The organism is Glaciecola sp. MF2-115 (genome assembly GCF_047250385.1).
Taxonomy (GTDB): domain Bacteria; phylum Pseudomonadota; class Gammaproteobacteria; order Enterobacterales; family Alteromonadaceae; genus Glaciecola.
Genome location: NZ_JBLBVM010000051.1, coordinates 57672 through 158627, shown reverse-complemented (window position 1 = coordinate 158627; position 100956 = coordinate 57672). Strand labels below are relative to the sequence as shown.

Sequence of the window (100956 nt, the reverse complement as noted above, 5' to 3'; positions counted from 1 at the left end):
GTACCCCAAACTTCCGCTCTAAGACTACTGAACTCTCTTCTTGGGCTAATTTCGCTAGCTTTAACTTAAATACTTTGTGATGTTTGGACATAAAAAGACCCCCAGTAATTGGATTGTCCAACTATTGGGGGTCACTTCATTCCATTAGCGCTTTTTTGTTTTTAAGAATCAGCATTTTGTGTGCTTTGCTTATTAAGCCATAGCCGCTTGAAGCTTTTTCATTGCATTCTTTTCAATTTGACGAACTCGTTCAGCCGAAACTTGATATTCATCTGCCAAATCTTGCAAAGTCATTTTGTTGTCAGACAACCAACGAGTCTCAATGATGTGTTGGCTTCTTGCGTCTAACGTTTTGATTGCTGAATACAAACGATTTGATGCGTTTTTGTCATGATCATCATTAATCACGTCCATTTCAACATCAGTTGTCTTGTCTTCAAGATACTGCGCTGGAGCAAATGCATTTGATTCATCATCGTCATTCGTTAAATCGAATGCGGCATCTTGGCTGCTCATGCGAGCTTCCATCTGCAAAACTTCCTTTGTGCTTACACCCAGCTCATCAGCTACCTTTTGAACTTCTTCATGTGTAAACCAACCTAAGCGCTTCTTAGCTTTGCGTAGGTTAAAAAATAATTTTCGTTGTGCTTTGGTTGTTGCGACTTTCACGATGCGCCAGTTTTTAAGCACAAACTCATGAATTTCAGCTTTTATCCAATGCACTGCAAACGAAACCAAGCGCACACCTACGTTTGGATCAAAACGTTTAACCGCTTTCATCAAACCAATGTTGCCTTCTTGAATTAAGTCAGCTTGTGGTAAACCATAGCCTGCATAAGATTTTGCGACATGCACAACAAAGCGTAGGTGCGACATTACCAATTTACGTGCAGCTTCAAGATCGCCGTCATCAAACAAACGAACAGCCAAAGACTTTTCTTCGTCTGCCGTTAGCATGTTTATGCTACTCACCGCTGAAACGTAGCTTTCGATACTGCCACTGCGCGGGACGCTTAATGCTAATGATTGCATTTTTGTACTCATTTTCACCTCGTTACTTCACTATACAAGTTTAGTTTCAGCAGTTCTGAATAAACTGTATATCTATAGACAGTATACTAGACCGAAAGTTCGATTAGATCATTTCATTGAATATAAGGATTCTTCCTCAGAACTCAAGCCCCAAGTAAGAAAAAATATCAATTTACCTATCTTTTTGTATAAATAGGCGACAACACTGTATTATTATATGCTAAATTCAAGAAACGATCACAAAACTAAAAGATTTATTTTATTTTCGCTTTCACATTTCGAGCTATTAATTAATGTTTTCATATGTTGCAAGACAAGCTATTTATAATGTAGATAAACGCGTATTTGCGTACGAGTTATTATTCAGGGACGGTGACAGCAACTGCTTCCCTGATATGTCTCCTGACGAGGCAACTAGTAGCATGATTGCCAATAGTCATCTTACTGTCGGTATTGAAGATATTACCTTCAACAAACCAGCATTCATCAATTTTCACAAAGACACTCTTCTTTATCGCTTTCCTTCGACCCTCGATCCACTCAGTGTTGTGATTGAAATTGTTGAAACCGTTGAAGTAAACGACGAATTGGTGCAAGCCTGTAAACACATTCGTGATCTTGGCTATCAGCTTGCGCTTGACGATTACGATTTTGCGAGTCGATGGGATATCTTCCTTCCTTTCGTCGACTTTATAAAAGTTGAAGTAGAAGAAATTGAAAAACAAGGCGCGGCTGCCGTCACAAAAATTCAGCAACTAAATGCACAAGGCATTAAAATCATTGCTGAAAAAGTAGAAACTCATGAACAATTTGAGCGCTTTAAGAATATGGGCGTAAAACTGTTCCAAGGTTATTTTCTAGCGCGACCAGAAATGATTCGCCACCGTGACTTAAATGCTTCCCTGCATTCAGTTACCGAGCTTGTGAGTTTAAGTAACTCTTCAAACTTTGATACTAAGGAAGTGGTTAAAGTCATCGAGAAAGATGTTGGTTTAGCCTATAAATTGATGCGCTTTATTAACAATCCAATGATCAATAAACGCCAAAAAATTGAGTCCTTGCAACACGCAATTAATTACATGGGCCACATTGAAATTAAGAAGTTCATCGCCCTGCTTGCGCTTGCGAACATGCGAGGCGAAAAGCCAACAGAGCTGCTGATTCAATCATTAGTTCGCGCTCGTTTTTGCTCACTTATGTCCATTGAACTTGAGTTGCCAGAAAATCCACCAACGAGTTTTATCCTTGGTTTATTTTCTATGCTGGATGCCTTGCTCGACCAACCAATGGAAAGCTTGGCAGAAAAGCTTCCAGTAGGAGAAGAGTTAAGAGATGCTTTGTGTAAAAAGAATATTGACTCAACAATGGGCTTGCAAATGCGAGCGTGTTTTGCGTTTGAAGAAGCTAATTGGGATGAAATAGACTATATTGCTTTGCAGTTCGATCTCACCGGTGCACGTTTGTATACGCTTTATTACGAAGCGATGCATTGGGCAGAAAACATGAATAGTTCTATCAGCTAAACGCCATACTAGGAAGTAAAGATGTTTGCATTTATTGCTCGCCAGCCTATTTTAGACAAAGACCAAGATCTCTTTGCCTATGAACTTTTATTTAGAGATGGCGCGTATGGTGCTTACCCGGAACACGAACCCAATAAATCAGAGCTCATCTCTACACGATTTAACACCTTAGGCATCGATGAGATCTCAGGTGACCAACGTGCATTTATTAACTTTCTACCTGAAACAGTCATCAACCGCTTCCCTCAAGAACTTTCCTCCGACAATATTATTGTAGAACTTACGCAGAACCCTGCAGTGAATACGAGTTTACTGAATGCATGCGAATCGCTCAAGAATAGTGGCTATCAAATAGCATTGAATGACAACCGACTACAGTCAGCCGTACTAAGCCCATACCCTTATATTGATATCGTTAAAGTCGATATTACGAAAGTGAGCGATCAATTACTTGAAAAGCATGTTCCTATTTTAGCGGCCTCGGGTATTCAGTTAGTAGCTGAGCAAGTATCATCGCTTGATCAATTTGCGATGTGTCGTGACCTAGGCTTCGATTATTTCCAAGGTTATTTTTTCACTCAACCCGACACACGCTCTGCAAAAGCCTTACCTTCATCAAAAGTAACTCTTTTAGAGTTAATGTCAGAAAGCTCTGCTGAGCAATTTAATTTAGAAAAAGTAGCCAGTATTATTGAGCGCGATGCTGCTTTGTCTTATTTGTTATTGCGATTTATCAATAATCCAATGATCAACAAACGTGAAAAGATTACATCCTTGCGCCATGCTTTGCATTATCTGGGTGAAGTTGAAGTTAAGAAATTTATTGCCTTGCTATCACTTGCTAGTTTGAATGACACGAAGCCTGTTGAATTGCTTCAAGTATCACTGGTTCGCGCTAAATTTTGTGAACTGTTTGAACTGCACAAACATGGAAAGAAAAAAGCGATGTCGGCATTTATAGTCGGTCTATTCTCGCTGTTAGATGCTATTTTAGATGGCGATATGCCAACGATTCTTGAGAAGCTACCGATCAATAATGAAATAAAACAAGCGTTGATGGGTGTTGAAGGAGAGTATGTGCAGTACTTAGATACTGTTAGGGCCTTTGAAAGTGGGCTTTGGGGTAAAATCATAACTCAATCTGAAAAGATGAATGTTTCTCAAAAAGATTTACATGCACTATTTAACGATGCTATCCGTTGGAGCAACGAAATGCGTCAAGCTTTGTCTGATTTCTTCCCGAGAGCAAAACCTAGAGCATAATAAAGCAACTCGAGAACGTACGTAGGTTATTCTAAAGTGCCTTTCATGTTGTCAGCCCATTCTAAGGCTTCGTAATGCATTGCAAAGATATCATCTACTGTCATGCCCGTATCGATTGCCAAAGTATCAACAGCGTCCCAGTCAGCCCGTTCCAGTGCCAAACATAAATTATATTGTACAGCTAACATTCCTTCGTCTTCTACTAAACATAATACGTCTACTATCTGTTGTGAAAATGGCAAACTTTTTAATACATCAGCCATACTCATGTCTAGCAAGGCATCTATCTTCGAGAATAAACCTAAAATAAAACTTTTAGGCGGATCTTCTTTTTGACCCATCGCTGTAGATAGTAATTTACAAAAATGCGCTCTAGCCAAGCTTGATACGAGTATGTCGATAGGTTTATTACCTTTCAAATTTGCAAGAGCTAAAAGTGCAATAAACTTCTTTAATTCAACATGGCCTAAGTACTTGATAGCATGATTTAAATTTTCAATTTTTAGGCGTTTGTTAAACATCGGGTTGTTAATAAAGCGCATAAGCTTAAAGGCTAAGCCAACATCTTTCTCAAAAACCTTTTGGACTTTTTGCACATCAAAATCAGGTGAGATACTGATGCCAACGAGTTCAGCTACAGAGTTAGTCGATACATCAATATTTTTGTGTTTTATGACTTCAGGGCGCGATAAAAAGTAACCTTGAAAATATTGAAAGCCTGCAGCTTTTAGGCGTTCAAATTCCTCATGAGTTTCTACTTTCTCGGCCAGTAAAGTAACTTTTCTCTGCTTAAATTCTTCAAGTTTTTTGAGCACGATTGGATCATCTAAGTTGATCAGTTCGACTTCTAGTTTGATAAAACTGACCAAGGGCATTATGGCGTCCCACTGCTCCGAAAAATCATAATCATCGAGAGCAATTCTATAGCCTAAATTAGAGATGTGTGCACAAGCTTTGATCAATTCATCTGTCACCTTGACGGTTTCTACAATCTCAATTACAACGTTCATAGGATCGAGAGTAGAGGGAAAACGATAAAGGATTGTATCTTGGTGAAAATTAATGAATGCGAGTTTATTAAGTGTAATTGCCTCGACGCCAACTGAAAGATGGCTCGCAGCTAGCATGTTACTGGTTGCTTCATCGGGGCAGATGTCTGGAAAACAATTATCGATGCCATCGCGAAACAATAGTTCATATGCAAAAACGCGTTTTTCACTATCGTATATGGCTTGCCTAGCTACATATGCAAACATTTAGTACCTTAATAAAATCAAAAGTAATAACATTATCTTTCGTCATCAGGATTCCTGATGCGACTTTGGTTAGAAAATATAGCACTAAAACATGCCGAGTGCAGGTTTAGCGCGGCTCAATATCTTTAACGTGTCTCTGGACCGAGAGTATTGACCCAGCAATTCCAAGACTAACCGATACCATTAGCATGACTAACAGGGTACTAAGATCCATCGCGGTTAAATTAAAGTCAACTTGATACTTCTCCATGAAGTCTTGCATGCTGTAATCGACCCATAGCAAAACAATGAGTACAGTTACCCAAGCCATGACTCCGCCCAAGAAGCCATACCAGAAACCAGTGTATAAAAACGGTCTTTGAATGAAAGCATCGGTGGCGCCAACGAGTTTCATAACAACAATTTCATCTTTCTTACTGAGAATATTAAGCCTTATTGTATTGCCTATAATAAGCACCACAGCAAAAAAGAGTAGCACCGCTAACAAGGTAACCAAATCTTTTGCAATGTTGATAAGTGCATATAAACGTTCTAACCACTCAATGTCGAGCTTGCCTATATCTACTTCTCTTTCTTTTCGTAATTTGTCTAACAAGATCCCAGCTGACGTTGGACTGGCATGTTTACTTGTTGGCACAACTAACACGACCGCTGGCAGAGGATTCGTTTCAAGGTAATTAAGTGCATCACCAAGTCCAGATAGTGATTGAAATTCTTTTAAGGATTCTTCGGCGCTAATGTAGGTCACTTCAGCAATTTCGGGCCACAGTCTTAAGCGAGTAAGCAGTTGCTGAGCACTCGCATCTGTTAGTCCTTCACGCAGGAACAATGATATTTCAGAAGCTTGTTCCCACTGTTCACTAATTTGCTCTGTATTCTTAACTAGGACATATAGAGTACTGGGTAAGGTGATACTAAAGCCTAACACGCCAATAGTCATCAATGAGGCAAACGGTGAGCGCCACAATTCGCCTAAGCTATTGACGGCTTGGCGCATGTGATCGGTAAAAAACATAATGATTAGCTGGAAAATACCAATCTTTACAGACTCAGCGCCATGTGCTCGACCTTTGAATAGAAGGCTCATACGTACAATCCATCGCTTGGTGGCTCGTCTAAGCCATCAGTGATCATTTGGCCATTTTTGAGCGTTAACGTGCGATATTTCATGCGAGCGATTAAACCGAGGTCGTGAGTGGCAATAAATACGGAGACGCCAGCCTGGTTAAAGTCTTCGAATAGACGAATAATTTCCATTGAAAGCTTAGGGTCTAGGTTCCCAGTTGGCTCATCGGCTAAAAGTAGTGGAGGTCGATTGACGACTGCTCGAGCAATGCCGACTCGTTGCTGTTCGCCGCCCGATAACATAATGGGTAAATTCTTTGCTTTATCTCGCAGGCCAACCATTTCAAGAGCGGCATCAACGCGTTTTGCGATATTTTTTCTGGTGTGGCCTTCAATCACAAGTGGTAGAGACACATTATCATAAACGGTCTTATCCATTAACAATTGGTGGCTTTGGAATATCATGCCTATATCACGGCGGATATAAGCAATTTGTCTGCGTTTTATTGAGCTTAGGTCGTGACCATTAATGAGCACACGACCCACAGTGGGTCGTTCCATTATGCTAATAAGTTTGAGTAAAGTACTTTTTCCTGCACCTGAATGACCTGTTAGAAAAGCCATCTCACCTTGTTCGACATGAAAGTCAACTTTTCGCAAGGCCTGTTGGCCCCCGGGATAGGTTTTACTAACTTGTTCAAACTTTATCAAGCTGACTTCCTTTACTGTCGTTTAGCAATTATTGCTCAGTTGCATCATGACTAAATAGCGCATCAACAAACTGTTCTGCTTCAAATGGGCGAAGATCATCAATTCCCTCACCTATTCCAATATAACGAATAGGGATCCCAAATTGATCGGCGAGTGAGAAAATAATACCACCTTTTGCCGTTCCGTCTAATTTTGTTAAATTGATCCCGCTAATGCCGACTGCTTCATTAAATATTTTTGTCTGACTAATGGCATTTTGTCCAGTGCTGGCATCAAGAGTTAACATAACTTCATGAGGTGCGTTTGGATTTTTTTTCTTCATCACTCGAACGACTTTTTTGAGTTCTTCAATTAAGTGATCTTTGTTTTGTAATCGACCCGCAGTATCTGCAATTAGAATATCGACACCTTTTGCTTTGGCAGAAACCAAGGCATCAAAAATAACAGAAGCACTGTCTGAACCTGATTGTTGCGCGACGACAGGAATGTCATTTCGTTCGCCCCAAACTTGCAATTGCTCCACAGCCGCAGCACGAAAAGTATCACCCGCCGCTAACATAACTTTTTTACCTTCCCTTTGGAACTGCTTCGCTAATTTACCAATGGTTGTGGTTTTCCCCACACCGTTGACACCCACCATTAAAATGACAAAGGGCTCTTTGTTACCTTGCTCATCATCAGGAGCGCTTAAATCTAGTGGTTTTGATACTGGCAATAACAAACTTTTCATTTGTTCTTTGAGAAGGTCGTATAAAGCTTCACCATCTTTTAACTGGGATAATTTTGCGCTCTCAGTTAACTTATCGATGATTTTAGTAGTAGTTGTAATACCAACATCAGCTATTAGTAATTGCGTTTCTAAATCTTCATATAAATCGCTGTCTATTTTCTTACCAGCGAATAAAGATACAAAGCCGGTGCCGATTGTCTCTTTAGTGCGCGATAGACTTTGCCTTAAACGAGTAAAGAAGCCGCCTGAACTGGGTTTCTCTTTGGTTTCTGATGCCAGCGGCGCAGCTGATTCCACGTCACTTAAGTCAGAATCAAGTTCATCAACAGGCGTTTGAGATATTTGATCGATATCACTTGAGTCTGCATTCACATCTTCCAATGTTTCTTGCGCTTTTTCTTCAGTCGTTTCAGGCTGGTTTTTAGCTTGGTCGTTTTTAAACCAATTAAACAGATTTGCCATGTTGTTCAAAAAATCCTTAACAGCAGATGAGTAGATTCAGATATAATTTTAAATACATGCCAATACTAACACTTTCCTAGCACATGACGCGAGCAAGAAAACAAGCAAATTCCAGCACAGGTTCAATTCGAATAATCGGCGGGAGCCATCGTGGCCGAAAGCTTCCTGTGCTTAATGCAGAAGGCCTGCGTCCAACGACTGATCGTATGAAGGAAACCTTATTCAATTGGCTGATGCTGGATATGCGCGGAGCAATTTGTCTAGATTGCTTTGCGGGTGCTGGCTCACTCGGTTTTGAAGCGCTTTCACGCGGCGCGAGAAGCGTGACTTTCATGGAGTTAGATAGGCAGGCAGCTAATCAATTGCAAGCTAACGCAAATTTGCTTAAGTACGACACCAAAGTAGCAGAAATTCGGCATGGCAATACACTTGAGCTACTGAAAAAGTACAAATCCGCAAGCGATATTGTTTTTATCGATCCACCATTTAATCAACAGCTTGTGCAGCCTTGCATCAAACTCATTGATGAAAATGAGCTTGTAATACAAGGAAGTAAAATCTACATAGAAATGGAAGTTAGCGACATGACAGTGCAAATTCCTGACAGTTGGAAGCTAATTAAAGAAAAATCAACTCAACAGGTCAGTGCTCGCTTATATCTGGTAGGTTAGAATATAGCTTTCTACGTAACGAATCTATTCTCCTAAACTTAAACCGATATTCGACATTTCTTGCGCCTTCATCTCTGTGCGCAGTGATTTGAAATCAATTGATTTATTCTTGCACATGGCTAGCACTTCAAGTTGAGTATCAATTTCAAACTGCATCAATGGGTCTTGCTTCACTTCTTCATTCGTCAAATCTGTTTCTGATAATGCTAACAAATAAGCTTCAACACCGCCTTGACTCAATTTGGCCACCATAACAGCCCCGTTTGGTTCTTCATCAGACATAAGTTGTAAAGTTGCAGTTAAGGCCATACAGAAATCCAAGGCTGGATACACGCCAAAATTATTGAAATTTTCGATATCCGGCGTAACTTCCTCTAGTTTTTCTAATTGAACTGCATAGTTAATTTTTGCTTTAGAGGCGTTTAACCATTCCCAGATGAGGTCAACGAGCTTAGAAGCTAATTCCTTATCGCCAAACTCGTTCACTTCACAAAACAGCTCGTAATTGGGAAGCATGCGTTGCAATAGTGCTGCGGAAAATGCGACGGCAGGCTTTTTAGAAAGATCCCTTACTTGCTGAAAGGTGCTCAACTTACTACCAGCGAAATCGTTTTTACCGTTTTTTTTAGCATTAGACATTATCGAAAACTCATTATTTTAATTAATTGTTTGGTTTTTTTATTATTGAGCAAGTCAGCTTAGCTGATGTTGAAAGTATGCACCAATGCCATTTAGCAACATTTGTATCGCTATCATAACTAAGATCATACCCATCAAACGCTCTATGGCATTCAAGCCTTTCTCACCTAGCAAACGATGGAAAGTATTCGACATCGTTAAAATTATCGCACTCACTAACCAGGCAGCAAATAAAGCGATGCTCCACTGAGTCATTTTATTTGGCTCTTGATTAGATAATAAAATCAAAGCAGCCATGGTCGAAGGGCCTGCTATCATTGGCACTGCGAGTGGCACGATGAAAGGTTCTTCACCCGAAGGTAAGCCCATTATTCCGCCTGGCTTTGGGAATATCATCTTGATTGCAATAATAAACAAAATGATGCCACCGGCAATACTCACCGTTTCTTGTTCAATTTTAAGGAAATCTAGCAGTGCTTGCCCACTGTGTAGAAACACCATCAAAATGATAAGTGCAAACAACAATTCACGGATAATGACGATGCGTCGACGCTTTGGATCTATCGTTTTGAGTACCGACATGTAAATCGGTAAATTGCCAAGCGGGTCCATGATAAGGAAAAGCATGGTAGCTGCTGATAAAATTTCGACCAAAACGAGCTCCTCTAAAAAAGTGCTGATTATGCGCTATTCTGTTCAGAAATGGCAGTTAATCCCCAAAACTTCGAGCAATATATGAAATTTGATCAGTTTTTTTTTGCTTTTTTTACTTATGTGAATAAATATACTGATATGATAATTATCCTTATCATATTGTCGAATCTGTCGTTAACCTTCAACAGAGCGATTTTTATTATCAAATTACCGGAGCATATGATGGCGTTAATGACGATTAGTGAAGTGGCAGAATTTCTTGCCGTGCAAGACGTAAGAGTTGAGCGACTGGAGCGAGAAAGTCTATTGTTAGCAAAAGATAAAGATGAAAATGGCAAGGCATTATTCGACCGCGCGGACGTTGAAAGATATAAAGAGTTGGCAGAGAGACTAGGCGGCATTTAAACCGCCCGTCCATTTAATTAGCCGACAAGTTGGTCGGCAATAGTTCTTATTCCTATAGCAGTCGCACCGTTTGGCATAATGTCGCTGCCGTTGCGGTTGTAAGCTGCGGCCAAGTCAAAATGCACCCAGCCCTGCCCTTCATTTCCAACAAAACGTGACAAGAATCCAGCAGCATTCGATGCGCCTCCTGCACCTCCACCTTTTACTGGACGACTATTTGCGGTATCTGCAAATGGAGATGGGCATTGCTCTTGATGCCAAGGCATAAGTGGTAAGCGCCAGTGTGGTTCATTGACTTTATTTGCACTGGCAAGAACCGACGCTTGGAAGTCTTCATCTAAGCTGAAGATAGCATTGAACTCTTTACCTACAGCCATAACAGCCGCTCCAGTAAGCGTAGCAGCATCAATTATTTTTTGAGCTCCTGATTCAGTAGCGGCCATCAAACCATCCGCAAGCACTAAACGCCCTTCTGCGTCTGTATTTACTATTTCCACAGTCACACCGTTTTTGTAAGTAATGACATCACCTAATTTATAAGCATGATCACTGATCAAATTTTCTGCACAACATAGAAATAACTTCGTTCTTTTCTTCAAGCCTTGCATAATCGCTAAGCCCAAAGCACCAGTGACGGTTGCTGCGCCGCCCATATCACACTTCATGTCCAACATGCCTTCGCTAGACTTGATGCTATAGCCGCCACTATCAAACGTAATTCCTTTCCCTACTAAAGCAAAATCAACTGGCGCATCAGCATTCCCAGTTGGATTGTAATCTAGTTCAAGCAAAACTGGTGGACGTGAACTACCGCGACCTACCTCGTATATGCCGTGCCAACCAGCGCTTACCAGATCTTCTCCAACTATCATCTTGCTTGAAATAAATTCCGGTGCTAGCGACGTGATCCATTCAGCTGCCGATGAGGCTAGAGATTCGGGGCTAAGTTCTTCTGGTGTTTCGTTCACTAGTTGACGAGTAAACTGCATGGCTGCAAAACGTGTGCTTAAATCATTTTCGTCTGCATTTTTGCACCAAGTAATTGTTCCTTGGAAACCAGCACCACAATAACTCACAGCAAAAGCCCATTGTTGCTCAGCATCCCAATCACCTACAAATTCAATATTCTCGACACCCAAGGATGATATTTTGCGTGAAGATTTCTGAATTTGGCGCAAATTCAAGCCATCATCAGGCAGGTGCAACACCGCTCCGCCGTTAACAAACGAAAGTTTGCTATTAGCTCCCCATGATACTGCCGCGGGTTTATGGCTCAATGAAACGTGGAAATTTGACATTAGGACTCCAACAAGGTTTTATGGTTTGTTAAACAAATACTGATTTATACTAGTTTAATTATTCTAGTTTATATCCATAGTTATGCGGGCTAATTTCTAAAACCCAATGAAATGTACAAATAAATCAATGAGCGAATATAAAAAAGAAAGCGGCAGTGTGCTCAAGTTTGAATCGCCACTGAGTAAAGGCACTCTCATTAAGCGTTATAAGCGATTTCTAGCTGACGTGCAATTGAGCAATGGCGAACAAATAACCGTACATTGTCCAAATACTGGGGCAATGACAAATTGTGCAGAACCTGGTTGGGAAGTATTTTTAAGTGAGTCAGCAAATAAAAAACGAAAATATGCTCACACTTGGGAATTGGCAAAAAATGAACAAGGGCACTATATTGGTATTAATACCAATAACGCAAATAAGATAGTAAAAGCGGCTTTGGCGCATGGCAAAATAAGCGAACTTGCTCAGTACCGTAAGATTACACCTGAACTGAAAGTAGGTGATAGCCGTATCGACTTTTACTTACAAGGCGATGAACTACCTGATTGCTATGTTGAGGTTAAATCAATGACCTTGTGCGAAAATGGATTAGGCCTTTTTCCAGACACAGTTACTTCGCGCGGAACAAAACACGCGAATGAATTAGCTGATTTGGCAAAAGCTGGACATAGAGCCGTATTATTGTTTTGCGCTCAACATTCAGGCATTAGAGAATTTAAAATTGCGAGGCATATTGACGAGAAATATGCCCTTGCAGTTGAAGAAGCGCAAAAAGTGGGGGTAGAGGTAATTTGTTATTCTTGCAATTTTTCTAGCGATTTTATTGAGTTAGCTCATTCTGTGTCAATTGCTGATTAAAAAAAGATTGATTTTTGTGTAAAAATGACCATATTACCGTCCTCAATGTAAAAAGTGAGTTACAAAATTATTGTATTTAGTGCTTTAAATTGCATTAAATAAACAAGAAACGACATTCACATGCGATGTTATTTGCCACTAAATTAACAGGCAAAGGGATGCAAAATGTCGACGTTTAGGAGAAATGGCAGATGCCAACAGGAAAAACACTAGGATTACTTGCGTTAGCTGATGTAACGCCGTATCAGGAAAAGTCTGACGAAGAATATATGAACGATGCTCAAATGGATCATTTCAGATTGATCCTTAAAGCATGGCGCAATCAACTTCGTCAAGAAGTAGACCGCACTGTTCATCACATGCAAGACGAAGCTGCAAACTTCCCTGACCCAGTTGATAGAGCCGCTCAGGAAGAAGAGTTTAGCTTAGAGTTGAGAGCTCGCGATCGTGAAAGAAAGCTAATAAAGAAAATCGAAAAAACATTGAAGCGTATTGAAGAAGATGATTTTGGTTTTTGCGATTCATGTGGCATCGAAATTGGTATTCGCCGTCTTGAAGCTCGTCCAACCGCAGACATGTGTATTGACTGTAAGACAATGGCTGAAATTAAAGAGAAACAAATGCAAGGATAACTTGTTTTTTGCTTCTGTTGAATTGCACGAAACCGTGTTAGCGTGAGCTATCGCGGTTTTTTATTGTCTGTGAATAGCTAAGATATTAATAATAAACAGGTTTTATAATGCAGTCTTATATTGGCAGATTTGCTCCCTCCCCCAGTGGACCACTTCATTTCGGCTCGCTGATTTGTGCCTTAGTGAGTTTCTTACACGCTCGTCAAGCCAATGGAGCGTGGTTAGTAAGAATTGAAGATGTGGATACTACTCGTGTAAAAGCTGGTGCCGACCAAACCATTTTGTCACAGCTGCAAGCTCACGGTATGCAGTGGGATGGCGAAACTCTTTATCAGACTGCCAGAAACAAAGCCTATCAGCATGCCTTGGACACACTTCGTGAAAAGCAACTCGTTTACGCCTGTTCATGCACAAGGCAAGAAATTAAGTCTAAAGGTAAATATTACACCGGAACCTGCCGAGATAGAGAGCTGCCGTTTGAAGGTAACGCGATCAGGTTGATTAATAATTGCACTGATTCAAGTTTTATTGATCTTCATTTAGGTAATGTTGAGGTTGATCCTAGTTTTTGTAGTGAAGACATATGCATAAAACGAAAAGATGGTCTCTTTGCCTATAATCTTGCAGTAGTGCTCGACGATATAGCACAAAAAGTCAGCCATGTAGTGCGAGGAGCAGATCTGATTGACACAACTATTCAGCAACAACAGATCTATCGTCTATTGGGCGAAAAGGCCCCAAAATACTTCCATTTACCGGCTATTTGTATTGAGCATGGCAGAAAACTCAGCAAGCAAAACCATGCTGCTCCCATTCAGAATAATCAAGCTTCGGTAAATTTAATTTGCGCGTTAAAAATCATTGGGCTTTCAACTGATACTCTAGATGAAAATATGCCTGTAGATGGGCTGATTCAATGGGCTATAGAGAATTGGTCGCCTAATTTGCTAGCAAAGAGAAGAGAAATTCTGTTTTCTGGTATAAATACAGTATAATTCACAGACTTAACTTAAATATGAGTTAAATCGAAGGATCAAAGCTTTCTGAACGTTATGAAAATGTCATGGCGTTACAACAATAACAAAGACGTTACTCAATGAAGTCGTTACTAATAGGTTAAGGTGGCATGCCAAGCACCCCAACAAAACAACAATCAGTCATTAATCCTGTCATCATTCCAAAGGGGCAGCATCCGGTTACTTTTGCCGACATCAGTGATAATACACTGTCAGTTTTGCGCAGGCTGAATGCAAAAGGCTATGAAGCTTATCTTGTCGGCGGATGTATACGCGATAAGTTAATGGGCAAAACGCCTAAAGATTTTGATGTCGCCACGAATGCTACACCCGAACAGATTAAAGCGTGTTTTCGTAATTGTCGATTAATCGGCAGGCGCTTTCGTCTTGCTCACATTGTATTTGGACGAGACGTTATCGAAGTGGCAACATTCCGAGGTCACCACGAAGAAGTTAACGCAAATGAAGAAGAAAACAAAACAACTGTAAAAGGCCGCAAAGGCAATGAAGTTGAAGATGTCTTAGCAAAGCAAGATCAACAAGGCCAACTGTTACGAGACAATGTTTTTGGCACAATAGAAGAAGATGCTGAGCGTCGTGACTTCACCTTTAACGCCATGTATTTTAGTGCGAAAGATCAAAGTATCATCGATTTCGCCAATGGCATGAAATCTATCAAAGAGAAGAAAATTGAACTGATAGGCGACCCTGCAACACGTTTCCGCGAGGATCCGGTGCGCATGATTCGTGCTATTCGTTTTAGCGCTAAGTTGGGCATGTCCATTCCTGCCGAGGTAGGCAAGGAGATAAAAGAGCTTGCACACCTCCTAGCCAATATTCCACCCGCGCGATTGTTTGAAGAAGTGTTAAAACTATTAATTGGCGGATGCGGTCTTCGAACCTTTCATTTACTGCATGAATACGGCTTGTTTGCGCAATTATTTCCGCAGTTGTCACCCTTACTCGTTGACAATACATGCCGTGAAATGAAACTTGTCGAGAAAGTACTGAAGAACACCGATGATCGTATTAATAACGAGCAGCGGGTGACACCTGCGTTCTTGTATGCAGCATTCTTATGGTATCCCGTTGAAGAACGCACACAACTCATCATGAGTGAATCGGGTGTTGCGCATCATGACGCATTCAATATTGCAGTCGGCGAAGTATTACACCGTCAAACTCAACGTATCATGATACCCAAACGCTTCAGCATGCCCGTCCGAGATATTTGGCAATTGCAATTACGTTTACCAAGACGCTTTGGACGCAGAGCCTATCAAACGTTAAGCCATCCAAAGTTTAGGGCTGCTTACGATTTCCTACTTATTCGTGGTGAAATTGAAGGCGGTGACCTGCTTGAACTAGGTGAGTGGTGGACTGAATTTCAAGAAGTGACGCCCGAGAAACGTAAAGATATGGTTGCTGATCTACGCAAACAAGCTGGACCACCTAAAAAACGAAAGTTTAACAAGAAACGGAAAGCCAATTAATTATGTTAACTGATATTGCATACATCGGTCTTGGCAGCAACATGGGAAACCCAGTGCAGCAATTACAAAGTGCGTTTCAAGCAATTGACGAGCATAGCCAAATGACACTTTTGGCTAAGTCGCATTTATACGCAAGTTCGCCGATGGGCCCTCAAGATCAACCGGATTATGTAAATGCCGTATGTAAAATAAAAACCTCTCTGCAACCGCAGGAGTTGTTAGCAACATTGCAGAGTATCGAGAATCAACAAGACCGAAAACGTAATGGTGAGCGCTGGGGTCCACGTACACTCGACTTAGATATTCTTTTGTACAACGACTTAGCATTGAACACGAAAAACCTCACAGTCCCCCATTACGGCATGAAAAACCGGGAGTTTGTGCTCGTTCCTTTGTTTGAGATTTCACCCGATATAATAATGCAAGACGGCCGTTCTCTAGCTACATGGGTTGCAAAATGTAATTTAGAGGGCTTGTATCGCATCGACACAAAAAAAACGAATGAAGAAGAGAGTGCTTCAGTTGTAAAGCAATGAAAAAGGGGTAAACACATGAAAAAAGTGACAATTTCAACGCTGCTGCAATTAAAGCAAAAAGGCGAAAAAATAGCAGCACTTACTGCATACGATGCTAGCTTCGCAAAATTGTTCGATGAGCAATTTATCGACGTCATGCTCATTGGTGATTCACTCGGAATGGTGCTGAAAGGTGATGACGATACTTTATCTGTGAGTGTCAACGATCTTGCCTATCATACTGCTTGTGTACGTAAGGGAACAGATCGCGCTTTTGTTATTTCAGACATGCCATTTATGAGCTACGCAACGCCCGAACTTGCGTACGCGAACGCGGCAAAATTGATGGCGAACGGTGCGAACATGGTTAAGCTTGAAGGTGGTGAGTGGTTAACTTCGACTATCTCTGGCTTAGTTGAGCGCGGCATTCCTGTTTGTGGACACTTGGGTTTAACACCACAATCGGTTCACGTATTTGGTGGTTTTAAAGTACAGGGCAGAGAGAACGAGCAAGCTCAGAAAATTCTAGATGCGGCGATTAAACTCGAGAAAGCGGGTATTCAACTTCTAGTGTTAGAGTGCATTCCTAGTTCCGTCGCGAAGCTTATTTCTGAAGCATTAACTATTCCTGTGATTGGCATAGGTGCCGGTGTGGGTACCGATGGACAAATTTTGGTTATGCACGATATGTTCGGTATCAGTGCTAACTACATGCCTAAATTCAGTAAAAACTATCTGCTTGAAACCAATGATATGCGCGCCGCAGTGGCAGCATACATTGAAGATGTCAAAGCAAGTCGTTTCCCTGGTCCTGAACATTCTTTTGAGTAAGCTCTATGCAAATAGTTAGTGACATAAAAACATTAAGAGAAATTCGTCGTGAATGGCAAACCGAAAAACAAGCCATTGCGTTTGTTCCAACCATGGGTAATTTGCACGACGGGCATCTTAAGCTGGTAAAAGAAGCTAAGAAACACGCCAGCAAAGTCGTTGTTTCGATTTTCGTTAATCCTTTGCAGTTTGGCCCAGACGAAGATCTGGATTCCTATCCTAGAACAATGGAGCAGGACAAAGCTTCTCTCGATGAATTAGGTGTAGACCTCTTGTTCATGCCAAAGGTTAGCGATATTTATAGCCGTGGTTTGGAGCAACAAACCTTCGTAGAAGTGCCTGGTTTGTCCTACATGATTTGCGGTGCAAGTCGCCCTGGCCACTTCAGAGGGGTCGCAACCATCGTTTGTAAACTTTTCAACATGGTTCAACCTAACATGGCATTTTTTGGTGAAAAAGACTTCCAGCAATTGCAGGTTATTAAAGCGATGGTCACCGATTTGTCTATGAATTTGACAATACATGGTGTTCCCACTGAGCGTGAGTCGGATGGCTTAGCGATGAGCTCAAGAAATAATTATTTGAATGATGAGCAGCGTAAGCTAGCCCCTGGTTTGTATAAGTTAATATCTGAAATGGCGAGAGAAATTAAAGGCGGTCGAAGAGATTTTTCGATTATGCTTCAAGAGAATAGAGAGCGGCTCGCTAGTATTGGTTTCAAACCAGATTATATTGATATTCGCTCTGCGAACAGTTTACTTCAGCCAAGCCATGAAGATAAAAAATTAGTTATTTTAGGCGCGGGTTTCTTAGGGAAAACGCGGATTATTGATAACATCCAAGTAGAGATCTAAAGCTAAATTAAACCTGTCGATTAAGGTAACGACTTAAGACCTTTGTTAATTCATCTTGATCGATAGGTTTAGCTAGGTGCGAATTCATTCCTACGTCCAGTGCTTTTTGAACTTCATCCTTCAAAACTGCTGCGGTTAAGGCCACGACAGGTAAATCTGGCTTAGTTTTTCTTATGATAGAACAAGCCTCAAAGCCATCGACATTTGGCATATGTAAGTCCATAAGAATTAGGTCATATTCTGTATTTTTGAGCGCATCAATACATTTTTGACCGTCTTCCGCGAGCTCGACTTCAAGACCAAACGACAATAAAATTTCCTGTGCGACAACTTGATTAATGAAGTTATCTTCGACGACAAGCACTCTGCCACTATACTGGGGCTTCGATGCATCAACCGCCTTACTGTTTTCTGATGGTAGCTTAGATGACATAGCTAGAGAGAGTGTAAAAAAGAATTTGCTCCCTTCTCCCTCTGTACTTTCTACCCAAATTTCCCCGCCCATTTGTTCAATCAAATTTTTAGCAATTTGCAAACCTAATCCTGTGCCACCAAAACGGCGAGAAGTGGAATCATCCGCTTGCGTGAAAGCTGAAAAGATATTGTCCAAGCTTTCTTTCGGTATGCCAACACCAGAATCGCTAATGCAGAATTCAAGGCTTTGCTCAGACTCAGACTGCTTCGTCACATCGGCAGAAATATTCACTTTACCTTTTTCTGTAAATTTAACTGCGTTATCCAATAAATTAGTGATGACTTGGGTGATGCGAGTTGGGTCGCCAATGAGACTATTTTCCAGCTTTTCATCGATAGAGTAAGTCAACACTATACCTTTTTTTTGCACTTGTGCTTGGAAAAAAGAAGAGCTCGTAGTGACTATTTCGGGGATATTGATTGCGACTTCTTCAATGAGCAACTTTCCAGCTGTCAGCTTCGAATAATCGAGGATATCATTTAGTATGCGGTGTAAGACTTCGCCAGAATATTTAATTTTCTTTAGGTGTGAACGCTGCTGCTCAGTTAAATCTGCAGCTAAAACGACATCCAGCAAGCCTAATATTCCGTTCATGGGTGTTCGGATTTCATGTGACATATTGGCCAAGAATTTTGATTGAGCTTCGCTAGCTTTACGTTCGCCTAACAGCGCTTTTTTCAAGTCATCAGATTTATCTAAACTTTCTAGCAGGGCTTGTTCTAAATAGGTCACCAAGCTTAGTACGATTGCGGCAACAATTGCATTTGAAACAGATAAGCGCAGCCAAATGCCGGTGTCATAAGGCACGTTTGAAAAGGGCACCAATAGTGTAGAGCTCGCGATAGTAACTATCGCGATTAATCGCCACAGTCCCTTAACTAGCATTACGGGGAATAGAGTCGCTAAGGAAATTAGAGTCGCAGGGATAATGCCATTCGTTAAGATCAGGAATGGAATAATAGGGATTGAAACGAACACCCAAGTTTTTGCACAAAATTCACTAAAGCTGGGCTTCCATAAGGCAGTTGCAGATAAAACAAACCAACTAGAGGCAATTAGCCACGCAATATAAACATTGTTTGGTTTGGCAATAATAATAATCGCTGATATTAATATTGAAAAAGCTAAAAGAACCTTAAAACCACTGCGGCGCAGCTTATACTCAACTTTCGAAGAATTATTCGACATATATTTGATATTGCCTGTAGTCACACATAGCGCTTAATAAGGAGATTGAGTGTAAACGACATATTAACGGGGTTCAACATTTGCGAATACTTCCTAGCTCGGCTTTGTCAAGGCAACGGCGGATAGGTTCGTTATATTGTGATCAAGCGTATCAAGCGCCCGCTGAAACATAAAATAGATTGAGTGATAAGTTTTTATTATAAAGTATTTGGAAGGCCTACATTCCAACTTTACGTTTCAATGCCTCCCAAGCATAGAATGCTTGCAAGGCGGGTCGTCTTGCTGAAGCAAGTGGAAAGATTTTCAATGGCGATTTCCAATAAGGAAGATCCGGTAATTGCTCAGGTGCGCAGTACAACTGTGCCAGTCGTTTTCCTGCTTGAATAGAGAATGCGAGTCCTGCTCCACAGTAACCACCGCTGTATAGGGTTTGTGCAGAAGTATCATGATATATCCTCGGGTAATCATCTAAAGATACGCTAACCCATCCACTCCAAAACGAACTAATTTTGACATTAGCCAGATTAGGGAACGTAGACAGCAGGCCTTCTTTCAAAGCATTTTGGTATTTTATTTGGTTTGCATGTTTGCCTTTAATTGCGCCGCGGCCACCAAATAGAAGACGCTTATCTGGTAATATTCGGTAGTAGTATTTTAACGGTCTGGTATCCATTACCATTAAGCCTTCTGCCATTCCTACGGTAAGTAACTCTGCTTCTGATAGAGGCTCAGTTACAATGATGCTCGATAGTACAGGGAACATTCGATCCTTCAATCCACTGTGCAGATTCCGTTGCGCATATGCATTCGTAGCAACTATAAGGGTATTTGCCGTAATCGAGCCTTCGCTTGTGCTTAAGAGGTGTTTTTGATTGCTACGATTACATTCAGAAATGGCACTATTACCATAGATTTTCACTCCTGCTTCCTGCGCTTTTTTAGCAAGACCTTGGCAAAGCATCCACGGATTAACACCTACAGCATTAGGATAATATATCCCACCAAAAGAGGGTGTGCCTGATAGGTACTTATTGGATATGTCGCTTGCTGAAAGCGGGACAATTGAATCACCATATTCGTCGCCTAATTCAGCGGCCTGTCGATGCAAACCGTCTACTAAGGAGGCTTTATGAGCAAGCTTTAAGTAGCCACCTGCGCTTCGTTCGCAGTCAATACCATCACTAATCAGGCTCTCCACTGAGTCGATAGAATCAAGGTATTCTCTATAAATCGCTTGGCTAACTGACTTTCCCCAGCGCTCTCGCATTTGTTTGACACTTAACCTACCTGTGCCCGGTAAAACAAACCCACCATTTCGCCCGCTGCAGCCCCAGCCAGGTTGATTGGCTTCTATGACGGCGCATTCAACACCAAACTCTTGGGCTAAATTCAATGCGCATGACAAACCGGTATAGCCACCACCAATAATAACAACATCCGTTTTTTGTTGGCCAGTAAGGGGAGGATATTGATAAGCCTGCTTATCTGCCGCCCAAAAACTATCTGGTTTTGTTTCGTTGCTAGGCGGTACTTGATCAACGAGTGGATCGTACATTAGGCTTCATTCTCATTGAATTGTAATAACATTTCTGCGGCGGTGCACTCGCATAAACTGCCACACACAGGGCAATCGTAGTTATCTTCGATACTATGCTTTTGCCACTTGTTGGGGTGTTCTTTCACTAGTTTCCCACCACAGGCTTTGAAGTAAGAGAAAGCCGAATTGCCAGGGCTTGCTAACCAAATGTGAGCGAGCCCTGCTTCTGCACCTTGTGAGCTTGCGCTTGCAATAGATTTCTTTAAGAGCGCAGAACCTACGCCCTGACCTCGTACGTTTTCATCAACGGTGTTGCACTTAAAATAGCAAACTTGATTGGGAGGAAGCATCCATAACTCTGGTGAACACCATTCATCGGGCTGCCATTTATCAGCCGCTATGGTTAAGCGGAAACCCACTAAGTAGCCATCAGGTGTATTTCTGACTGATGTACCCAATATATCTTCTTGCTGAGCGCTAACAACAGCCACCCAACTTGCATTAATATTGTTCGAAAAGCTTCGCTCATATATGTCACGTATACTATTTTCATCTAAATAGTTATCACCATGAACGTGATTACCTAAATCAATGATGGCAGCAAAATGCTCTGGCGCTAATTGGACATAGTTTATCGTCATATATGAGCTTCTCGATTAATCAAACAATAAAATGCCGACGCGAAGCAATTTATCTCTGGAGCCATAGAAGAAAACTTCTTCCGTTCCTTTGTAGATAGTCCAAGCATTTTGTGAAAACGGTAGTTCATAATGGAACGTAGTCTGTTGCAAATTAAGATCGGCAAGACCATACATATTCTGTTTAGAACCGACTTCACCCTCAAAAATGATACCTGAAGTCGCGCTCAAAACAGGAATTTCCAAATCAAGCTTAGTTTCCAATTCAAAAATGGCACTGGAGAAAACGTAGCCATATTGAGTAAATATGCGATTATCATGGGCAAACAAAACAGGTGTATTATATTGGCCTGACGCCGCAATCGATCCAAGCTCTGCGTTATTTACACTGCCTGAGTTTAGCATTTCCCACTCATTGTCCCCGTTGAGAGCAAGACGGCCAGCAAATATCTCTCTATCGCTACCCTGTTTAATTCGCATCATTATAATAACACCAGGGCTTTCGCTTAGAATTGCATGTGCAGAAACATCACCTTCTACACTACCTCTAGTACTTAATTGATCTGTATCGAACTCTAAGAAATGAGTGGCTGGAACACTTCCATCTAGCTCATATGAAAATATCCATGAATTCACATCACCATTGACGGTTTCAAGATATGTTGATATCCCATCAATCGTTTCTCCATTCAAATATTGGCTTAAATCAACTGTATGTAAAATTGATAGATCTTCTGTTGATATTATGAAAACTTGATCGTTGCCAATGCCTGTATTCACATATACATATATGTATTCACCCGTTTTTGATAGCGCCGCGCGCACAGCATCTGCAAACACGTTTTCGATTAATGGCTGGCTGTTCACAACCGACATGTCGATTACATTCAGTTTTTGTAAAACCAAGCCCGGGCCGTTGCTAGCACCAGAGAAGAGTGAACTTAAGGTATAGGCATTTTGATTTGATTTATCATATAGAACCTTAACTACACTCTCCGGTCTTGGTCCCTCTTGGTTTTCTGGAGAGTTCGATGCATTCAGACGAATCTCTAGTACTTCATTCGCAAGAGCACTCTCTGGGGCTGCGCCTAACGCGAATCCAATCGTTCCCTCATAGTAATCAGCATCACTATAGCTAAAAGAACTCGATCCACCATCTGAGTTATTTAATATGGCGTTTACCTCTTCATTGCCCGCTGATTTAGTCACGCTCATATAATTATTTGTGTTTGCATCGCATCGAAAACCGTAGTCATTTGGAATTTGATATAGAGTACCTATCATTTGAGATGTGTTTTCACACCTAAAATCAATACCCAATAGCTCTGAATCAACATCGAAATCAAAATCTATCGTGTATTGCAGATTACTTTGGTCATAAACGTATCGAATATCTAAGGAAGTAATTGTGTCCACTTCATTGTTAATACTAATCAAAAATGGATACTGGACAGTTCTGAAAGACACAGAACTGATCACATCGGGCACATCACTCTCGATATTAATGCCTTCGGTGCCAAAACTAACGGTACCATCTTCATCCGATGCCATGAGATCAAGGTTTACCGAGTAGCCGCTCACAAATGTGTCGTTGGTATTCAATATTTGTAAGACCGCTGTGCCATCAATCTCTTGGCCATTGCTGCCTACACAGCCTTCAAAACTAAGTTGGATACTATCGCTTGGCGTCAAGTTCTCGCTGTTATCGCTATCAACATGAGTAAGCGTGTATGTGCCTTGTTGACTACAGTTATGTGTCAAACTTGCACCGATGGCTACGAATTCAGGTTCTAGCTTGGGGTTAATCAACTGTGCGATTTGATATACTGACTCAACCACGCTAACTGTATAAGACGTCAAATTTGACGCCATATCCAGATCGATTTTATCGACTGTCGGTGCTGGCGCTGGTGTAGGTTGCGGTAGTTCCGGCTCAGAGCCGCCTCCCCCGCCACCACATGATAATAATAGCGTGCTTGCAAGAATGGCATATAAAGGAGTAGTGGCTATTTCCATTTCAAAAATCCTTTGTTTAAAATATAGTTTCTTATAATTTTTGTAATAGCTTAGCAGCGTCTTTTGCGAAGTAAGTTAAAATACCGTCGGCTCCAGCTCTTTTGAAGGCTAATAAAGACTCCAGAATAACTTCGTCTTTGTTCAACCATCCATTAGCGAAAGCGGCTTGATGCATGGCATATTCACCACTCACTTGGTAAGCGAATGTGGGAACCCCAAACTCTTCCTTACAACGAAATACAATATCCAAATACGGCATGCCTGGCTTTACCATAACCATATCGGCACCTTCGTTGATATCGAGTTCGATTTCTCTTAATGCTTCATCAGAATTGGCAGGATCCATTTGATAGTTTTTCTTGTTACCACCTTTAATGTTACCTGCAGAACCGACTGCATCGCGAAAAGGACCGTAGTAACTTGAGGCATATTTGGCAGAGTAAGCCATAATACTGGTGTTTTTAAACCCTTGTAACTCAAGCGCTTCACGTATCGCCCAAATACGCCCATCCATCATATCAGAAGGGGCTACGATGTCGGCTCCCGCTTCAGCGTGCGAAAGAGCCTGCTTAACAAGTACATCGGTGGTTTCGTCATTCATCACATAGCCGTGCTCATCGATCAAGCCATCTTGACCATGCACGGTGAATGGGTCCAAGGCCACATCAGTAATAACTGAAATATCCCTAAACTTTTCTTTTAGCGCACGCACAGCACGCTGAGCTAAGCCTTCAGGGTTAAATGCTTCACTTGCACACTCTGATTTTTTATCCGCAGGTGTAACTGGGAATAAAGCAAATACATGAACGCCAAGATCAACGAGCTCTTGAACTTCATCAAGTAGCTTATCAATGCTGAAACGAAATACATCAGGCATCGACTCAACCGCTTCAACTTGATCATTTCCTTCAAGAACAAACATAGGGTAAATTAGGTCATTTACCGTAAGTGTGGACTCACTTACTAACCGTCTAATTGAGGAGGTGTAACGTAATCTGCGAGGACGACTTAGGGGAAACTGTGACATATTATTCCTTTCTTCATATTAAAACTCAGCGGACATTACTTGGTTTCGTCCGGCCTCTTTTGCTTTGTATAATAACTTGTCGGCAAATGCATGAAGCATCTCAGCTTCTTCTTCAGAAGCGATTATGCGAGTTGACACGCCAATACTAACCGTAAATTTGATCGTTTCTTCTTCACAAGTAAGTTGACTGCTTTCCGTTGCTGAACGAAGGGTTTCCATTAAGGCTTCAGCTCCAGCCAAATCCGTATTAGGGAGGATAGCAACGAACTCTTCACCGCCATAACGACAAATGATATCGGATGGGCGTTTTATACATTGCTTCAAAATTTCTGCAAAATGTTTTAAAGCCTCATCGCCACACTGATGACCGTAATTATCATTCACCGATTTAAAGTGGTCAATATCAATCATCGCGATGGCTAAAGGAGTTTGCTCTCGGCGGCTTCGTCGAGCTTCTGCAATTACTCGCTTGTCGTACAAACGTCTATTAGCAACGCCAGTTAGCGCATCGATGGAAGACTTGCGCTCTAGCTCGTGATTAGCTTCATTTAATTCTCTCATCGCAATTTCTAGCTCGTAGTTTCTCTCATCAACTGCATATTCGAGCTTTTCTTTCGCTTCCAGTTGCAAGCGCAGTAACTCTTCGTTCGCTTGCATCGCCTTTTGCTTATTTTCTCTAGCATTATAGTGTGCACGTTTAGCATCTAATCGTTGCTGATTAAAATGCATAGCCAAACCTAAAGCCATAAAAAGAGTCTCAATAACTGCCCCAACCATAATTAAGTAGCTTGGGTCGATGTTCAAGCTGAGCAAACCGAGCACATCAGCTAAAATGAACAAGCCACTAAACAATATTGAACACCACGCAGCCGCGAGAAACCTTGCAACGAAACTCCCCCTGTAAGCGATATAAAGTGTTGAGGAAAACACTAAAAATATCGTGATTAAAATTAGCAATGCCAATATTGAAGATATCAAGCTAAATGGGAGAACAAAGATAAACACGATGTAAATAAGAATACTTATTCGAATCGCCTTAAACAGGATATGCAGTCGCTTAAAGTTGAGTCTAATTTCGAGCAAATTTGCTGTAAATGTGCTTGAAAAGAAGACAATTGATGAAGCAAAAAAGATTAATGAATACTGCTGAATAAAGATACTACCAGGCCATATAAAACGGTAGCCTAAACCTTGACTACTAGCTAAAGCCAGAGACAAACAAGCAATAAAGCCAGCAAATTGCAGTGTAATAATATTCCTAGATGTAACAAAGAGGAACAAGGATATGAGCGCCATCGCAGCCATAAAACCATAAAAGATCCCCATAAAGACTCTATGTGAGGCGATATACTGAATGTACTCCTCTTCCTCCCATAACTTTATCGGTACTTTAATCTCACCCTCGCTTTTAATACGCAAATACAGTGATGTGATATTACGACTTTCTGGCACAGGGAATATAAACTGATCGTGACGTATTTCGCGCTGAGAATATTTAAAGTTATCGCCGCTTTGAATGTGCTTTAGGATTTCACGCTCGTTGTTCTCTTCACTGACAAACCATACATCAACGAAATCAAGACTAGCAAAGGACACCTCGAGCAACCTGGCATCACTGCCTGAATTGACTGGAATCGGAGCCTTAAACCAATGAGCTCTGGGAGACAAAGCAAAATTACTATGTACTACAGGCGTCCACTCAGCACTAGGTAAGCGCATGACTTTTTCAATATCGTCATTTTCTGCTGATGCTTTATATAAACTAGCGGTGTCATTTATGAGAGGTGCTTCACCTTGACCTGCTGAACTTACTACTAAAATAAACAGGACAATACCGAGCAGAATAATGAGCAGCGTATGCCAAAAGCCGCTACTAGCCGAAGCATCCTCATCAATTGATTCAATGTCTTGGATATTGTCGTCAGTCATCAGAAACTTCCCGACTTAACTTGGTTGCGCCCAGATTTTTTGGCTTGATATAAGAGCTTATCAGCATAAGACAGCATCTTCTCAGCCTCTTCATCACTCCCAACCACACGGGATGTCACCCCGGCACTCACGGTAAACTGTATTTTGTGCCCGTGCGTTTCAACAACTAGTTTCTCAATTTCGAGCCTGAATCTCTCTAACAAATTCGTGGCTCCCTCAATAGTTGTATTTGGCAATAAAAGCACGAACTCCTCTCCACCATAACGTGACAATAAGTCGCCTGGACGCTGGATAATTTCTTTTAGTGTTTTGGAGAACTCTATGAGGCAATCGTCTCCGCATTGATGTCCATATTCATCATTCACCTTTTTAAAATGATCGATATCGAGTAATGCAATCGCTAGTGGCTGTTTTTCCCGTCTGCTTCTCGCTGCTTCGGTCACAATATTAGTTTCGAAAAAACGTCTATTTGTTAAACCCGTCAAAGTATCCGTTTCACTCATACTTTGTAGTTCTTCGTTTACTTTAGATAAGCCTGCGAGCGCTTCCTCAAATTCCTGCGTTCTAACTGACACTTGTTCTTCTAAATCAACTTGCGCCTGCTTTTGCACTGCTAACAATTCTTTCTGTGCTTGTATTGCCTTTTGTTCGTTTTGTGCTGACTCTATATGAGATTGCTTTGCTTCATTTCGCTGAACGCTATAGCTAGTAGCGACCGCCAAGGCAAGCAATAAGGTTTCGGTCATTGCACCCACCATCAGCAAATAACTTGAATCTATCGGAAAACTTATCCAATGGAAGTTGTCAGCCGAAGCGCTTAGGCCGGAAATCAACAAGACAATCCAAGCCGCACAAAAGAACTTAGCAATGGCGCTTCCTTTGAGCGCTAGGCTTACACTCACCACAAATATTGCTGGAATCGATAACAGCAGCAGCACGAGCAAAAGCTTAATCATGATGACATAGGGCACAATAAATGAGGCAATACAAGCGACAATAAAAACAATCGAAAAAATGTTAAATGTGATTTGATACTTGGGATTGTGCTTTTTTAACTCTAGGATATGAGAAGAAAAGACAAGAATAAAACTCATTGTCATGAACGCAAAAATAGCGGGCGTCCTTTCTTGTAGCCAAGCACTTTCTGGCCATATAAAGCGATAGCCAAGGCCATGAATAGACGCAATTAATAATGCAAACGAAATGACATATCCAGCATAAGTAATAAAAGTAAGGTTTCGAGCCGAAATATACAAAAAGATATTAATGATAGCCATCGCCAACATATAACCAAAAAACAACCCCATAAACATGCGATGTGATGCGGTATGAACAATGTAGTCTTTCTTAAACCAGAGCTTTAAGGGCGCTTTAACTGGCCCATTTGATTGCACTCGAAGTAATAATTGAACACCCATTAACTCATTTGGTAGGGGAATTAAAAATTTGTCATGAATAATCGGCCTTTGGGAGAAAGCCAAACTATCCCCAAGTTCATATTGCTCTAGTATTTGGTAATTGTTGTCCTCGCCTTTCTTTCGCAGCCACAGCTGAATACTATCCAGCATCGCATAATCAATTTCTAGTATTTGATTTTTTTCGACAGTAGAAAAATCGACTTTCAGCCACTGAGGGAATGGTGTTAAACCAAAGTTTTGAGAATCATTCTCAGCCCACGCGTCTTGATCTACTTGATCAATGCTCGCGATGCTAAGCTTTTTAGTTGTATCTTCGTGATGGTAAATCTTTTGCTTTAGCGAGTGCTTTTCAATGTTCTGCCCTAATGACGTTACCATAAACAGCATGACTAAAGTAAAGCCCGCAACTAAGACAGCAAGCCAAAGTGAATTGTTTGCAGGTTTAGATTCAGGATTAGTCATAAGTCACTAATTGCCCGAATACTCTCTGCGCATTTTCAACTGACGCATTTGCAAGTTTCTTAATCTCTAAACCCTTTAATGAAGCGACTTTTTCTGCAACGTGAGGTAAAAAGCAAGGTTCATTATTCTTTGCTCTTGGTTTCACATTTTTAGGGAACAGATAAGGAGCGTCCGTTTCAAGTAGCAATCTTTCAAGGGGGAGGCTCTTCACAGCCTCTTGCAAGTCACTTCCGCGCTTGTCATCACAAACCCAGCCGGTAATGCCAATATAGCAACCAAGCTCGAGGTATGCTTCCATTTGCGCTTTGGAGCCGGTAAAACAATGCACGATAGCATTAGGAATAGAAGGTAAGTATTTCTTTAACAAGCGAATTTGATCTTCAAAGGCATCGCGCTCGTGAAGGTAAACCGGCTTCTTTAAATCAGCCGCGCAATTTAGTTGTGCCTCAAAGGCTTTAAGTTGGTTTTCTTTAGTTGAAAAGTTTCGATTGAAATCTAAACCACACTCTCCGAAGGCAACCATATTGGCATCGGATGAGAGTTGGTGTAACTGTGGAATAAAATCATCTGAAAAGCCATCCGCATTATGAGGGTGAACCCCAGCGGTAAAAACAAGTTGTTGATAACCGGCGCTCTCGTTGTGCTTACTAACAAGGTTTTGCGCCGCAAGCGATTCTTCAAGAGTAGAACTAATCACACACATTTGCTTAACCGATTGCTGCGAAGCTCGGTTAATGACATCGAGCGCCGTAAATCGTCTATCCAACAAATTAACGCCGACGTCAAACCATTGCATTACTTAACTCTCTTCACTCGTACGCTGCCGGTGCCTTCAACTTTTGATAAGTAGAATGCACTAAATGCACCATCTTTGATTTCTACTTCGTCACCTTCGCTTACACGAAGTTGCTTTGACGTTTTGTTTTCCCAGACTTGACCATTAGTAAAATAGAACCGCTGTTGTTTTCTCAGCGTTAAGCTTACTTTTTCAATCGTGAAAGTAACAACTTCTAACTCTATGTCCGTGTCTTTTTCTGTTTTCAGATGTTCTGCACCAAATTTTTGAACCGCTTCTTTCGGAGCGACTTTTGTTTCAACTGGTTCTGACCTTGCTTCAGCACTTGTAGACTCTACAATTTGAGTAGCAACTGGTGGTAAAGGCTGTGGCGATAAAGGCTGTGGCGGTGAAGGCTGTGGCGATAAAGGCTGTGGCGATAAAGGCGGAGCCTGCGGTGGCGTAGGATTCTTTTCGAAAGGCATTGGCCTTTTTTGTGGATCTTTTGCTCCAAGCTTGAAAATAGCATCGAAACAACTCAAACGCGCTTTGTCATTAGCAATATCTGCACATTTCTTTGCTTGGTTTACAATATTCTGATTAGCTAGTTCTGGGTGCAACGAAGTAGCGCCTTGCAATGCAAAGACTAAGGATACTGCATTAAAAACGGCTGTGATCATTATGGCTTCGCCTCGTTTTGTGATTTACTTGTATCTTGTTCATTTTTCTTATGAATCGAGTTCTCTTCATCCCGCTTTTCATCTCGCTCGTCATCTGAGTCTCTGTTATCGCTATCTTCTTCTCGTCTTGCATTTTTGGTATACCAACTACCTACAACAACACCGACCTCAAATAAGAACCACATCGGGATAGCTAGCAAGACTTGTGAAATAACATCAGGGGGCGTTAATAACATACCCACAACAAATGCTGCGACAATGACATGAGAGCGTTTTTTGCGAAGTTTCTCAGGCGTAGTAATGCCTGTCCAACACATCAAAATAATGGCAACCGGAATTTCAAACGCGACACCAAAAGCAAAGAATATTTTTAAGACAAAACTGAGATATTCTGAAATATCCGGCGCTACAAGCACATCGTCGGGAGCAACCGCATTGAAAAAGCTAAATGCAAGCGGGAACACAACGAAATAGGCAAAGGCCATTCCGCTATAAAATAATAAGGTACTTGAGAGCAGTAGTGGTGCTACTAATTTCTTTTCGTTGCGATAAAGCCCTGGCGCTATAAAACCCCAAATTTGATAAAGCACATAGGGAATGGCGATGAAGAAGGACAATACCATTGTGAGCTTGAAAGGGGCGAAAAATGGTGAGGCTACGCCCGTTGCAATCATTGACGCACCTTCAGGCATGGTGGCAATAAGGGGTGCAGCCAATAAGGTGTAAAGGTCTTGAGCCCAATAGGCTAAGGCCATAAAAATAATAAGAACAGAAACCAGTGCTTTGAGTACGCGGCTGCGTAATTCGATTAGGTGACCTATAAAACTACTTTGCGTCGTCATCTTTCTTTTTCTTATATGGTTCTTGAACAGACATTGCTGCTTGTTTTAATTCTTCAACACTCTGCGCAACTTCTGGGCTGACATTATCTAAGCCCATTTTCTCTGCTTTTTTCAGATCTTCGTGTAGCTCATGCACGCGCAGTTGTTCTTCAATCTCAGTTTTGAAACCTGAAGCCATGTTTTTCACACTTCGTACAGTTTTTACTGTTGAACGTATAGCACCCGGCAGGCGCTCAGGCCCTAAAATAATGAGTGCGACGATGCCTACAATGAAGAGTTCCCAAAAACTAATATCGAACATGGTCTACTCTTTGGTAGTTGTCTTTGTTTCGGCTGATTCTACTGTACTTTTTGCCGTGCTTTTTACTTTACTGTCACTTGCACTTGTTTTCTCGCTTGCAGTTTGATCTTCAACTGATTCGAAATCGGCGTCAGTTTTATCAGCTTCTTTTTTATCTGCATTAGTTTCATCTTCACTCAAAGCTTTCTTAAAACCTTTAAGAGCTGAACCTAGGTCGCCACCAACATTGCGTAACTTCTTTGTACCAAATAGTAAAATAACTATTAACAGTACAATCACAACATTCCAAATATTAAAACCCATTTGCAAATCTCCATTGTTAAAATTTCATTTTTTTTGCTACCGTCTATACCCTATAAATGCTTAATTAATAGCACTTAAATTAACGATGCAAATCAGGCGCATTAAATGCATTATACGTTGCTTTTAACAAATATCACTGGCTTTCATTAACTTGTTTTTATACTTATGTTTCCGAGGCAATCGATTGGACTTATTTCCTAGCAGATATTGGCGTGGTGACTTAGTGTGAAACGCCGCTCATCACCAACAAAAACCGGTACTCAGTACGCTACCGCTACCTGTTGGTGTGGGTTTCTTTTATGCCTAATATTCTCTACGGATGTATACGCAATTTCAGCAAATAACGATGAATCAGTTCCTATAAAAACCTTTTCACAACAATTAGAACAATCTGAAACGCCCCTCAGCAATTCCAAACAGGCTGAATCAAAAGAAAAAGCCGAGAAGAAAAAACAAGTAGAATTCGATTACTGCAGCGCGCAACCGTGGTTAGATGATTGGTATTGCCACTTAAATTACGGTGTCGAAGCATCGGTTGTTGAGGTTAATCGTTGGTTTGTTGCCGACTCCGCAATTAAACCCAAGCCAGCACAAGCGTCCGGTAAGTTAAGGTTTGGGTGGGAACCTCGCAGTGGGCATTTAAGTCAATTTGATTTTCGTTTCAAAATACGTGTCAAACTGCCTGCACTCGAAGACAAAGTGGAGTTATTGTTGTCCGATGATGAAGAAGATGTGAACCAACAAGCGGTTAAAGCCGCACGCAGCCAGCAATTAGGTAGCAATGATCAAGCCACAGTTGCCTTGCAGTTCAAAGACAAGCCCGATTCGAAGCTCGCTTATCGCATTGGATTAGGTCGTGGTTCGCAAGTATACACTCGAGCTCGTTATAGCAATGGCTTTAGAATAAATGAAAAAAACAACCTTAAGTACTTTGCTGAAGTCAATTACTACACCGATGATCAACTTGGTGTTGAATCTCGCATTTCATTCAGTCATACAATATCATCAAATCGAGCCATCGAGTTTGAAAACACGTTTCGCTATCGTGATAAAACGGAAGATTTGTTCTGGCGTCATAAGTTTCAGTACTTATATCTGAAAGATAGCAAAAGCAGTTATTTGTTTACTGCGATGGTGGACGGTTTGAACAAGCCTTCTTACAAAGAAGAGCAAGTACTTCTGAGCATGAGATACAAAAGAAATGTGTTACGTTCGTGGCTATTTGTGGAGGTAGAACCTTTTGTACTTTGGTTACGTGAAGAGAATTTCAGGACTTCTGTTGGTATCGCAATTAGAGCTGAGGTGCATTTCCCTAGTTATTAAACCTATAGAAAACCAGCACTTCCGAGCCGGTTTATCTATTTTTTAGCGCGGATCTGTTTGTTTCGCTTCAGCTTTTTCAAGAGTGGATTGATGAAAAGTGACCAGCGACGATAGTGTAGAAAAATCGTAGCGCTCACGAAATGCGACCCAATCAAGCAAACAAAACAAGCTAATGCTTGCATAGTTCCATTCAGTAAATGCACCTTTCTCAGCAGCTTTATTGAGTTCGGTAAAAATCACATCAGCACGCTCTCTTTGCAAGCGGAAGTAAAGCTTATCTGCACTGGTATCTATATCGGAGCGTGATAATAAGAAGATTTGAACTAATGAATCGTTCACTGAATCAATCAGTGTAAGTAAATTGATTTGCTCCCAACTTAGCTCGGGCTTATTAAGTTTTTTATTGAGATAGCGGTAGATAGCACCAGAATCAAAAATGGTTCGCTCACCATCTTCGAGCATTGGTACTTTTAAAGTTGGGTTGGTTTTGACTAATCGTGATCTGTCTGCGCTGTTGAATATATCAACTTGCTCAAAGCCATGTTCGATATCGGTCATCCACATCCGCAGACGACGTACATAAGGTGATGTAGTAGAACCGATTAGTTTCATAGTTTTCTCATTTAGCGTTAAGTGAATTAAATACTAAAACTAGCACCGCAGCCACAAGTAGTAGATGCATTAGGGTTATTTACAAAGAAGCGTGAGCCTTCCAAGCCTTCAGTGTAGTCAACTGTGCCGCCGACAAGATACTGCAAACTCATTGGATCTATTACCAAGGTGACGCTCTCTTTTTCAATCGTCATATCGCCTTCGTTTACTTTTTCGTCGAAAGTAAAGCCATACTGAAATCCAGAACAACCGCCACCAGTTACGTAAACTCGCAGTTTTAATTCAGGATTTTCTTCCTCAACAATTAAGGTTTTCACTTTTTTTGCCGCAGCTTCAGAAAACTCAATTGGCAATGCCATTTCTTCAGACATAATATTCCTCTAATAAAAGCGTTTGTGGCTCAAAAATAATGGGGGCGAATTATCTAATACCTGAGTAGTTTAATCAAGTATTCAATCTGCTTCACTGAAAGCGTCAGCCCATTGGACAGTGCGAGCATACGAGCCTCGTTTTCTTTTAAATTTGTAGACGTCTGTTTTAATTTCAATTTGTTCTGGAATAAAGTCTTCTGGCAAGGTCACTCGCAATTCAAGTACTTGGAAATATTTAAATGAAAAAGCCATTTTATCTTGCTGATTATCCAATAACTCTTTGACATCGTACTCAATTGGCACGGTATTTTGACTGCCTTGCAATTTAACCTTCAAGGTTCCTTTAATAATCGATTTAATATTTTCTCGCTGTAACATCATGATCGAAATTGCATAGTTATTTTTGCTTGCTGTTGAAATAACTTCAACACTTTCAACGACAAAGCCATCTTGTGTTAACTCGGGCGCCATCACCTTCTGATAAAAGCTTATTTGCTCTCTTAACTCAGCTTCTCGGCGCATATATTCTTTGTAGGTTAGCTGTGCTTGCTCATTCGCAATGCTTGCCACTTCTAACTCTACTTTCTTTACGTTCAACTCGGAGTTTAAGACCTGATTCTCTCGCGTTAAGTTGTCAATACTGCTTTGCATTACGTCAATTTTAGCCAACAAAAGATGGTTTTTTTTATCCGCATATTCGTGACCCGCATAAAATAGGCAAGCAAGTACAAAAATCATGGCTAGATAATATCTAAGGAAACCAAGTTGCCCGCGCAGCTCTTTTAAATTCAATGAATTCTCCATTGTTCAGATCATAGTTACTGATAAATAAGCGATATTTGAGCTAGTTACGACCAAACACCAATGGTAAGGGGGGGCTCAAAACGCTATGATAGACCTAATCCTAATTAGTATAAACCTAAACTCGACATGTTTTTGCACTCACTGAGACGGGAAGTCTCTCACCCACGTACTTCAGTTCAATTATGCTTGTTAGGCATCGTTGCAGGCGTGTGTGCCGCCAGTGTTATTATTGTGTTCAGATTAGCATTTGAATCTATTCAAAAATTGTTATTAGGTGGTGTAGCCCAGTACGGCGCAATTGACAGTATTTATATACTTCTGCTGCCTATATCGGCGATCATATGCGTTATTCTAGTTGCCAAGATGACCGGTTTTAAACATTACCGAATGGGCATACCCTTTGTAATTCATCGTATCAAGACGCGTTATGGTCACATCCCACTTCGAACTTCCATTAATCAGTTTTTTGGCGGAGTGTTTTCGTTGGCTGGTGGCTTTGTGGTCGGCAAAGAAGGTCCGACGGTGCATCTAGCAGCAGCGGGCAGTCACTTTCTTGGCCAATGGTTTAGGCTGCCTTTTAATAGTTTAAGAATTCTAACAGGCTGTGGCATCGCTGCTGGGGTCTCAGCAGCATTCAATACGCCATTTGCCGCAGTTATCTTCGTGATGGAAGTCGTTTTACGTCAATATCGAGTGCATGTATTTATTCCAGTGATGCTAGCGGCAGCTTGTGGCTCAGTCCTAACCCGCATTGTCTTTGGTGATGAGAATGAACTTACTTTCTTAAACTTTCATTCACTTGAAAATGAACTGCTACCCTATCTCGTTTTATGCGGCATTGCGCTTGGTTTATTAGCAGCACTGTTCAATAAACAATTGATGCTTGTACTGAAGATGTTTCGTCACGTTAATATGATTTTCCGTTTGTTACTCGCCGGTTTAATTACTGGGGTAGTTGGTTACTTCATGCCACAAGCCTTAGGTGCTGAATTTGTGGCTATGGAAACGCTATTGGGCAGCGATCCACAGTTGAGTTTCTTGCTATTGATATTCACCTTAAAATTTATACTCGCGGTTGTTGCGATTGGCTTGGGAGTGCCGGGTGGTATTATAGGTGCAGTAATGGTCATTGGGATGCTGGCAGGCGTGATTTTGTTGCAGCCTCTTTATAGCATTAGTGGTGAAAGTGAAATGACCTCGACTTTTGCCCTGTTGGGTTTAGCGGGTATGTTAGCCGCTGTTTTGCACGCTCCTATGGCTGCATTGTCGGCAGTGATGGAGCTATCCGCAAGCTCACAAGTAATATTGCCGGCGATTATTGTCATTGTCTGCGCATATGTCACTAGTAAACAATTATGTAAAAACCGTTCGATTTTTATTCAGCAATTAGAATTTCAAAACCTGCCTTACACGACATCTTCTATTCGAGATGTACTGCAAGAAACCGGTGTCATGGCGATAATGCAAAGTCAGTTTAAACATTTTATTGATGCCCCAAAAGAAGCGCTTCATAAATATTTGCAAGCAAATCCTGGAGACGTTGTGGTGCAAGAACAAGTATTTGAACTTGACCGACAATATCAAATTGTATCAATGGACATTAGTTTACAAGATGGCGGTCTGCCTATTACTATCCATCAAATGGAAGGTTTAAGCGACCAGTCTACTATGGCTGAAGTATATGAAACATTGCATAAACAAAGGCAAGGTGCAGTATACATTTATGAAGAACTGTATATGAACGATCATATCTTTGAACATGGTAAGCCCAAGATAGTCGGCATTATTACGTGGAATATGTTGCACAGCTACTTATTTAGACAGCAACATTAAGAACAATAAAATCAATAAAGGTACCTAAATGAATATACTGTGGCTAAAAGCCTTCCATGTATTTTTTATGATCGCGTGGATGGCTGGGATTTTCTACTTACCGCGACTATTTGTATATCACGCTGAAACTAAGCATCAGGAAACCAAAGATCAATTCAAGATCATGGAAAGACGATTGTGGTTTTTTGTTACGCCTTTCGCCGTTCTTACTCTTATTCTGGGTGTTTTGATCATGTACGAATATGGGCTAGGTTGGTTGAAAGCTTCAGCTTGGCTGCATGCGAAACTTACCATTGTCGCGCTTTTTTATGTTTATCATTTCTATCTTTATCACCTGCTGAAGAAATTTGCTGCCGATGAAAACACTAAAAGCCCACGCTTTTATAGAATGATCAATGAGCTTCCAGTGCTGGCTTTACTCGCCATTGTCATACTCGCGATAATAAAACCGTTTTAAGGTTTTTGTACAAAAGTCTCAAACTGATTAGGTAAATAACTCGCGAGTTCGCCTGATATAGACACGTAGGTTTCGAGTGTATCATGCAAAGATTGTGCAATTAGCGGTAGTTTTTCCGTGAAGTCCTCTTGCCCTCTTTCTCTTGCTTGTTCGATTGCTAAGTTTACATCGGCAAAGGTGCTAAACATGCCCAAGCTATGCTTTAGTTTTTTGGCCAAGATTGGGGCTTGCTCAGGGTTAGCCGCTTGCATTAACTTCCAGGCATTTTGCCAAACCTTTTCCATACTGGAATGTGCTGTAAGGAGCCCTTGCATCCATTGTGAAAGTGCTGAATCAGGACCCCAACTTTCACGATCGTCCTCTAAAACACAGTAATCAGGCAACACTTGTTTGTTTTCTTTCATTAGTTGTAAGCAATATTTAAAATAATCAAAAAGGGCATCAGTAATGGCATCTGCTTGTTTCTTGTTTTTCATTTGCCCTTGATGCTGAATGGCCCAAGGTAGCCAAACATCTGGCATCGGTATTTCTGGTGAAACACCGGCACCAAACATGGCACCTTCTACATAGTAGCGTGAATGCAATATAGCTGCATTTTCTGGCTTTTGATAAATTTGCAGTAAATTCATGAGTAATTAAAAGACTTAAATTTGCGAATTCGAACGATGCAGTAGATGATAGTGGGTATTCCAAGCGAATAACAACTATAAAAATAGGTTTTGGGGAAAATAGCTTATGAAATCAGGAGCAACGGGACTCATCATAGCGGCTGCCTTTATCGGGCCAGGCACAGTAACAACCGCATCGATGGCGGGTGCGAGTTTAGGCTATGGCTTAGTGTGGGCTTTATGTTTTTCGATCTTTGCTACCTATATATTGCAAGAGATGGCATCTCGACTTGGTCTAGTCACAGGGCAAGGATTGTCCGAAGCTATTGTTAATATTAGTCCGAATAAACTATTTAGATGGTTGAGCATTATTTTAGTCTGTGCCGCTATAGGTGTAGGTAACGCAGCTTATGAGGGCGGAAATTTAACCGGTGCTGCACTGGGTTTATCCAATGTATTGCCTGGGTCTATTAGCGTATGGGCACTAATCTTAGGCGGTATAGCGTTTGCCTTATTAATTAGCAATAGATACCACTTAGTAGAAAAAGTACTTATCGGACTTGTAGCCTTGATGAGCATCGTTTTCATTTCAATTATGTTCATAGCCGGTATTAACACCTCAGCGCTAATGGATGGGCTGACACAAATTGGCTTATCTAATACTTCCTTACTACTGGCCATCATTGGCACCACTATCGTGCCATACAACTTATTCCTGCACGCTGGCTTAAGTGCCAAACAATCGCTAGATATGAAGCTTTCGGAGTCAGATATTGCTTCACAATTGCCGGCACACAAGAAACAATTGTTTTCATCTATTGGCCTAGGTGGTCTAGTGACTTTCGCGGTGATGTCGTGCGCCGCTAACGCATTTTACCTAAGTGATAATGTTCTTTCTCCGGGCAATATTGCATCGCAACTCGAACCCATCTTAGGTGATTACGCGAATTTATTCTTTGCCCTAGGCCTTTTCTCTGCTGGACTAACAAGCGCGATTACCGCGCCCTTGGCGGCGGGTTATGCGATTTGTGGATTATTTGGTTGGCAAGCAAATTTAGCGGCAAGAGGCTTCAAGTCTGTTTGCATCATCATTTTAGTGTTCGGCGTATTAGTGGCGACATCAGGCTTTAAGCCTTTGGCTATCATCGTTCTAGCACAAGCTTCGAATGCATTATTATTGCCAATCTCAGTCTTGTTTTTACTCTACGTGATGAATCAGAAAGCCATCATGAAATCACAAACTAATACTTACCTAAGTAACAGCTTAGCGGGCCTCATTCTGTTAGTGATTATGGTACTGGGTGGGAATAAACTAATCGGCTTGTTATTTTAACCAGCTTTTAGGGTTAAGCGCTTTACCTTTGTGGCGGATCTCAAAGTATAGTCCAGGGCTAACTTGACCGCCGCTGCTCCCTACTAAGCCAATGGTTTCGCCCTGCAAAACGGGATCACCCGCTTGTTTAAGTAAAGCCTGATTACGACCATATACGCTCATGTATCCTTCCCCGTGGTCAACAATAGTAACCAAACCAAAGCCTTTCAACCAATCTGCATAGAGCACTTTTCCGTCTTGCACTGCGCGCACTGGAGAGCCTTCACTGCTATTGATGACAATGCCTTTCCAACGCACTTGACCTTGCCTTCTTTTGCCAAATAACTGTTGGATCTTGCCAGTTGCCGGGCGAGTCAACTTGCCTTTCGATTGCGCTAAGCCCTGCAAAACAGGGTCTTCATCTTTTCTTCTATTCCTAGCGTCAATTTCAGCCTTTTCAATCGCAGTCATGAGCGAGCGCTCTTCTTGCTGAAGTTGCGCAACTCTTGCGGTATCAGACTCAATTTGCTTATCTAATTGTTTCAACTTCTTGTGCCGTGAAGATTGTTGCTCGCGGAGCTGACTACTTTGTTGTTTCTGGGTGACTAGGAAGCCTTCTAAACGTTGTGATTTCTCGACCAATTTAACATTTAGTTGTTCAAGTTCGACCACAAGCGCTCGAAATTTGCCAATTTCTTGCTGACGGGCTTTGTTCAGATATTGGTAATAGGTAAGCGTTCGCTCGAAACGACCTGCATCGTCTTGATTGAAAAACATTTTGGCAAAGTCGTAGTTACCCGCCATGAAAGCGGACTTAAGCTGTCCAGCCAGATATTTTTGTTGCTCTGCGATAACCTGCGTCACACGCTTCTTTTCTGTTTCAAGTTCCGCTTTTTCGCTGCGAACTATCTTCAATGATTGATCAGTTTGATTTAATTGCGTGGCCGTTTTTGCAATTTCTAGCTCGGCTAACTTCAATTCTTGTTGTAAGCGCTCAGATGATTTTAGCTTCTTTTCCAACTGCGCTTGAGTTTGCTTTATCTTCTCTTGGATGGTCGCAAGATCACTATTTTGCGCCAGTATTTGCTGACTGAGCGAAAAAAGCCCGAATGCTAATGAGCATGCGCAAAGGCGATACTTTAGGGATTTTCCGCTCAATGTCATTATGCTACCTTTTGTACTTATATCAGCTTTATTTCAAAGTCATGATGGTTTTACCCGTCATTTCTGCTGGTTGTTGCATTCCCATTAAATGCAGCATGGTAGGTGCAACATCACTAAGTGTACCACCACTTCTAGGTGTCGCCTCACGCCCAAAGTAAATAAATGGCACAGGCTCGCTAGTATGCGCTGTATGCGAAACACCAGTATTAGGATTGACCATTTGCTCTGCGTTACCGTGATCGGCTGTAATTAAACATTCACCTCCCACTTCTTTTAAGGCTTCAATAACTCGACCAATGCAATGGTCTACGGCTTCACATGCTTTAATCGCAGCATCCAAATTGCCCGTATGACCAACCATATCGCCATTAGGATAATTACAAATAATGGCATCGAATTCTCTCGATTTTATTGCTTTTACCAATTCATCAGTCAGTAGCTCTGAATTCATTTCTGGTTGCAAATCGTAAGTGGCAACATCCGGTGAAGGAATGAGAATGCGCTTTTCACCAACATATTCATCTTCTTTACCACCGCTGTAGAAAAACGTTACGTGTGCAAACTTTTCAGTTTCACTGATACGCAACTGAGTTTTATCGTTATTCGACAACCACTCGCCCATTACATTCACTAGAGGTTCTGGTGGATAGGCACATGGCACATGCAAGGTTGATTCATACTCAGTTAACATCATGAACTCAATGTTAGGTACTTTACTGCGAGTAAAGCCGTCAAAGTCCTCATCAACTAAAGCGTGAGACATTGCTCTTGCGCGATCCGCTCTAAAATTCATGAATAAAATCGCGTCGCCATCCTGTACGCCTTCATAACCTTTCACTAGCGAAGCTGTCACGAATTCATCATTTTCATCTCTAGCATAAGCGGCATCCAAAGCTTCGGTAGCAGAGTCAAATTCGAACTGCGCTTCGGCTGACACAATCAAATCATACGCTTTTTGAACGCGGTCCCATCGGCTGTCTCGATCCATGGCAAAATAACGGCCAACAATACTAGCGACTTGGCCCACACCAAGCTCTGCAAAAACTTTTTCAGCAGCTTCAATTGATGAACTAGCACTTCTAGGTGGTGTATCACGACCATCAGTAAAGCCGTGCAGGAATATTTTCTTAACGCCTTTTTCTGCCGCAAGCTTTGCCGCAGCAAATAGATGATCTTCGTGCGAATGCACTCCACCAGGTGATAACAGGCCCATGATATGAACTGCTTTACCTGCTGCCACAGCTTTATCAATTGCAGCAACAATTACCGAGTTGTGTTTAAAACTACCGTCGCTAATTGCTTTCGTAATTTTGGTGAAATCTTGATAGACAACCCGTCCAGCGCCTAAGTTAACATGCCCTACTTCGGAGTTACCCATTTGTCCATCAGGTAATCCAACATCGAGGCCAGAGCCAGAAATTAACGTACTTGGCTTGTTAGCAAATAAATCATCTAAAACTGGCGTATTCGCTAATGCAATTGCATTGTTGGTGGTTTCTTCACGATATCCCCAACCGTCCAGAATAATGAGCGCTAATGGTGTTTTCTTTTGTGACATAATTTACCTTGAAAAATAATTTACCTTGAAAATAAGTGTTCATGAAAGCAACTGATCTTATAAGTATCTGACCTTAAAATTAATTAGTCGTAAAATTAATTGGTCTTGAAACTAACTGCCTTGAAATTAGGTACATGGAAAAATTGATAGTTCGTGCTGTAAAGTTAGCAATAAAACGCGGTGTTATAAACTGTTTCTGTTGTTTTTTAAGCGCAATAGCTTGAATCTTTTTTCATATCTTAGAATTTTGTTGCTTAAAAACCGTTCTTATTAACACACTTAGCTATTTCAAATGGAAAAGAATTGAACATGAAACCGCATAAATGCTGGTTTCTGTCCTTTTTTTCTATATACTTTGCCAACTTCGAACAGTAATAGGATCTCAGAGTTTTTTATGGACCAAATAATAGAGTTTGCTACCAGTACACAGTTAGTTTCAATCTTATCGATTGCTTGGGTGGCGCTAGTCGTACTTATCATTTATTCCTATGTTGGTTCGGCATTGTCACCAATTAAAGAACTTTCGACTCATGAAGCTACTTTGCTAATGAATAAAGAAGACGCCGTTATCCTAGATATTCGTGCGCCAAATGAATTCAAAGCAGGTCATATTTTAGGCTCTAGGCAGTTAAAAGCCGACGAGTTAAAAGAAGCAAATTTCACAAAGCTTGAAAAATCAAAAGATAAACCCATTATCGTAGTATGCGCTATGGGAATATCAGCGAAGAAAACAGCGTCACAACTGTTAAAAGCAGGCTTTGAAAAAGTCACAGTATTGAAAGGTGGCATGAATGCATGGCAATCAGCTAGCCTTCCTGTCGCAAAATAAGAGAATCATATTACATGCAAAAAGTAGAGTTATACACTAAAGGGTATTGTCCATATTGCGCTCGCGCAAAATCCCTTTTAACGGATAAAGGTGTGACATTCACCGATATTGAAATTGATAAAAACCCAGAGCTGCGCCCGACGATGATCGAACGAGCAAATGGTCGCACAACGGTTCCGCAAATTTTTATTGGCGAAACACACGTTGGCGGATGCGATGATTTATTCGCATTAGAATCGGCAGGTAAACTAGACGCTTTATTGCAAGGCTAGCTAATAGTGAGCATTTGCTCACCTAGCGCCAAGTAAAGTAGTATAAAAGCTTATGTACTCATAGGCTTTTTCATTTTTAAACATAATAACGATAAGAAATATCGATAGGAACTATTCATGGCTGAAGAAAACAACACACCAGCAGCATCACCAGAGCAGGCTCAACAAGGCGCTCAATTTAGCGTTCAAAGAATTTATACAAAAGATATCTCGTTTGAAACACCAAACAGCCCGAATATTTTTCAAAAAGAATGGAAGCCAGAAGTAAAACTCGATATCGATACTCGCACTAACGAAATTGAAGCAAACCTTTACGAAGTTATTTTATCAGTAACCGTCACTGCGACTCTTGGTGAAGAAACCGCATTTTTATGTGAAGTTCAACAAGCTGGTATTTTTGCAATTGGCGAAATGCCAGATCAAAACAAAGCTCACACATTAGGCTCGTTCTGTCCGAATATGCTTTTCCCATATGCACGTGAAGCTGTTTCAAATCTTGTTAACCGTGGCACATTCCCACCGCTTAACTTAGCACCAGTTAATTTTGATGCTATTTTTGCTGCCTACATGCAAAAACGTGCAGAACAAGGTGGCGCGGCTGATGCTCCACAGCAACTTGATTCTTAAGTACTAGTGAACATCTAAATGGATACTACCTTCGAGTCGAGCGTTGCCGTCATCGGTGCAGGCTCATATGGCACAGCACTGGCATTTGTATTGGCAAGAAATGGTAATCCAACGATATTGTGGGGGCGTGATAAAAAGCACGTCGCTGCAATGCGTGAAACTCGCAGTAATAATAAATACCTCCCAAACTCAACATTTCCTGAAGCACTGAATCTTTCAGATAATCTGCAGGAAACCATTGAGAGCGCTAAAGACATTCTTGTTGTTGTGCCGAGCCACGCCTTCAAGGAAAATTTAGAAGCAATCAAACCTTACTTGAACAAACAACATCGATTGATTTGGGCAACTAAAGGTTTAGAGCCTGGCACAGGGAGAGTTTTACAAGAAGTTGCTTTAGAGGTTCTTGGCGAAGAGATCCCTTTCGCTGTTGTTTCCGGCCCTACTTTTGCCAAAGAAATGGTGGCTGGTTTGCCCACGGCAATTACCTTGTCATGCACCGACAATGAACTATGCGACTCATTTTCTCAAAAGTTACATTGCTCCAAAGGTTTTAGAGTTTATAAAAACGACGACTTAATTGGTGTTCAATTAGGTGGTGCAGTAAAAAATGTCATCGCTATTGGCGCTGGATTAGCTGATGGACTTGGATTTGGTGCAAATGCCCGTACTGCGCTTATTACCAGAGGGCTTGCTGAAATGAGTCGTCTTGGTTTAGCCATTGGCGCAAAGCAAGAAACATTCATGGGCATGGCCGGTTTGGGTGATTTAGTGCTTACTTGTACCGATAATCAATCAAGAAATCGACGCTTTGGTTTGGCTTTGGGAGAAGGTTTGAGCGTAGAAGATGCGATCGAAAGTATCGGTCAAGTGGTAGAGGGTTATCGCAATACAGACGAAGTAAGATTATTATCTCAAGCGAATAACATCGAAATGCCTATTTGCGAACAGATATATCAAGTGCTGTACCAAGGTAAATCAGCAAAAGAAGCAGCGATATCTCTGCTAAGCCGCGAACAAACCCAAGAATAATTCATACCTTTTTATATCATCATAGGTAAGCCACTCCATGTTTCATATAGCGCTTTACGAACCCCAGATTGCTCCAAACACAGGGAATGCCATACGATTGTGCTCAAACAATGGATGTCACCTACATCTGATTGAACCACTTGGGTTTAGTATGGAAGAGAAGCAATTGAGAAGGGCTTCGCTAGACTATAGAGATCTTGCCAACGTCACGATTCATAAAAACTATGATGCCTTCATAGAAGCAATGGGACAGCGAAGAATATTTGCTTTGACTACGAAAGGCTCAATTCCGCATGATGAACCGACATATCAAGAAGGCGATGTGCTTTTGTTTGGATCTGAAACTTCAGGTTTACCCGATGAAATTCGCAATGCTTTCGCGCCAGGTCAACGCATCCGCATTCCAATGCTAGCGAATGCTCGTAGCCTCAATCTTTCAAACTCAATCGCCATCGTAAGTTACGAAGCGTGGAGACAATTGGGGTTTAGCATGCCGTCTTCATCAGGGAATTGAAAAGTAGTTTAATATCTTAGTTAGACTTGGTGTTCTGAACTTATCTTTTTCGAAAAAGAGCTCATGCAGTGCTTCCGGAACGAGTGTCGATTCGCAATGAGGTAGATCTTCAATAACTTGTTCGATATCTTCATTTGCAACAACAGTGTCCGCTCCTGAATATAAGATCATACAAGGTAGTTTGATTTGCTTTGCATCGCGTCGAATCTCTTTCATAGCGACAAGTGACGCATGAATCCACTCAAAGGTGACACCACCTAGCTGCAATTGAGGCTGCTCAGAATAGGTCTTCCGAAAGATTTCGTAGCGCACTTTACTGCTCATCAAACGGTTCTTGTAAAACGCGGTTGGACTATAGTCACCTTGCCCAAAGAAATAACTACAAGTCTTGCCCTTAATGCGATTAAACAGCACACCCACCTTCACTACAATGTTAGCAATCCATGGTGGAAGTGGTGGCGTAATACCAAACATCGGAGAGCAAAAAACGGCTTTCGAAAACAATTCTGGTCTCGCCTTTACAAGCAAAATTCCAATTGCGCTGCCCATTGAATGGCATAGTAGGTGTAGAGGCGGCCTTTCTTCCGCATATTTATCAGCAAGCATTGGGCTTAAAAGGTCGTCAATTATGCGTTCAAAATCCTCAACATACTGCTTAAAGTCACTAATATAACCAAAGTGTGGATTATCCAGAGGTCGCTCTGATAAACCTTGTCCACGATGATCGTGAATAAACACAGAATGACCGTTTTGGTACAAATCGTAAATCAGCTCAGCATATTTAGCTGCACATTCAACACGTCCAGAAGAGATAACAATAACCGATTTAGCCTGAACATGATGTGCATATCGATAATGCAAAGAAGTGCCATCAGCAAGGATCCAAAAGCCTGATTCCATTTCATTCACAAACCAAGGTTTGATCACGCTTTCATATTTTTCTGATAATTCAGCTTCTTTTGTTAACTGCATGCAATCGCTATGTTGTTTGAGCCATGATAGGAAGGCGTATTATTACTGATAAGCCAGACAAAGGCGATTGTTCTTCTGAACTTAATTTGCTGCTTTCTTCTGATTGTGGCGTGCTCGCGCGTATACTCCCACCATGCAACTCAATAGCGGCTTTTGCAATAGATAAGCCTAGGCCTGCCCCCTTGCTCACTTCATGTACTTGATGAGTACCACGATAGAAAGGGTCAAATACAGTTTCCAAGTCACTTGCGCTCATTCCAGCACCATCATCACTAATACAGATTTCGACATACATTCCTTCAGGCTCATCCTGCGAAATAGAAAATTGACAACTGACTTGAGTCGATGAAAATCGAATTGCATTGCGAATGATATTTTCAACAGCACTTGATAGCAGACTCACGTCGGCACTTAGGTTAAGGTCGGGGATCTTGTTCACAGTAAGCGTCTTTTTCATTGCTTCAGCCTCAAAAGAGGCATCCTGTAACACACTCTTGAAAATTGAAGCCATTGTGACTGTTTGCATTTCAACTCTCTGTTGTGAAGTATTTATCTTAGCGAGTGTCAACACTTGGCCAATCATGCGATCCATTTTGATAATTTCATTTTCTATGCGGGTTAATTGTTTAGTACGTGAAGAACTTTCAGCTTCGCCATCCTGTGTTTGCAGCTCATCTTCAAGTAATGCAACTGCTAACTGCAGGCGAGTTAAAGGGGTTCGCAATTCATGAGACACATTTGCCATTAATAGCTTTTGATTGTCTATAAGGCTTTGTAAGCGAGTGGCCATCGTATTAAAGTCGTCTGCTAAGTTTCCTACTTCGTCCTTTCGATTCTCAAGACCTACAATTCTCGTTGTTAAGTCTCCTTTTGCGAGTCGGTTGCTAGCTAGACGCAAAGAACCCAATGGTTTTGTGATACTTAGTACTAAACCGAAACAAAACAAAGTACTTAGAAAAATTGCCAAGACTAAGCCCGCAATTGCCACCTTAGATTTTGACATAACCTGGCTTTCAGAACGCAGCAGTAACCGGCCGACGAAAACTTTCTGTTCAGACTTTCGATACTTCAAGTCAAATGGGCCGACAAACTCCATATTGTTGAGCTGTATCAATAAGGGGCTATCACTTTCCATAAAGCCTTTTAGCTTGTTAATATTTCCTGATAAAGGAGGAGGAAAGCTTAAGCGAATTTGCTTCGATTCATTATCGATTGCAACAATTTGCAAGCCTTTAAATCGGCCTAGTCGGCGTAGTGACTGATTTAGGCTATTATTGCTATCTATTACTTGCTGTAACCGCCGCATTGCGTCCTGCGCTTCAAGCGCTGTCTTTTCGCTAACCGCATTCACTTCTAATACGGTACTGAGCTGTTTGGTTAAGAAAAATGCACTCAGTAAAATAACTAAGAGAGCCGTCCAAAACCAAACGAAGACCCGCCCAAAAAGTGAATTAAAGGGATTCAGTTTACCTATGGTCATTAAGCTTCACTCGTGAAAAGATAACCAGATCCACGCATGGTCTTAATTACATTATCAAGACCTTGTTGCGATAGTTTTTTACGTACATTACTTATATGCATATCTAAACTACGGTCAAAAGCACTGAGTCTGCGACCCAGCACATCTTCGCTTAACTTTTCTTTGCTTAGCAAATGCCCAGCGTGCTTCATTAGCATTACCAACAGTTGAAATTCAGTGCTAGTTAACTCCAGCTCATGTTGACCAACCAACGCACTTTGGCTCGCCTCTTCAATCTTAATACCATGAAGCTCCAAGTTTTGAATTTGATTAAAGCTGCTTAGCTCATCTACGCGTCGAGTTAAGGCTTTCATACGAGCAAGCAGTTCACGATGGTTAAAAGGTTTAGCTAAATAGTCATCTGCGCCCAACTCAAGTCCTAATATCCGATCGTAGTCTTCCCCTTTCGCCGTCAACATAATTACTGGAACGACCGAGAAGCTACGAATTTTCTTTAGTGTTTCAAAGCCATCGAGTTCTGGCATCATGACATCAAGCAATAACAAATCAAAATTCTCATCCCGCACTTTGGCGATTGCAGCAACAGGAGAGTTTTCTACATCAACCCCATAGCCATTTTGTTCCAGATATTCTGCGAGCATTTGCGTAAGTGCTTGGTCATCGTCAATTATTAATACTTGATACATTCATTCGCCCTGACATACATTAATAGTAGTTCTGAATTTCATTCTAAAGGAGCTTAATTAAAATCCATAGTAATTCAGTGAAGATATGATAAGTGAATTTTGATAAAGCTCTGAAACCTTTACATAAGCTTTACACTTGCTTGGCGTTTCTTTGCATTGACTGCGCTACTATCTACAACAAGAATTTAAACAAGCCTAGATTTAATATTTATTACCAATCGAGAAACGGAAATGAATAAAGAAACGAAAATGAAAAGAGGAATAAACATGAAAAAATTACTACTTAGTTTAACCATCGCGAGCTTATTGAGCGTGAGTGCTGTTGCAATTAACGCAAAAGAAAAGGGTCAACGTGGTGATCATGAAAGAATGGCGATGCACAGCTTGTCGCTAAGTGCTCAACAAAAAGAAGACATGAAACAAATTCACAAAGAAGCTAAACAAGACTTAAGCGTTTACCGTGCAGAACGACAGCAGAACCGTGAAAGCATGCGCGCACTTATGCAAAGTAACGTATGGGACGAAGTAGCAGTAACGGCAGCAATAGAACAGCAAATGGACCTAAATTTAAAAACGAAGTTGATTCAGGCGAAAAGTAAAAATAAGATATTCAATCAATTAACTAACGAACAGCAAGCACAGTTCATCGCTAATCAGGAAGAGAAAAAAGGTAAGACAAAAAACCTAAAGAGAAATAATCCTGAGAAGAAAATGAAACGCTTAGCAAAAGCACTCGAATTGAGTGACGAGCAAGAAGCTAAAATAGCAGCCATGATGCTGAGTAACAAGCAGCAACGCGAAGCTAATAAAGCTGAATTCATGAGTATGAAAGAGCAAGTTAAAAGGATTATTCAGGCGAAGGAGTTTGATGAGAGTGCATGGCTTGCGGTGCACGCTCAAAACAAACAGCAAAAGCTCGACATGGCAGTAAGTAAAGCGAAGTCTCGCTATGATATGCTGAGCGTCTTAAGTCCTGAGCAAAAAGAAAAGTTCGCTAAAATTATGAAAAAAGCGAAGAAGTCAAAAATGCATAAGAAAATGCACAGCGAGCGCAAAGATAAGAGTGAAATGACTGAAAGTTAAAAAGTAGTAGGCTTGGGCCAGTTATTGCAACAAAACGACTTTGTTTTTAAGTCGGGCAATAACAGCCCTTAGCCTCGCTTTGAATTGCAGCGCGAACTTCACTTAAAGCAGCCACCCCATTCACTTGATCAAAATAGGGCCTAATGCGCTCATCAACTAAGCCTGAGTCTTGAAAGCAGCCCATTCCAGTCGAGTACGGCCCCAAATAGACTAGATCATTATTTTTATTCAACACGATGACTGCCGGCGTTGATGGCACGAACCTAGTCAGTGCCGCCAGACTGGCGATCTGAATAGTTTGAAAATGAATGTTTTTAGTCTCAGCCCATTGATTCAAAGTATTTTGATGAGCCTCGCTCAAGGTTTCACAAAAGCATTCGCCTTGCACTACATGCAAGATCCGCCCTGCAAAGTCAGCGTTTTTAAAATCTACTGGTGACTCAGGATTATTTAGCACCGCAACTAATTCATCCTCCATTGAAAGTGACATCATTTCCGAAGACAGTCTCAAGCTTGGATCAAACTCTTTAAATTTACTTTCACCTACCCAGGTAATCGCAAAGAGCGCTCCTAGGAACCAGATGATTCCAGCAATCGGGAACAGCCAATGACTAAACCCAGATTGCTTAATTTTGAATGAACGCATAAGTGTGTTAACAGCTTAGACTTTAAAGTTTCGCAGCTGTACTTCTAAATCTATTGCTAGCTTATTCAACTGCTCTATTTCCCCTTTTAGACCTTCAACTTGCACTTTTTCGTTGCCAAACAATTGGACCAGTTCCTGTGCAGACTGACTGATTGATTCAGATGTTTGTGCTTGTTCTGTAGAAGACTCAGCAACTGTATTCAAGTTATTATTAACTTCGTTAATGCCGCTTAGGACTGCCGCCATGTTTGAAGATGCTTGGCTGGATGATTCCACCGCGTTTTCGACCATCGATACACAGTTGTCCATGTTTAAGACTGAATGATTAGCGCTGTCTGTCAGTTGGCTTGTGATCAACTCTATTTCTTCGGCACTCTCTTTTGATTTAATTGCTAAGTTACGAACTTCATCAGCAACGACCGCAAAGCCACGCCCATGTTCACCCGCCCTTGCAGACTCAATAGCCGCATTTAATGCTAGCAAATTAGTTTGTTCTGCTACCGATTTAATCGATTGCATAACATCAGAAATGTTGGTGCACTTTGCACTTAGGTCCTGAATTGCATGAGACGTTGTTTGCAATGTAGACTTCAGTTGAGCGATGTTAGTGCTTACTCCCTCAATCGAATCTCGCGTTTCATTAGTATCAGTTCTCGCCTTGTCTGCTATTTGATTTGCGTTTTGAGATAGCGTCGCCACTTCATTGATGCTTGCAGTCATATTCTGCATAGATGACGATATAGTGCTAACTTGATTGTTTTGCTGATCTACCGAATCATCGAGTTCATGCGATGATTCTTTTACCTTATCAACGACACCCACAAGGCTAGTCCCGACCAGATTGACTTTATCAATAAGCTTCCTGAAACCACGAATTAGGGCATTGAATTCAGTTAATTCAGCGTGTTCAACAAGGACGTTAACTTGCAAATCAATTTTGCCATCAGAGCCCATTATTCTGAGCACTGACTCTTGTAATAATTCGGCCGCTATCGCTTCTTGCTCGCTTTTTCTTGCCATAAAGGCCAAAACGCCTCCCTCTGCGACTGCAAACAATGCGTGAATAAGCAAGATATAGAAAAACAATCGGTTACTTTCAAAAATAAAGACTTCGCCACCATTACTTTGGATAACGAAAAATAATACGTGATGAATAGCAACCGTTACGGTAGATGACACAACAACTTTCCAGTCTCGGAAGAAAATCAAAAAGGCGAGGACGACAAAGACCTCAAAGTGCATTTCAGTCATTCCATAAGCTTGCTGAATGTGCAGCGCTGTCATTAACTGGGTTGCTATTGCTATAACGTGCCTACTTAGCACTGAATGCGGTTGCTGAAGGCTCAAAAACATTGGAATAAGAGCCACTGGTAGTCCGACAACAAAAGGCGTTACTAGGTCATCGGTTATGAATCCAATAAAAACCGAGATAGCCAGTTGAACTGCAAGAATCCACCTAAATATTTTATGAGCATTTAGAGTCCAAGAGTATTGTTTTGTGGCTGTCATATAATCATCCAGTTTGCTAGTGAACCAGTTGGGGAAGAAAGTATAGACTAAAAACTCACCCAATTAGAAAAGTAATTAAGGTTGTATCGGCTGAAAATCGATTAATTTTAGAGCGCCTTTAGCTATTTCTATTACAATTCCTTACTTTATCAACGATCGTAAACCGGAAGTTCAGGTTTGTAATCTGGGTCAGAAAACAATGGCGAAGAAATTATCATATCAGCCGTTGATACATTGCATGCCACAGGAATATTCCAAACTGAACAAAGACGCAATAATGCTTTTACGTCGGGATCATGGGGAGCTGGATTCATTGGATCCCAAAAGAAAACCAAAACGTCGAGCTTTTGTTCTGCAATTAAAGCACCTATTTGCTGGTCTCCACCCAAAGGGCCGCTTTTATAACAAGATATTTCAAGACCGACTTTCTCCGCAAGCAATTTACCAGTGGTACCTGTAGCGACTAAATTCGCAGTAAGTAAGGCCGTTTTGTGTTGTGATGCCCAAGCAATCAGGTCTGGCTTTTTATGATCATGGGCTACAAGAGCAATTGTTTTCACTGGCGTTGGTCCTCGCGTTCGTTTCGTTTGAACTAGCTTTTAGCTTTGCTTGATAGTATTTGTATTTTTAATCAAGCACAACACTTCATAAAAAAAATTAATAATTATTTATACATTTATATTGCATAAATATTCAATTTTGACTATCCTTTCTTTATCGTTTTTAAAGCAAGCGAATTACTTGCACACAATATACAACTGAGCTTTATTTAAGTGATTAATTTTATTGTTAAATTTTTAGTTACACTATCATTTTTCTCCCCTCCTCCCTCCCTTTGCTGTGGGAAGCTATTACGACGATTAAATTTCGTCATTACTTTGTAGCAGAGCACAGCGCTTTCGCTCTTAGCACAACGACTGCTCTGTTGTGCTAGGGGTGAAGGGGATTTTTTCCTAAATTAAGACACTATTATGATTTCAACATGTATTATTGGCGCAAGTGGCTACACAGGCGCTGAACTAATTAAAATAATTATTCAACACCCACATTTTTCATTGGACGCTTGCTATGTGTCGAATGGCAGTGAAGATAGCAATAAAGCGATTGGTGCTATTCACCCTCAATTATTAGGGCAAACATCACTAGTCACAATTGCTTTGGCGCCTAATGAACTCTCTCAACTTGCTGATACATATGATGCAATATTTTTAGCAACTCCGCATGAAGCCAGTCATGATTGGGCTAGCGCACTAAGCGGTAAAAAAGCGAAAATTTTCGATCTTTCGGGTGCATTTAGACTGCAAGATGCGAAGGTGTTTGAAGCTTATTATGGATTTAAACATGAACAAACGAGTATTCTGAAAAATGCTGTTTATGGTCTAGCAGAATGGCACTCTGAAGCAATCAAATCAGCAAGTTTTGTTGCCGTTCCCGGTTGCTACCCAACAGCATCACTTTTGGCTTTAAAACCTATGAGTGAAGCTGGCTTCATAGATCCGCAAGTTAGACCTGTGATAAATGCAACTTCAGGTGTTAGCGGTGCAGGGCGTAAACCTTCTATGACCACAAGCTTCTTTGAAGTGAGTTTGCAAGCCTATGGGGTGCTAGGTCACCGTCACACACCTGAAATAGAAGATTACAGTGGTGCTAAAGTCATATTCACTCCTCATCTCGGGCAATTTAAACGTGGGATACTGGCTACGATTACAATGAAGTTGCTTCCAAACATAAGCACAGAGGATATTCGGGAACGATTCGAACATCACTATGCAGAACAAGCCTTAGTGCGTTTGCGCGACACATGGCCCAAGATAGACGATGTCGCTAACACCCCATTCTGCGATATCCATTGGAAATTCGATGAAGATAGTGCTTATCTAGTAGTAAGCTCAGCGATCGACAACCTGTTAAAAGGCGCGGCTTCTCAAGCAGTACAATGCGCCAATTTAGCGTTTAAGCTGCCAAGTGAAACTGGATTGATAAAACAATGAAATTCGGTTTTTTATTAGTTAAGGACTTTTTATTAGTTAAGGACTTTTCATTAGTTAAGGACTTTTTATTAGCTAAAGACTTTCAATTCGTTAACTACTCCTTTAAGAGACTTTGTCTATGAATCTACATTCTAAAAGCAACCAGCCGTTAAATAGCATCGTGTTAAAAGTAGGTGGAAACTTTTTTGATGATACCTTTCGGGATGGCAATAGCGCGCAAACCAACTTTTTCAAAGCTGTTGCTGCACTCAAACAAAAAGGTCACAACGTGGCTATTGTTCATGGCGGTGGTTCACAGTTGCAAACCCAACTAACCGCGCTAGGTTTTAAAAGTGAAAAACATGAAGGTTTGCGAATTTCCCCTGACGAACAAATGCCGGCAGTGACTGGCGTTTTAGCTGGGACGCTTAATAAGCAAATGGTTTGCATGGCGGCACAAGAAGGGCTCGTCGGTGTTGGAATATCCCTGGCTGATGGTAATTTAGCGGTATGCGATGAAGTTGCGCCAATGTTGGGTGCGGTCGGCTATCCCAACCCGCGCAGTGCAAAGTTGCTGCACCAACTCATGCACGCTAACCTAACTCCGATCATTTGTTCTATTGGCAGTGATCTTAATGGTCGTCTATATAATGTGAATGCGGATCAAGCCGCCACCTGCATAGCATCACTATTATATGCTGATTTGTATCTTTTATCCGACGTCAGCGGCGTATTAGACGATAATAAGCAAGTTATTGCGCATTTAGATGAACGTGAAGTGACTCAGTTGGTTGATAAAAGCGTTATCACTGATGGCATGATTGTAAAAGTGCGCGCTGCACAGGAAGCTTCAAAAACTTTAGGGAAAGCAGTGAACATTGGCAGCTGGAACGATATTTCTGCACTACTTTCCGAGCCAGAAACTAAAATTGGCACAACAATTACAGCCATCGACTAGTCACCATTAATTACTATGAATACCCAAACGCACAAGGAAAACAAAATGCAGGACTTGCTCAGTTTTAAAGATTGGAATTCAACTTCAATGCATTCGCTTCTGAAATTGGCTTTCGAACTTAAAAAGTCGCCAGAAAAATTTGGTCGCCCTTTAGAAGGCAAGTCTATTGTCGCAATTTTCGAAAAGCCTTCTCTGCGCACCCGAGTGAGTTTTGATATCGGTATCAATAAATTGGGCGGGCATATGGTTTATGTTGATAGCCAAGGTTCACCTTTAAAAGAACGTGAAGATCCAGTTGATGTCGGCGCGAATTTGGCCTGTTGGGCGGATGCCATTGTTTCACGAGTTTATGAGCATAAAACACTGGTCGATCTAGCCGCTGGGGCAGACATTCCTGTCATCAATGCATTATGCGATTTGTATCACCCTTGTCAGGCATTGGCCGATTATCTGGCTATGTTTGAAAAGTTCGGTGATGTGAAGGGAAAAACAATGGCGTATATCGGTGATGGCAACAACGTAACCCATTCGCTCCTAATTGTCGGTGCTTTGCTAGGTTGCCATCAGACAGTAATTACGCCAAAAGGATTCGAAATATCAGCTAACATCGCAAAACACGCTGCAAAATTAGCATATGAGAACAATGTTAACTTAACAATCGCGAACGATATAAATGAGTTAGGACAAGCTGACATTCTATACACGGATACGTGGCTATCGATGGGTGACGAAACTCCGTTAGAGGAAATTCAAGAAAAATTTTCTGCTTATCAAGTAAATGAAGCGCTCATGAAAAAGTCGGGAGCAAGCTACGTCATGCATTGTCAGCCTGCACATCGCGATTTAGAACTTACGGGTAGTTTGATGGACAGTGAACAATCGCTACTGATGTTGCAAGCTGAAAATAGAATGCATGCACAGAATGCAATATTGGCGATGCTTGTAGGCAATGTCAGTATTGACGAAACTTTATAATTTGCAGTAGTTTTTACAAGTTGAACTAGAATTATTACAAAACTAACGAACTAAACAAACTCACGAACATGCATTGGCTTGTTCGTAATTAAGGACCAAAGAATGGCGTTAACAGATAACAAACAAAATATAAAGAAAGTCGTACTAGCTTATTCAGGCGGCCTCGACACTTCGGCAATTATGCCATGGCTTAAAGAAAACTATGACTGTGAAGTGGTTGCCTTCGCAGCAGATGTTGGTCAAGGAGACGAAGAACTCGAAGGTTTACATGACAAGGCAATTGCTTCAGGTGCAAGCGAGTGTCATATCGTAGACTTGAAAGAAGAATTTGTAAGCGATTTTATCTACCCAACTATAACGACTGGTGCTGTATATGAGGGCGAGTATTTGTTAGGTACATCGATGGCGCGCCCAGTTATCGCTAAAGCTCAAGTTGAAGTAGCACGCAAGGTTGGAGCTGACGCATTGAGTCATGGCTGCACAGGCAAAGGAAACGACCAAGTTCGTTTTGAAGGTGCTTTCGCAGCGCTTGCACCCGACTTACAAGTAATCGCACCTTGGCGCGAGTGGGATATGGTTTCGCGCGAAGATTTACTTGATTACTTAGCTAGCAGAGATATAAAGACAACTGCGTCTGCGACGAAAATTTATAGTCGTGATGCCAATGCTTGGCATATTTCACACGAAGGTGGAGAACTTGAAGATCCTTGGTGTGAACCGAGCAAGCAAGTCTGGACCATGACCACTGATCCAGAAGACGCTCCAGACACAGCGGAACGTATCTCTTTAACCTTCTTTGAAGGCCGTTTGACTCATGTAAACGGTATCGCATTATCTCCTTATCAAGCACTAGTAGAGTTAAATCAACTAGCAGCTCCTCATGGCGTAGGCAGAATAGATATTGTTGAAAACAGATTAGTTGGTATGAAGTCACGAGGCTGTTACGAGACGCCCGGGGGCACCGTGTTAATGAAAGCATACAAAGCTTTAGAGTGTTTGGTATTAGATAAATCAGCGTTAAAGTTCAGAGAACAGTTGGCACTAGAGTTCGCTCATGTCATGTACGACGGTCGCTGGTTTACCGCACTTAATGACGCCTTATTAGCAAGCGCCGCAAGTTTTGCTCAACTGGTAACCGGCGAGATAGTAGTAAAACTCTATAAAGGTCAAGCTACAGTTGTACAGCGTCAATCTCCGAATAGCCTTTATTCAGAAGACTTCGCTACCTTCGGCGCGGATGACGTGTACAACCAAAGCCATGCTGAAGGTTTTATTAGACTATTTAGCTTGTCGAGCAGAATCAAAGCACTCAAACAAAAATAAGGAAGCATCATGGCATTATGGGGTGGGCGCTTTCAGTCCGGTAGCAGTGATATGTTTAAGCAGGTCAACGATTCCTTGCCGTTTGATTATGTGATGGCAGCAGAGGATATTTGGGGCTCTATTATTTGGTCTCGTGCGTTAAAGGACGCAGGAGTACTGAGTGATGATGAACAAAATCAGCTTGAAACGTCATTAACAAAACTAAAAGTGCAAGCCGAAGCAGGTGAACTTGATTTCGCAAGTTCGCCCGAAGAAGATATTCATAGCTTCGTTGAAGCAACCTTAACAGCCGAACTGGGTGATATTGCGAGAAAGCTGCACACCGGGCGAAGCAGAAATGATCAAGTTGCGACAGACTTCCGCTTATGGTGCCGCTCCCATTTAGACTCTCTGCGTGAAGATTGCCTGAATGTCATCAGTGCCCTACTCAAAGTAGCAAACCGTCACCAAGATGCGATTATACCTGGATACACGCATTTGCAACGCGCTCAGCCAGTGTATTTCGCACATTGGTGCTTGGCATATGTCGAAATGCTTAAGCGTGACGTGAGTCGTATTGAAGATTTACAAAAACGTTTGAACCAATGCCCTTTAGGGTCTGGCGCTTTAGCGGGAACTACCTTCCCTGTCGATCGCCAGAAGATTGCTGCCGACCTCGGTTTTGATTCACCATGCTTGAATAGCTTAGATGCCGTTTCTGATCGCGACTTCGTGTTGGAACTGTTGTTTAACGCAAGTACCAGCATGATGCACCTATCACGTATGGCTGAAGACCTTATTTTCTATAACAGTGGAGAAGCTGGATTTCTGCAACTGGGCGATTCGGTTACCTCCGGTTCTTCACTCATGCCACAAAAGAAAAACCCCGATGCACTAGAATTAATGCGCGGTAAATGTGGCCGAGTTTTTGGTAATTTGCAGGCCCTATTAGTCACGATGAAAGGGCTTCCCCTAGCCTATAACAAGGACATGCAGGAAGATAAAGAAGGAGCCATAGATAGCGTTAATCAATGGCATATATGCTTATGCATTGCTGTTGAGGTACTCGACACATTAGCGCTGAACGAAGAACGATGTCGTGCAGCTGCGCAACAGGGTTATGCGAATGCTACCGAGCTAGCAGATTACTTAGTGGCAAAAGGCATTCCATTTAGAACTGCACATGACATTTCTGGGCAAGCCGTTGTCCTAGCCATCTCAAAGGGCAAAGCACTTGAAGATTTGACTATTCCAGAATTGAAAACAATTAATGAGCATATCGAAGATGATGTCTACCCAGTTCTGGAGTTAGAAGCAGTTTTGAACAAACGTAGTGTGCTGGGTGGTACTAACAAGGCTTTGGTCACTCAAGCAATTTATGTCGAATTAGAAAGACTCGACAAACTTAAGGGCTAAGGAACAAGCCCAATCATCCTTGCATTTATAAGAGAACAAAATGGCATTATCTGATCCAGACAGCATTCGTTTATTCCGCAGTTCAGCGCCTTACATTAATGCGCACCGCGGAAAAACCTTCGTCATCATGTTTGGCGGTGAAGCTATTGAGGATCCTAATTTTCCTAGGATCATTCAAGATATTGCCTTGATGAACAGTTTAGGCGTGCGTCTGATTTTAGTGCATGGCGCTCGCCCTCAAATTGATCATCGCCTGAAGCTCCGCAATAAAGAATCAAAGTTTGTAAATGACATCAGGATCACAGACAAAGAAAGTCTGGAATGTGTGAAAGATGCTGCAGGTTCTTTACGAAGCCAAATTGAAGCCCTGTTAACGATGGGTTTACCTAATTCGCCGATGCATGGTTCGCAAATACGAGTTTGCTCGGGAAATCTTGTGGTTGCTCGTCCCATCGGCGTAAAAGAAGGAACGGATTTTGAACATACAGGGCTCGTTCGCCGCGTTGATGTGCAAGGTATCAACGATCACCTTTCCGATGGCTCTATTGTCCTGCTCTCCCCTATGGGTTATTCACCCACCGGCGAAGTATTCAACTTGTCTCACGAAGACGTTGCAACACAAGCAGCTATTGCTATGAAAGCTGACAAGATCATCACACTTTCAGAGCGAGATGGTATTTTTAACAGAGCTGGTAAATTGCTGAGGACCACTGAATTAAACGTCTTAAGGAAAGAGCTTGCTGAAGACAATATAGACGCTGAAGGAACCTGCCTAACAGCTATGATATCTTCCGTAGAAGAGGGTGTCACACGAGCACATTGTATTAATTACCACACGGACGGTGTATTGCTAAGGGAGCTGTTTACTCGCGATGGCGCAGGTTCGCTGGTTTTACAGAATCATTACGAACAGCTAAGAACAGCGACAATCGACGACGTTGGCGGCATTTTAAAGCTAATTAAGCCTCTAGAAGAAAGCGGTGCCTTAGTAAAACGCTCGCGAGAGCGCCTCGAAAATGAGATTGGTTTGTTTACTGTTATTGTAAGAGACGGCATGATTATCGCCTGTGCAGCCTTATATATGTATCGTAATGATGGATGCGGAGAGTTAGCTTGTGTTGCTACTCATCACGAATATCGCGGCGGCAACCGAGGCGAGAGGTTGTTAGATGAAATTCGTAAGAAAGCTATCCTGAGTGGTCTTGACCGTATTTTTGTACTCACAACGGTGACCGGACATTGGTTTCTTGAACAGGGCTTTGTTGAAGAGACTCTCGACGCATTGCCCTCAGCTAAGAAAGAGATGTACAACTTCACTCGTAACAGTAAAGTTTTTATGTTGTCTTTGTTTCCGCGTTAGTGTTAGTTTTGGTTGGATTTGACATTTTTAATTGAAGCGTATTAAAGAATCTGCTGCCTAAGCTTTTTTCTTAACATATTTTGAAAGCACTTTAGTTATATCTCGTTTTAAACTTATTAACATCGCGATCCATTTCTAGTAACATGCGGAAAGTTATATTCGAAATTTTAGCAGTTTTCATTTTTGACATCTTCGTCTCAATATATATTTGAGGTTTATATTCATGGACAGTGGTGACGCAAAAGGAAGCCAAATAGACACGTTAACTCAATTACCAAGTAGAACATATGGACGTGAGTTAGTCGAAAATCTATTAATTAGTGATGATATACAAACAGTACGAGTTATTATCATAGAGTTAGCTCGGTTTGGGCAAATCAGTGACAGTATAGGTAACACCCTTGCTGACAAAATACTAACTAAAGTAGCTAAGCGTCTGTCGACCGTATTTTCCAGCGCGCTATGTATCTTTAGAACTCACGGTGATCACTTCTGTTTGGTTTTTAATGGCACAGCCAACTTGGCTGAAGAAGTAAATCGCTTACAAGACTTCACTCAACGACCTTTTGCGATCAGTGGTAAAGTAATTGTGTTAAGTGTTCGTATGGGTATAGCCGAAGCTGAAGTGAGAGATCAAGGGTTTAACGATACTATGCACGCCGCAGAGGCTGCTCTACATTACGCAAACAGTAATGGTCTAAAGGTATGCAAATTTGAGCCTCATATGCTTGAAACCGCTCAAAAATCCCATCAAATTGCTAATGACTTACGTTGTTCGTTAGTCACAAATACCCATGAGCTGTTTAATGCGATTAGCAGTAAAGAATTCTACCTCGTTTATCAACCAATAATTTCAAGAGAACAAAATAAAGTCACAGGTTTTGAAGCTTTGCTAAGGTGGGATCATCCTATTAGAGGGTCAATAATGCCTAATAAGTTTATCCACATTGCGGAAGAAATTGGCGTAATGGATGTATTAGGTGCTTGGGTGATACGCAAAGCTTGTATAGACACTGTAAAATGGCAAAAGGCCTCTCAACTTACTAATATTTTGATCAGTATCAATGTAAGTCCCATTCAATTAGTAAATCCCGAAATGTTAATTCATTGTTTGAAAGAGGCCATTTTAGAGTCGGGTATTGATCCAGAGTTAATCCGAATTGAAATAACTGAATCAGCCGAATTTGTTAGTAGTATGCCAAGCACTCTTCGTGCGATAAAAAAACTAGGCTGTAAAATAGCAATCGACGATTTTGGTACAGGCTATTCTTCAATTGTAAAACTCACTACGCTTCCGTTAAACATCCTTAAAATAGACCGCTCTTTTGTTTCTCAACTAGATTCAAAAAATCCTAATAAATCTAAGCAAGCTATACTGATAGCTCGCGGTGTTTATGGCTTAGCAAATGCACTAGGCTTAGGTGTCATTACTGAGGGTGTCGAAACTGCCGAACAATTGGCTGTTGTCACCAATTTAGGCGCCGATTTAATTCAAGGTTTTTATTATACAAAACCACTCCTTGAAACAGAAGTCTTAGAGTATTTAAGTCAACCAATCAAGTGAGGTATGTGGAATCATTATGTCGAATTTATTTAAATTATCTTACATAAGTAAAAACTCGATTAGCGGAGATAAGCAAGAAATCCAATTGCAAATTGAGTCAATATTAAAAGCAGCAACCAAAAACAACATTAGACTAGGAATTACCGGTGCATTATTGTATTCCGGTGGTTATTTTTGCCAAGTAATAGAAGGAGAAGAAGATTGCATTGAAGAGCTTTTTGAAACCATTCAACAAGATAGTCGACATACCCAAGTGACGGTACTCAACTTTGAAACGTCTGAAAAAAGAAGCTTTTCCGAATGGGCAATGGCGTTTGCCGGTATCGAGGATTCAATGAGATTTGATCTCGATGGCATAAGAGAATCCAAAGACCTCAATGCAATGAAAAAAACGGGAAAAGACCTCGTTAGTGTTTTAGCAACACTTGTCAAAAATAAACAAGCTAGTAATGCCCCCTAATCAAACTATAAGCTTAGCTAGCTACCTTTTTTTGGTTTCCCGTTAACTTTCTATACATTATATTCAGACCTCACATGCTCGCAGAAGATTCCTTGTTGGCACAATATAGATATAAGACTTAACAAATTTGACGGGACAAATAAAAGAAGTTATTGACGACGCAGAGATCCACTTTTAGTAGTTGAAAAAAGTTACAACGGGTAATACTTTTATTCTGTTTTCACGTACTGTTAGTCAATTATAAGAAAGCTCTCTTACCTTTAGGTTTCAATCTATGAAAAAAATATACGTAATTCACGAAAACGATGAATGGACTAATCACCTCGTTAAACGACTAGAGGAGTTGTCTCTTCCATTCGAATTGTGGCATTTGGATAAAGGCTTGCTCGATTTAACATCAGTGCCGCCCGAGGGCGTTTTTTACAACCGAGTGAGTGCTTCTTCACATACTCGAAATCATCAATACGCGCCCTGTTTTGCCGATTCAGTAATCACATGGCTAGATAGTCATAATCGCACAATAATAAATGGTGCTCGAGCATTATAACTAGAGGTCAGTAAGATAAAGCAGTATCTATCTCTTAATCAATTTAACATTGCCACACCTCATACCATTGCTGCTGTGGGTAAAGAAAATATACTGAAGAGCGCACAATTATTAGGTAAGTTGCCATTTATCACGAAACACAATTGTGCAGGCAAAGGCCAAGGCGTATTTTTGTTTGAAACAATTGAGTCGCTTGAGGAATATTTAAATAGTGATGCGTTTGATCATCCGGTGGACGGTATTACGCTTATTCAAGAATATATCAAGGCTCCCGAGCCCTATATCATTCGCCATGAGTTTATAGACGGAAAATTTTTGTATGGTGTTCGAGTCAATACTTCTGAGGGCTTTGAACTGTGTCCTGCAGATGCGTGTTCACTCGAAGATTTAGCTTGCCCGGCAAGCGCTAACGAAACGCCTGAAACAAACGCGCAAGATGCAAAGTTTCAGGTTTTGCAGGATTATTACCCACACTTTATTGAAAAGTATGAAGCTTTTTTAAAGCATAATAATATCCAAGTTGCTGGAATAGAGAGTATTGTGGATTCGAAAGGCGAAGTTTTTACCTACGATGTCAACACAAATACAAATTACAACTCAGATGCGGAAGCCCTGGCTGAAAAGTATGGCATGTTAGAGCTTGCAAAGTATTTGGGTGAACAGCTTAAACTAGTATCAAACAAACACTAATTAGCTCTTTACTAAGCGCGAAGCTGGTAATTTGAGAACACAAACTAAAAGGCCGATTCGTTTTCACAAATCGGCCTTTCCATATTGATAGTATTTAATTTAGATACTAACGCGCTTGTACGGTCGATATTCTGCTTTCCAGAAATTTCCTTCAATGCGGCTTTTTAAAAGCTCATCAGGAATAGGTAGCGCCAACTCTTGCTCCATCGCTACTTTAGCAACAGCAAATGCAATCTTGCGACTAAGCTCACCAATTTCAGTTAGAGGTGGCAGTAATTCACCATTAACATCATTCACCATCGGCGAAGCATCTGCTAGTGCATTACTTGCAGCCATGAGCATGTCATCGCTTATTCGACTGGCCTTTGCAGCAATTACGCCTAAGCCTATACCTGGGAATATGTAACTATTATTACACTGCGCGATAGGAAATACGCGACCTTTGTATTCCACAGGTTTGAATGGGCTGCCCGTTGCAATAACAACATTACCGTCGGTCCATTCAATCACTTGTTCTGGCCTTGCTTCAACTTGTCTTGAAGGATTACTAAGCGGGAATATAATGGGCTTTTCACTGTGTTGCGCCATGGCTCTAATAGTTTGCTCTGTAAATAAGCCCGGCTGACCAGAAACGCCAATTAGCACATCAGGTTTAGCGCAGTTAATCACATCTAAAAGGGATGCATATTCACCACTGTAAGACCAATCGTTTATGGCATCTTTAGACTGTTGTAGTACTTGTTGGAAGTCGCGGAGGTTTTCCATGCCCTCGGTTAATAGTCCATAACGGTCTATCATAAACACATGCTTACGCGCTTCTTTATTGCTTAAACCTTCAGATATCATTTGTTGGATCAGCATTTCAGCTATTCCACAACCTGCCGAGCCTGACCCCACAAAAACGACATTCATGTCAGACAGCTTAGCGCCACGAACTCTGCAAGCAGCCAATATTGTACCAAGCGTCACTGCTGCAGTGCCTTGTATATCGTCATTAAAGCAACACACTTCGTCACGATATTTTTGTAATAAAGGCATAGCGTTTGGCTGTGCAAAGTCTTCGAATTGGATCATGACTTCTGGCCAACGTCTGCGAGCTGCAGAAATAAACATATCGACAAACTCGTAATACTGCTCGTCTTTAATACGTTCGTGACGCGCCCCCATGTACATCGAATCATTAAGTAACTTAGGGTTGTTCGTGCCTACATCTAACATAACCGGCAAAGTATAAGCTGGACTGATACCGCCGCAGGCTGTGTACAAGGATAGTTTACCGATTGGAATACCCATTCCACCAATGCCCTGATCGCCTAAACCGAGGATGCGCTCACCATCGGTGACAACAATCACTTTCACTTTTCGTTTTGTTGCATTACGCAAGATGTCATCCATTAAATGACGCTCTTCATAGCTGATGAATAAGCCACGTGAACTTCGGTAAATATCGGAAAAGCCCTCACACGCATCTCCTACTGTCGGCGTGTATATAATCGGCATCATCTCTTCGATATGCGCTTGCAACAAACGATAGAACAAGGTCTCGTTGTTATCCTGAATAGAGCGCAAATAAATGTGCTTGTTCAAGGGGTTTTCGAAACCTTTATATTGTTTATACGCTCGGCTAACTTGCTCTTCAATTGTTTCATATCGAGGAGGTAGCAAACCTAGCAAATTGAAGTTTTTTCTTTCTTTTTCTGTAAATGCGCTGCCTTTATTTAATAAAGGCGTTTCAAGTAAAGAAGGGCCCGCATGCGGAATATATAAGTGATTGTGCTGACTGCTGTCGCTCATTCGTGAACTCTCTTTTTTGCCTAGTGCATTAATGATTTATCTGTCTTCTAATGTGTAAGTGCCCGCCACCGAACACTTATTTTGGACAGAACTTGTAGCTATAGTATAGATAATTGTATAGAAAACCCCGTAAAATAATTGAGTCGATTAGAAAATATCGTCAAGATCATTTCGTTTTGGATTTTCGTCGTCTATGGGCAATGATAACTCATCATCCACTACATAAGTGGTTGGTTCAGTTCCCACTTTAAAATATTCGAACATCGCAGTGTGATCTGTACGCCGAGTTAACTTGCCTGTTTTACGATCGATTCGAACCCTGACTATGCCTTCTGGGATAACTTTTGGCACTTCGTCTTGGTCTTTGAGCACATCCTGCATAAAACGAATCCATGCCGGTTGCGCCCCTTTAGCACCGTCTTCTACACCAATCATGGCATTACCCATCCAATTAAATTTCTCTGGGTTTTTGTTTACCAAGTTTTGATTTCGTGACACACGACCCAATTGACGGGACGCATCATCAAAACCAACCCATGAAGTTGCTACTAAATTTCCAGCAAAGCCGCTAAACCAGGTGTCTTTTGAATCGTTGGTAGTACCGGTTTTTCCGCCAATATCATCGCGTTGTAAAAGGTTTTTAGCGCGCCAACCTGTGCCTAACCAATAGGTTTTGTTGTTCCAATTACCATTTGCTTTAACGGCCGTTCTCATCATTTCCGTCACTAAAAATGCAGTTTGAGGGTTAACAACTTGTTCAGCAGAACGTTTGTCCACTTTCTGTTTATTCTGTAATTGTTGATTGAATTGAGCTGCTAACATAGCCTCGACATCAGACTCATCAACAACATCCTCCTCCGTTTCCGTTTTTTCAAGGTCTTCACAAGGGTTGCAAGCATATGCCGGTTCCGCCTGCCAAATTAATTCACCAAGGTCATTCTCAATTCGTTGTATAAAATAAGGACGCACAGCAAAGCCACCATTAGCTAACACAGCAATGCCCGAAACGACCTCTAAGGGTGTATGTGAACCAGAACCCAAAGATAAGGTTTCATCACGAGGAATGTCGTCTTTGTCGAAACCAAAACGGGAAATATAGTCGACTGTTTCATCTAAACCAACGCCTCGTAACAAACGCACCGAGACAACGTTTTTTGACATGCCTAACGCGACACGCAAACGAATAGGTCCTTCATATACTGCGGGTGAGTTTTGTGGGCGCCATGCAACGCCTGATGAGCTATCCCATTGATTTATAGGCGCATCATTGATGATACTAGCCAAAGTGTAACCACTATCTATAGCACCAGCATAGACAAATGGCTTAATGTTAGAGCCTACTTGTCGTTTCGCTTGTGTTGCTCGGTTAAATTGACTTTGATAAAAGCTATACCCACCTACCACGGCCTTTACAGCGCCATCGTGTGGGTCCATTGCAACTAATGCGCCGGTTGCATCTGGGAATTGTCCGAGTTGCCAAACATCGTCTTGAGGGCGCTTTCGGATATATATCAGCATACCTTCTTTGAGGATATCGCTGGCAAATTCAGGGTCATCTCCTTGGGTTTGATCATCAATATAAGGTCTTGCCCAATCCAAGCCGTCCCAAGTTAGCGTGATTTTTTCGCCATCCGCAATGATCACTTCGGCAGATTTTTCAAATACAGCAAGCACTGCCGCGGGAAGTAACGGCTTTATTTCGTCAACGCTATCCAAATACGCTGTTACTTTCTCAAGCGACCAAGCATTTGGATTAAGGGCTTCTGAATCCATAAAGTCAGCGAGAGTCTCATCATTCTCAATATCGTCTTCTGGTTTAGGAAGTTCAAGCGGTTCCCACAACTGTGCTAAAGGCCCTCTAAAACCGTGCCTTTCATCATAGTCATGTAAGTTCTGTATTACCGCTTCTTGCGCTGCTTTTTGCATACGATAGTCGGCAGTAGCATATACGTTGAAGCCACTGGTTTCCGCAATTTCTTTTCCGTAAATTTCAACCATTTCATTGTAGATAAGGTCAGCTAGATAAGGTGCGTCAAGCGCTAGCTCAGCGCCATGCTTTTTAGCGGTAACGGGTGCTTGCGATGCTTCATCGAACTGTTGGCGGTTAATATATCCTTCATCTAGCATACGCAATAAAACGATACGACGACGCTGTTTAGAAAGTTCTGGCCTGCTGATAGGATTGAGTTTAGAAGGTGCTTGAGGTAAACCAGCCAAGGTAGCAAGCTGTGCCAGGTTCAACTCATTTAAATTCTTTCCGTAATAAACCTGTGCGGCGGCACCAAAGCCAAAAGCACGATGGCCTAATTCAACCTTATTTAAATATAATTCAAGAATTTCATCTTTGCTTAACTCTTGCTCCATGTGCAAGGCGATGAATAATTCCCTTATTTTACGACTAAATACTTTTTCCCTTGTTAAGAAAAAACCTCTAGCCATTTGCATGGTTAAGGTACTTGCACCTTGCCCCCGCTCTCCTGTCACAATTAAATTCAAAAAGGCTCGAGCAACGCCAATAGGGTCCACACCAATGTGACTGTAAAAACGACTATCTTCAGTTGCGATCAAGGCCTGTACCAAGGTCTCGGGGACATCTTCAAGTGAAACCGGTATTCTTCTTTTTACCCCATATTGAGATATCAACTTGCCATCTTGAGTAAATATACGCATAGGTGTTTGTAGCTTCACTTCTCGAAGAACCTCCACACTCGGAAGTTCCGGTTTGAGATAAAAATACATACCTATGATGCTAATGACACCTAGAAAAAAACCTATGATGGTCAGTAATATGAGTTTCTTTAATAACTTCACTGTATTGTTTTCACATTTATTAGTTGGGTTTAAATACTCAATTTTTATACCTAGGTGTCGTTAACAGATCCATACAGTATAAAAAAATCAGTATTATTTGTACCTATGATACTAGAACTATGACAGAGCTACTATTCAATGAAATCGCTTTTTAAGAAAAAAGCCCAAAGTATTATCGGGCTAGACATCGGAACTAAGTACGTCAAGGCAGTTTGCCTAGATGTTAGCGGTTCTGTAGCTAAAGTAAATGCTTTCGCTTGCGAACCTATCATGGGTTCCGCATTTAATGAGCGCGAAATTAAAGACTTTGACGCTGTCAGCAAAGCGTTGGCGAAGATTAAACACAACTTAAAGACAAAAAATAAAAATGTCGCTATAGCCGTCGCTGGCGCATCCGTCTTAAGTAAAGTGGTTTTTATGGAGCCTAATCAAACAGATTTCGAATTAGAAAGTCAGATAGAGATTGAAGCTGACAGTTTGATTCCATACCCACTTGAAGAGGTTTATTTAGACTTCGAAGAGTTAGGCGAAAGCAAAACTCACAGCGGAAAAGTAGAAGTGTTACTGAGCGCTGCGCATAAAGACATGATTGATAGTCGCATTACCTTAGTAAGAGAAGCACCTTACGAGCCAGTCGTTATGGATATTGAGGGTTACGCTTTAGGCAATGCACTAATTCACTTCGCTTCACACAGAAAAGACAAGCCAACATGTTGTATCAATGTCGGTGCAAGTCTATTGCAGGTGTGTTTCGTTGAAGATGGCGAAGTTATTTATAGTAAAGAACATAACTTCGGTATGAACAAATTCATACAAGATTTGGCCGTGATTCATTCTTTAGATATTCAAGAAGTTGAAAATCAAATATCGGATGGCTCTGCACCTGAGTCTTGGTTTAAAGATACCTTGCCAATGTTTTTGTCTGCCTTACAGCAACAAATTCAACGTGCATTGCAAATGTACGCATCAACAACCCACAAGCAACAGCCTGAAAAGATTCTTATTTCTGGCGGTGCTGGTTCACTACCAACAGTAGTTGAAGAGTTATCTAAAGATTTAGGCATTGAAGTAGAAGCGTTCAACCCGTTTTCGAACTTAACTATCGCTGACAATGTTGACGCTGAAAGACTAAATAAGTTTGCTGCACAATTAGCGATAGCAATGGGCTTAGCAAGTAGGAGTTATTCGCAATGGCACATGTAAACTTACTTCCTTGGCGTGAAGCTCAACGTCAACGCCATAAGAAACAGTATATTGGTTCATTGGTCGTTATTTCGATTGTAGTACTTGCTGTATTTTGGGTGTTGGGTGAAGTGATTGAAACTCAAATTAGAAATCAAAATTCGAGAAACAATTACTTGCAGCAGCAAATTGGTGTTCTTGATACGAAAATTGAACGCATTAAGGATATACGCAGCACTAAAGGCGAAATTGCACAACGCATGGCGCTTATTGAACAGCTTCAAATCAGCAAAAACGTATCACCAATTGTTTTTGATGAACTCGCTCGAATTGTACCAGCTGGCGTTTCCTTTGAAAAAATGTCACGCAACGGTAACTTAATTGAAATCGTAGGCATCAGTGAGTCAAACAATCGACTGTCTTCATTTATGCGAAACCTTGAACAATCTGAAGTCTTTACGAGTGGCGTGTTATCTTCAATAACTGCTGATGTTAGCACTTCAAATGCAGTAAGTGACTTTAAATTGACCTTCTCTATTACGCAGAAAGTGGCTCCTGTCCAAAAAGCGATAGAAGAGAATGAGGAGAATCGATAATGGCGTTTGATTTTTCCAAACTTAAAGAAATAAATGAACTTGATTTTGAACAGGTTGCAATTTGGCCGAAAGAAATCAAAACCGTTGTTGCCGTTTTCTGCATCGTTGTTGTAAGTGCAATTAGCTACTACGCAATTATCAGCAGCAAGCTGCCAAAACTTGATAGCGCGAAAAGCAAAGAAGTTGAGTTAAGGGGTACGTTTGAATCTAAGTATAGAATCGCGGTTAACCTTGAAGCTTATGAAAAGCAACTTGTAAGAATGCAAAGTGACTTTTCATCAATGCTGAAAACATTGCCTACTAGTAATGAAACACCAGGTTTACTTGATGACATTACATATGTCGGAACCGATGCAGGTTTATCGTTCAAATTACTTAATTGGCAGCAAGAGAATCCAAAAGAATTTTACACCGAGTTACCTATTCAACTCGAAGTTAAAGGAACGTATCACGAGTTTGGTTTATTCACGTCAAACATCGCGAACCTTCCACGAATTGTCACCTTACATGACTTCGACATTACGAATAGCCAAGGTGTACTTAGTTTGAAAATGCAAGCAAAAACATATCGAGCTGCGACAACTCAGGCCGATACAAATACTGAGGAGCAAGAATAATGACAAGAATGAATAAAAATTATCTTGTACTTGCGACTTGTATTGCCTTGTCAGCATGTAGCGCAAAACTTGATGACTTAATTGCTTACACAGATAGCGTAAAATCGAATACAAATGTCAATATTGAAGAATATCCAGAGTTTGAGCAATTAAAACCTGTTAACTATACATCGAGTGGTTTGAGAAGCCCATTTCAAAGGCTGCAACAGGGAAATGAAGAAACAGCTAGCGTTGCAGTACAGACTGCTAACTGTACCCAGCCTAACCGACAACGGGCTAAGCAAAAATTAGAGTCATACGGTATCGATGCATTACAGATGGCTGGTGTATTTAGCACTGGCGGTCAAAAATGGGTACTTATCAAGGCCAATGATGGCACTTTACACAAGGCGAAACGTGGTCAATACATAGGCCTGTTTTTCGGCAAAATAATTAACATAACGGATAAAGAAGTGGTTATTGAAGAAATGTTACCTGACGGCGCTGGTTGTTGGAAAACCAAAGCTGCCACATTAACCATGTCATCAGTAGCTGGGGAAAATGATAATGTCTGATAAATATATTTTTAACAAGCGCTTAAACGCCAACAAACCGCATTGGGCCTTAGTAATTGCGTTCGTTTTGGCCATTGTCAGCTTGGGTGCAGTTGCTCAAGAGTCTGAAGATCTTATCGACTTGGTTAACCCTCAGGGTGAAGCAACGTTGAATAGTATAGCCACTTTGAACAGTATCGATTTCAATCGTTCTGCAAAAACAGGTAACGTACTCATTGGCTTTGCAGGTAAATCACCTGCTGTCACGATCGTAGAAGCTAAAGGCAAGGTTACTTTAACAATGAAAGAGACTTCTTTAGCAGAAGATCAATACGTTGAAGTAGATGTAAGCCAATTTGGTACTGCAGTTCAAAGCATTGAAACATTTCAAGATGAAGATAAATCGATTGTTGAAATACGTTATACAGGCACAGTTCGCATCAAAAAAATGGATGACAATAGTTTAGTCACTATCGCAGTTACCCCATTAACGAAGGAAGAACTTAAGCAGGCTAAGAACACGACATATGAAGGCAAGCCTATCTCGCTTGATTTCCAAGACGTACCAGTGCGTCAAGTTCTACAAATTATTGCCCAGGTAAATGGTTTTAACTTGGTAACTACTGACACAGTAAACGGTAACGTAACAATTAGCTTGTCAGGTGTACCTTGGGATCAAGCGCTTGACATGATTTTGAAAATCCGTGGTTTAGATAAGCGTTTAGAAGGTAACATTCTATTGATTGCTCCTACTGAAGAGCTTACTGCTCGCGAAACTCAGCAGCTTCAGTCTAAGCAGCAAGTACAAAACTTAGCAGAACTAAGATCTGCAAATATCGAAATCAATTATGCTAAAGCAGATGAAATTGCGACAATTCTGAAAACTAGCGATGGCGGTATTTTATCTAACCGTGGCAACGTAACAGTTGATGCGCGTACTAACACAATTTTGATTCGTGATACTCAAGAGAGTATTGATGAAGCTCGCCGTGTTATCGACGCTTTAGATGTGCCAGTTAGACAAGTACTAATTGAATCACGCATGGTAACTGTGCGTGATAATGTTGATGAGCAACTAGGTGTGCGTTGGGGTTTCACTGGCGCTGGTAACGACAACTCGACTTCAGGTTCAATTGTTGGTGCGGACACTGCAGGACAAGGCATTGTTCCAGACATCGGTGACAGATTGAACGTTAACTTGCCTGTATCAAGTGCAGCAGGCGTCATCGGTTTCCAAATTGCAAACTTGGTAGACGGTAATATCCTCGACTTAGAGTTAAGTGCTTTAGAAGCGGAAAACAAAGGCGAAATTATTGCCAGTCCACGCATCACGGTTGCTAATCAACAAGAAGCTTACATTGAGCAAGGTACTGAAATTCCATTTGTTCAAGCAACTTCAAGCGGTGCAACATCGGTAGAGTTCAAGAAAGCAGTTTTAAGTTTAAAAGTAACGCCACATATTACCCCAGACAACAGAATCATATTGAACCTCGTTGTTACACAAGATACACGTGGTGACACAGTTTCTACTTCTACTGGTCCAGCAGTGGCAATTGATACTCAAGAAATTAGTACTCAAGTACTAGTAGAAAATGGTGAAACAATTGTTCTAGGCGGAATTTTCCAACAAGTTAGTACAAATGATGTCACTAAAGTGCCGCTACTTGGAGATATTCCATACGTCGGTAATTTATTTAAAACAAGTTCAACTATCGAGCAAAAACGTGAGTTACTGATATTTGTAACACCAAAAATCATCGAAGAAGGGTTTTAGTTGCTGATTTATTAGTGTAATTACACTAATATCAGCACCCCTTGATAAAGAGTGAAGGTACAGCCTTCGCTCTTTTGCAGTTCTAAAGAGCAGTTTTTTATATTTTCCTTGAATAAGAATGCTTGCATATCATGCTAGTTAATTGAGATAATCCAAGCATAGATTTTCCAATGAGGAAATTATTCGCTCGCAGTGACGTTTAAAAATTCGAAACGCGTCATTGTGGTAGTTAAAGTTGGCTAATAAGAAAACATCAAGCCCACTTCAATCTTTTATAAAGAATGTGAATTAATCAGACATGGCTGAAAAACGTAATATATTTCTTGTTGGCCCAATGGGAGCAGGAAAGAGCACTATCGGTAGACACCTTGCAGACGAACTCCACCTCGATTTTTACGATTCTGATCAAGAAATAGAGAAACGCACTGGCGCAGACATCGCATGGATTTTTGATCTTGAAGGTGAAGACGGTTTTCGCAAACGTGAAGAGGGAATTATTAATGACCTCACCGACAAGCAAGGCATTGTTTTAGCGACTGGCGGCGGCTCTATTGTCTCAAAAAATGTGAGAAATAGATTATCAGCACGCGGTATTGTCGTTTATTTACAAACAACTATCGATAAGCAAGTAGCTAGAACGCAGCGTGATAAGCGTCGCCCATTGCTTCAAAATAACGATCCTGAGCAAGTACTAAGAGACTTGGCTGCAGAACGTAATCCGCTATACACCGAAGTCGCCGATTATGTTGTTGAAACAGACGACCAAAGCGCAAGAGCAGTCGCAAACCAAATAATCAGTAAGATTGGTTTATAAGCGCTTAATTTTTAGGAACTTTTAGAAAGGATATCGCGCTATGCCCACATTAAACGTTGATTTGGGAGAGCGTAGCTACCCCATCTATATTGAAACCGGTTTGTTTAATCAAGCCGGTTTTTTGCTTTCTGCAATTCAAGGAAAACAATGCGCAATCGTTAGCAACGAGACCGTTGCTCCCCTATATTTAAATTCTATAAAGAAGACTTTAGACGAAGCCGAAATCCATTCTTTTGAAATTATTTTACCCGATGGTGAACAGTATAAAACCATTGAATATTTCAACACCGTTTTGACACAATTATTAGAAAACAGAGCCGCCAGAGACACGACGCTCATTGCTCTCGGTGGAGGTGTTATTGGAGATATGGGAGGTTTTGCAGCAGCTTGTTACCAACGTGGCATTCCATTTATTCAAGTTCCAACCACCCTACTGTCACAGGTCGACTCCTCTGTTGGCGGAAAAACTGCGGTTAATCATCCGCTTGGGAAGAATATGATAGGCGCTTTCTATCAGCCCAAAGCCGTGTTTATCGATACTAATTCTCTGTCTACTTTGCCTGAGAGAGAATTTTCTGCCGGTATGGCTGAAGTGATAAAATATGGCATTATGTACGATGGTGAGTTCTTTTCTTGGATCGAAAACCAACACAGCGCGATTAGAAACCGTGATCCCGACGCTCTTCGCTACCTAATTGCGAGGTGTTGCGCCATTAAAGCAGAAGTTGTGAATTTAGATGAAAAAGAGCACGGGGTAAGAGCTTTATTGAATTTAGGTCACACCTTTGGCCATGCAATTGAAGCCGAGAAAGGCTACGGTGTCTGGTTGCATGGCGAAGCAGTTGCAGCTGGCATGGTGCTTGCAGCAAAGTTAGCATTGTTAAGAAATTGGATATCGGCGTCAGATTTAAGTCGCATTGAGCAATTGATTCAACTATTTGCTTTGCCTACTGACGGCCCAGAAGATATGAATTCTGAGGACTATATCCAACATATGCAGCACGACAAAAAAGTGTTGTCAGGTAAAATGCGATTCATTGTGCCAACATCAATCGGCGTTGCAAAAGTCATAGATGATGTTACAAATGAAGAGTTGAGTAGTATTTTAAACTAAATTGCGTTGACCAAAATAGCGTTAACGCTATTTATAATTTCAGTAAAAATTTGATTGGCCAAATTGAAAAGGACGTGACTGATTGTCGGAATTGCAAGATCGTTTAGAACACTTAATTAATTATTCCTCTCAGCTTATTTTTGTAAGCGGGGATAGTATTGCTCAACAACAGAGAACTCTTGAAGACTTTTTATCCGTTCAAAAAGAAAACACCGAAATATCATACTTCACTTCTGAATTAACAATGGAGTCCCCTGACTTCCGCCGCATCATTTGTCGTCAATTACTAGGACAAAAAGTAGGTAGCTTTGTGCGGCCTTTGAAGGAATTACTGAAAGATCTGCATCAAGAACCGGGGCCGTTTCTGATTTGTATTAAACAAGCACAAACACTGCCAAACCCATTCTTGCAGGAACTTTGGGACTGGGTAACTGAAAGCAAGAAACTAGATACTAATCATCATGTTAACGTTATCCTATTTGGGGAAACTGCTTGGGCAGAAAAAGCAAAGAAATGGCTTCCTAAACGCAACAGTAGTCGCCCCGTTTTACTCTCATCACAGTCAGTTGATTCAAGCAAATTTGACCTGAATGCTCTCGAAACGCTAATGGCGGAAGAGCGTCCAAATTTTGCCCTTGGTTTTTTCAAAAGAGATGAATTCGCCCCCCCAATTGTTACGCAAAAATGGTTTATTGCTGCGGTTATGTTCTTACTTTTCTCCGTTTTTGTAGGATTAATGAGTTGGCAGTATCCGGATCACGTCAAGTCATTACTTCAAACCGGGTCATTGCCACCAGACTCCGACCTCAATGCAGATCAGCTTGCCTTACTGAATGAGCAACTGGACAGAGAAGTGGTGCTTGGTCAAACAGCACAAAAGGAAAAAGCACAAGAAACCGAAACACAAAACGATTCTGGTTTAATTGCAACTTGGGATGAAGCTAAGCAAACAAGCAATACAAAAATTAAAACCTTAAAAGTAGATAATGAAGCTCTAGCGCTCGAACCCAGTTTAGCTAACCCCCAAGCAGGCGATGAGCTCAAAGTAAGTTCGGCATTCGAGATAGTGAAAAACGAAGAACTTGTGGATTCAAGAACTGCCGAGTCAGGTCTTATCGATGAAAGTGTCAATTCCAATCGCCTTGGTGACCCAAGCACCTTTGTTGAAGGTTCAAGCTCTGAGAGCTCTGACCTAGAGGGTGACTTTGCAGTGCCTGACATCATCAGCGTTGAACAATTAGATGCAAGATTGGGAAATGAATTACTGCCAGCTCAAGAGCTCTCCTCTACTGAAGCTTCCTCTGTTGAAGCTTCGCCATCTTCCCCTACAGTTATCGAGGACGCAACACCAGCTGAACCAGAAACGATCGCAGATACGACTAACTACGAATTTGACGAGACGGAAATATTAGCCCTATCAGAGCCTGCCGTTTTATTACAAATTTCGGGGATACAAAATCGCAGCGTTCTAAGTGAATTTATTGTAGATAACCAATTGCAGAATTTCGTTTGGGTATATCAAACCACGCGATATGGCGGACCTTGGCATGTCGTATTGTTTAATCAAGCCTTTGATAATCTTGCGGATGCGCGAGAAGCTGCCGCACTTTTACCACAATCTGTTCAGGCAACCTCGCCGTTTGCAAAAGATCTTGCACAAGTAAAACTCGAAATACGAAATCGATAATAAGTTGTTCAGCTGTTTTTTAAACGCGTAAATTTTTTATGGTCTGCGCTTTTTATGGTAGTCTATTGCCACTTTTGAAAATATTTTGCAGTAAAAATCACAGTCGTGCATAAAAATAATAAGAATAGGGCCTTTTTAAAATGGGCTGGCGGCAAATATTCCTTGCTTGAGCATATTCTCCCTCATTTACCTCATTCACCAAAGTTGATAGAACCCTTCTTTGGCGCAGGCTCGGTTGCACTTAATGCTGAATACGAAAACTATCAACTGAACGATATTAATAAAGACCTAGTAAATTTGTACAAATTGATTCAGGGATCGTCTCAGGCTTTTATTGAAGAACTAGCGCCCTTATTTACCAAAGAAACAAACGACTCAGACTTTTATTACGAACGCCGAGAGGAGTTCAATTCAAGCGATGATAAATTTCGCAGAGCCTTGCTTTTCGTATATTTAAACCGCCATGGCTACAATGGTCTGTGTCGATACAACCGCAAAGGTGGATTCAATGTTCCCTTTGGACGTTACGTAAAACCGAAAATGCCTGATGCTGAAATACGCAACTTCGCAGCGCGCTTTCAAAAGGCTGAATTCACTAATTTGGATTATGTCGACGTTATTAAAAAAGCACCTGATAATAGCGTTATATACTGTGACCCGCCCTACATTCCAATTAGTAAAACAGCCTCGTTTACGCAATACGCGACTAATGGATTTAGTTTAGAAGCTCAAGAAAACCTAGCGAATACTGTGAAGGAAGCGGTTGCTTCACGTCCAATAACCGTTGTAATTAGTAATCACGACACGCCACTTTCTCGAAAGTTGTACCAAGGTGCTAAGTTCAAAAGTTTTTCCGCCCGACGTTTTATTAGTCAAAATGCGCAGAATAGGAAACCGGTAAAAGAACTTGTCGCGATTTTTTGCAATAAAAATATGTGAGCTAGTCAATCTGCTATTAAACGACTTATTCCTGTTCGCTCCTCCTGCTAAAGTATATAATATTGAAACATTCTAGCGCTTTTATCATCTGATCGAGCGGTTAAGCAAATCTTTGAAGTTTTATGAATTGCTAGACGGAGAAAGCTATTAACCTTAGTTTTCATACAACAGGTATATAAATTTTAATTCATGATTCGACTCCGCGGTTTATTATCTAAAATTCTATTATTGGTTATTGTTGTAGCCATACTATCTTTGGCTGCATCTTATGGCTTTGTTACGGCGCAACAAAGCGCTCGATTTGAAGAAAACGTTAACGAGCTCAAGCAGTCTCACCTCAAAGCAACTCAATTAATACTCCAACAACAATTAAAAGAGCAGGTTTTAACTGCAAAAGAGCTGCTAACCCTAGGTGATATAGCGAAAAAAACACCTGCAGAGGCATCGGCTTATTTAGAAAATATTTGGTCAAGAATTCAGGCAAGTTTAGCTTTGTCATCTATGTCGCTTTCAAACCCAGAACACACCTTCAAAATCGGTGAGTTTCCTTTGAACGCAATTAAATCGCTGAATGAAACAGTGCTCGCAAGCTCTCAAGCAAGGTCCGCTATTATTTGTCACTCAGTATGTGAACTCGTTTCAACAATTCCTGTGCAGGATTGGCAAGGTAAGTGGGTGTTCACTCTTGCTTCAGATATCGCTCCATCCGTCGAGTTTTTGTATCAAGTTGTGGGAAGTGATATTGGCGTACTTGCTCCAAATGAAGATCCTATCAAAGACCAACTCAATCTAAAACGCTACATAACAGGCATTATGACCGGTGTTGGAAAAATGGATGGCTTGTTAAGTGCAGAGTTAACACATGAAGAAATTAAGCAGGTGGAATCCATTGGCCTTCGTCAATCTTTTGAGGGACGGGATTACTATATTTGGTTTGAAATCCTAAGCAGTGTTGGTTCCGACTTAAAATTTATGTTCGTTAGGGACATTACCTCTTTAATTTCAGAAGAAAGCCAGCAAAAAGAACAAATTATTATTATCTTCATGACAGTAACGTCGGGTATTTTACTCACTCTCATAACGTTTTCTATCATTCCAATTTCTAAAATTAATAAACTTCGCAGAGCAATCAAGCTCATTGCGAACAAAGAATATAATGCAGCTAGGTATCGACTTGGGAAAGCCGAAAAACCAAAATTTAATGATGAGCTTCACGACCTAGAAGATGAATTTAGAAACGCCATTAACATACTCGAGTCTTACGAGCATGAACTAGATGTTTCGCAAAAAAGATTATTACGCCAAGCAACCATTGATGGGATAACCGGCTTGTATACACGCAATGTCTTAATTGAAGATTTACTGCGAATACGAAATCAAAGCTCAGCGTTAAATGTGGCAATTTTCTTTTTAGATTTGGACGGGTTTAAGCCAGTCAATGATAATTTAGGTCATGGTGCTGGCGACATTATGTTGAAAAAAATCGGTTATCGTTTAAAGGGCGTTTCGAATAAATTTATTAAAGTATACCGCATTGGCGGTGATGAATTTGTGATCTGCTACAGCGACTACAACAGTGAAAAAGCATTATTGCAAATGGCCGAATCGATAGTGAATTTATTCGCAGCTCCCTTTCATGTTTATGAAACGAATATCGCTATTAGCGCGAGTATCGGAATTGCACTTCAAGAAGCCAATAAAATCGATGCCGACCAACTACTTAGATATGCGGATATTGCTATGTATCAAGCGAAAGAAGAAGGCAAAAATAGATACCGATTTTTCGATGAATCAATGCGTGCCCGAACTCAGTTAAAGTTCACCATAAAAAATGACTTTGTTTCTTCACTCGCAAATGATCAGCTTTTTCTGGTTTATCAACCTATCGTTGACAGCGAAACACGTAAAGTTAAAAAAATAGAAGCACTGTGTCGTTGGGATCATCCAGAATTAGGCTTTATACCACCACTGACTTTTATTGATGTGCTAGAAGAAAGTGAAAACATGCATTCCCTGTTTGAGTGGATAGTTGCAAATGTCATTAAAGAAGCCATATTCCTAGCAACCGTAGGACTTAAAGATGTCATAATTTCAATTAACCTGAGCGCTTCTCAACTTGTGGATGAGCGTGCTTTTGACCTGCTCAGAGATCAACTAAAGCTAAACAATATTGAACCTAACAGAATAGAATTAGAGATCACCGAAACGACCTTAATTACTAATTTTAAACAAGCTAAAGCATGGATTGAAATGGCGACAGAAATCGGCTTCAGAGTAGCAATTGATGATTTTGGTGCGGGTTACTCGTCGTTATCATATTTAGCAGCCTTCAAATACGATACAGTCAAACTCGATCGTTCATTACTCGATAAAATCGATGTCGACACAAGACAGCAACGGATTGTTGGTTCATTAACCCAGATGATCCACAGTCTATCTGTGCCAATAGTAGCGGAAGGTGCCGAAACAGAAGCGCAATATGAACAGCTTAAAAAGCTAGGATGCGACTTAATTCAAGGCTATTTGATTTCCAAACCGATAAAGCATGAAGAGTTGGCTATTTTTTTAGAAACTAATAAATCGTGAGCTAAACGAGAGTATTAACTAAGAGAACAAGGGCCAGAATAAATACAATTACGAGAATGACTCCCGTAATGATAAACGGAATAGGAGAACTTTCGGTAAAGTCTTCTTCATAATTACGTTGTGACTGCACGCCTAACATACTCGCTGAGACACTTTTAAGTAATCGAAAGCATTTGTTAAGCATTAAAGCCTACTTCTTATTGTCAGATGTAAATTGTGAGAGTAACTCTAGAAGATCAAGAAAATGAAACTGATTTGAGCTTGATTTGTTGGTGATCCAAGCTATCCAACTTACTTCATTGCCTTTTGCTTGGCACGTTGAACTGAGAGACATGTTGTTATGAGATATGTTTTCAACTACGTCATTTTGACTACAAACGTCGATTGAGGGATGGAAAGTAGTGATGCTAATATATATACCGAACGTCAAAATACTAAGCGCTGACATTAATTTCATCAATGGCGACTTATTAACTACTGTGCGGTTTAATACCTTTTTCATCGTCTATTCCACTCTTCGCATCTGAACCGTGCATTTATATAGGATCTGTAAATAGAAACTATAAATTGTAAGGTTATCACTTTCTTGTGAGGTTTTTAGTATAGCGCAAACCATGAGATGTACAATAATTAATCGCAAACAAAAAAAACCTGCAAACCACATAGCTTGCAGGAAGAGTAAATCTTAAGTTTTATTATTTTAATTGTAATTCGTGCGCTTAACTAACTGGATAAATTATAGATCGAAGGATTTGCTGATTGAGAAATATAATGATTCACTATCATCTAAGTCAGATCCGCTAAGTACCAAACCTACACCTACATCAAAACCACCTATTTCTGTGCCGTAAGCGATTTCTCCATACTCACCCTCTGCATCCTTACCATAACTACCAATAGTGGCTGACCAACCATCTTTCTCAATACCAATAGTCACTAAAGAGTAGTCACCTTCCGTAGCTGCCTCATCACCTACAACACCATCCCATTTACCTTGAACATAGCCGACTGAAAATAGACCAAAACCTGCACCCAAGCCAATTTCATTGTAGGCACTATCAAAATCACCAGTATATTGATATGTTGTAAAATTAGCATCTAAGCTAACTCCGTTATCTAACTCAATGCCATAACCAGCATATAAATCAACTTCAAGTCCATCCTCAACCTCAGCTGTCCAGGCGCCAGCGTAAAAACCGGTATCACCTGCATAATCAAGACCCGCACTTGTTGATGCTGATTCAGTTTGTTGAATACCACGGAAGTGATAATCAGATACAAGACCGATATTAGCTGACCATTCTGCCATTGCAGTTTGGCTAAGAAGTGCTGTGCTTAAAATTGTCGCAGCCATTGCTGTGCGTTTAAAAGTTTTCATGTGTGTTCTCCGTGAATTTTAAAGTTGCTAATCCACATACAGCAAAAGTGATGCCTATATATTTGAAATCAAAAATAAATACTTATCGCTCTGATATTAATCAGTTTTTTATTCAAAATTGATTTTTTGTTTGAGAATAAGGAATACTCTTTGCAGCAAGATATGAGCAAAAACGCCCTGTTATGATGCATGCTCACCAATAAAGGGCGGAGGTTGTGCTTTTGTCCTTCTTAAAAGTTCTGTAAACTCAATACTCTTGCGTATTTTAAGGACCCAACAATGCATTCCCCACTTATTGCACCCTCAATTTTGTCAGCTGACTTTGCCCGTCTAGGTCAAGATGTAGAAGATGTTCTCAAAGCGGGTGCTGATATTGTGCACTTTGATGTAATGGACAATCACTATGTTCCGAACCTATCCTTTGGCCCAATGATTTGTGAAGCACTGCGTAAGTATGGAATTACAGCCGATATTGATGTGCATTTGATGGTGCAACCGGTTGATTCGATGATACAGAGCTTTGCAGAGGCTGGTGCAAGTATGATTAGCTTTCATCCTGAAGCGACAATGCATCTTGACCGCAGCATTCAACTTATCAAAGATAATGGCTGTAAAGCTGGACTAGCGCTAAACCCGGGAACACCCTTGCATGTGTTGGATTGTGTGCTTGATAAGTTAGACTATGTGTTACTTATGTCGGTTAACCCAGGTTTCGGTGGTCAATCCTTCATTGAAAGCACACTTTCTAAGATTACGCAGCTAAAACAAATGATAATTACAAGCGGTTTAGATATTCGAATAGAAGTTGATGGCGGGATTAAGATCAACAATATAAAATCAGTGTGGGAAGCTGGCGCAGACATGTTTGTTGCCGGATCTGCTATTTTCAATACAGATAACTATGCCGACAGTATTTCAGCAATGAAGAATCAATTAAAATAACTTAGGAAATCGTAAATAAATGAGCTCGCAAAAACCGATCGTATTAAGTGGTTGCCAACCTTCAGGTCAACTAACCATGGGAAATTACATGGGAGCACTGCGCCAGTGGGTGAATATGCAGGACGACCATGACTGTCTTTATATGATTGTAGATTTGCATGCGATAACGCTTAGACAAGATCCTAGCGAATTGAAAAAAGCATGTCTAGATGGTCTTGCCTTATATCTCGCCTGCGGCATTGACCCAAATAAAAGCAGTATCTTCATGCAATCTCATGTACCCGAGCATGCTCAGCTAAGTTGGGTTTTGAATTGCTATACGCAAATGGGCGAGCTTAACCGCATGACACAGTTTAAAGACAAGTCGCAAAAGAACGCGTCCAATATCAACGTTGGCCTATTTAGTTACCCAGTTTTGCAAGCGGCCGATATTTTAGTTTATCAAGCAAACAAAGTGCCTGTCGGCGAAGACCAAAAACAACATTTAGAACTTACTCGCGACATCGCTACTCGTTTTAACAATATTTATGGTGACATCTTCACTATTCCAGACCCATTTATTCCAGAATCTGGTGCACGAGTGATGAGCTTGCAAGATCCTATGAAGAAGATGTCAAAATCAGACGACAATCCTAATAATGTGATCGGCTTGCTTGAAGACCCTAAAAAACTCACTAAAAAAATAAAACGAGCCGTGACTGATAGTGACGAAAAAGCTCGTATTTACTTTGATGTTGCTGAGAAGCCGGGCGTTTCAAATCTATTGTCTTTACTTTCTTGCACCAGTGGTGAATCAATAGAGAGCTTAGTACCAAAGTATGAAGACAAAATGTACGGTCATTTAAAAGGTGATGTAGCTGAATCAGTTGTGAATATGCTTCAACCTATTCAAACAGAATATGCACGCATTAGGGCTGATCACACATACTTGCATGATGTATTGAATGCCAGTGCTCTGAAAGCAAGAGAGAAAGCTTCCGTAACTTTAGCGAAAACATACGAAGCACTTGGGTTTGTTGCACCTTAATACGTTGGTAGACAGTGCACGAGTAAAGAGTGCATTAGTAAAGAGTGCATTAGCAAAGTTTGCACTAGTAAAGAGCGCATTGGTAGAAAATGCGCTCTTGGAAAGTGCTTTCCTAGAGACTACTTTAGCAGATCGCGCGATAAGAACAGACCATCGCTACAGGAGTCGTTAACGTGGTCTTGATCATTGATAACTACGACTCTTTTACTTTCAATTTAGTGCGTTATTTTGAAGAGCTTAATGCCCGTGTAATGGTCATTAAAAATGATGAACTGAGTATTCCCGAGCTAGAAGCACTTGATTTTACGCACCTAGTGATTTCACCGGGCCCCTGTACTCCTGATGAATCAGGCATCTGCCTAGATGCAATCGTTGCGTTTGCCGGAAAATTACCTATATTAGGAGTATGTCTTGGGCATCAAGCGATTGGTCAAGTTTTTGGCGCTAAAGTAGTACGCGCAAAGAATATAAAACATGGAAAAACCTCAAATGTGCATGTACAGCAAGTGCATGGTATATTTGACGGGATAAATCCGACATTCATTGCAACAAGGTATCACTCTTTGTTGCTTGAGTTAGATACGCTACCGGAATTGCTGGAAATTACTGCAGTTTGCCGTGAAAGTGACGATATAGAGATAATGGGTATTCAGCATAAAACCTTGCCAATATTCGGCGTTCAGTTTCATCCTGAATCTTTATTAACTCAAGAAGGTCATAAACTTTTGAACAATTTTTTGAAAAAATAGAATACGGATGTAGAATAACAACATGAAGTTAAGCGTATCTCAGTTAGCCTCGACCATGAATAGTCGATTCGATCATCTCCTCGTGAGTTTAGATGAAGCTATTCTGTTGTCTGGTCAAAAAACCGAGAAACAACGCATAATGGAAGACTCTGAGCAAGCTGATGCTCGCAGAGAGTTGTTATTTGTTGAAGAAGTCGCCATAAAAAACCGCGAAGAAATCAATCAGAAGCAAAACCTATTCATCCAACAAGTTGAAGCTGAGTTTCATGTCAGCTTTATAAACGACCTCGCAGAAAAAATTAGAGACACTGATTTCGTCTTGAAGAAAATTCTAGGTTACGATCCTGAATTGGGTAAACTCCTAGATGTTTTGTACACTGAGTCTTGCTCGATATCACGGTTAGAAGCATCCATCATTCAAATGGACTGGCTACAAGACGCAATTATTAAATTTGTTAAGCAACCCAAATATCGTCGCTTTGATTCAAAAGGCAAACTAATCGTAATTAACAGTTTGCGCAGTGCTTTAAGCTTCGTAGGGATTGAGAGTTTACGAACGCTTCTTCCTGCCTTGATTGCAAAACGCAGCTTACCACCAAAATCTGAAGTGTTTCCTGAATTGCAAAAGCACATGTGGGAATATACTTTGGGGACAGGTAAAGCGTGTAAGGCAATTGCGGAAAAAGAAAGCATGAAATGGTATCTTGGTTACAATATAGGCCTTTTAAGCACCATCGGCCGTAGCGCCATTGCCAAAATGTACTTACGAGCTTTTGACGCTAAATTGCGTGAAAAAATTATAGAAGCACGCAAGAACAACAATCCAGTGCAAGCCAAAGCTTTAAATACATTAGTTCCTTCACACAAATACCTAGTTTCTCTTTGGGGTACATACAGCAATCAACTTACTTACGACCTTGTAGCATTGTTTAAATGTCGTTGGTTGATGGTTGGCGTTGGCTTAGAGGACTACACAAGAATTAAAGAAGTCAGTATTACTCATGTTCGAGAGAAAAATCTGCATCCTCTCACTAATCTACTGTTTCGCTGCCAAGGTTACATGCAATTTAAAATGATGAAAGCTAATGGCTTAATGTCAAAGCAAACGTCTATGGTGTACTTGCGTAATTTTGGTATTGTCTCTGACGATGTTGTTTTGCTGATGAAAACCAACTTAACAGGAATTGAAATACAAATACCTGAGATTCAACAAGCACCTAAAGCACTCAACGACTAGTCAGATTGACAATTTTTCGGCAAATACCATATATTTCATTGAGTTTTTTTTGCATGAATATGCCCGAAGTTGCATTCCACAAAAGCTCCATTCATTGGGTTCGCAAGCCAAGTCAATATGATTAGTTAGTCTGCAAGCCAATGTGCCTAGCCACACGCCATTGAGCCCGCCTTTTTACACCTTTAATTTTCATACAAATAAATATTCACTAATTCTGCAAATAAGTGCATACGCCTTATTTTTACTGGCTTTGCGACGAATAAGTTCATTGCTTTAGCCTGCTCTTCTGGCATAATACGAGGCCAAATTATCCGCACGTTTGTAAATGTGTGGGTGCTAAATAGCTCAGCAAAGAGGTGTATAACATGCAAGTGACTCGTTCAACGTTCAATGATGTAATGGTCCCAAACTATAATCCAGCGCAAATGGTGCCGGTTCGTGGCGAAGGTTCTCGCGTATGGGATCAAGAAGGGGTTGAGTACATCGATTTTGCTGGTGGTATTGCCGTTAACGTGCTTGGCCATTGCCATCCAGAACTGGTTAATGCATTACAAGAACAAGGCAGTAAGCTTTGGCACCTAAGTAACGTTTTTACAAACGAGCCTGCAATTAGATTAGCTAAGAAATTATGTGATGCGACGTTTGCAGACAAAGTTTATTTCTGCAACTCGGGCGCAGAAGCGAACGAAGCCGCTTTAAAATTAGCTCGCAGATACGCGATCGACCATCATGGTGCCGAGAAGGACCAAATCATTGCTTTTACGCAAGGTTTCCACGGTCGCACATTCTTCACTGTAACTGTAGGCGGACAACCAGCTTATTCCGACGGTTTCGGTCCAAAGCCTGGCGGCATTGATCACTGCGAATATAACAATTTAGAAATGCTCGAAGAAATGATGTCAGAGCGCACATGTGCAATCATGATGGAACCGATGCAAGGTGAAGGCGGTATTATTTCTCCAGATCCGGCTTTCGTCAAAGGCGTTAGAGAGTTGTGTGATAAGCATAATGCTTTATTGATTTTTGATGAAGTGCAAACTGGCTTAGGAAGAATGGGACACTTGTATGCCTACATGGGTGTAAACGTTACGCCAGACATTTTAACAACAGCTAAGTCATTAGGCGGCGGTTTCCCAATCGGTGCAATGCTTACGACAGACGCCATTGCGAGCAGCCTTAAACCAGGTACTCACGGCAGTACTTATGGCGGAAATCCCTTAGCATGCGCAGTAGCGGAAAGAGTGTTGGATATTGTTAATACACCAGAAATACTTGCTGACGTATTAAAAAAAGAAGCACTATACCGTGACATTCTGCAAAAAATAAACGCCAAGTATGACGTGTTTAGTGAAGTGCGTGGTAAAGGGATGTTGTTAGGTTGCGCGTTAAACGAAAAATACGCAGGTCGTGCACGTGACTTTATGACTGCCGCTGCTGAGCAAAAACTTATGTGCTTAGTAGCAGGCATGAACGTTATTCGTTTTGCTCCATCTCTAGTTATTCCAGATGAAGATATCATTGAAGGTTTAGCTCGTTTCGAGAAGGCTATTGCCTCGGTCGTTGCCGCTTAATCTTTGTTGGGCTGCCTTTGGCAGCCATTTGGAGCATTAGATGAAAATTATTCGTCCTATTAGAGCGTCAGACTATCCGTCGCTATATGCGATAGCACAAGAGTCTGGAATCGGGTTCACTTCACTGCCTGTCAACGAAGAGCTATTGCAAAATAAAATATCAAAAGCTGAAAGTGCGATTCAATCGACGCCTACAAAGCCCGGAGTACAAAGCTATCTTTTCGTAATGGAAGATACTGAAACAGGCGAAGTCGTTGGTACCTCAGGTATTGAAGCAACTGTCGGTTTGCAGGATGCTTTCTACCATTACCATATCAGCAAGGTTGTTCATGCATCACGTGAGTTGAATGTTCACAACACTGTGGAATTATTGCATTTCTGCAATGACTACACTGGAGTAAGTGAAATTTGCACCTTGTTCTTAAGAGAGAGCGCTAGGCAAGGTCTAAATGGCCGCTTTTTATCTAAAATGCGTTTCCTGTTTATGGCGGAGCATAAAGAACGCTTCTCTGATGTCGTTATCGCTGAAATGCGTGGCGTAAGCGATGAACAAGGTCGCTCTCCTTTCTGGGCTTGGTTAGAAGAGCATTTCTTCTCCATGGATTTCCCGACTGCTGACTACATGACCGGTATTGGTAATAAAGTATTTATCGCCGAACTTATGCCAAAACATCCGATTTACGTTAACTTGCTAAGCAAAGCGGCTCAGGATTGTATTGGAAAAGTGCATGAAAAAACTAGGCCGGCACTTCGTTTGTTAGAGCAAGAAGGTTTTAAATGTCGTGGTTATGTAGACATTTTTGACGCCGGACCAACAGTAGAGGCCGACGTAAACAACATTGCAACCGTACAAGCGAGTCGCAAGGCATCTATCGTTATTAATGATAGTCTCGCTCAAAACGATGGTGAAACATGTTTCGCTATCAACACATCGGTAAAACATTTTAAAGCCTGCATCGCAGACATTGCCTACGTTGATGGAAATCGCGTAGCAATCGAACGAGCGTGCGCTGATGCCTTAGGTATCAGTGACGGCGACTCAATTCGATTCTCACCGGCAAACACAAAGCATTAGGAGCACATATATGACAAATTCAACTCACTTTATCGATGGTCAATGGGTAGAAGGCTTAGGCCATGATATCAACTCAATCGATCCTACAAAGAATGTGCTTATTTGGTCAGCTAAATCTGCGTCTGAAGCGCAAGTTAATGAGGCGATCCTAGCTGCTCGCAAGGCATTTCCAGCTTGGTCACGATTAAGTGTCGAAGAACGCTTATCTACTATTAAAAAGTTCGCTGAGTTACTGGGTGAAAACAAGGCAGAGTTAAGTAAGATTATTGCAAAAGAAACCGGCAAACCTGAGTGGGAAACTGCGACTGAAGTTGGTGCGATGATCGGAAAAATCGCGATTTCTGAAAAAGCCTACAATGAGCGGACTGGCACCGTTGAAAATGCAATGCCTGTTGGACAAGCGATTATTAGACATAAACCACACGGTGTTGTGGCAGTATTTGGTCCTTATAACTTTCCTGGTCACTTGCCGAATGGTCACATTGTTCCTGCATTAATCGCAGGTAACACCGTTGTATTTAAACCAAGCGACTTAACGCCATTAGTTGCTGAATTTACAGTGCAATTGTGGGAAAAAGCAGGCCTACCGAAGGGTGTACTTAACTTAGTTCAAGGCCAAGTTGAAACAGGTAAAGCTTTAGCAAGCCACTCGAATATCGATGGTCTATTCTTCACTGGTAGTTCGCGCACAGGCAAGATATTACACGAACAATTCGCGGGCCATCCAGGCAAAATTCTGGCCTTAGAAATGGGTGGTAATAACCCTCTTATCGTAAAAGATGTTGCCAACATTGACGCGACTGTGCATGACATTGTGCAATCAGCTTACGTGACAAGCGGCCAACGTTGTACTTGTGCTCGTCGCTTATTTATTCAAGACAACGAGCAAGGCGATGCCATTTTAGCGCGCCTGATTGAAGTGACTAAGAATATTCAAGTGGGTCCTTATGACGCTGCTGAGCAACCATTTATGGGTGCTATGATCAGTGCAGCTGCTGCCGCAGGAATGGCAAGTGCGCAACAACAGCTTCTTGACTTAGGTGCTAACAGCCTACTAGCTCTTGAGCACACTGATAAGGACACCGGTTTTGTAACCCCAGGTCTTATCGATGTAACAGCTATTGTGAATGAAATGCCTGATGAAGAGCATTTTGGCCCTTTATTGAAAGTCATTAGATACTCGGATTTCGATGAAGCAATTGCTCAGGCAAACAATACAAGCTTCGGTTTATCAGCGGGCTTATTGTGTGACTCCAAAGCTGACTACGATTACTTCCTAGCTCACATCAGAGCCGGAATTGTAAACTGGAACCGCCCTATCACAGGCGCAAGCAGTGCTGCTCCGTTTGGTGGTATTGGAGAAAGTGGAAACCATAGAGCAAGTGCTTACTATGCCGCAGACTACTGTGCTTACCCAGTTGCATCTGTAGAGCTAGATGTTGTTACTTTACCCTCTTCCCTTAGTCCCGGTTTGAAATTTTAATTGGTTTAGAAAATTTAATATGCATACAGATATCAACAAATTGTTCCAAGGTCTTTGGCAAGATTACATTCAGATCACGCCATCGGCCCATAAGATCCATCAATTGTTAGGCAATAAAACGGGTGTATCAGACATCATTAATGATCACATCGCTTTACGAACTTTTGATTTAGAAGCTGTTAACTTAGACAAGTTAGCCGCTCACTTCTTAAGCTTAGGTTACGAAAAGAAAGGTGACTATGATTTTGAGCTAAAGAAATTAAGAGCCCAACACTTTGAGCATCCAGACATCACACAACCTAAGGTGTTTATTAGCGAACTTAGAGTAAATGAATTGAGTAAGACAGCTCAAAGCATTATTAAAAAGTTGGTCGATAGTGTTCCGCAAGGCGCTGTAGAAGCTGATAATTTCTTGTATTCTGGCACGCATTGGGCGGTGTCACATAGCGAGTATAAAACCTTGCTAGCAGAATCAGAGTACGCTGCTTGGGTTGCTGCGTGGGGTTTTCGCGCGAATCATTTTACAGTCAGTGTAAATCATTTACAGAGTCTCAACGAACTCACTGAAGTGAATAAGATATTGCATCCTGCTGGGTTTAAACTCAACACATCAGGTGGCGAAATCAAGGGTGGAAAAGACGTTTGTCTAGCTCAATCTTCCACGATGGCCGATTCGTCCGAAGTTGCTTTTGCAGATACAACCGTTTCTATCCCAAGCTGCTTTTATGAATTTGCTCAACGCTACAAAATGAATAATGGCGAATACTACCAAGGTTTTGTAGCAGCCTCTGCTGATAAGATATTTGAAAGTACCAACGTCCAGTAATCAGAAGCTAAATGCATACTAAATGGTGAGTTGCGGCAACGCGCTCACCTTTATTTATTCAGCAATAATAACAACGTATATTAATCTAAACCTTACCTTCCTTAATTTGCGGCACAATACCCCATCATCTTTTTTTCCACCTTAGGCCATAAAAAAACGCATGTTTATTAATTCCAAAGGCATCATACTGAGCGCTTTGATTAGTACTGTTGCTGTACCTTCATATGCCTTAACTGACCTTTCAGACCGAATTGAATTTAGCGGTTTCGGTCGCGTTATTGGCGGGTATCTGGATGACAAAGGTGCAAAATATGAAGACTATACGAATCATTTAAGCTTCTCGCAGCAATCATTGTTTGCCTTACAAAGCGATTTAAAAATTACCGAAACGCTTAGCCTCTCGGCTCAATTATTAGCTCATACTAGCAGTGATCGCGAATCTGGCCTTGAGTGGTTATATCTCAACTATCAGCCTAACCAGAATTGGCAATTTAAGATAGGAAAGCTACGTACTTCATTTTTTCAGTATAGTGACGTCCTTGATGTAGGATTCGCATATCATTGGATATCTCCACCACAACAGGTCTATAGTGGAATTCTGTTTTCTAACTACGAAGGAGTCTCTGCAACCTATCGCCTCAATGTTAATGAAATCAATTTTGATATTGAAGCATATTACGGTGTATACGAAGGCGAGTTTAAGCGTCAAGATGAACAAGTTCCCATTGATGTAGATGAAATTAAGGGAGCAATTCTCAACTTAAGTAAGGGCAACTTGAGCCTCCGTATATCGGTAACTCAATCAGCTGATTTTTTTGCAGATGTGCCGGCTTTTACTCAGTTTTCCGACGCTATTGAGTTTGCTGGCTTCAAAGAAAACGCTGAATCTTTACGATTTAATGGCAAAGCAGTGGGTTATCAAGCAAGTGTAAAATATGATGATCTCGACTACTTTTTTGGTGCCGAATGGGTAAAAATTGCGTCCGATCTACTTGTCGTTCCAGAAGTTGACTCCTATTACTTAACAGCAGGGTATAATTTCTATCCATTTCAAACCCATGTAAGCTATTCAACTTCTAAAACTGCTTACAACACGACAGAGAATTTAATTCCGAAGGGCGTCAACCCTGGCTTAGACCAGCTTTCATTTGCCTATGATCAGATAACTGGGAACTTACCACTTTACGACTTAGATTCAATTTCAATCGGTTTTCGTTGGGACTTTCGACATAACATGGCGGCGAAAGCAGATATCACTTTCTTAAATGGTGAACCTGGCGAAAGCTCGTTCTTTTCAGACATAAGCGATCCCGACTTTGATAGAAAAGCGACACTCTATCAAATTGGCATTGAGTGGGTGTTTTGATGAGCTTAGGTATGAAACTAGCCTTATCTCTTTTATTAACAATAAGTCTTAGCAGCTATGCATCAGACTTGATTATTGTTGCTAATACCGAGCAGGCTGACATCACACTGAATAAGCGTCAAGTACGCGATATATTCATGGGTGATAATTCACAGTTCCTATTAAAGCCTATTGTGCTAGCCCCTAAGAACAAAACTCGCTATACATTTAATACTAGGGTCGTTGGCCTAACTGAATCACGCATTCAATCTTACTGGGCACAAATGCGCTTTAGTGGACGTAAAAAGGCGCCTCGTGAATTTGATTCACTTGAATCTTTACTTGCGCACTTGCAAAACAATAAAGAAACCGTCGCCTATTTACCATCTGATACAAAGTTACCAGATGGCTTGATAATTGTTTACGAAATGAATTGAAACTATGCTTTATTCAATACGTACTCTAGTTCAGGATCAACAATAAACTTACCCGCCATAGCCTCACGCCCAAATAACATTAAATACGTCATTTCAGAACGATCCGTTAAGGTCAATTGAATAGGCCACCGTTGGTTTGCCATAACAATATCTGTTTGAATCACATAACGACGTTGTCGAGTTGCAGTAGAGCTCTTAACTGCTCGCTTTCCCTCAACTTTCGCCTCGCAACGAATAAGCTTTTTTACATCATGAATATCGGGATGAATATCAAACTTAATCCACGTGTCTTCATCAATATCAATTTCTTCTATGTTATCGACATGCAAGGATGAAGTGGTGGCGCCTGTGTCTACGCGCACATGAAGACCTTTTATACCTAATTGCGGAAGATCGCATAGCTCCAAGTTACCCACTATTATCTTTTCGTTCATTTTTGACATCTCTTTTATAGCTTTACATTTTTATATCAACGGAATCATCAGGTACGACTAAGTTGTCTTGCAGCAATTCAACGTGTTCAGCTACCTGATCAGGCTTTTTAAAGTAAGCAACATGGTAAATTGCTTCCCCTTCTTGTGCTAATGGAATGTTTTGTTTTCCAATCACGACACCGGTAGCGGGAGAATCAATCGTTCCCAACTGTTCGCCAAATGGGTTGGAAATAACTGCTAACACATCCCCTTTTGACACATGATCACCTAATTGTGCCTTGTGCATAACGAAACCACTGACATTTGCTCTAACCCAGCCGCTCTGTCTAGCAACGAATGGTTTGATGCTGTGTCCGCGAGCTTTAGTTTTGTTGAGCATACCGACACTGCGCATTACCTTAATAATACCCTTAACGCCGGCTCTAATAGAAAATTCGTCATACCTTAAGGCTTCACCCGCTTCGTAAAGTAACACTTTCGCACCTTCATCAGCAGCTGCTTGCCGTAATGAACCATCTCGAATATCAGCGTTTAATAAAACTGGTACACCAAAGGCTTCAGCCATTTCTAAGGTAGCAGGATCATCCAAATTAGCGCGAATTTGCGGCAAATTAGAGCGGTGGATTGCTCCTGTGTGGAGATCAATACCGAAGTCACACTTACTAACGATTTCATCTAAAAATAGGCGTGCAATACGCCCAGCCAGTGAACCTTTCTTACTGCCTGGGAAGCATCTGTTCAAGTCCCGCCTATCCGGCAGATAACGACTTTGATTCAGTACACCGTATACATTTACCATCGGTATGGCTATTAACGTACCTCGCAAACTTTTAATTGGGCGTGTTTTAATTAGTCGGCTAATAATTTCAATGCCATTTAATTCATCACCGTGGATCGCGGCACTAACAAAAAGCGTTGGGCCAGGTCGTTTTCCATGTTGTACGAAGACCGGAATCCCCATACTTGTATCGGTATAAAGCGGAGGCATCTGCAATTGCAGTCTTTTATGCTCTCCAGGCTTAACCACTTCCCCACCAATCGTAAAGTTTGCGCGTTTCATGTTTTAGCCTTTGCCTTTAGTCTTTGTTTTATTTGGTGTTGCTGTTTTTGCGATAAATTCGATGATCATACTTGCAATATCTTTGCCTGTTGCGGTCTCAATTCCCTCAAGGCCTGGTGAAGAGTTCACTTCCATTACCATTGGACCATTCTTCGAGCGCAGAATATCTACACCGCACATATTCAGTCCCATAGTTTTCGCTGCATCTAAAGCTGTCTTGCGCTCCGCTGGTGATAAACGTACTAAACTAGCCGAACCACCTCGGTGTAAATTTGAGCGAAACTCTCCAGGTGCACCTTGACGCTTCATCGCTGCAATGACTTTGCCGCCTACAACTAGACAGCGGATGTCAGCACCACCAGCTTCTTCAATATATTCCTGAACTAAGATACTCGCTTTAAGACCCATGAATGCTTCAATAATGGATTCAGCAGCTTTGGCAGTATCAGCTAATACTACGCCGATCCCTTGTGTGCCCTCTAGTAATTTAATAACTACAGGCGCACCACCGACGTTTTTAATCAAGTCATCAATTCTGTCTGGGTGATTTGCAAACCCTGTACGAGGCATGCCAATACCTTTACGGGACAATAATTGAAGTGAGCGTAATTTGTCTCTTGAGCGACTAATCGCAACCGATTCATTAATGGAGTAAGTGCCCATCATTTCGAATTGACGAACGACTGATGTTCCATAAAATGTCACTGATGCGCCAATTCTAGGGATCACCGCATCATAGCGTGGTAAAGCTTTACCTTTGTAGCGAACAGAAGGTCGGCTACTCGTCACGTCCATGTAGCAATGCATGGTGTCGATAACATCTATTTGATGGCCTAATTTTTCCCCAGCTTCGACAAAGCGTCTGGTTGAATACAATTTAGGGTTACGTGACAAAATGGCTATTTTCATAAGAATCCTCGGCATATTAATGTAGGGCCACTATATATCCTTAAACTTTAGGTTTGAATACTTTTATTTTCGTTAATTGCGTAATTTGGCAATACTTTTCAGTACCATTAATATTAATATACCCACATTATGTGATGCTAAGCACACTCATTTAACCCTATTTTTGGAAAGCCGAATGCCCGATTTACCTGTTGTTTCTGATTTTGTCTCATGGCTAAACCAATATTACGTCAACTTAATTTGGTCTGCCGCCGTTATCCTGCTGCACTTAATTATCGTTAAGTGGACCTTGCCGAAAGTAAAGAATGGCGTAAAAATTAGTAAGCTAAGTGAAGAAAGCGCGCTCAAGGCTTTTAACATGATGCGAGTCATTATTGGCACCATGACGGTAGCTGGCTTGCTTATCGTTTGGGGCATAGATTTTTCCGGACTATTATTAATTTCCACTTCGTTAATCACCATTACAGGTGTCGCGCTGTTTGCGAACTGGTCACTTTTAAGCAATATCACCGCCTACTTTATTTTATTATTTCAACCATCATATAGCCGCGGCAATTTCATTCGTATATTTGAAGGTGATAACTTCGTCGAAGGCACCATCGCAGAGGTAAACCTGTTCAATATCAAGCTAGTTACTGATGAAGATGAAGTAATTATGTATCCAAATAATCTGCTTTTAACGCGACTTTCAATGCTCAACCCAAAAAGGCGCTTGCAAGGTTTTGGTAAGATTGTCCCTACTATCGTGATTAACAACGACAAGAAAAACAGCGTGAATGATGCAACTGTCATTCACGAAGCGATCAATGATGAAGGTGTTCTTGCTACCGAACCGCCAGAGGCCACTGACAAAGACAAACCTAAGAAGTGAGTAAACACTTTACTACTAAAAAGTGTACTGTTTAAAAAGCACGGCAAACCCTACGTGAAACACTGTTAAGAATGACGAGCACAAGCTCCAAACAAGTTACATTACAATAGGATATACAAATGAAGCCCTCTTTTTTTCGTACCTCAATTACTGTATTTTTATTAATCAGCACCATGCTCATGGCAAGTTTTAAACTCATGAGCTCACAAAAGTCAGAACCTATGCTAGATGATTTAAGAAACTTTCAAGTGAATACGGCAGACATGGTTAGTTCTGGTTTGCCTACCCGTGTGCACTTCGAAACGCTGAAAGCAAATGGAGTGCGTAATGTCATTGATTTGCTTCCAGATGATAGAAGCGAAGAAATCAAATTAATGAATGCCTTAGGCCTGAAATACCATAATGTCGCTGTTGAATGGAAAAATCCAACGCTAGAAAACTTTGAAGAGTACGTCGCGACAATGAAAAGCTTCGAAGCGACTGGCGGCATCACACTCACACATTGCAAATTGAATTGGCGTGGTGCAGTCTTCACTTATCTATATCGTGTTACTCAATTGAATGAGCCTGAAGCAATTGCGAAAAAAGACTTAGATGCAATTTGGCAGCCAGACGAAACTTGGCAAGATTTTATTGACGAAGTGAAAGCGAAGTATATGAGTGAAGCCTCGGAATAAGTAAATAAACCCTACGGTAAAACCTGAGTTCGAGACATACGATTTTTATTGTTCTTACTAAACTTTTTAGGAGATTCCATCCTTCGATGGAGTGACCAGTAAGCTTTTTAGGAGGTTCCATCCTTCGATGGAATGACCAGTAAGCTTTTGAGGAGGTTCCATCCTTCGATGGAATGACGGAAGGTCTAACTAAAAAGTCTTTAAGATGTTCTCACTATAGTCGTCAGCATTAAGCGTTACCTTATACTTAGCAGCCAAAACATCCAGCTCTGCTTGGCTTATTGCAAGCTGATCCATAATGATAGTGTTGTCATCTAAATGCCATAGCAGCCGTGAACCAGCATAACTGTAATGAATAGCCAGCATTGCATTAATATTACCTTCCTCAGCAGCTGCTTTTAACTTGGGCATTTTGCGATTGATTCTGTTGAGTGCTTTCTTTAATTCCCAAACATATACCACTTCACGCATGAATTCATGGTGACGGTATTTATTCAAAATCAGAGCAATCGCAAGACTTGAGATGATCACACCACTTAAGTTCCAATGAAAGTGGGTGCCGCTTTCGTCAGGAAACAAAGCAATTAACAATTGTGAAATACTCAAGCTAGCAATTGCTAAACCCGCAACACAACTAACAATCACAATGTTGAGGTGTTTTCGGTAGCGTGCTTTATCGATCTTTATGAGTTGCATATCAACCTAGCAGTATGTTTGACGCAAATGAAGGGGGATAAACGAGAAACGCACCAACTATTCGTTGGTTGGTGCGTCTGTGTTTGGCTTATCAGCGCTAGTCGTATCATCATTAGGCGCATTACCTTCAACATTAGGTGTTGTGGGCTCAATGGCAACTTTCGGAAGTTCTATCTCAACGGAATCTACACGTTGCAGTCCCCTTGGTAGTTTGTTTCCTCTGCGTCCGCGTTCACCTTGGTAATGAGTTAAGTCATTTGCTGTTAAAGTCATTCCGCGTTTACCTGCAAATACTTTGATATCGGCGCCTTCAGGAACAACCGTCAACACAGTTAAATACTCTTCACGCGTCTTCGCTTTGGCGGAAGGAATATTCATCAACTTGTTCCCTTTACCTTTGCCTAGCACAGGAAGATCCCTAATTGGGAATAACAGCATTCTACCTTCATTGGAAATACACAAACACCAATCGGTTTTCACATTAGTTAAAGGCTGTGGGCGAATGACTTTTGCGGCAGTTGGCAAGGAGACAAAGGCTTTACCCGCTTTTGCCTTGCTCAGCATGTCTGAAAACTTACCGACAAAACCATAACCTGCATCAGAGCCAATAAGGAATTGTTTATCATCTGCGGCCATCACAACATGTTCTATTGTTTCGCCACCAACAATACTAAAGCGGCCTGTTAGAGGCTCTCCTTGGCTTCGTGCTGAAGGTAATCCGTGTGCATCACAGGAGAATGCCCTGCCGGATGAATCGATAAACGCAACTAGCTGAGTACTTCGGCCTTTCGCACTGCACAAAAACTTATCGCCCGATTTATAACTCAAGCCTTCTACGTCTATGTCATGCCCTTTCGCGCATCGTGCCCAGCCTTTGTCAGAAACAACGACGGTAATCGGCTCAGACGGAACGAGTTCTTTTTCAGAAATGGCTTTTGCTTCGGCACGCTCCACAATAGGACTGCGACGATCATCACCATAAGTTTCAGCATCTGCTAGAATTTCTTTCTTAATGAGGGTCTTTAAACGACGATCTGAGCCTAATAGCAACTGCAAGCTGTCACGTTCTTTAGCTAACTCGTCTTGCTCACCCTTGATCTTAGTTTCTTCTAACTTCGCCAAGTGACGTAGTTTCAATTCAAGAATTGCTTCAGCTTGTGTATCGCTGATACCAAAGCGCTCCATCAATACAGGCTTTGGTTTGTCTTCTGTACGAATAATGTGAATCACTTCATCAATATTCAGGAAGGCAATTAACAAGCCCTCTAAGATGTGCAAGCGCGCTAGAATTTTATCTAGTCGATATTGCAGGCGACGAGTAACAGTGTCTTTTCTGAAAACCAACCATTCGTTCAAAATTGAGCGCAGATCTTTAACTTGCGGACGGCCATCAAGACCTATCATATTAATATTGACGCGGTAGCTTTTTTCTAAGTCGGTGGTTGCAAACAAATGTTGCATCAACTGCTGTGTATCAACTCGATTTGAGCGCGGTGTGATTAATAAACGTGTTGGGTTTTCATGGTCTGATTCATCACGTAAATCGCTAACCATCGGCAGTTTCTTAGCCTGCATTTGGCTAGCAATTTGCTCTAACACTCGGCCACCAGAAGCTTGGTGTGGCAAAGCGGTGATAATAATGTCGCCATTTTCTTCTTGATAAACAGCACGCATTTTTATGGAGCCACGACCGGTTTCATAAATCTTTTGGATGTCACTGCGAGGAGTAATGATTTCAGCATCAGTCGGGTAATCCGGACCCTGAACATGCTCTAACAATTCACTCAATTCTGCACGGCTATTATCTAGTAGTAAGGCACAAGCATTTGCAACCTCCCGCACATTGTGGGGCGGAACATCGGTGGCCATACCAACAGCAATACCGGTTATTCCATTAAGTAGAATATGTGGTAAGCGTGCAGGTAGCACTTTGGGTTCGTTCATGGTGCCATCGAAGTTTGGCTGCCAATCAGCTGTGCCCTGACCCAATTCAGTAAGCAATACTTCACTGAATTTGCTTAATCGAGATTCGGTATATCGCATGGCGGCGAAGGATTTAGGGTCGTCTGGTGCACCCCAGTTTCCTTGCCCATCCACTAAAGGATATCTATATGAGAAAGGCTGCGCCATTAACACCATAGCTTCATAACAGGCCGAGTCGCCGTGTGGGTGAAACTTACCTAATACGTCACCAACGGTTCTGGCTGACTTTTTGTACTTGGCACTATTACTTAACCCTAGCTCAGACATTGCGTAAACAATTCGCCTTTGCACTGGTTTCAGGCCATCACCAATATGTGGTAATGCCCGATCCATGATGACGTACATGGAGTAATTAAGGTATGCGTCTTCAGTAAACCGACTTAAAGCTAGCTGCTCAATACCGTCAGTGTTAATGGTTATTTCATTGCTCATGATGGATTTTAATTATTCTTATTTTAATAAAAACAAAATACAGCTGTCTCGATTCGCCATTGTTAAGCTATCGTGCTGTACTTATGTTGCCGCAGAATCTATATTAGCACCATGTTATATTATTTTCGCATTCAGCATAACAATTCTTGTGTCTAAACTGATAAAAATACGTGCGTTATTGGCAATCTTGCTATTTGCTTTAGCATTTTCCACAAAAGCGAACGAACTAATTACTTTGGAAGACGATTCATCTTCGGTGAATATTTCGTCTACGCTGTCTGTTTACCCTCAGCAAGACCGTGCCTTAAGTTTTGACGAATTCAAATTGGCTCGTACTAATCTTTCCTATCAAAACTACAAAAACCCCAATTATGGATATAACCCAAGTGGGATTTGGCTTTATGGTGAAGTTAAAAACTTATCAAAAGCAGAAGATTGGATTTTCAACGTCAATTTCTCTCAACTTGATCAAGTCGACCTATATGTTGTTGGCAGTGGCAAGATAATTGAAAAAGTGAGTGGCGGAAGAGAGCAAAGCGGACACTCTTACCGCACACCAACATTTAAAGTAAGGCTAGACCACGAAAAAACCTATCAAGTTTACATTTTCGTTAAAGCAAAACGAATCCCCATCATCGCGCCAGTTAGGTTAATGAGTGAGTATCAGCATGAACACGAAACACTTCTCGACTATCTAATATGGGGCGGTTTTTATGGTGGCTTATTAGTCATCGCACTTTACTGCATTGCCATCGTGTACGACAAGCGTGAGCTCAGTGCAATAGTATTGTTAATCCTTGTTTGCTTGGTCTTTTTATGGCAAATGATATGGAGTGGTCATGTGCAATTGTTGCCGGATGAATGGCATTCGCGCAATTTTTTCCACAACCTAGATGCCCTTCTCCCCCTTGTTTGCGCCGCTGGTACTCTTTTCACGCTGACTTTTTTACCAAGGCCTAAGAGCTTTAGCTTAGCTCATGTCGCCCTGCAGGCGCTCTTTGTTGTACTACTGTTGATTTTTGCGACGATGCAAATGGGATTACTTAATGATGTCGTACTTTTACTGTTAACGCGCTTCATTGGTTTTACAACAATAGTGCTCAATGTTATTTATATTGTAAAAAGTATTAATCAGAAGTTCTTACCCGCAAAAACGATATTTGTTGGCTGGGTATTTTTAGCCACTGGTTCTATAATCGGCACCCTGTTTATAGGTGGCAAACTACCCATTAATTCCTTTACCACATACGTATTTCAATCTGGCTTATTGGCTCAAACCTTATGTTTTGTTTTAGCGATTATCTTAAAAGTAAGATACAAACTCGAACTCGAAATACATCAAGCATCACAAGACGCAGAAAATAATTTTCTTTTAATAGAAGAGCAAAACGTTCATTTGGATATTGCACGCAGAGAAGCGGTTAAAGCAAGTGAGATAAAAAGCCAATTTTTAGCGAATATGTCGCACGAAATTAGGACTCCTTTAAACGCCATTATCGGCTTCAGCAAAGAGCTCGAAAGTAAAAAAAGCGAAACGGAACGCGATGAGCATGTGCGCATTATCAACAGTGCGGCCTCTGACTTACTCACTATCGTGAATGATATTCTCGACTTCTCAAAAATGGAAGCCGGTAAATTAACCATTAACCAAAAGCCATTTTCACCGCGCGATGCGTTTGAAGAGATTGTGAGTTTAATGGCCAAATCTGCACATTTGAAACAGCTCGAATTCATATTTGATATTGATACATTGCCCGCAGTTTTAATTGGAGATAGCTTCAAATTAAAACAACTAATGAGCAACTTACTCAGCAACGCTTTAAAATTTACCAATGACGGTCAAATAACATTGCGAGCACGTTCCTTACAATTTGGTAATGACGAATATATGTTGTCTGTGGAGGTCGAAGATACTGGCATCGGTATCAGCGATGCTGATAAAAAGAAATTGTTCAAACCATTTAATCAATTAGACGATGACCTAAATCGCTCTTTCCAAGGAACAGGCCTAGGTTTAGTTATATGCCAAGAATTAACCTTCTTAATGAAGGGCAGTATTGAAGTTGAAAGTCACTATTCTTTAGGTAGTAAATTCACCATTAATTTGCCATTTAAGACAGTCAATAACCAGTATGTGCCGGCAGTACAAAGTAGGTTTTATGAAAAAACAGCCGGTATATACGACCCAATACCAGAGAATAGAAAAAATACAGTTAAATTGCTGAAAGCACTTGGGTTTGTGACCTACTCTTATGACTCAATTTCGGCTTTTGAACAAACCGAACAGTCATTTGATTATATTTTTGCGTCATTGCCCATGCGCAGACTATCCAAACGCAGTGCTGAAATTAATCGAATTCTAAAAATGAATTCACAAAAAATCGTCTTTTTATTTTCTGGGCCACCTCCAGAGGAGCATCAAATTCGACGCGTGGTAAATCAACCCTTCATCATTCGCTCACCGCTAACTTTGAAGAATATTAATGACCTAAATACAGTAGCAATTGAGGCGGCAGAAAAAGGCGGAAAATCCGGTGTGAAGTCCTTACCACCGGCTCGAATCTTGGCAGTTGATGATATGCCACTCAACTTGAAGCTGCTTGATACTTGGCTGAAAGATTCCCCTATTACACTCGATACAGCAACCTCGGGCGCCGATTCTGTCGAATTATGTAAGCACAATGAATACGATTTGATATTGATGGATATTCAAATGCCCAACATGGATGGACTGCAAGCAACTAAGCTCATTCGCCAAACGGATTTCAATTTGGGTACACCAATCATTGCGATTACGGCTCATGCATTCCCAGAGGAAAGGGATCGCTTTTTATCCTCAGGCATGGACGACTATTTACCTAAACCTGTCGACTTGGAGACATTAGTAAAAACAATTCAAAACTGGTGCAGTGGTACAGAGTTTATTGAAGCCAAAAGTGTCCCCAT

96 protein-coding genes (1 of these 96 cut by a window edge) are annotated in these 100956 nt (G+C 41.2%); 54 read left to right on the top strand and 42 right to left on the bottom strand.

The annotated features are described in order from the left end of the window. Window positions 1-192: 192 nt before the first annotated feature. Entirely contained in the window at window positions 193-1044 is an 852-nt protein-coding gene (gene rpoH, locus ACKLNX_RS10190) for an RNA polymerase sigma factor RpoH (protein ID WP_412972276.1), read from the bottom strand. Between the two features lie 281 nt (window positions 1045-1325). Between rpoH and ACKLNX_RS10185 the strand changes: the two genes are divergently transcribed. Beyond that, on the top strand, window positions 1326-2555 hold the full coding sequence (locus tag ACKLNX_RS10185; protein WP_411692735.1) for an EAL and HDOD domain-containing protein: 1230 nt from the start codon (window positions 1326-1328) through the stop codon (window positions 2553-2555). 21 nt (window positions 2556-2576) lie between these two features. Beyond that, on the top strand, window positions 2577-3818 hold the full coding sequence (locus tag ACKLNX_RS10180) for an EAL and HDOD domain-containing protein (protein WP_412972275.1): 1242 nt from the start codon (window positions 2577-2579) through the stop codon (window positions 3816-3818). A gap of 26 nt (window positions 3819-3844) precedes the next feature. Here ACKLNX_RS10180 and ACKLNX_RS10175 read toward each other — a convergent pair whose 3' ends face one another. The 4 genes from ACKLNX_RS10175 to ftsY form a co-directional block, all read right to left on the bottom strand. Further along, window positions 3845-5074 (bottom strand): EAL and HDOD domain-containing protein, encoded by a 1230-nt coding sequence (locus ACKLNX_RS10175; protein ID WP_412972274.1) that lies wholly within the window; start codon window positions 5072-5074, stop codon window positions 3845-3847. Between the two features lie 106 nt (window positions 5075-5180). Then, window positions 5181-6161 (bottom strand): permease-like cell division protein FtsX, encoded by a 981-nt coding sequence (gene ftsX / locus ACKLNX_RS10170; RefSeq protein WP_412972273.1) that lies wholly within the window; start codon window positions 6159-6161, stop codon window positions 5181-5183. Next, window positions 6158-6850: a cell division ATP-binding protein FtsE gene (gene ftsE / locus ACKLNX_RS10165; protein ID WP_411692731.1), complete on the bottom strand. Its 693-nt coding sequence runs from the start codon at window positions 6848-6850 to the stop codon at window positions 6158-6160. The genes ftsX and ftsE overlap by 4 nt, the downstream gene beginning before the upstream one ends. Window positions 6851-6878: 28 nt before the next feature. Further along, window positions 6879-8042 carry a signal recognition particle-docking protein FtsY gene (gene ftsY / locus ACKLNX_RS10160; protein WP_411692730.1) on the bottom strand — a complete coding sequence of 388 codons (1164 nt, stop codon included), beginning with the start codon at window positions 8040-8042 and terminating at the stop codon, window positions 6879-6881. An 83-nt stretch (window positions 8043-8125) separates the two neighbouring features. On the opposite strand from ftsY, the gene rsmD reads away from it, so the two are divergent. After that, window positions 8126-8713 (top strand): 16S rRNA (guanine(966)-N(2))-methyltransferase RsmD, encoded by a 588-nt coding sequence (gene rsmD, locus ACKLNX_RS10155; protein WP_412972272.1) that lies wholly within the window; start codon window positions 8126-8128, stop codon window positions 8711-8713. A 24-nt stretch (window positions 8714-8737) separates the two neighbouring features. On the opposite strand, the gene ACKLNX_RS10150 is transcribed toward rsmD, so the two are convergent. Together ACKLNX_RS10150 and ACKLNX_RS10145 are read right to left on the bottom strand one after the other, a co-directional pair. Further along, complete coding sequence (locus ACKLNX_RS10150; protein WP_412972271.1) at window positions 8738-9352, bottom strand: YjaG family protein; 615 nt, start codon at window positions 9350-9352, stop codon at window positions 8738-8740. A 54-nt stretch (window positions 9353-9406) separates the two neighbouring features. Next, window positions 9407-10006 (bottom strand): YhgN family NAAT transporter, encoded by a 600-nt coding sequence (locus ACKLNX_RS10145; protein ID WP_411692727.1) that lies wholly within the window; start codon window positions 10004-10006, stop codon window positions 9407-9409. Between the two features lie 222 nt (window positions 10007-10228). On the opposite strand from ACKLNX_RS10145, the gene ACKLNX_RS10140 reads away from it, so the two are divergent. Beyond that, window positions 10229-10411, top strand: coding sequence for a MerR family transcriptional regulator (locus ACKLNX_RS10140; RefSeq protein ID WP_411692895.1), 183 nt, complete (start codon window positions 10229-10231; stop codon window positions 10409-10411). Window positions 10412-10428: 17 nt separating this feature from the next. Here the strand turns inward: ACKLNX_RS10140 and pepB are convergent, their stop codons facing one another. Further along, a complete protein-coding gene (gene pepB / locus ACKLNX_RS10135) occupies window positions 10429-11709 on the bottom strand; it encodes an aminopeptidase PepB (protein ID WP_412972270.1) in 1281 nt (426 codons plus the stop codon). Window positions 11710-11836: 127 nt separating this feature from the next. On the opposite strand from pepB, the gene sfsA reads away from it, so the two are divergent. The 7 genes from sfsA to panC all read left to right on the top strand — a co-directional run bounded on the left by sfsA (window position 11837) and on the right by panC (window position 17909). Then, window positions 11837-12568, top strand: a complete 732-nt coding sequence (gene sfsA / locus ACKLNX_RS10130) for a DNA/RNA nuclease SfsA (protein WP_412972269.1) — start codon at window positions 11837-11839, stop codon at window positions 12566-12568. 191 nt (window positions 12569-12759) lie between these two features. Further along, a complete protein-coding gene (dksA, locus tag ACKLNX_RS10125; RefSeq protein WP_411692724.1) occupies window positions 12760-13200 on the top strand; it encodes an RNA polymerase-binding protein DksA in 441 nt (146 codons plus the stop codon). Between the two features lie 107 nt (window positions 13201-13307). After that, window positions 13308-14195, top strand: a complete 888-nt coding sequence (gene gluQRS / locus ACKLNX_RS10120; RefSeq protein ID WP_412972268.1) for a tRNA glutamyl-Q(34) synthetase GluQRS — start codon at window positions 13308-13310, stop codon at window positions 14193-14195. Window positions 14196-14326: 131 nt separating this feature from the next. After that, window positions 14327-15709, top strand: coding sequence for a polynucleotide adenylyltransferase PcnB (gene pcnB / locus ACKLNX_RS10115; RefSeq protein WP_412972267.1), 1383 nt, complete (start codon window positions 14327-14329; stop codon window positions 15707-15709). A gap of 2 nt (window positions 15710-15711) precedes the next feature. After that, window positions 15712-16245: a 2-amino-4-hydroxy-6-hydroxymethyldihydropteridine diphosphokinase gene (gene folK / locus ACKLNX_RS10110; protein ID WP_412972266.1), complete on the top strand. Its 534-nt coding sequence runs from the start codon at window positions 15712-15714 to the stop codon at window positions 16243-16245. 15 nt (window positions 16246-16260) lie between these two features. Beyond that, a complete protein-coding gene (gene panB, locus ACKLNX_RS10105; protein ID WP_412972265.1) occupies window positions 16261-17055 on the top strand; it encodes a 3-methyl-2-oxobutanoate hydroxymethyltransferase in 795 nt (264 codons plus the stop codon). A gap of 5 nt (window positions 17056-17060) precedes the next feature. Beyond that, window positions 17061-17909: a pantoate--beta-alanine ligase gene (gene panC, locus ACKLNX_RS10100; RefSeq protein ID WP_411692719.1), complete on the top strand. Its 849-nt coding sequence runs from the start codon at window positions 17061-17063 to the stop codon at window positions 17907-17909. Window positions 17910-17916: 7 nt separating this feature from the next. Here panC and ACKLNX_RS10095 read toward each other — a convergent pair whose 3' ends face one another. From ACKLNX_RS10095 to tatA, 12 genes are all read right to left on the bottom strand, one after another. Beyond that, window positions 17917-19572, bottom strand: coding sequence for an ATP-binding protein (locus ACKLNX_RS10095; RefSeq protein WP_412972264.1), 1656 nt, complete (start codon window positions 19570-19572; stop codon window positions 17917-17919). 217 nt (window positions 19573-19789) lie between these two features. Beyond that, window positions 19790-21127: an NAD(P)/FAD-dependent oxidoreductase gene (locus ACKLNX_RS10090; RefSeq protein ID WP_412972263.1), complete on the bottom strand. Its 1338-nt coding sequence runs from the start codon at window positions 21125-21127 to the stop codon at window positions 19790-19792. Beyond that, window positions 21127-21750 (bottom strand): GNAT family N-acetyltransferase, encoded by a 624-nt coding sequence (locus tag ACKLNX_RS10085; RefSeq protein WP_412972262.1) that lies wholly within the window; start codon window positions 21748-21750, stop codon window positions 21127-21129. The genes ACKLNX_RS10090 and ACKLNX_RS10085 overlap by 1 nt, the downstream gene beginning before the upstream one ends. 15 nt (window positions 21751-21765) lie before the next feature. Then, window positions 21766-23763: a hypothetical protein gene (locus ACKLNX_RS10080; RefSeq protein ID WP_412972261.1), complete on the bottom strand. Its 1998-nt coding sequence runs from the start codon at window positions 23761-23763 to the stop codon at window positions 21766-21768. A 31-nt stretch (window positions 23764-23794) separates the two neighbouring features. Next, complete coding sequence (gene hemB / locus ACKLNX_RS10075; protein ID WP_412972260.1) at window positions 23795-24790, bottom strand: porphobilinogen synthase; 996 nt, start codon at window positions 24788-24790, stop codon at window positions 23795-23797. Between the two features lie 18 nt (window positions 24791-24808). Continuing rightward, window positions 24809-26719 carry a diguanylate cyclase gene (locus ACKLNX_RS10070; protein ID WP_412972259.1) on the bottom strand — a complete coding sequence of 637 codons (1911 nt, stop codon included), beginning with the start codon at window positions 26717-26719 and terminating at the stop codon, window positions 24809-24811. Continuing rightward, entirely contained in the window at window positions 26719-28599 is a 1881-nt protein-coding gene (locus ACKLNX_RS10065) for a diguanylate cyclase (protein ID WP_412972258.1), read from the bottom strand. Before ACKLNX_RS10065 ends, ACKLNX_RS10070 begins: the two co-directional genes overlap by 1 nt. Next, on the bottom strand, window positions 28592-29395 hold the full coding sequence (locus ACKLNX_RS10060; RefSeq protein WP_412972257.1) for a TatD family hydrolase: 804 nt from the start codon (window positions 29393-29395) through the stop codon (window positions 28592-28594). The genes ACKLNX_RS10065 and ACKLNX_RS10060 overlap by 8 nt, the downstream gene beginning before the upstream one ends. After that, window positions 29395-30054: a hypothetical protein gene (locus ACKLNX_RS10055; RefSeq protein ID WP_412972256.1), complete on the bottom strand. Its 660-nt coding sequence runs from the start codon at window positions 30052-30054 to the stop codon at window positions 29395-29397. Before ACKLNX_RS10055 ends, ACKLNX_RS10060 begins: the two co-directional genes overlap by 1 nt. After that, complete coding sequence (gene tatC / locus ACKLNX_RS10050) at window positions 30054-30896, bottom strand: twin-arginine translocase subunit TatC (RefSeq protein WP_411692709.1); 843 nt, start codon at window positions 30894-30896, stop codon at window positions 30054-30056. The genes ACKLNX_RS10055 and tatC overlap by 1 nt, the downstream gene beginning before the upstream one ends. Continuing rightward, a complete protein-coding gene (tatB, locus tag ACKLNX_RS10045) occupies window positions 30880-31197 on the bottom strand; it encodes a Sec-independent protein translocase protein TatB (RefSeq protein ID WP_411692708.1) in 318 nt (105 codons plus the stop codon). Before tatB ends, tatC begins: the two co-directional genes overlap by 17 nt. A gap of 3 nt (window positions 31198-31200) precedes the next feature. Then, window positions 31201-31500: a twin-arginine translocase TatA/TatE family subunit gene (gene tatA, locus ACKLNX_RS10040; protein ID WP_411692707.1), complete on the bottom strand. Its 300-nt coding sequence runs from the start codon at window positions 31498-31500 to the stop codon at window positions 31201-31203. Between the two features lie 225 nt (window positions 31501-31725). On the opposite strand from tatA, the gene ACKLNX_RS10035 reads away from it, so the two are divergent. Then, complete coding sequence (locus ACKLNX_RS10035; RefSeq protein ID WP_412972255.1) at window positions 31726-32823, top strand: hypothetical protein; 1098 nt, start codon at window positions 31726-31728, stop codon at window positions 32821-32823. 42 nt (window positions 32824-32865) lie between these two features. Here the strand turns inward: ACKLNX_RS10035 and ACKLNX_RS10030 are convergent, their stop codons facing one another. From ACKLNX_RS10030 to ACKLNX_RS10020, 3 genes are all read right to left on the bottom strand, one after another. Then, window positions 32866-33435 carry a glutathione S-transferase family protein gene (locus tag ACKLNX_RS10030; RefSeq protein WP_411692705.1) on the bottom strand — a complete coding sequence of 190 codons (570 nt, stop codon included), beginning with the start codon at window positions 33433-33435 and terminating at the stop codon, window positions 32866-32868. 26 nt (window positions 33436-33461) lie between these two features. After that, window positions 33462-33806, bottom strand: a complete 345-nt coding sequence (gene erpA, locus ACKLNX_RS10025) for an iron-sulfur cluster insertion protein ErpA (RefSeq protein WP_412972254.1) — start codon at window positions 33804-33806, stop codon at window positions 33462-33464. An 81-nt stretch (window positions 33807-33887) separates the two neighbouring features. Then, on the bottom strand, window positions 33888-34598 hold the full coding sequence (locus ACKLNX_RS10020) for a DUF6776 family protein (protein WP_412972253.1): 711 nt from the start codon (window positions 34596-34598) through the stop codon (window positions 33888-33890). A gap of 138 nt (window positions 34599-34736) precedes the next feature. Here ACKLNX_RS10020 and ACKLNX_RS10015 point away from each other — a divergent pair, with 138 nt between their 5' ends. Beyond that, window positions 34737-36443: a chloride channel protein gene (locus ACKLNX_RS10015; protein WP_411692702.1), complete on the top strand. Its 1707-nt coding sequence runs from the start codon at window positions 34737-34739 to the stop codon at window positions 36441-36443. A 28-nt stretch (window positions 36444-36471) separates the two neighbouring features. Continuing rightward, window positions 36472-36900: a protoporphyrinogen oxidase HemJ gene (gene hemJ, locus ACKLNX_RS10010; protein ID WP_412972252.1), complete on the top strand. Its 429-nt coding sequence runs from the start codon at window positions 36472-36474 to the stop codon at window positions 36898-36900. Here the strand turns inward: hemJ and ACKLNX_RS10005 are convergent. Beyond that, window positions 36897-37529 carry a UPF0149 family protein gene (locus ACKLNX_RS10005; RefSeq protein ID WP_412972251.1) on the bottom strand — a complete coding sequence of 211 codons (633 nt, stop codon included), beginning with the start codon at window positions 37527-37529 and terminating at the stop codon, window positions 36897-36899. The genes hemJ and ACKLNX_RS10005 overlap by 4 nt on opposite strands. 106 nt (window positions 37530-37635) lie before the next feature. Here ACKLNX_RS10005 and ACKLNX_RS10000 point away from each other — a divergent pair, with 106 nt between their 5' ends. Continuing rightward, window positions 37636-38841, top strand: coding sequence for an Nramp family divalent metal transporter (locus tag ACKLNX_RS10000; RefSeq protein ID WP_412972250.1), 1206 nt, complete (start codon window positions 37636-37638; stop codon window positions 38839-38841). Here ACKLNX_RS10000 and ACKLNX_RS09995 read toward each other — a convergent pair. Next, entirely contained in the window at window positions 38833-39984 is a 1152-nt protein-coding gene (locus ACKLNX_RS09995; RefSeq protein WP_412972249.1) for a murein hydrolase activator EnvC family protein, read from the bottom strand. The two genes, ACKLNX_RS10000 and ACKLNX_RS09995, sit on opposite strands and share 9 nt — an antisense overlap. A 28-nt stretch (window positions 39985-40012) precedes the next feature. Then, window positions 40013-41542: a 2,3-bisphosphoglycerate-independent phosphoglycerate mutase gene (gene gpmI, locus ACKLNX_RS09990; protein ID WP_412972248.1), complete on the bottom strand. Its 1530-nt coding sequence runs from the start codon at window positions 41540-41542 to the stop codon at window positions 40013-40015. A 394-nt stretch (window positions 41543-41936) separates the two neighbouring features. On the opposite strand from gpmI, the gene ACKLNX_RS09985 reads away from it, so the two are divergent. The 5 genes from ACKLNX_RS09985 to ACKLNX_RS09965 all read left to right on the top strand — a co-directional run bounded on the left by ACKLNX_RS09985 (window position 41937) and on the right by ACKLNX_RS09965 (window position 44813). Next, on the top strand, window positions 41937-42371 hold the full coding sequence (locus ACKLNX_RS09985; RefSeq protein ID WP_411692696.1) for a rhodanese-like domain-containing protein: 435 nt from the start codon (window positions 41937-41939) through the stop codon (window positions 42369-42371). A gap of 14 nt (window positions 42372-42385) precedes the next feature. Beyond that, entirely contained in the window at window positions 42386-42643 is a 258-nt protein-coding gene (gene grxC / locus ACKLNX_RS09980) for a glutaredoxin 3 (RefSeq protein ID WP_411692695.1), read from the top strand. Window positions 42644-42760: 117 nt separating this feature from the next. Next, on the top strand, window positions 42761-43270 hold the full coding sequence (gene secB, locus ACKLNX_RS09975) for a protein-export chaperone SecB (protein WP_411692694.1): 510 nt from the start codon (window positions 42761-42763) through the stop codon (window positions 43268-43270). Window positions 43271-43288: 18 nt separating this feature from the next. Continuing rightward, on the top strand, window positions 43289-44299 hold the full coding sequence (gene gpsA, locus ACKLNX_RS09970; protein ID WP_412972247.1) for an NAD(P)H-dependent glycerol-3-phosphate dehydrogenase: 1011 nt from the start codon (window positions 43289-43291) through the stop codon (window positions 44297-44299). 37 nt (window positions 44300-44336) lie between these two features. Beyond that, window positions 44337-44813 carry a tRNA (cytidine(34)-2'-O)-methyltransferase gene (locus tag ACKLNX_RS09965; RefSeq protein WP_412972246.1) on the top strand — a complete coding sequence of 159 codons (477 nt, stop codon included), beginning with the start codon at window positions 44337-44339 and terminating at the stop codon, window positions 44811-44813. On the opposite strand, the gene ACKLNX_RS09960 is transcribed toward ACKLNX_RS09965, so the two are convergent. Genes ACKLNX_RS09960 through ACKLNX_RS09950 form a run of 3 tightly spaced genes read right to left on the bottom strand, consistent with a single transcriptional unit; the run spans window position 44802 to window position 47951 of the window. Further along, complete coding sequence (locus ACKLNX_RS09960) at window positions 44802-45785, bottom strand: alpha/beta fold hydrolase (RefSeq protein ID WP_411692691.1); 984 nt, start codon at window positions 45783-45785, stop codon at window positions 44802-44804. The two genes, ACKLNX_RS09965 and ACKLNX_RS09960, sit on opposite strands and share 12 nt — an antisense overlap. Before the next feature lie 7 nt (window positions 45786-45792). Continuing rightward, window positions 45793-47265, bottom strand: a complete 1473-nt coding sequence (locus ACKLNX_RS09955) for an ATP-binding protein (RefSeq protein WP_412972245.1) — start codon at window positions 47263-47265, stop codon at window positions 45793-45795. Further along, window positions 47265-47951 carry a response regulator gene (locus tag ACKLNX_RS09950; RefSeq protein WP_412972244.1) on the bottom strand — a complete coding sequence of 229 codons (687 nt, stop codon included), beginning with the start codon at window positions 47949-47951 and terminating at the stop codon, window positions 47265-47267. Before ACKLNX_RS09950 ends, ACKLNX_RS09955 begins: the two co-directional genes overlap by 1 nt. A gap of 267 nt (window positions 47952-48218) precedes the next feature. On the opposite strand from ACKLNX_RS09950, the gene ACKLNX_RS09945 reads away from it, so the two are divergent. After that, a complete protein-coding gene (locus tag ACKLNX_RS09945; protein ID WP_412972243.1) occupies window positions 48219-49034 on the top strand; it encodes a Spy/CpxP family protein refolding chaperone in 816 nt (271 codons plus the stop codon). A gap of 46 nt (window positions 49035-49080) precedes the next feature. Here ACKLNX_RS09945 and ACKLNX_RS09940 read toward each other — a convergent pair whose 3' ends face one another. From ACKLNX_RS09940 to ACKLNX_RS09930, 3 genes are all read right to left on the bottom strand, one after another. Further along, window positions 49081-49680, bottom strand: coding sequence for a DUF6436 domain-containing protein (locus ACKLNX_RS09940; protein WP_412972242.1), 600 nt, complete (start codon window positions 49678-49680; stop codon window positions 49081-49083). A 15-nt stretch (window positions 49681-49695) separates the two neighbouring features. After that, window positions 49696-51189: a methyl-accepting chemotaxis protein gene (locus tag ACKLNX_RS09935; RefSeq protein WP_412972241.1), complete on the bottom strand. Its 1494-nt coding sequence runs from the start codon at window positions 51187-51189 to the stop codon at window positions 49696-49698. Window positions 51190-51338: 149 nt separating this feature from the next. Continuing rightward, the gene (locus tag ACKLNX_RS09930; RefSeq protein WP_412972240.1) at window positions 51339-51749 is read right to left on the bottom strand and encodes a methylglyoxal synthase; all 411 of its coding nucleotides are present in this window, start codon (window positions 51747-51749) and stop codon (window positions 51339-51341) included. A gap of 411 nt (window positions 51750-52160) precedes the next feature. On the opposite strand from ACKLNX_RS09930, the gene argC reads away from it, so the two are divergent. The 10 genes from argC (at window position 52161) to ACKLNX_RS09880 (ending at window position 62431) form a co-directional block, all read left to right on the top strand. After that, a complete protein-coding gene (gene argC / locus ACKLNX_RS09925; protein WP_412972239.1) occupies window positions 52161-53180 on the top strand; it encodes an N-acetyl-gamma-glutamyl-phosphate reductase in 1020 nt (339 codons plus the stop codon). A 118-nt stretch (window positions 53181-53298) separates the two neighbouring features. Then, the gene (argB, locus tag ACKLNX_RS09920; protein ID WP_412972238.1) at window positions 53299-54117 is read left to right on the top strand and encodes an acetylglutamate kinase; all 819 of its coding nucleotides are present in this window, start codon (window positions 53299-53301) and stop codon (window positions 54115-54117) included. 45 nt (window positions 54118-54162) lie between these two features. Further along, the gene (locus ACKLNX_RS09915; protein ID WP_412972237.1) at window positions 54163-55092 is read left to right on the top strand and encodes an ornithine carbamoyltransferase; all 930 of its coding nucleotides are present in this window, start codon (window positions 54163-54165) and stop codon (window positions 55090-55092) included. A gap of 102 nt (window positions 55093-55194) precedes the next feature. Further along, the gene (locus tag ACKLNX_RS09910; protein WP_412972236.1) at window positions 55195-56415 is read left to right on the top strand and encodes an argininosuccinate synthase; all 1221 of its coding nucleotides are present in this window, start codon (window positions 55195-55197) and stop codon (window positions 56413-56415) included. Between the two features lie 9 nt (window positions 56416-56424). Beyond that, window positions 56425-57810 (top strand): argininosuccinate lyase, encoded by a 1386-nt coding sequence (gene argH / locus ACKLNX_RS09905; RefSeq protein WP_412972235.1) that lies wholly within the window; start codon window positions 56425-56427, stop codon window positions 57808-57810. 40 nt (window positions 57811-57850) lie between these two features. Further along, window positions 57851-59170: an amino-acid N-acetyltransferase gene (argA, locus tag ACKLNX_RS09900; protein WP_412972234.1), complete on the top strand. Its 1320-nt coding sequence runs from the start codon at window positions 57851-57853 to the stop codon at window positions 59168-59170. Window positions 59171-59393: 223 nt separating this feature from the next. Further along, entirely contained in the window at window positions 59394-60734 is a 1341-nt protein-coding gene (locus tag ACKLNX_RS09895; RefSeq protein ID WP_412972233.1) for a putative bifunctional diguanylate cyclase/phosphodiesterase, read from the top strand. Between the two features lie 16 nt (window positions 60735-60750). After that, window positions 60751-61194, top strand: a complete 444-nt coding sequence (locus tag ACKLNX_RS09890; protein WP_412972232.1) for a BLUF domain-containing protein — start codon at window positions 60751-60753, stop codon at window positions 61192-61194. 274 nt (window positions 61195-61468) lie between these two features. Further along, the gene (locus ACKLNX_RS09885) at window positions 61469-61741 is read left to right on the top strand and encodes a hypothetical protein (protein ID WP_412972231.1); all 273 of its coding nucleotides are present in this window, start codon (window positions 61469-61471) and stop codon (window positions 61739-61741) included. Window positions 61742-61756: 15 nt separating this feature from the next. Next, window positions 61757-62431, top strand: a complete 675-nt coding sequence (locus ACKLNX_RS09880) for a hypothetical protein (RefSeq protein ID WP_412972277.1) — start codon at window positions 61757-61759, stop codon at window positions 62429-62431. 99 nt (window positions 62432-62530) lie between these two features. On the opposite strand, the gene ACKLNX_RS09875 is transcribed toward ACKLNX_RS09880, so the two are convergent. Continuing rightward, window positions 62531-64225, bottom strand: a complete 1695-nt coding sequence (locus ACKLNX_RS09875; protein WP_412972230.1) for an NAD-dependent malic enzyme — start codon at window positions 64223-64225, stop codon at window positions 62531-62533. 147 nt (window positions 64226-64372) lie between these two features. Further along, window positions 64373-67036: a penicillin-binding protein 1A gene (locus ACKLNX_RS09870; protein ID WP_412972229.1), complete on the bottom strand. Its 2664-nt coding sequence runs from the start codon at window positions 67034-67036 to the stop codon at window positions 64373-64375. A gap of 138 nt (window positions 67037-67174) precedes the next feature. Here ACKLNX_RS09870 and pilM point away from each other — a divergent pair, with 138 nt between their 5' ends. The 10 genes from pilM (at window position 67175) to ACKLNX_RS09820 (ending at window position 78878) form a co-directional block, all read left to right on the top strand. Further along, window positions 67175-68239, top strand: coding sequence for a type IV pilus biogenesis protein PilM (gene pilM, locus ACKLNX_RS09865; protein WP_412972228.1), 1065 nt, complete (start codon window positions 67175-67177; stop codon window positions 68237-68239). Beyond that, entirely contained in the window at window positions 68227-68814 is a 588-nt protein-coding gene (locus ACKLNX_RS09860; RefSeq protein ID WP_412972227.1) for a PilN domain-containing protein, read from the top strand. Before pilM ends, ACKLNX_RS09860 begins: the two co-directional genes overlap by 13 nt. Next, the gene (locus ACKLNX_RS09855) at window positions 68814-69431 is read left to right on the top strand and encodes a type 4a pilus biogenesis protein PilO (protein WP_411692673.1); all 618 of its coding nucleotides are present in this window, start codon (window positions 68814-68816) and stop codon (window positions 69429-69431) included. Before ACKLNX_RS09860 ends, ACKLNX_RS09855 begins: the two co-directional genes overlap by 1 nt. Continuing rightward, window positions 69431-69985: a pilus assembly protein PilP gene (locus tag ACKLNX_RS09850; RefSeq protein WP_412972226.1), complete on the top strand. Its 555-nt coding sequence runs from the start codon at window positions 69431-69433 to the stop codon at window positions 69983-69985. Before ACKLNX_RS09855 ends, ACKLNX_RS09850 begins: the two co-directional genes overlap by 1 nt. Further along, entirely contained in the window at window positions 69978-71738 is a 1761-nt protein-coding gene (locus ACKLNX_RS09845; protein WP_412972225.1) for a type IV pilus secretin PilQ, read from the top strand. The genes ACKLNX_RS09850 and ACKLNX_RS09845 overlap by 8 nt, the downstream gene beginning before the upstream one ends. 298 nt (window positions 71739-72036) lie before the next feature. Continuing rightward, a complete protein-coding gene (gene aroK, locus ACKLNX_RS09840) occupies window positions 72037-72552 on the top strand; it encodes a shikimate kinase AroK (RefSeq protein ID WP_411692670.1) in 516 nt (171 codons plus the stop codon). Window positions 72553-72592: 40 nt separating this feature from the next. Next, window positions 72593-73666, top strand: a complete 1074-nt coding sequence (gene aroB / locus ACKLNX_RS09835; protein ID WP_411692669.1) for a 3-dehydroquinate synthase — start codon at window positions 72593-72595, stop codon at window positions 73664-73666. Window positions 73667-73748: 82 nt separating this feature from the next. After that, complete coding sequence (locus ACKLNX_RS09830; protein ID WP_412972224.1) at window positions 73749-75353, top strand: SPOR domain-containing protein; 1605 nt, start codon at window positions 73749-73751, stop codon at window positions 75351-75353. 105 nt (window positions 75354-75458) lie between these two features. Beyond that, window positions 75459-76292 (top strand): Dam family site-specific DNA-(adenine-N6)-methyltransferase, encoded by an 834-nt coding sequence (locus ACKLNX_RS09825; protein WP_412972223.1) that lies wholly within the window; start codon window positions 75459-75461, stop codon window positions 76290-76292. Between the two features lie 189 nt (window positions 76293-76481). Further along, window positions 76482-78878 carry an EAL domain-containing protein gene (locus tag ACKLNX_RS09820; protein ID WP_412972222.1) on the top strand — a complete coding sequence of 799 codons (2397 nt, stop codon included), beginning with the start codon at window positions 76482-76484 and terminating at the stop codon, window positions 78876-78878. Window position 78879: 1 nt separating this feature from the next. On the opposite strand, the gene ACKLNX_RS09815 is transcribed toward ACKLNX_RS09820, so the two are convergent. The 3 genes from ACKLNX_RS09815 to ACKLNX_RS09805 all read right to left on the bottom strand — a co-directional run bounded on the left by ACKLNX_RS09815 (window position 78880) and on the right by ACKLNX_RS09805 (window position 80256). Next, a complete protein-coding gene (locus ACKLNX_RS09815) occupies window positions 78880-79062 on the bottom strand; it encodes a DUF2970 domain-containing protein (RefSeq protein WP_411692665.1) in 183 nt (60 codons plus the stop codon). Window positions 79063-79068: 6 nt separating this feature from the next. Next, entirely contained in the window at window positions 79069-79380 is a 312-nt protein-coding gene (locus ACKLNX_RS09810) for a hypothetical protein (protein WP_412972221.1), read from the bottom strand. A gap of 234 nt (window positions 79381-79614) precedes the next feature. Then, window positions 79615-80256: a TorF family putative porin gene (locus tag ACKLNX_RS09805; RefSeq protein WP_412972220.1), complete on the bottom strand. Its 642-nt coding sequence runs from the start codon at window positions 80254-80256 to the stop codon at window positions 79615-79617. A gap of 279 nt (window positions 80257-80535) precedes the next feature. Here ACKLNX_RS09805 and rpe point away from each other — a divergent pair, with 279 nt between their 5' ends. The 10 genes from rpe (at window position 80536) to ACKLNX_RS09755 (ending at window position 90948) form a co-directional block, all read left to right on the top strand. Beyond that, complete coding sequence (gene rpe, locus ACKLNX_RS09800) at window positions 80536-81198, top strand: ribulose-phosphate 3-epimerase (protein WP_411692662.1); 663 nt, start codon at window positions 80536-80538, stop codon at window positions 81196-81198. A gap of 19 nt (window positions 81199-81217) precedes the next feature. After that, entirely contained in the window at window positions 81218-82225 is a 1008-nt protein-coding gene (gene trpS / locus ACKLNX_RS09795; protein WP_412972219.1) for a tryptophan--tRNA ligase, read from the top strand. Between the two features lie 173 nt (window positions 82226-82398). Next, on the top strand, window positions 82399-82974 hold the full coding sequence (locus tag ACKLNX_RS09790; RefSeq protein WP_411692660.1) for an anthranilate synthase component II: 576 nt from the start codon (window positions 82399-82401) through the stop codon (window positions 82972-82974). Between the two features lie 22 nt (window positions 82975-82996). After that, a complete protein-coding gene (locus ACKLNX_RS09785; protein WP_412972218.1) occupies window positions 82997-84211 on the top strand; it encodes an HDOD domain-containing protein in 1215 nt (404 codons plus the stop codon). Window positions 84212-84576: 365 nt separating this feature from the next. Then, window positions 84577-85782, top strand: a complete 1206-nt coding sequence (locus ACKLNX_RS09780) for an aspartate aminotransferase family protein (protein WP_411692658.1) — start codon at window positions 84577-84579, stop codon at window positions 85780-85782. Between the two features lie 40 nt (window positions 85783-85822). Next, window positions 85823-86857, top strand: coding sequence for an arginine N-succinyltransferase (astA, locus tag ACKLNX_RS09775; protein WP_412972217.1), 1035 nt, complete (start codon window positions 85823-85825; stop codon window positions 86855-86857). Window positions 86858-86867: 10 nt separating this feature from the next. Further along, on the top strand, window positions 86868-88340 hold the full coding sequence (astD, locus tag ACKLNX_RS09770; protein ID WP_412972216.1) for a succinylglutamate-semialdehyde dehydrogenase: 1473 nt from the start codon (window positions 86868-86870) through the stop codon (window positions 88338-88340). 19 nt (window positions 88341-88359) lie between these two features. Further along, window positions 88360-89166: a DUF1338 domain-containing protein gene (locus tag ACKLNX_RS09765; RefSeq protein WP_412972215.1), complete on the top strand. Its 807-nt coding sequence runs from the start codon at window positions 88360-88362 to the stop codon at window positions 89164-89166. A gap of 160 nt (window positions 89167-89326) precedes the next feature. After that, window positions 89327-90532 (top strand): hypothetical protein, encoded by a 1206-nt coding sequence (locus tag ACKLNX_RS09760; protein WP_412972214.1) that lies wholly within the window; start codon window positions 89327-89329, stop codon window positions 90530-90532. After that, window positions 90532-90948 carry a hypothetical protein gene (locus ACKLNX_RS09755; RefSeq protein ID WP_412972213.1) on the top strand — a complete coding sequence of 139 codons (417 nt, stop codon included), beginning with the start codon at window positions 90532-90534 and terminating at the stop codon, window positions 90946-90948. Before ACKLNX_RS09760 ends, ACKLNX_RS09755 begins: the two co-directional genes overlap by 1 nt. 2 nt (window positions 90949-90950) lie before the next feature. On the opposite strand, the gene ACKLNX_RS09750 is transcribed toward ACKLNX_RS09755, so the two are convergent. From ACKLNX_RS09750 to rimK, 3 genes are read right to left on the bottom strand one after another with little or no spacing between them, the layout of a single operon-like run. Next, window positions 90951-91382, bottom strand: a complete 432-nt coding sequence (locus ACKLNX_RS09750) for an ATP-dependent zinc protease (protein ID WP_411692652.1) — start codon at window positions 91380-91382, stop codon at window positions 90951-90953. Window positions 91383-91404: 22 nt separating this feature from the next. Next, window positions 91405-92442 (bottom strand): succinylglutamate desuccinylase/aspartoacylase family protein, encoded by a 1038-nt coding sequence (locus ACKLNX_RS09745; protein ID WP_411692651.1) that lies wholly within the window; start codon window positions 92440-92442, stop codon window positions 91405-91407. 3 nt (window positions 92443-92445) lie between these two features. Then, the gene (gene rimK, locus ACKLNX_RS09740; RefSeq protein ID WP_411692650.1) at window positions 92446-93351 is read right to left on the bottom strand and encodes a 30S ribosomal protein S6--L-glutamate ligase; all 906 of its coding nucleotides are present in this window, start codon (window positions 93349-93351) and stop codon (window positions 92446-92448) included. A gap of 175 nt (window positions 93352-93526) precedes the next feature. Here rimK and ACKLNX_RS09735 point away from each other — a divergent pair, with 175 nt between their 5' ends. Further along, window positions 93527-94222: a mechanosensitive ion channel domain-containing protein gene (locus ACKLNX_RS09735; RefSeq protein WP_412972212.1), complete on the top strand. Its 696-nt coding sequence runs from the start codon at window positions 93527-93529 to the stop codon at window positions 94220-94222. 119 nt (window positions 94223-94341) lie between these two features. Next, the gene (locus ACKLNX_RS09730; RefSeq protein WP_412972211.1) at window positions 94342-94899 is read left to right on the top strand and encodes a protein tyrosine phosphatase family protein; all 558 of its coding nucleotides are present in this window, start codon (window positions 94342-94344) and stop codon (window positions 94897-94899) included. A gap of 189 nt (window positions 94900-95088) precedes the next feature. Here the strand turns inward: ACKLNX_RS09730 and ACKLNX_RS09725 are convergent, their stop codons facing one another. Both ACKLNX_RS09725 and parC read right to left on the bottom strand, forming a co-directional pair. Further along, entirely contained in the window at window positions 95089-95595 is a 507-nt protein-coding gene (locus ACKLNX_RS09725) for a DUF3087 domain-containing protein (protein WP_412972210.1), read from the bottom strand. 57 nt (window positions 95596-95652) lie between these two features. Further along, window positions 95653-98010 carry a DNA topoisomerase IV subunit A gene (parC, locus tag ACKLNX_RS09720; protein ID WP_412972209.1) on the bottom strand — a complete coding sequence of 786 codons (2358 nt, stop codon included), beginning with the start codon at window positions 98008-98010 and terminating at the stop codon, window positions 95653-95655. A gap of 148 nt (window positions 98011-98158) precedes the next feature. Here parC and ACKLNX_RS09715 point away from each other — a divergent pair, with 148 nt between their 5' ends. Next, window positions 98159-100956, top strand: partial view of a response regulator gene (locus tag ACKLNX_RS09715; protein ID WP_412972208.1) — the 5' portion only. It continues 364 nt past the right edge of the window; only the first 2798 of its 3162 coding nucleotides appear in the window; it begins with the start codon at window positions 98159-98161; its stop codon lies beyond the right edge, outside the window.

What these genes read in the sequence shown, in the direction of transcription:
- ACKLNX_RS09780 (WP_411692658.1), top strand. Translation starts at nt 84,577, where the DNA reads ATGCAAGTGACTCGTTCAACGTTCAATGATGTAATGGTCCCAAACTAT.
- tatB (WP_411692708.1), bottom strand. Translation starts at nt 31,197, where the DNA reads ATGTTCGATATTAGTTTTTGGGAACTCTTCATTGTAGGCATCGTCGCA.
- trpS (WP_412972219.1), top strand. Translation starts at nt 81,218, where the DNA reads ATGAGCTCGCAAAAACCGATCGTATTAAGTGGTTGCCAACCTTCAGGT.
- ACKLNX_RS10030 (WP_411692705.1), bottom strand. Translation starts at nt 33,435, where the DNA reads ATGAAACTAATCGGTTCTACTACATCACCTTATGTACGTCGTCTGCGG.
- ACKLNX_RS09935 (WP_412972241.1), bottom strand. Translation starts at nt 51,189, where the DNA reads ATGACAGCCACAAAACAATACTCTTGGACTCTAAATGCTCATAAAATA.
- rpoH (WP_412972276.1), bottom strand. Translation starts at nt 1,044, where the DNA reads ATGAGTACAAAAATGCAATCATTAGCATTAAGCGTCCCGCGCAGTGGC.
- ACKLNX_RS10140 (WP_411692895.1), top strand. Translation starts at nt 10,229, where the DNA reads ATGGCGTTAATGACGATTAGTGAAGTGGCAGAATTTCTTGCCGTGCAA.
- ACKLNX_RS09890 (WP_412972232.1), top strand. Translation starts at nt 60,751, where the DNA reads ATGTCGAATTTATTTAAATTATCTTACATAAGTAAAAACTCGATTAGC.
- ACKLNX_RS09855 (WP_411692673.1), top strand. Translation starts at nt 68,814, where the DNA reads ATGGCGTTTGATTTTTCCAAACTTAAAGAAATAAATGAACTTGATTTT.
- ACKLNX_RS09810 (WP_412972221.1), bottom strand. Translation starts at nt 79,380, where the DNA reads ATGAAAAAGGTATTAAACCGCACAGTAGTTAATAAGTCGCCATTGATG.
- ACKLNX_RS09860 (WP_412972227.1), top strand. Translation starts at nt 68,227, where the DNA reads ATGGCACATGTAAACTTACTTCCTTGGCGTGAAGCTCAACGTCAACGC.
- dksA (WP_411692724.1), top strand. Translation starts at nt 12,760, where the DNA reads ATGCCAACAGGAAAAACACTAGGATTACTTGCGTTAGCTGATGTAACG.
- ACKLNX_RS09845 (WP_412972225.1), top strand. Translation starts at nt 69,978, where the DNA reads ATGTCTGATAAATATATTTTTAACAAGCGCTTAAACGCCAACAAACCG.
- aroB (WP_411692669.1), top strand. Translation starts at nt 72,593, where the DNA reads ATGCCCACATTAAACGTTGATTTGGGAGAGCGTAGCTACCCCATCTAT.
- ACKLNX_RS09955 (WP_412972245.1), bottom strand. Translation starts at nt 47,265, where the DNA reads ATGACCATAGGTAAACTGAATCCCTTTAATTCACTTTTTGGGCGGGTC.
- ACKLNX_RS09965 (WP_412972246.1), top strand. Translation starts at nt 44,337, where the DNA reads ATGTTTCATATAGCGCTTTACGAACCCCAGATTGCTCCAAACACAGGG.
- ACKLNX_RS09915 (WP_412972237.1), top strand. Translation starts at nt 54,163, where the DNA reads ATGCAGGACTTGCTCAGTTTTAAAGATTGGAATTCAACTTCAATGCAT.
- gpmI (WP_412972248.1), bottom strand. Translation starts at nt 41,542, where the DNA reads ATGTCACAAAAGAAAACACCATTAGCGCTCATTATTCTGGACGGTTGG.
- ACKLNX_RS09945 (WP_412972243.1), top strand. Translation starts at nt 48,219, where the DNA reads ATGAAAAAATTACTACTTAGTTTAACCATCGCGAGCTTATTGAGCGTG.
- ACKLNX_RS09745 (WP_411692651.1), bottom strand. Translation starts at nt 92,442, where the DNA reads ATGAAACGCGCAAACTTTACGATTGGTGGGGAAGTGGTTAAGCCTGGA.
- ACKLNX_RS10000 (WP_412972250.1), top strand. Translation starts at nt 37,636, where the DNA reads ATGAAATCAGGAGCAACGGGACTCATCATAGCGGCTGCCTTTATCGGG.
- ACKLNX_RS09725 (WP_412972210.1), bottom strand. Translation starts at nt 95,595, where the DNA reads ATGCAACTCATAAAGATCGATAAAGCACGCTACCGAAAACACCTCAAC.
- tatA (WP_411692707.1), bottom strand. Translation starts at nt 31,500, where the DNA reads ATGGGTTTTAATATTTGGAATGTTGTGATTGTACTGTTAATAGTTATT.
- ACKLNX_RS10005 (WP_412972251.1), bottom strand. Translation starts at nt 37,529, where the DNA reads ATGAATTTACTGCAAATTTATCAAAAGCCAGAAAATGCAGCTATATTG.
- ACKLNX_RS09850 (WP_412972226.1), top strand. Translation starts at nt 69,431, where the DNA reads ATGACAAGAATGAATAAAAATTATCTTGTACTTGCGACTTGTATTGCC.
- argH (WP_412972235.1), top strand. Translation starts at nt 56,425, where the DNA reads ATGGCATTATGGGGTGGGCGCTTTCAGTCCGGTAGCAGTGATATGTTT.
- pepB (WP_412972270.1), bottom strand. Translation starts at nt 11,709, where the DNA reads ATGTCAAATTTCCACGTTTCATTGAGCCATAAACCCGCGGCAGTATCA.
- ACKLNX_RS09950 (WP_412972244.1), bottom strand. Translation starts at nt 47,951, where the DNA reads ATGTATCAAGTATTAATAATTGACGATGACCAAGCACTTACGCAAATG.
- panC (WP_411692719.1), top strand. Translation starts at nt 17,061, where the DNA reads ATGCAAATAGTTAGTGACATAAAAACATTAAGAGAAATTCGTCGTGAA.
- grxC (WP_411692695.1), top strand. Translation starts at nt 42,386, where the DNA reads ATGCAAAAAGTAGAGTTATACACTAAAGGGTATTGTCCATATTGCGCT.
- aroK (WP_411692670.1), top strand. Translation starts at nt 72,037, where the DNA reads ATGGCTGAAAAACGTAATATATTTCTTGTTGGCCCAATGGGAGCAGGA.
- ACKLNX_RS10150 (WP_412972271.1), bottom strand. Translation starts at nt 9,352, where the DNA reads ATGTCTAATGCTAAAAAAAACGGTAAAAACGATTTCGCTGGTAGTAAG.
- ACKLNX_RS10180 (WP_412972275.1), top strand. Translation starts at nt 2,577, where the DNA reads ATGTTTGCATTTATTGCTCGCCAGCCTATTTTAGACAAAGACCAAGAT.
- ACKLNX_RS10055 (WP_412972256.1), bottom strand. Translation starts at nt 30,054, where the DNA reads ATGATCACAGCCGTTTTTAATGCAGTATCCTTAGTCTTTGCATTGCAA.
- gluQRS (WP_412972268.1), top strand. Translation starts at nt 13,308, where the DNA reads ATGCAGTCTTATATTGGCAGATTTGCTCCCTCCCCCAGTGGACCACTT.
- ACKLNX_RS09985 (WP_411692696.1), top strand. Translation starts at nt 41,937, where the DNA reads ATGGACCAAATAATAGAGTTTGCTACCAGTACACAGTTAGTTTCAATC.
- ACKLNX_RS09760 (WP_412972214.1), top strand. Translation starts at nt 89,327, where the DNA reads ATGTTTATTAATTCCAAAGGCATCATACTGAGCGCTTTGATTAGTACT.
- ACKLNX_RS09885 (WP_412972231.1), top strand. Translation starts at nt 61,469, where the DNA reads ATGAAAAAAATATACGTAATTCACGAAAACGATGAATGGACTAATCAC.
- ACKLNX_RS09895 (WP_412972233.1), top strand. Translation starts at nt 59,394, where the DNA reads ATGGACAGTGGTGACGCAAAAGGAAGCCAAATAGACACGTTAACTCAA.
- rpe (WP_411692662.1), top strand. Translation starts at nt 80,536, where the DNA reads ATGCATTCCCCACTTATTGCACCCTCAATTTTGTCAGCTGACTTTGCC.
- ACKLNX_RS09940 (WP_412972242.1), bottom strand. Translation starts at nt 49,680, where the DNA reads ATGCGTTCATTCAAAATTAAGCAATCTGGGTTTAGTCATTGGCTGTTC.
- argA (WP_412972234.1), top strand. Translation starts at nt 57,851, where the DNA reads ATGGCATTATCTGATCCAGACAGCATTCGTTTATTCCGCAGTTCAGCG.
- ACKLNX_RS10065 (WP_412972258.1), bottom strand. Translation starts at nt 28,599, where the DNA reads ATGACTAATCCTGAATCTAAACCTGCAAACAATTCACTTTGGCTTGCT.
- ACKLNX_RS09765 (WP_412972215.1), top strand. Translation starts at nt 88,360, where the DNA reads ATGCATACAGATATCAACAAATTGTTCCAAGGTCTTTGGCAAGATTAC.
- pcnB (WP_412972267.1), top strand. Translation starts at nt 14,327, where the DNA reads ATGCCAAGCACCCCAACAAAACAACAATCAGTCATTAATCCTGTCATC.
- ACKLNX_RS10090 (WP_412972263.1), bottom strand. Translation starts at nt 21,127, where the DNA reads ATGTACGATCCACTCGTTGATCAAGTACCGCCTAGCAACGAAACAAAA.
- ACKLNX_RS09960 (WP_411692691.1), bottom strand. Translation starts at nt 45,785, where the DNA reads ATGCAGTTAACAAAAGAAGCTGAATTATCAGAAAAATATGAAAGCGTG.
- hemB (WP_412972260.1), bottom strand. Translation starts at nt 24,790, where the DNA reads ATGTCACAGTTTCCCCTAAGTCGTCCTCGCAGATTACGTTACACCTCC.
- ftsX (WP_412972273.1), bottom strand. Translation starts at nt 6,161, where the DNA reads ATGAGCCTTCTATTCAAAGGTCGAGCACATGGCGCTGAGTCTGTAAAG.
- astA (WP_412972217.1), top strand. Translation starts at nt 85,823, where the DNA reads ATGAAAATTATTCGTCCTATTAGAGCGTCAGACTATCCGTCGCTATAT.
- argB (WP_412972238.1), top strand. Translation starts at nt 53,299, where the DNA reads ATGAATCTACATTCTAAAAGCAACCAGCCGTTAAATAGCATCGTGTTA.
- secB (WP_411692694.1), top strand. Translation starts at nt 42,761, where the DNA reads ATGGCTGAAGAAAACAACACACCAGCAGCATCACCAGAGCAGGCTCAA.
- ACKLNX_RS10095 (WP_412972264.1), bottom strand. Translation starts at nt 19,572, where the DNA reads ATGTCGAATAATTCTTCGAAAGTTGAGTATAAGCTGCGCCGCAGTGGT.
- erpA (WP_412972254.1), bottom strand. Translation starts at nt 33,806, where the DNA reads ATGTCTGAAGAAATGGCATTGCCAATTGAGTTTTCTGAAGCTGCGGCA.
- ACKLNX_RS10080 (WP_412972261.1), bottom strand. Translation starts at nt 23,763, where the DNA reads ATGGAAATAGCCACTACTCCTTTATATGCCATTCTTGCAAGCACGCTA.
- tatC (WP_411692709.1), bottom strand. Translation starts at nt 30,896, where the DNA reads ATGACGACGCAAAGTAGTTTTATAGGTCACCTAATCGAATTACGCAGC.
- pilM (WP_412972228.1), top strand. Translation starts at nt 67,175, where the DNA reads ATGAAATCGCTTTTTAAGAAAAAAGCCCAAAGTATTATCGGGCTAGAC.
- ACKLNX_RS10175 (WP_412972274.1), bottom strand. Translation starts at nt 5,074, where the DNA reads ATGTTTGCATATGTAGCTAGGCAAGCCATATACGATAGTGAAAAACGC.
- ACKLNX_RS10070 (WP_412972259.1), bottom strand. Translation starts at nt 26,719, where the DNA reads ATGACTGACGACAATATCCAAGACATTGAATCAATTGATGAGGATGCT.
- ACKLNX_RS09785 (WP_412972218.1), top strand. Translation starts at nt 82,997, where the DNA reads ATGAAGTTAAGCGTATCTCAGTTAGCCTCGACCATGAATAGTCGATTC.
- ACKLNX_RS09730 (WP_412972211.1), top strand. Translation starts at nt 94,342, where the DNA reads ATGAAGCCCTCTTTTTTTCGTACCTCAATTACTGTATTTTTATTAATC.
- ACKLNX_RS10015 (WP_411692702.1), top strand. Translation starts at nt 34,737, where the DNA reads ATGTTTTTGCACTCACTGAGACGGGAAGTCTCTCACCCACGTACTTCA.
- ACKLNX_RS09815 (WP_411692665.1), bottom strand. Translation starts at nt 79,062, where the DNA reads ATGCTTAACAAATGCTTTCGATTACTTAAAAGTGTCTCAGCGAGTATG.
- astD (WP_412972216.1), top strand. Translation starts at nt 86,868, where the DNA reads ATGACAAATTCAACTCACTTTATCGATGGTCAATGGGTAGAAGGCTTA.
- ACKLNX_RS09805 (WP_412972220.1), bottom strand. Translation starts at nt 80,256, where the DNA reads ATGAAAACTTTTAAACGCACAGCAATGGCTGCGACAATTTTAAGCACA.
- ACKLNX_RS10085 (WP_412972262.1), bottom strand. Translation starts at nt 21,750, where the DNA reads ATGACGATAAACTATGTCCAATTAGCGCCAGAGCATTTTGCTGCCATC.
- ACKLNX_RS09755 (WP_412972213.1), top strand. Translation starts at nt 90,532, where the DNA reads ATGAGCTTAGGTATGAAACTAGCCTTATCTCTTTTATTAACAATAAGT.
- gpsA (WP_412972247.1), top strand. Translation starts at nt 43,289, where the DNA reads ATGGATACTACCTTCGAGTCGAGCGTTGCCGTCATCGGTGCAGGCTCA.
- ftsY (WP_411692730.1), bottom strand. Translation starts at nt 8,042, where the DNA reads ATGGCAAATCTGTTTAATTGGTTTAAAAACGACCAAGCTAAAAACCAG.
- ACKLNX_RS09820 (WP_412972222.1), top strand. Translation starts at nt 76,482, where the DNA reads ATGATTCGACTCCGCGGTTTATTATCTAAAATTCTATTATTGGTTATT.
- ACKLNX_RS09750 (WP_411692652.1), bottom strand. Translation starts at nt 91,382, where the DNA reads ATGAACGAAAAGATAATAGTGGGTAACTTGGAGCTATGCGATCTTCCG.
- ACKLNX_RS10060 (WP_412972257.1), bottom strand. Translation starts at nt 29,395, where the DNA reads ATGCAATGGTTTGACGTCGGCGTTAATTTGTTGGATAGACGATTTACG.
- ACKLNX_RS09910 (WP_412972236.1), top strand. Translation starts at nt 55,195, where the DNA reads ATGGCGTTAACAGATAACAAACAAAATATAAAGAAAGTCGTACTAGCT.
- argC (WP_412972239.1), top strand. Translation starts at nt 52,161, where the DNA reads ATGATTTCAACATGTATTATTGGCGCAAGTGGCTACACAGGCGCTGAA.
- sfsA (WP_412972269.1), top strand. Translation starts at nt 11,837, where the DNA reads ATGAGCGAATATAAAAAAGAAAGCGGCAGTGTGCTCAAGTTTGAATCG.
- rimK (WP_411692650.1), bottom strand. Translation starts at nt 93,351, where the DNA reads ATGAAAATAGCCATTTTGTCACGTAACCCTAAATTGTATTCAACCAGA.
- ACKLNX_RS09735 (WP_412972212.1), top strand. Translation starts at nt 93,527, where the DNA reads ATGCCCGATTTACCTGTTGTTTCTGATTTTGTCTCATGGCTAAACCAA.
- hemJ (WP_412972252.1), top strand. Translation starts at nt 36,472, where the DNA reads ATGAATATACTGTGGCTAAAAGCCTTCCATGTATTTTTTATGATCGCG.
- folK (WP_412972266.1), top strand. Translation starts at nt 15,712, where the DNA reads ATGTTAACTGATATTGCATACATCGGTCTTGGCAGCAACATGGGAAAC.
- rsmD (WP_412972272.1), top strand. Translation starts at nt 8,126, where the DNA reads ATGACGCGAGCAAGAAAACAAGCAAATTCCAGCACAGGTTCAATTCGA.
- panB (WP_412972265.1), top strand. Translation starts at nt 16,261, where the DNA reads ATGAAAAAAGTGACAATTTCAACGCTGCTGCAATTAAAGCAAAAAGGC.
- ACKLNX_RS10185 (WP_411692735.1), top strand. Translation starts at nt 1,326, where the DNA reads ATGTTTTCATATGTTGCAAGACAAGCTATTTATAATGTAGATAAACGC.
- parC (WP_412972209.1), bottom strand. Translation starts at nt 98,010, where the DNA reads ATGAGCAATGAAATAACCATTAACACTGACGGTATTGAGCAGCTAGCT.
- ACKLNX_RS09995 (WP_412972249.1), bottom strand. Translation starts at nt 39,984, where the DNA reads ATGACATTGAGCGGAAAATCCCTAAAGTATCGCCTTTGCGCATGCTCA.
- ACKLNX_RS09875 (WP_412972230.1), bottom strand. Translation starts at nt 64,225, where the DNA reads ATGAGCGACAGCAGTCAGCACAATCACTTATATATTCCGCATGCGGGC.